At 61.3% G+C, this 112,156-nt stretch carries 109 protein-coding genes and 2 pseudogenes (1 of these 111 cut by a window edge); 53 read left to right on the top strand and 58 right to left on the bottom strand.

Annotated elements, in window-relative coordinates; genetic code table 11:
- The 4 genes from K5E37_RS02370 to ligD all read left to right on the top strand — a co-directional run.
- Positions 1-559: tellurite resistance TerB family protein (locus K5E37_RS02370; protein ID WP_221533023.1), on the top strand; the 559-nt coding region annotated here is incomplete at its 5' end.
- Between the two features lie 167 nt (positions 560-726).
- Complete coding sequence (locus tag K5E37_RS02375; protein ID WP_221533024.1) at positions 727-2,103, top strand: iron-containing redox enzyme family protein; 1,377 nt, start codon at positions 727-729, stop codon at positions 2,101-2,103.
- A gap of 11 nt (positions 2,104-2,114) precedes the next feature.
- Positions 2,115-3,068 carry a class I SAM-dependent methyltransferase gene (locus K5E37_RS02380; protein ID WP_221533025.1) on the top strand — a complete coding sequence of 318 codons (954 nt, stop codon included), beginning with the start codon at positions 2,115-2,117 and terminating at the stop codon, positions 3,066-3,068.
- 17 nt (positions 3,069-3,085) lie between these two features.
- On the top strand, positions 3,086-5,632 hold the full coding sequence (ligD, locus tag K5E37_RS02385; protein ID WP_221533026.1) for a DNA ligase D: 2,547 nt from the start codon (positions 3,086-3,088) through the stop codon (positions 5,630-5,632).
- Here ligD and K5E37_RS02390 read toward each other — a convergent pair whose 3' ends face one another.
- Positions 5,633-6,037 (bottom strand): hypothetical protein, encoded by a 405-nt coding sequence (locus K5E37_RS02390; protein WP_205350859.1) that lies wholly within the window; start codon positions 6,035-6,037, stop codon positions 5,633-5,635.
- 114 nt (positions 6,038-6,151) lie between these two features.
- On the bottom strand, positions 6,152-6,466 hold the full coding sequence (locus tag K5E37_RS02395) for a DUF2388 domain-containing protein (protein WP_007957157.1): 315 nt from the start codon (positions 6,464-6,466) through the stop codon (positions 6,152-6,154).
- A 248-nt stretch (positions 6,467-6,714) separates the two neighbouring features.
- Between K5E37_RS02395 and K5E37_RS29625 the strand changes: the two are divergent.
- Together K5E37_RS29625 and K5E37_RS29630 are read left to right on the top strand one after the other, a co-directional pair.
- A pseudogene (locus K5E37_RS29625) lies at positions 6,715-7,473 on the top strand (MCP four helix bundle domain-containing protein); the annotation flags it as partial.
- Between the two features lie 129 nt (positions 7,474-7,602).
- Positions 7,603-8,328, top strand: coding sequence for a methyl-accepting chemotaxis protein (locus K5E37_RS29630; protein ID WP_371857362.1), 726 nt, complete (start codon positions 7,603-7,605; stop codon positions 8,326-8,328).
- A gap of 40 nt (positions 8,329-8,368) precedes the next feature.
- On the opposite strand, the gene K5E37_RS02405 is transcribed toward K5E37_RS29630, so the two are convergent.
- Positions 8,369-8,794, bottom strand: a complete 426-nt coding sequence (locus K5E37_RS02405; RefSeq protein WP_221533028.1) for a nuclear transport factor 2 family protein — start codon at positions 8,792-8,794, stop codon at positions 8,369-8,371.
- A gap of 434 nt (positions 8,795-9,228) precedes the next feature.
- On the opposite strand from K5E37_RS02405, the gene mqo reads away from it, so the two are divergent.
- Positions 9,229-10,878 (top strand): malate dehydrogenase (quinone), encoded by a 1,650-nt coding sequence (gene mqo, locus K5E37_RS02410; RefSeq protein ID WP_039770951.1) that lies wholly within the window; start codon positions 9,229-9,231, stop codon positions 10,876-10,878.
- 66 nt (positions 10,879-10,944) lie between these two features.
- Here the strand turns inward: mqo and K5E37_RS02415 are convergent, their stop codons facing one another.
- The 3 genes from K5E37_RS02415 to K5E37_RS02425 form a co-directional block, all read right to left on the bottom strand.
- The gene (locus tag K5E37_RS02415; protein ID WP_221533029.1) at positions 10,945-11,373 is read right to left on the bottom strand and encodes a nuclear transport factor 2 family protein; all 429 of its coding nucleotides are present in this window, start codon (positions 11,371-11,373) and stop codon (positions 10,945-10,947) included.
- 401 nt (positions 11,374-11,774) lie between these two features.
- Positions 11,775-12,641 carry a CAP domain-containing protein gene (locus K5E37_RS02420; protein WP_221533030.1) on the bottom strand — a complete coding sequence of 289 codons (867 nt, stop codon included), beginning with the start codon at positions 12,639-12,641 and terminating at the stop codon, positions 11,775-11,777.
- A 130-nt stretch (positions 12,642-12,771) separates the two neighbouring features.
- A complete protein-coding gene (locus K5E37_RS02425; protein ID WP_221533031.1) occupies positions 12,772-13,542 on the bottom strand; it encodes an alpha/beta hydrolase in 771 nt (256 codons plus the stop codon).
- A gap of 111 nt (positions 13,543-13,653) precedes the next feature.
- Here K5E37_RS02425 and K5E37_RS02430 point away from each other — a divergent pair, with 111 nt between their 5' ends.
- The gene (locus K5E37_RS02430) at positions 13,654-14,598 is read left to right on the top strand and encodes an aldo/keto reductase (RefSeq protein WP_221533032.1); all 945 of its coding nucleotides are present in this window, start codon (positions 13,654-13,656) and stop codon (positions 14,596-14,598) included.
- Here K5E37_RS02430 and K5E37_RS02435 read toward each other — a convergent pair.
- On the bottom strand, positions 14,595-15,509 hold the full coding sequence (locus K5E37_RS02435) for a LysR family transcriptional regulator (protein WP_039770944.1): 915 nt from the start codon (positions 15,507-15,509) through the stop codon (positions 14,595-14,597). The genes K5E37_RS02430 and K5E37_RS02435 overlap by 4 nt on opposite strands.
- Positions 15,510-15,645: 136 nt before the next feature.
- Between K5E37_RS02435 and K5E37_RS02440 the strand changes: the two genes are divergently transcribed.
- Together K5E37_RS02440 and K5E37_RS02445 are read left to right on the top strand one after the other, a co-directional pair.
- Positions 15,646-16,701 (top strand): tartrate dehydrogenase, encoded by a 1,056-nt coding sequence (locus K5E37_RS02440; RefSeq protein ID WP_039770942.1) that lies wholly within the window; start codon positions 15,646-15,648, stop codon positions 16,699-16,701.
- A 97-nt stretch (positions 16,702-16,798) separates the two neighbouring features.
- The gene (locus K5E37_RS02445) at positions 16,799-18,142 is read left to right on the top strand and encodes a dicarboxylate/amino acid:cation symporter (protein WP_221533033.1); all 1,344 of its coding nucleotides are present in this window, start codon (positions 16,799-16,801) and stop codon (positions 18,140-18,142) included.
- 84 nt (positions 18,143-18,226) lie between these two features.
- Here K5E37_RS02445 and paoC read toward each other — a convergent pair whose 3' ends face one another.
- From paoC to paoA, 3 genes are read right to left on the bottom strand one after another with little or no spacing between them, the layout of a single operon-like run.
- The gene (gene paoC / locus K5E37_RS02450) at positions 18,227-20,425 is read right to left on the bottom strand and encodes an aldehyde oxidoreductase molybdenum-binding subunit PaoC (RefSeq protein ID WP_221533034.1); all 2,199 of its coding nucleotides are present in this window, start codon (positions 20,423-20,425) and stop codon (positions 18,227-18,229) included.
- Positions 20,422-21,378 carry a xanthine dehydrogenase family protein subunit M gene (locus tag K5E37_RS02455; protein ID WP_221533035.1) on the bottom strand — a complete coding sequence of 319 codons (957 nt, stop codon included), beginning with the start codon at positions 21,376-21,378 and terminating at the stop codon, positions 20,422-20,424. The genes paoC and K5E37_RS02455 overlap by 4 nt, the downstream gene beginning before the upstream one ends.
- Positions 21,375-22,016 (bottom strand): aldehyde dehydrogenase iron-sulfur subunit PaoA, encoded by a 642-nt coding sequence (gene paoA / locus K5E37_RS02460; protein ID WP_221533036.1) that lies wholly within the window; start codon positions 22,014-22,016, stop codon positions 21,375-21,377. Before paoA ends, K5E37_RS02455 begins: the two co-directional genes overlap by 4 nt.
- 304 nt (positions 22,017-22,320) lie before the next feature.
- On the opposite strand from paoA, the gene K5E37_RS02465 reads away from it, so the two are divergent.
- Entirely contained in the window at positions 22,321-22,527 is a 207-nt protein-coding gene (locus K5E37_RS02465; RefSeq protein WP_064382340.1) for a hypothetical protein, read from the top strand.
- A 43-nt stretch (positions 22,528-22,570) separates the two neighbouring features.
- On the opposite strand, the gene K5E37_RS02470 is transcribed toward K5E37_RS02465, so the two are convergent.
- A complete protein-coding gene (locus K5E37_RS02470) occupies positions 22,571-22,843 on the bottom strand; it encodes a hypothetical protein (RefSeq protein ID WP_085607515.1) in 273 nt (90 codons plus the stop codon).
- Between the two features lie 223 nt (positions 22,844-23,066).
- Between K5E37_RS02470 and K5E37_RS02475 the strand changes: the two genes are divergently transcribed.
- Both K5E37_RS02475 and K5E37_RS02480 read left to right on the top strand, forming a co-directional pair.
- Complete coding sequence (locus tag K5E37_RS02475) at positions 23,067-24,146, top strand: hypothetical protein (protein ID WP_221533037.1); 1,080 nt, start codon at positions 23,067-23,069, stop codon at positions 24,144-24,146.
- Positions 24,147-24,148: 2 nt separating this feature from the next.
- A complete protein-coding gene (locus K5E37_RS02480; protein WP_007957127.1) occupies positions 24,149-24,502 on the top strand; it encodes a DUF1428 domain-containing protein in 354 nt (117 codons plus the stop codon).
- A gap of 15 nt (positions 24,503-24,517) precedes the next feature.
- Here the strand turns inward: K5E37_RS02480 and K5E37_RS02485 are convergent, their stop codons facing one another.
- A complete protein-coding gene (locus tag K5E37_RS02485) occupies positions 24,518-24,712 on the bottom strand; it encodes a hypothetical protein (RefSeq protein ID WP_007957125.1) in 195 nt (64 codons plus the stop codon).
- A 107-nt stretch (positions 24,713-24,819) separates the two neighbouring features.
- Here K5E37_RS02485 and thpR point away from each other — a divergent pair, with 107 nt between their 5' ends.
- On the top strand, positions 24,820-25,359 hold the full coding sequence (gene thpR / locus K5E37_RS02490) for an RNA 2',3'-cyclic phosphodiesterase (protein WP_221533038.1): 540 nt from the start codon (positions 24,820-24,822) through the stop codon (positions 25,357-25,359).
- A 260-nt stretch (positions 25,360-25,619) separates the two neighbouring features.
- Here thpR and K5E37_RS02495 read toward each other — a convergent pair whose 3' ends face one another.
- The 5 genes from K5E37_RS02495 to K5E37_RS02515 all read right to left on the bottom strand — a co-directional run bounded on the left by K5E37_RS02495 (position 25,620) and on the right by K5E37_RS02515 (position 30,701).
- On the bottom strand, positions 25,620-26,717 hold the full coding sequence (locus K5E37_RS02495; RefSeq protein ID WP_221533039.1) for a polyamine ABC transporter substrate-binding protein: 1,098 nt from the start codon (positions 26,715-26,717) through the stop codon (positions 25,620-25,622).
- Between the two features lie 68 nt (positions 26,718-26,785).
- On the bottom strand, positions 26,786-27,670 hold the full coding sequence (locus K5E37_RS02500) for an ABC transporter permease subunit (RefSeq protein ID WP_221533040.1): 885 nt from the start codon (positions 27,668-27,670) through the stop codon (positions 26,786-26,788).
- Entirely contained in the window at positions 27,667-28,581 is a 915-nt protein-coding gene (locus K5E37_RS02505) for an ABC transporter permease subunit (protein WP_007957117.1), read from the bottom strand. The genes K5E37_RS02500 and K5E37_RS02505 overlap by 4 nt, the downstream gene beginning before the upstream one ends.
- Positions 28,578-29,720 (bottom strand): polyamine ABC transporter ATP-binding protein, encoded by a 1,143-nt coding sequence (gene potA, locus K5E37_RS02510; RefSeq protein ID WP_007957110.1) that lies wholly within the window; start codon positions 29,718-29,720, stop codon positions 28,578-28,580. Before potA ends, K5E37_RS02505 begins: the two co-directional genes overlap by 4 nt.
- Before the next feature lie 219 nt (positions 29,721-29,939).
- On the bottom strand, positions 29,940-30,701 hold the full coding sequence (locus tag K5E37_RS02515; protein WP_007957108.1) for a gamma-glutamyl-gamma-aminobutyrate hydrolase family protein: 762 nt from the start codon (positions 30,699-30,701) through the stop codon (positions 29,940-29,942).
- 282 nt (positions 30,702-30,983) lie between these two features.
- Between K5E37_RS02515 and K5E37_RS02520 the strand changes: the two genes are divergently transcribed.
- The 4 genes from K5E37_RS02520 to K5E37_RS02535 all read left to right on the top strand — a co-directional run bounded on the left by K5E37_RS02520 (position 30,984) and on the right by K5E37_RS02535 (position 36,276).
- The gene (locus K5E37_RS02520) at positions 30,984-32,360 is read left to right on the top strand and encodes a glutamine synthetase family protein (RefSeq protein ID WP_007957099.1); all 1,377 of its coding nucleotides are present in this window, start codon (positions 30,984-30,986) and stop codon (positions 32,358-32,360) included.
- A 179-nt stretch (positions 32,361-32,539) separates the two neighbouring features.
- Positions 32,540-34,030, top strand: a complete 1,491-nt coding sequence (locus tag K5E37_RS02525) for an aldehyde dehydrogenase (protein ID WP_221533041.1) — start codon at positions 32,540-32,542, stop codon at positions 34,028-34,030.
- A 52-nt stretch (positions 34,031-34,082) separates the two neighbouring features.
- The gene (locus tag K5E37_RS02530; RefSeq protein WP_221533042.1) at positions 34,083-35,366 is read left to right on the top strand and encodes an FAD-binding oxidoreductase; all 1,284 of its coding nucleotides are present in this window, start codon (positions 34,083-34,085) and stop codon (positions 35,364-35,366) included.
- 361 nt (positions 35,367-35,727) lie between these two features.
- Positions 35,728-36,276: a cupin domain-containing protein gene (locus K5E37_RS02535; protein ID WP_011333561.1), complete on the top strand. Its 549-nt coding sequence runs from the start codon at positions 35,728-35,730 to the stop codon at positions 36,274-36,276.
- 76 nt (positions 36,277-36,352) lie between these two features.
- Here the strand turns inward: K5E37_RS02535 and K5E37_RS02540 are convergent, their stop codons facing one another.
- A complete protein-coding gene (locus tag K5E37_RS02540; RefSeq protein WP_179695546.1) occupies positions 36,353-36,622 on the bottom strand; it encodes a hypothetical protein in 270 nt (89 codons plus the stop codon).
- Between the two features lie 130 nt (positions 36,623-36,752).
- Positions 36,753-37,028: a fructose-bisphosphate aldolase gene (locus K5E37_RS02545; RefSeq protein ID WP_221533043.1), complete on the bottom strand. Its 276-nt coding sequence runs from the start codon at positions 37,026-37,028 to the stop codon at positions 36,753-36,755.
- A 588-nt stretch (positions 37,029-37,616) separates the two neighbouring features.
- On the opposite strand from K5E37_RS02545, the gene K5E37_RS02550 reads away from it, so the two are divergent.
- The 5 genes from K5E37_RS02550 to K5E37_RS02570 all read left to right on the top strand — a co-directional run bounded on the left by K5E37_RS02550 (position 37,617) and on the right by K5E37_RS02570 (position 40,606).
- Positions 37,617-38,042, top strand: coding sequence for a hypothetical protein (locus K5E37_RS02550; protein ID WP_077572288.1), 426 nt, complete (start codon positions 37,617-37,619; stop codon positions 38,040-38,042).
- Between the two features lie 62 nt (positions 38,043-38,104).
- On the top strand, positions 38,105-38,518 hold the full coding sequence (locus K5E37_RS02555; RefSeq protein ID WP_007957072.1) for a hypothetical protein: 414 nt from the start codon (positions 38,105-38,107) through the stop codon (positions 38,516-38,518).
- A 201-nt stretch (positions 38,519-38,719) separates the two neighbouring features.
- Positions 38,720-39,109, top strand: a complete 390-nt coding sequence (locus tag K5E37_RS02560) for a hypothetical protein (protein ID WP_085607500.1) — start codon at positions 38,720-38,722, stop codon at positions 39,107-39,109.
- Positions 39,110-39,124: 15 nt separating this feature from the next.
- Positions 39,125-39,547, top strand: coding sequence for an HD domain-containing protein (locus K5E37_RS02565; RefSeq protein ID WP_085607498.1), 423 nt, complete (start codon positions 39,125-39,127; stop codon positions 39,545-39,547).
- Between the two features lie 39 nt (positions 39,548-39,586).
- Positions 39,587-40,606, top strand: a complete 1,020-nt coding sequence (locus tag K5E37_RS02570) for an AbrB family transcriptional regulator (RefSeq protein ID WP_221533044.1) — start codon at positions 39,587-39,589, stop codon at positions 40,604-40,606.
- A gap of 18 nt (positions 40,607-40,624) precedes the next feature.
- Here K5E37_RS02570 and yidD read toward each other — a convergent pair whose 3' ends face one another.
- Both yidD and K5E37_RS02580 read right to left on the bottom strand, forming a co-directional pair.
- A complete protein-coding gene (yidD, locus tag K5E37_RS02575; protein ID WP_221533045.1) occupies positions 40,625-40,831 on the bottom strand; it encodes a membrane protein insertion efficiency factor YidD in 207 nt (68 codons plus the stop codon).
- Positions 40,828-41,070 (bottom strand): DUF4177 domain-containing protein, encoded by a 243-nt coding sequence (locus K5E37_RS02580; protein WP_085607494.1) that lies wholly within the window; start codon positions 41,068-41,070, stop codon positions 40,828-40,830. Before K5E37_RS02580 ends, yidD begins: the two co-directional genes overlap by 4 nt.
- Positions 41,071-41,239: 169 nt before the next feature.
- On the opposite strand from K5E37_RS02580, the gene K5E37_RS02585 reads away from it, so the two are divergent.
- Positions 41,240-41,680 (top strand): YMGG-like glycine zipper-containing protein, encoded by a 441-nt coding sequence (locus K5E37_RS02585; protein WP_221533046.1) that lies wholly within the window; start codon positions 41,240-41,242, stop codon positions 41,678-41,680.
- On the opposite strand, the gene K5E37_RS02590 is transcribed toward K5E37_RS02585, so the two are convergent.
- From K5E37_RS02590 to K5E37_RS02600, 3 genes are read right to left on the bottom strand one after another with little or no spacing between them, the layout of a single operon-like run.
- Positions 41,670-42,689, bottom strand: coding sequence for a DUF2955 domain-containing protein (locus K5E37_RS02590; RefSeq protein ID WP_221533047.1), 1,020 nt, complete (start codon positions 42,687-42,689; stop codon positions 41,670-41,672). The two genes, K5E37_RS02585 and K5E37_RS02590, sit on opposite strands and share 11 nt — an antisense overlap.
- Complete coding sequence (locus tag K5E37_RS02595) at positions 42,679-43,776, bottom strand: HlyD family secretion protein (RefSeq protein ID WP_221533048.1); 1,098 nt, start codon at positions 43,774-43,776, stop codon at positions 42,679-42,681. The genes K5E37_RS02590 and K5E37_RS02595 overlap by 11 nt, the downstream gene beginning before the upstream one ends.
- The gene (locus tag K5E37_RS02600; protein ID WP_085607487.1) at positions 43,769-45,322 is read right to left on the bottom strand and encodes an efflux transporter outer membrane subunit; all 1,554 of its coding nucleotides are present in this window, start codon (positions 45,320-45,322) and stop codon (positions 43,769-43,771) included. The genes K5E37_RS02595 and K5E37_RS02600 overlap by 8 nt, the downstream gene beginning before the upstream one ends.
- A 129-nt stretch (positions 45,323-45,451) precedes the next feature.
- On the opposite strand from K5E37_RS02600, the gene K5E37_RS02605 reads away from it, so the two are divergent.
- Complete coding sequence (locus K5E37_RS02605; protein WP_007957055.1) at positions 45,452-45,967, top strand: transporter suffix domain-containing protein; 516 nt, start codon at positions 45,452-45,454, stop codon at positions 45,965-45,967.
- 41 nt (positions 45,968-46,008) lie between these two features.
- On the opposite strand, the gene K5E37_RS02610 is transcribed toward K5E37_RS02605, so the two are convergent.
- Complete coding sequence (locus tag K5E37_RS02610) at positions 46,009-46,785, bottom strand: NAD(P)H-dependent oxidoreductase (RefSeq protein ID WP_221533049.1); 777 nt, start codon at positions 46,783-46,785, stop codon at positions 46,009-46,011.
- Positions 46,786-46,869: 84 nt separating this feature from the next.
- On the opposite strand from K5E37_RS02610, the gene K5E37_RS02615 reads away from it, so the two are divergent.
- Positions 46,870-47,763, top strand: coding sequence for a LysR family transcriptional regulator (locus K5E37_RS02615; RefSeq protein ID WP_221533050.1), 894 nt, complete (start codon positions 46,870-46,872; stop codon positions 47,761-47,763).
- A gap of 245 nt (positions 47,764-48,008) precedes the next feature.
- Entirely contained in the window at positions 48,009-48,794 is a 786-nt protein-coding gene (locus tag K5E37_RS02620) for a DeoR/GlpR family DNA-binding transcription regulator (RefSeq protein ID WP_221533051.1), read from the top strand.
- A gap of 49 nt (positions 48,795-48,843) precedes the next feature.
- On the opposite strand, the gene K5E37_RS02625 is transcribed toward K5E37_RS02620, so the two are convergent.
- The 8 genes from K5E37_RS02625 to K5E37_RS02660 form a co-directional block, all read right to left on the bottom strand.
- A complete protein-coding gene (locus tag K5E37_RS02625; protein ID WP_221533052.1) occupies positions 48,844-50,127 on the bottom strand; it encodes an FAD-binding oxidoreductase in 1,284 nt (427 codons plus the stop codon).
- A gap of 144 nt (positions 50,128-50,271) precedes the next feature.
- Positions 50,272-51,636 (bottom strand): glutamine synthetase family protein, encoded by a 1,365-nt coding sequence (locus tag K5E37_RS02630; protein WP_221533053.1) that lies wholly within the window; start codon positions 51,634-51,636, stop codon positions 50,272-50,274.
- Positions 51,637-52,060: 424 nt separating this feature from the next.
- Positions 52,061-53,404, bottom strand: coding sequence for a chromate efflux transporter (chrA, locus tag K5E37_RS02635; RefSeq protein ID WP_221533054.1), 1,344 nt, complete (start codon positions 53,402-53,404; stop codon positions 52,061-52,063).
- 70 nt (positions 53,405-53,474) lie between these two features.
- Positions 53,475-53,936 (bottom strand): molybdopterin synthase catalytic subunit MoaE, encoded by a 462-nt coding sequence (gene moaE / locus K5E37_RS02640; protein WP_221533055.1) that lies wholly within the window; start codon positions 53,934-53,936, stop codon positions 53,475-53,477.
- A gap of 3 nt (positions 53,937-53,939) precedes the next feature.
- Entirely contained in the window at positions 53,940-54,191 is a 252-nt protein-coding gene (gene moaD, locus K5E37_RS02645; protein ID WP_221533056.1) for a molybdopterin converting factor subunit 1, read from the bottom strand.
- The gene (moaC, locus tag K5E37_RS02650) at positions 54,188-54,673 is read right to left on the bottom strand and encodes a cyclic pyranopterin monophosphate synthase MoaC (RefSeq protein WP_221533057.1); all 486 of its coding nucleotides are present in this window, start codon (positions 54,671-54,673) and stop codon (positions 54,188-54,190) included. Before moaC ends, moaD begins: the two co-directional genes overlap by 4 nt.
- Positions 54,670-55,512, bottom strand: coding sequence for a formate dehydrogenase accessory sulfurtransferase FdhD (fdhD, locus tag K5E37_RS02655; protein WP_221533058.1), 843 nt, complete (start codon positions 55,510-55,512; stop codon positions 54,670-54,672). Before fdhD ends, moaC begins: the two co-directional genes overlap by 4 nt.
- Before the next feature lie 160 nt (positions 55,513-55,672).
- Positions 55,673-56,572, bottom strand: a complete 900-nt coding sequence (locus K5E37_RS02660) for a LysR family transcriptional regulator (RefSeq protein ID WP_007957027.1) — start codon at positions 56,570-56,572, stop codon at positions 55,673-55,675.
- A gap of 298 nt (positions 56,573-56,870) precedes the next feature.
- Between K5E37_RS02660 and moaB the strand changes: the two genes are divergently transcribed.
- Both moaB and glp read left to right on the top strand, forming a co-directional pair.
- Positions 56,871-57,410 (top strand): molybdenum cofactor biosynthesis protein B, encoded by a 540-nt coding sequence (gene moaB, locus K5E37_RS02665; protein ID WP_039770868.1) that lies wholly within the window; start codon positions 56,871-56,873, stop codon positions 57,408-57,410.
- Entirely contained in the window at positions 57,407-58,612 is a 1,206-nt protein-coding gene (glp, locus tag K5E37_RS02670; protein WP_221533125.1) for a gephyrin-like molybdotransferase Glp, read from the top strand. The genes moaB and glp overlap by 4 nt, the downstream gene beginning before the upstream one ends.
- A gap of 6 nt (positions 58,613-58,618) precedes the next feature.
- Here the strand turns inward: glp and K5E37_RS02675 are convergent, their stop codons facing one another.
- The 3 genes from K5E37_RS02675 to K5E37_RS02685 all read right to left on the bottom strand — a co-directional run bounded on the left by K5E37_RS02675 (position 58,619) and on the right by K5E37_RS02685 (position 62,338).
- Positions 58,619-59,416 carry a MipA/OmpV family protein gene (locus K5E37_RS02675; protein WP_221533059.1) on the bottom strand — a complete coding sequence of 266 codons (798 nt, stop codon included), beginning with the start codon at positions 59,414-59,416 and terminating at the stop codon, positions 58,619-58,621.
- A 113-nt stretch (positions 59,417-59,529) separates the two neighbouring features.
- Positions 59,530-61,740, bottom strand: coding sequence for a TonB-dependent siderophore receptor (locus tag K5E37_RS02680; RefSeq protein WP_221533060.1), 2,211 nt, complete (start codon positions 61,738-61,740; stop codon positions 59,530-59,532).
- A gap of 109 nt (positions 61,741-61,849) precedes the next feature.
- A complete protein-coding gene (locus K5E37_RS02685) occupies positions 61,850-62,338 on the bottom strand; it encodes a GFA family protein (RefSeq protein WP_221533061.1) in 489 nt (162 codons plus the stop codon).
- Between the two features lie 208 nt (positions 62,339-62,546).
- Here K5E37_RS02685 and K5E37_RS02690 point away from each other — a divergent pair, with 208 nt between their 5' ends.
- The 4 genes from K5E37_RS02690 to K5E37_RS02705 all read left to right on the top strand — a co-directional run bounded on the left by K5E37_RS02690 (position 62,547) and on the right by K5E37_RS02705 (position 67,292).
- A complete protein-coding gene (locus K5E37_RS02690; RefSeq protein WP_221533062.1) occupies positions 62,547-63,431 on the top strand; it encodes a LysR substrate-binding domain-containing protein in 885 nt (294 codons plus the stop codon).
- Between the two features lie 99 nt (positions 63,432-63,530).
- Positions 63,531-64,646, top strand: coding sequence for an agmatine deiminase (gene aguA, locus K5E37_RS02695; RefSeq protein ID WP_007957016.1), 1,116 nt, complete (start codon positions 63,531-63,533; stop codon positions 64,644-64,646).
- A 2-nt stretch (positions 64,647-64,648) separates the two neighbouring features.
- A complete protein-coding gene (locus tag K5E37_RS02700; protein WP_221533063.1) occupies positions 64,649-65,746 on the top strand; it encodes an extracellular solute-binding protein in 1,098 nt (365 codons plus the stop codon).
- Between the two features lie 160 nt (positions 65,747-65,906).
- Complete coding sequence (locus K5E37_RS02705) at positions 65,907-67,292, top strand: hypothetical protein (RefSeq protein WP_221533064.1); 1,386 nt, start codon at positions 65,907-65,909, stop codon at positions 67,290-67,292.
- Positions 67,293-67,427: 135 nt separating this feature from the next.
- On the opposite strand, the gene K5E37_RS02710 is transcribed toward K5E37_RS02705, so the two are convergent.
- The 3 genes from K5E37_RS02710 to K5E37_RS02720 are packed head-to-tail and all read right to left on the bottom strand — an operon-like array spanning position 67,428 to position 69,961.
- Positions 67,428-68,054, bottom strand: coding sequence for a DNA-3-methyladenine glycosylase (locus K5E37_RS02710; RefSeq protein ID WP_221533065.1), 627 nt, complete (start codon positions 68,052-68,054; stop codon positions 67,428-67,430).
- A 3-nt stretch (positions 68,055-68,057) separates the two neighbouring features.
- Positions 68,058-68,855: an isocitrate lyase/phosphoenolpyruvate mutase family protein gene (locus tag K5E37_RS02715; protein WP_221533066.1), complete on the bottom strand. Its 798-nt coding sequence runs from the start codon at positions 68,853-68,855 to the stop codon at positions 68,058-68,060.
- A gap of 23 nt (positions 68,856-68,878) precedes the next feature.
- Complete coding sequence (locus K5E37_RS02720; RefSeq protein ID WP_221533067.1) at positions 68,879-69,961, bottom strand: bifunctional transcriptional activator/DNA repair enzyme AdaA; 1,083 nt, start codon at positions 69,959-69,961, stop codon at positions 68,879-68,881.
- A 109-nt stretch (positions 69,962-70,070) separates the two neighbouring features.
- Here K5E37_RS02720 and K5E37_RS02725 point away from each other — a divergent pair, with 109 nt between their 5' ends.
- Positions 70,071-70,484 carry a VOC family protein gene (locus K5E37_RS02725; RefSeq protein ID WP_221533068.1) on the top strand — a complete coding sequence of 138 codons (414 nt, stop codon included), beginning with the start codon at positions 70,071-70,073 and terminating at the stop codon, positions 70,482-70,484.
- Here K5E37_RS02725 and K5E37_RS02730 read toward each other — a convergent pair.
- Entirely contained in the window at positions 70,481-71,101 is a 621-nt protein-coding gene (locus K5E37_RS02730) for a LysE family translocator (RefSeq protein WP_221533069.1), read from the bottom strand. The genes K5E37_RS02725 and K5E37_RS02730 overlap by 4 nt on opposite strands.
- A 275-nt stretch (positions 71,102-71,376) precedes the next feature.
- Here K5E37_RS02730 and K5E37_RS02735 point away from each other — a divergent pair, with 275 nt between their 5' ends.
- Together K5E37_RS02735 and K5E37_RS02740 are read left to right on the top strand one after the other, a co-directional pair.
- On the top strand, positions 71,377-71,982 hold the full coding sequence (locus K5E37_RS02735; protein WP_221533070.1) for a biliverdin-producing heme oxygenase: 606 nt from the start codon (positions 71,377-71,379) through the stop codon (positions 71,980-71,982).
- Positions 71,979-74,215: pseudogene (locus tag K5E37_RS02740) on the top strand (ATP-binding protein). Before K5E37_RS02735 ends, K5E37_RS02740 begins: the two are co-directional and overlap by 4 nt.
- Positions 74,216-74,224: 9 nt before the next feature.
- Here K5E37_RS02740 and K5E37_RS02745 read toward each other — a convergent pair.
- Positions 74,225-74,980, bottom strand: coding sequence for a type 1 glutamine amidotransferase domain-containing protein (locus tag K5E37_RS02745; protein WP_221533071.1), 756 nt, complete (start codon positions 74,978-74,980; stop codon positions 74,225-74,227).
- Between the two features lie 142 nt (positions 74,981-75,122).
- Between K5E37_RS02745 and K5E37_RS02750 the strand changes: the two genes are divergently transcribed.
- Positions 75,123-75,710, top strand: coding sequence for a LysE family translocator (locus K5E37_RS02750; RefSeq protein ID WP_221533072.1), 588 nt, complete (start codon positions 75,123-75,125; stop codon positions 75,708-75,710).
- A 53-nt stretch (positions 75,711-75,763) separates the two neighbouring features.
- On the opposite strand, the gene K5E37_RS02755 is transcribed toward K5E37_RS02750, so the two are convergent.
- The 3 genes from K5E37_RS02755 to K5E37_RS02765 form a co-directional block, all read right to left on the bottom strand.
- Positions 75,764-79,411, bottom strand: a complete 3,648-nt coding sequence (locus tag K5E37_RS02755) for a hypothetical protein (RefSeq protein WP_221533073.1) — start codon at positions 79,409-79,411, stop codon at positions 75,764-75,766.
- Between the two features lie 268 nt (positions 79,412-79,679).
- Positions 79,680-80,513: an AraC family transcriptional regulator gene (locus tag K5E37_RS02760; protein WP_221533074.1), complete on the bottom strand. Its 834-nt coding sequence runs from the start codon at positions 80,511-80,513 to the stop codon at positions 79,680-79,682.
- Between the two features lie 35 nt (positions 80,514-80,548).
- A complete protein-coding gene (locus K5E37_RS02765; protein WP_221533075.1) occupies positions 80,549-81,052 on the bottom strand; it encodes a VOC family protein in 504 nt (167 codons plus the stop codon).
- 262 nt (positions 81,053-81,314) lie between these two features.
- On the opposite strand from K5E37_RS02765, the gene K5E37_RS02770 reads away from it, so the two are divergent.
- Positions 81,315-81,563, top strand: a complete 249-nt coding sequence (locus K5E37_RS02770) for a transmembrane sensor/regulator PpyR (RefSeq protein ID WP_221533076.1) — start codon at positions 81,315-81,317, stop codon at positions 81,561-81,563.
- A 2-nt stretch (positions 81,564-81,565) separates the two neighbouring features.
- Complete coding sequence (locus K5E37_RS02775; RefSeq protein WP_221533077.1) at positions 81,566-82,720, top strand: NnrS family protein; 1,155 nt, start codon at positions 81,566-81,568, stop codon at positions 82,718-82,720.
- A gap of 5 nt (positions 82,721-82,725) precedes the next feature.
- Here K5E37_RS02775 and K5E37_RS02780 read toward each other — a convergent pair whose 3' ends face one another.
- Positions 82,726-83,397, bottom strand: coding sequence for a bifunctional 2-polyprenyl-6-hydroxyphenol methylase/3-demethylubiquinol 3-O-methyltransferase UbiG (locus tag K5E37_RS02780; RefSeq protein ID WP_221533078.1), 672 nt, complete (start codon positions 83,395-83,397; stop codon positions 82,726-82,728).
- Positions 83,398-83,435: 38 nt separating this feature from the next.
- A complete protein-coding gene (locus K5E37_RS02785) occupies positions 83,436-84,584 on the bottom strand; it encodes a GGDEF domain-containing protein (RefSeq protein ID WP_221533079.1) in 1,149 nt (382 codons plus the stop codon).
- A 109-nt stretch (positions 84,585-84,693) separates the two neighbouring features.
- On the opposite strand from K5E37_RS02785, the gene K5E37_RS02790 reads away from it, so the two are divergent.
- A complete protein-coding gene (locus tag K5E37_RS02790; RefSeq protein ID WP_221533080.1) occupies positions 84,694-85,086 on the top strand; it encodes a GFA family protein in 393 nt (130 codons plus the stop codon).
- A 35-nt stretch (positions 85,087-85,121) separates the two neighbouring features.
- On the opposite strand, the gene K5E37_RS02795 is transcribed toward K5E37_RS02790, so the two are convergent.
- Complete coding sequence (locus K5E37_RS02795; protein WP_179695498.1) at positions 85,122-85,952, bottom strand: alpha/beta fold hydrolase; 831 nt, start codon at positions 85,950-85,952, stop codon at positions 85,122-85,124.
- Between the two features lie 239 nt (positions 85,953-86,191).
- Between K5E37_RS02795 and K5E37_RS02800 the strand changes: the two genes are divergently transcribed.
- From K5E37_RS02800 to K5E37_RS02820, 5 genes are all read left to right on the top strand, one after another.
- A complete protein-coding gene (locus K5E37_RS02800) occupies positions 86,192-86,647 on the top strand; it encodes a (2Fe-2S)-binding protein (RefSeq protein WP_007956954.1) in 456 nt (151 codons plus the stop codon).
- A gap of 17 nt (positions 86,648-86,664) precedes the next feature.
- A complete protein-coding gene (locus K5E37_RS02805) occupies positions 86,665-88,827 on the top strand; it encodes a xanthine dehydrogenase family protein molybdopterin-binding subunit (RefSeq protein ID WP_221533081.1) in 2,163 nt (720 codons plus the stop codon).
- A 1-nt stretch (position 88,828) separates the two neighbouring features.
- On the top strand, positions 88,829-89,407 hold the full coding sequence (locus K5E37_RS02810; protein ID WP_221533082.1) for a hypothetical protein: 579 nt from the start codon (positions 88,829-88,831) through the stop codon (positions 89,405-89,407).
- Between the two features lie 61 nt (positions 89,408-89,468).
- Positions 89,469-90,434 carry a sensor domain-containing diguanylate cyclase gene (locus K5E37_RS02815; protein WP_221533083.1) on the top strand — a complete coding sequence of 322 codons (966 nt, stop codon included), beginning with the start codon at positions 89,469-89,471 and terminating at the stop codon, positions 90,432-90,434.
- Between the two features lie 195 nt (positions 90,435-90,629).
- On the top strand, positions 90,630-91,829 hold the full coding sequence (locus K5E37_RS02820) for a hypothetical protein (protein WP_221533084.1): 1,200 nt from the start codon (positions 90,630-90,632) through the stop codon (positions 91,827-91,829).
- 69 nt (positions 91,830-91,898) lie between these two features.
- Here K5E37_RS02820 and K5E37_RS02825 read toward each other — a convergent pair whose 3' ends face one another.
- Complete coding sequence (locus K5E37_RS02825; protein WP_221533085.1) at positions 91,899-92,324, bottom strand: VOC family protein; 426 nt, start codon at positions 92,322-92,324, stop codon at positions 91,899-91,901.
- A gap of 113 nt (positions 92,325-92,437) precedes the next feature.
- On the opposite strand from K5E37_RS02825, the gene K5E37_RS02830 reads away from it, so the two are divergent.
- Positions 92,438-93,301 (top strand): LysR family transcriptional regulator, encoded by an 864-nt coding sequence (locus K5E37_RS02830; protein WP_221533086.1) that lies wholly within the window; start codon positions 92,438-92,440, stop codon positions 93,299-93,301.
- 43 nt (positions 93,302-93,344) lie between these two features.
- Here K5E37_RS02830 and fabI read toward each other — a convergent pair whose 3' ends face one another.
- From fabI to gloB, 8 genes are all read right to left on the bottom strand, one after another.
- The gene (fabI, locus tag K5E37_RS02835) at positions 93,345-94,139 is read right to left on the bottom strand and encodes an enoyl-ACP reductase FabI (RefSeq protein WP_007956947.1); all 795 of its coding nucleotides are present in this window, start codon (positions 94,137-94,139) and stop codon (positions 93,345-93,347) included.
- A gap of 19 nt (positions 94,140-94,158) precedes the next feature.
- Positions 94,159-95,769, bottom strand: coding sequence for an ABC transporter ATP-binding protein (locus K5E37_RS02840; protein WP_221533087.1), 1,611 nt, complete (start codon positions 95,767-95,769; stop codon positions 94,159-94,161).
- A 1-nt stretch (position 95,770) separates the two neighbouring features.
- A complete protein-coding gene (locus tag K5E37_RS02845) occupies positions 95,771-96,790 on the bottom strand; it encodes an ABC transporter permease (protein ID WP_221533088.1) in 1,020 nt (339 codons plus the stop codon).
- A gap of 1 nt (position 96,791) precedes the next feature.
- Positions 96,792-97,865, bottom strand: coding sequence for a microcin C ABC transporter permease YejB (locus K5E37_RS02850; protein ID WP_064595496.1), 1,074 nt, complete (start codon positions 97,863-97,865; stop codon positions 96,792-96,794).
- 4 nt (positions 97,866-97,869) lie between these two features.
- Entirely contained in the window at positions 97,870-99,711 is a 1,842-nt protein-coding gene (locus tag K5E37_RS02855) for an extracellular solute-binding protein (RefSeq protein ID WP_221533089.1), read from the bottom strand.
- On the bottom strand, positions 99,708-101,540 hold the full coding sequence (locus tag K5E37_RS02860; RefSeq protein ID WP_221533090.1) for an extracellular solute-binding protein: 1,833 nt from the start codon (positions 101,538-101,540) through the stop codon (positions 99,708-99,710). Before K5E37_RS02860 ends, K5E37_RS02855 begins: the two co-directional genes overlap by 4 nt.
- 329 nt (positions 101,541-101,869) lie before the next feature.
- On the bottom strand, positions 101,870-103,348 hold the full coding sequence (locus tag K5E37_RS02865; protein ID WP_127797698.1) for a transglycosylase SLT domain-containing protein: 1,479 nt from the start codon (positions 103,346-103,348) through the stop codon (positions 101,870-101,872).
- 99 nt (positions 103,349-103,447) lie between these two features.
- Positions 103,448-104,215 carry a hydroxyacylglutathione hydrolase gene (gloB, locus tag K5E37_RS02870; RefSeq protein WP_221533091.1) on the bottom strand — a complete coding sequence of 256 codons (768 nt, stop codon included), beginning with the start codon at positions 104,213-104,215 and terminating at the stop codon, positions 103,448-103,450.
- A gap of 65 nt (positions 104,216-104,280) precedes the next feature.
- Here gloB and K5E37_RS02875 point away from each other — a divergent pair, with 65 nt between their 5' ends.
- The 5 genes from K5E37_RS02875 to K5E37_RS02895 all read left to right on the top strand — a co-directional run bounded on the left by K5E37_RS02875 (position 104,281) and on the right by K5E37_RS02895 (position 109,475).
- Positions 104,281-105,039 (top strand): methyltransferase domain-containing protein, encoded by a 759-nt coding sequence (locus K5E37_RS02875; protein ID WP_221533092.1) that lies wholly within the window; start codon positions 104,281-104,283, stop codon positions 105,037-105,039.
- A gap of 92 nt (positions 105,040-105,131) precedes the next feature.
- On the top strand, positions 105,132-105,593 hold the full coding sequence (rnhA, locus tag K5E37_RS02880; protein ID WP_003224162.1) for a ribonuclease HI: 462 nt from the start codon (positions 105,132-105,134) through the stop codon (positions 105,591-105,593).
- 83 nt (positions 105,594-105,676) lie between these two features.
- Positions 105,677-106,435, top strand: a complete 759-nt coding sequence (gene dnaQ, locus K5E37_RS02885; RefSeq protein ID WP_115077416.1) for a DNA polymerase III subunit epsilon — start codon at positions 105,677-105,679, stop codon at positions 106,433-106,435.
- Between the two features lie 155 nt (positions 106,436-106,590).
- Complete coding sequence (locus K5E37_RS02890) at positions 106,591-108,846, top strand: Orn/Lys/Arg decarboxylase N-terminal domain-containing protein (RefSeq protein ID WP_221533093.1); 2,256 nt, start codon at positions 106,591-106,593, stop codon at positions 108,844-108,846.
- A 14-nt stretch (positions 108,847-108,860) separates the two neighbouring features.
- On the top strand, positions 108,861-109,475 hold the full coding sequence (locus K5E37_RS02895) for a GNAT family N-acetyltransferase (protein ID WP_085648926.1): 615 nt from the start codon (positions 108,861-108,863) through the stop codon (positions 109,473-109,475).
- Here K5E37_RS02895 and K5E37_RS02900 read toward each other — a convergent pair.
- Together K5E37_RS02900 and K5E37_RS02905 are read right to left on the bottom strand one after the other, a co-directional pair.
- The gene (locus K5E37_RS02900) at positions 109,441-110,334 is read right to left on the bottom strand and encodes a LysR family transcriptional regulator (RefSeq protein ID WP_085608956.1); all 894 of its coding nucleotides are present in this window, start codon (positions 110,332-110,334) and stop codon (positions 109,441-109,443) included. The genes K5E37_RS02895 and K5E37_RS02900 overlap by 35 nt on opposite strands.
- An 85-nt stretch (positions 110,335-110,419) precedes the next feature.
- Positions 110,420-110,656, bottom strand: coding sequence for a hypothetical protein (locus K5E37_RS02905; RefSeq protein WP_007956926.1), 237 nt, complete (start codon positions 110,654-110,656; stop codon positions 110,420-110,422).
- A gap of 185 nt (positions 110,657-110,841) precedes the next feature.
- Between K5E37_RS02905 and K5E37_RS02910 the strand changes: the two genes are divergently transcribed.
- Together K5E37_RS02910 and K5E37_RS02915 are read left to right on the top strand one after the other, a co-directional pair.
- Positions 110,842-111,399: an NADPH-dependent FMN reductase gene (locus K5E37_RS02910; protein ID WP_007956924.1), complete on the top strand. Its 558-nt coding sequence runs from the start codon at positions 110,842-110,844 to the stop codon at positions 111,397-111,399.
- Positions 111,400-111,568: 169 nt separating this feature from the next.
- Positions 111,569-112,156: the 5' end (the start) of an arsenic transporter gene (locus tag K5E37_RS02915; RefSeq protein ID WP_221533094.1), read on the top strand. Its footprint extends 696 nt past the window's final position; 588 of the gene's 1,284 nt are visible here — the first part of the coding sequence; its start codon is at positions 111,569-111,571; the stop codon falls past the right edge of the window.

The following is a 112,156-nucleotide window of genomic DNA, read 5'->3' on the forward strand; positions in this document are numbered from 1 at the left end:
GGGCGGGTTGCTTGGCGGATTGCTCGGCGGTGGCGGAGCGCTGGGCGGCGGTACGCAGCGTCGTTCCGGCGGCACCAATTATGCGGCGCTGGCCTCGCTGGGCATGATGGCGTTCCAGGCGTATCAGGCCTGGCAACGCAGTCAGGCTTCTGCTGCGCCGCAGCAAACCCCGCAAACCGCGGATCTGCTGTCCGGCCCGCAAGTCGAAGAACACAGCCACGCCGTCCTGCGTGCGTTGATCGCGGCGGCCAAGGCTGACGGGCGGATCGACGAGTCGGAAAAACACCTCATCAGCAGTGAAATCGGCAAGCACACCGATGACCCGAACCTGCAGCAATGGCTCGACGACGAAGTCGCCAAACCGCTGGATCCCACAGAAGTGGCCCAGGCGGCGCAGAACGATCCAGCCATGGCCGCCGAAATGTACCTGGCCAGCGTGATGCTGGTGGACGATCAGCAGGACGCCGAACGCAATTATCTGGATGAACTGGCGGCGGCGTTGCAGATCGACCCCGAGTTGCAGGTTCACCTCGAGCAGCAGGCCAAGGGCACGGCCTGACCCTCTCACCTCACAGCCTTCGACCGTTCCGTTCAAGCAAGGAGCGAGCCGAAGGCTCCGTCCGTCAGGGCAATTTTCAAGCCGATTGAATTTTTGACGCGCCAAGCCTCTCTGCTTCATTAGAGGCGAGTGACTGAGCGTCCTGCCAATCGATCGAGAATATTGCCATGACTGTCCTGACTCACCTGCAAGCTGCCCACGCCCCATCGCGTCCGCTCGACTCTCTGACTGAGTTGCGGTGTATCCATGAAGCACTTTTAGCCGACGAACATCCGCAGCCGCTGGCGCGCGCCTTTCTGGAAGATCAACTGCTGCAAGCCGCGCAGTTGAAGGATGAGCTGCCATCGGACCCGGCGCAGTGGCATGCCTGGGTGGCCGAGCACTGTGCCGATGTCGCCCGGCAATACGCCGACTACCTGCAACAACGCAAGGCTGGGGGCGCACGGCAGTTCTTCAGTTGCAAGGCTCATGCGCTGTATTTCCTGCAAGCGGTGGCGCCGACCAAACTGGTCGATGGCGCCTGGCTCTACGGCTTGCTCGGACAGTGGCGCGATCCACGCTTCAGCAGTCTGATCAGCACCTATCTGGAAGAACTGGGCGAGGGCAATCCGGCGCAGAACCACGTCGTGATTTACCGGCAACTGCTCGCCGAACACGGTCTGGAGCCCGGCAGCCCGCTGCCCGATGAGCGCTATCTGCAAGGCGCGCTGCAATTGGCCCTCGGTGCCGGCGGCATGGATTTTCTGCCGGAGGTGATCGGTTACAACCTGGGTTACGAGCAACTGCCCTTGCACCTGCTGATCAGCAGTTACGAGCTGAGTGAGCTGGGGATCGATCCTTACTATTTCACCCTGCACGTGACCATCGACAACGCCAGTACGGGCCATGCGCAAAAAGCCGTTCAGGCCGTTCTTGATCTGCTGCCTCTGGAGGCCGATCGCAGCGATTTCCTGCGCCGGGTCTCGCTGGGCTATCGGCTCAATGACCTGGGGCAGGGCAGCCGCGCAATCATCGAGGGGTTTGATCTGGAGCGCGAATTGTTGGCGATGCTTGAGCGCAAGTGTCCGTTCGCTCAACACATGCACTCCGACTATTGCCGCTTCGAAGGCAAGACCGTCAATCAATGGCTGGCCGATCCGCAGCAGTTGCCCGGGTTCCTGCAAGCCTTGCAAGACAAGGGCTGGATCAAGCGCAACGAAGATCCGCAGGGCAGCCGCTTTTGGCAATTGATCGATGGCGATGGTGCGGCGATGTTTGGCGTGTTCAGCGCCTATGAAAAACAACTGGTGCACGACTGGATTGCCGGCGACTGGGTTTCTGCAGACAAACCCGTCGCGTTCCGCCGCCGCCCCTCAGTCCCCGCGCCGATCGAGGTTCCCGAACAGGACCCCGATGTGCAGCGCCTGAATGCGGCACTGCAAGGGCAGGACGCTCACACCCAAATCGCAACGTTGATCCCTTGGCTCGCACCGACACGACATGCACATCCGGCCGGGCTGCTCGCCACTCGCCGATTCATCCAACTCAAATCCGGCCTGCGTTAAGGAAGTCATCAATGAATCAGGAAGAACAACTGTCCGCCAACGACCTGGTGCTGCTGCAACTGGGACGGCGCTTGCAGGCCGACGGCTATCGTTTCATCACCCCGACGCCGCTGACCCATCAACGGGTCAACCAGCGTGACGAAGGGCAGGCCACGGATTGCCTGCGGGATGTGTTCGGATGGTCGCGGCCGTTCGAACCGGGCCTGCTGTCTGCCGATGAACAGCGGCAATTGCAGGAAGCCCAGGTGATTGATGAGTTCGACGGGCGCTTGAAGAGCCGGGTGCGCTGGTCGAGCCTGGATGACCTGCTGTTTGTGCATTCCGGATTTCCCACCGATGCGGCCGATTCGGTGTTCTTCGGCCCGGACACCTATCGCTTTGCTCAACTGATACACAGCCATTTGCAGCAGAACTTTGCGCCCATCCACCGGGCGGTGGACATCGGTTGTGGCGCCGGAGTGGGCGCGATCCTGATTGGCCGTGCCAGGCGAGAAGCGCAAGTGCTGGCGGTGGATATCAATCCCGCCGCGTTGCGCCTGACCACGATCAACGCGGCGTTGGCTGAAGTGGCCAATGTCGAAGTGAGTGCCAGTGATGTGCTCCAAGGCGTCGACGGCGAATTCGACCTGATCGTCGCCAACCCGCCCTACATGGCCGATCCGGCCGGGCGAGCTTACCGCCACGGTGGCGGGACGCTGGGAGCGGGGCTGTCGCTGCGGATCGTCGAACAGGCGCTCAATCGCCTGACACCCGGCGGCTCGTTGCTGCTGTACACCGGCGTGGCGATGGTCGATGGCCGCGATCCCTTCCTCGATACGGTATTGCCACGGCTGGATGAAAAACGCTTCGGCTGGACCTACCGAGAACTCGACCCCGATGTGTTTGGTGAGGAGTTGCTGAATCCAGGTTATCAGCGCGTCGACCGGATTGCCGTGGTCGCACTGACTGTGACTCGAACAGGCTGAAACAAGGCAGGTGCAGGATGAGCAGGAATCTCGACGACTACAACCGGATGCGCGACTTTTCGGCGACCTCTGAACCGGCGGCTGAACGCCGTCGGGGCAAAAAATCCGCCGGCGACCATGCCCTGCAGTTCTGTATTCAAAAACACGATGCCTCGCACCTGCATTACGACTTTCGCCTGGAGCTCGACGGCGCGCTCAAGAGCTGGGCGGTGCCCAAGGGGCCGTCGCTGGATCCCAAGGTCAAGCGCCTGGCCGTGCACGTCGAAGACCATCCGCTGGACTACGCGACGTTCGAGGGCAGCATTCCCGAGGGGCATTACGGCGCCGGCGATGTGATCGTCTGGGATCGCGGCGTGTGGATTCCGTTGGAAGACCCGGAGAAAGCCTACGCCAAGGGCAAACTCAAATTCGAACTGCAAGGCGAGAAGCTCGCCGGGGTGTGGAATCTGGTGCGCACCCACATGCCGGGCAAGAAAGAGCAGTGGTTTCTGATCAAGCATCAGGACAGCGCCGCGCGCCCGCAAAGCGATTACGACGTGCTGGTTGCCGAGCCCGACAGCGTGCTCAGTGAACGTACTATCGTCGACAAACCCAGCCTCAGTGCGAAGCAAGTCAAACCGCTGAAAGCCTCGCCGAAAGCACCGCGCAAGCCAGCCTCGGGCAAACTCGCCGGGGCGCACAAGGCCAGGATTCCCGCGCAACTCAAACCGCAACTGGCCACCCTGGTGGAGAGTGCTCCGAAAGGAGATTGGCAGTACGAAATCAAGTTCGACGGCTATCGGATCATGGCGCGCATCGATCAGGACGAGGTGCAGTTGTTCACCCGCAACGGCCATGACTGGACGCACAAATTACCGAAACAGGCGAAAGCTCTGGCGGCACTGGGCCTGGAGTCGGCGTGGCTGGACGGTGAGATGGTCGTCGCCGACGCGGACGGCGTGCCGGACTTTCAGGCGCTGCAAAACGCGTTCGATGCTGGCCGCAGTGAAAATATCCTCTATTACTTGTTCGATCTGCCGTATCTCAACGGTGTCGATCTGCGTGAAGTCCCTGTGCAGGAACGGCGCGCGGCGCTGGCCACGGTGTTGAAAGCCCATGAAGATCCGCTGCTGCGCTTTTCCGAAGCGTTCGATGAAACCCCGCAGGCATTGCTCAACAGCGCCTGTCAGATGCGCATGGAAGGCCTGATCGGTAAACGCCTCGGCTCACCTTACGTGTCGCGCCGCAGCAGCGACTGGATCAAGCTCAAGTGCAAGCATCGCCAGGAATTCGTGATCGTCGGCTACACCGATCCGAAAGGCGCGCGCAGTTCGTTCGGCGCGTTGCTGCTGGGTTTGCATGATCGTGACAGCGGCGAGTTGCGGTACGCCGGCAAGGTCGGCACCGGATTCAATGAAACCACCCTCAAGAGCATCCTCGCGCAGCTCAAACCGTTGCGGGTGAAGAAACCGGCGGTGGTCAATCCGACCACGGGATTCGAGGCCAAGGGTGTGCACTGGCTCAAACCGAGTCTGCTGGCGGAAGTGGCGTTTGCCGAAATGACCCAGGACGGCTCGGTGCGCCACGCCGTGTTCCATGGCCTGCGCGAGGACAAACCGGCCAAGGACATCACCGAGGAGCGCGCCAAACCTATGAAGACTTCAAAGGCTCAATCTACCGCGCCGTCCCAATCCGATCTGGCAGACGGCAAGGTGCGGATCACGCACCCCGACCGGGTGATCGACGCCAGCAGTGGCACCACCAAAATGCAGCTGGCCGAGTATTACGCCAGCGTCGCCGAATGGATTCTGCCGCAGCTCAAGGATCGCCCGGTGGCGCTGGTGCGCGCGCCCGATGGTATCGCCGGTGATCTGTTCTTCCAGAAGAACGCCGAAAACCTGGCGATCCCCGGCATCCGCACGCTCGATAAGGAGCTGACCGGCCAGCCGGTAATGCTGATCAACAACGCCGAAGCCTTGATCGGCGCGGTGCAGATGAGCACGGTCGAACTGCACACCTGGAACGCCACCACGACGGATCTGGACAAGCCCGACCGCTTTGTCCTCGACCTCGACCCGGATCCGGCGCTGCCCTGGAAAAGCATGGTCGAAGCCACGGCGCTGACCCTGACCGTGCTGGACGAGTTGGGCCTCAAGGCGTTTCTCAAGACCAGCGGCGGCAAGGGCATTCATCTGGTGGTGCCGCTGACCCGCAAGCATGGCTGGGACGAGGTCAAGGATTTCAGCCACGCCATCGTCACTCACATGGCGAAACTTTTGCCGGAGCGTTTTTCTGCGGTGTCCGGGCCGAAAAATCGGGTGGGGCGGATCTTCATCGATTACCTGCGCAACGGTCTGGGCGCCACCACCATTTGTGCCTACGCAGCGCGTACCCGCGAAGGGTTACCGGTGTCGGTGCCGTTGTTTCGGGAAGAGGTCGGCGAGATCAAAGGCGCCGATCAATGGAACGTGCACAACGTTCACGAACGGCTGGCGGAAGTGGGCGATGAGCCTTGGGCGGACATGAAGAAAACCCGGCAGAGCATCACAGCCGAGATGCGCAAGCGGGTGGGCATGAAGAAATGATCAGGTGCCGCGCAGCAAGTCGTGGGCGTTGAGCAGGTCGAAGGCGACTTGCGGGTTGTTTTCCAGGCCACGGCGGATGGCAGCCGGGATGGTTTTGCGGGTTTTGCGGCAGAGTCCCGGCAGGTCCTGGACCTCGATCTCGATGCCTCCGCGAACGGTCCGCACCTCACCGTACTTCGGCGCGATCAGAACGCGAATCCCTAGTTGATCGAACATCTTGCCTTGCAGGCGCTCGAGGTCGGCGAGGTCTTTCAGGTTTTCCAGACGTTCAAGCAGACGCTTTTCTTCCTCGCGGGTCAGCAGGAGGATGCGCACGTCCGCGCCGGGCGTATCCAGCAGCGGATCACGCCCGCAGATGCAAAGACCCGGCGGGCAAGGGGAGCGAAGGGAGGCGGAAATCGTCATGGCCTCCATCATAGAGGCCGTTCGACGGTTTTGCCCATGGTCGTTCACCAGCCGTCCATCGGCAGGGCACAACGGTGGCGAGTCCGTCAGCCACCATCATCGAACGTGCCGTGGTTACTGCGACAGACCTTCGTAGTGAACCAGGATGGCATTGGCCAGCTCTTCATCGCTGGCGTTCAGGCCGGGATTTTCCTGACGCACCTGTTGCAGCACCGATTCGAGGTACACGCCACGGATCGTTCCGCCGCTGGCGACGAATGCGGACAAGTCGTCACGGGCCGGAATCACCATTTTGTGATCCTTGAAGGTCGAGTACAGCGAGGCCGAAACCCCCGCCGAAGTGGCGACATCCCCTGCGTCCACGCGGGCAAGGGCCGAGCCGAACGGCAGGCACAGCATGAGAGACGAAACGAGTAATAAACGGCGCATGACGGTGTTCCTCCAGCAGCGTAAAGCGAAAAGGAAGTACCACATAATGTGAGAGGTGCCGGACGGCATGGGAGTTCCATGCGCGGGGCCGGGCGGTAGCGGGCATAGAACGAGAAGCACCGCACAGTCCTCATTTTTACCGGATGTAACGACACGCCCTGCGACGCTCTAAAGCGGCGGATTCACCCAAATAGGCTTAACTGAAGCGTTGAAAGGCGCCGTGTGGCGCGACCAGGGAGGAAATCACGGTGTCGATCAAACTGCGTTTGGTGTTGCTGATTGCGACCAGCCTGCTGACGGCGTTGATCGTGAGCCTGGTCAGCTATGTCGGTAATCAGCGGATGGCTTCGGCGGTCGGTGACAACGCGGTCAGCATGAGTGCGCTGCGCAACCACATGGAAGCCGACATGATGCACGACGCCCTGCGTGCCGACGTGTATTCGGCAATGCTGGTGGGGCTGGGCAAAAGCACCAGTTCGGCGGACGAGGTGCGCAGTTCGGTCGAAGAGCATGCGGCGCATTTTCGCGAGGTGCTGGGTGAAAACCTCAAGCTGCCGGTCAATCCCACGATCAAGTCCGCGCTGGAACAGATCAAGCCGAGTCTCGACACCTACATCAGCGCCGGCGAGCAGATCGTCGGTCTTGCACTGGAAAACCCGGACATCGCCCAGCAGCATCTCGGCACCTTCAGCACCGCATTCAGCCAGCTCGAAGAACAGATGGCCGCTCTCAGCGAGCTGATCGAAACCAATACCCGGCACACCAGCGAAGGCACCGAGGCGGCGATCCACAATGCCAATATCGCCCTTGGCATTGTCCTGGTCGCCAGTCTGTTGCTGCTGTTGGCCCAGGGCCGGTGGGTGATCCTGAGCATCATGGGTCCGCTGAAATCCGCCAGCCGCATCGCCGAAAGCATTGCTCACGGCAACCTCAGCGAACCGATCGCCGAACCGTCCGGCAAGGACGAAGCCAGTGCGCTGATCCGCACGCTGGCCACCATGCAGCGCGACCTGCGGGACATGATCTACGTGGTGCGACGCAACGCCCATGGCGTCAGCGGCATGAGCGAACAACTGAGCCACGGCTGCCATCAGGTGGCCGACAGCAGTCAGCAGCAAAGCACCGCCGCCGGCACCATGGCCGCCGCCGCGAGCCAGATGACCGCGAGCATCGAGGAAATCACCCGTCATGCCGAGCGTGCACTGAACATGGCCAGCCAGGCCGAGTCACTGGCGAAAAACGGCGGACAGGTGATCCATCAGGTGGTCAGCGACATGGACGACATCGCCCGTTCCGCCCAGCAGTCGGCACAGGTGATACGTACCCTGGATCAGGAGTCCGAGGGCATCTTCAACATCATTCAGGTGATCAAGAGCATCGCCGACCAGACCAACCTGCTGGCGCTCAATGCAGCCATCGAGGCAGCCCGGGCGGGCGAGCAGGGCAGGGGCTTCGCGGTGGTGGCCGATGAGGTCCGCAGCCTGGCTGCGCGCACCAGCGCCTCGACCCAGGAAATCGCCGCGATGGTCGCGCGCATCCAGAACAGCACCCGCGAGGCCGTCAGCAGCATGGAGGCCGGTGTCGCCCAGGTCGACAAAGGCATGGCGGTCACCGCCGACGTCGAACGCGCCATCCGCGAAATCCTCGACGCCACCCTCAGCACCACGCAACTGGTCAACGACATCACCCGCACCATCGGCGAACAGAGCCAGGCGAGCAACGAGATTGCCCATCAGGTGGAGATGATCGCGGGCATGTCGGAGGGCAACAGCAAGGTGATCGGTCAGACGGCCAATACCACGGATGAGCTGTCGAGTCTTGCGGGGCGGCTGGCGCAGTCGGTGGATCGGTTTCGGTTGTGAGAGCAGGCTCTGCCGCCGCATTGGCGGCAGAGCTCATACATCAGAATTTGTACGCCTGACGCCCCACCAGCAACCACTTGCCAGCCTGCTTCTGCCAGATCTGGAAGTTCTCGATTTCCGTCGGCACGACCTCGGTGCCTTTGAGGGCCTGTGCTGAAAAATGATGGCGCACCAGCGCGGTGTCCCCGGACAGCGTGATGGTCTGGTTTTGCATCTCCAGGGTCTTGAACGCGCTCTTGCCGGTTTCGATATCGGCGATGAAGGCTTTCTTGTCCTGGATCTTGCCGCTGGAGTGGCCGTAGGTGAGGTTGTCGGCGGTCAGCGCGTTCAGTTCGGCGACGTCCTTGTGCAGCATCGCCTGGGTCAGGTGGTCGACGGCCTGGGCGACGTCCTGTTCCGCCGGGGCGGCGGCGACGTAGCCGCTGAAGAGGCAGATGAGACCGAGCAGCAGTCTGGATTTGTTCATGGGTATTCCTTGTTGTTGTAGGTAATGAAGACGACTGGCTAATTTGTCAGTCGTCGTACAACTTAGCAGGAATGCACCAACGTTAGAAAGCGCTCAAGGAACCTATTGAAAACTATCCGGTCGCGAACAGACGCGCGGGTTTGCCATGACGTGATATTCTTCGCCCCACTTGGTTTGACCTAATTCAGTCTGGCGCGCTTTTCGGCGGGCCAGACAGAACCCCTGTCGCTCAAGTAGCTGAAGCCAATAATGATAAGAAGTCAGTTCAGAAGGGACATATAACTGAGGTCGACGCAGCCTGTCGGCCTTGTGTGCCCACCCGTCAAAATTGAAGTGTGCCGGAACCCGCGACGCTAGCCTGAGTGTCGCGAAAAAAGGGGACCTCATACGTACAACAGCGGCGGGCGGAAGGCGTTTTATCATAGGTGCAACAGATGTTTAAAAAAGTGAACACAGCCTTGCTGGGGCTGGCTTTGGCGATGGGGATGTCTTCCGCCAATGCCGAAGAAGCAAAGAAAGTCGACGTCCTGCTGATCGGCGGCGGCATCATGAGCACCACCCTGGGTGTGTGGATCAATGAGCTGGAACCGACCTGGTCGATGGAAATGGTCGAGCGCCTCGACGGCGTCGCCCTGGAAAGCTCCAACGGCTGGAACAACGCCGGTACCGGTCACTCCGCCCTGGCCGAGCTGAACTACACCCCGGAAGACGACAAGGGCAACGTCACGATCCCGAAAGCGGTCGAGATCAACGAAGCGTTCCAGGTCTCCCGTCAATTCTGGGCCTGGCAGGTTCGTCAAGGCGTCCTGAAGGACCCTCGTTCGTTCATCAACACCACTCCGCACATGAGCTTCGTGTGGGGCGATGACAACATCAAGTTCCTGAAAAAGCGCTACGAAGCCCTGCAAGCGAGCCCGCTGTTCGCCGGCATGCAGTACTCCGAAGACCCGGCTGTGATCAAGAAGTGGGTTCCGCTGATGATGGAAGGGCGTGACCCGAACCAGAAAATCGCGGCCACCTGGAGCCCGCTGGGTACCGACATGAACTTCGGCGAAATCACCCGCCAGTTCGCCGGTTACCTGCAGACCAAGCCTAACTTCAACTTGAAGCTGTCGAGCGAAGTGCAAGACATCACCAAGAATGCAGATGGCACCTGGCGCGTCAGCTACAAGAACCTGAAAGACGGCACCAAGACTGAAACCGACGCCAAGTTCGTGTTCATCGGCGCCGGCGGCGGTGCACTGCACCTGCTGCAGAAGTCCGGTATCGAAGAAGCCAAGGAATACGCTGGCTTCCCGGTAGGCGGCTCGTTCCTGGTGACCGATAACCCGGCCATCGCCGAACAGCACCTGGCCAAGGCCTACGGTAAAGCTTCGGTTGGCGCGCCTCCGATGTCCGTTCCGCACCTGGACACCCGTGTCCTGGACGGCAAGCGCGTCATCCTGTTTGGCCCGTTCGCGACTTTCAGCACCAAGTTCCTGAAAGAAGGTTCGTACCTGGACCTGCTGACCAGCACCACCACCCACAACATCTGGCCTATGACCAAGGTCGGCATCAAGGAATACCCGCTGGTCGAGTACCTGGCCGGTCAACTGATGCTGTCGGATGAAGACCGTCTAAACGCGCTGAAGGAATACTTCCCGAACGCCAAGGCCGAAGACTGGCGCCTGTGGCAAGCCGGCCAGCGCGTGCAAATCATCAAGCGTGATGAAGCCGCTGGCGGCGTGCTGAAACTGGGCACCGAAATCGTTGCTTCCAAGGACGGCTCCATCGCCGGTCTGCTGGGCGCATCCCCAGGCGCATCGACCGCTGCACCGATCATGCTGAGCGTGCTGCAGAAAGTCTTCAAAGACAAAGTCGCCAGCCCAGAGTGGCAAGCCAAGCTGCACCAGATCGTTCCAAGCTACGGCACCCAGCTGAACAACGATCCAGCCAAAGTGGCTGAAGAGTGGGCTTACACCGCCAAGATCCTGCAACTGCCAACCCCTCCGGTGATTGGTCAGGTTGCAGCTCCAGCGGCGGACGCCTCGGCTGAAAAAGCCCCGGCTCCGAAAGAAAGCGCTGCACGTGACATGGCTCTGTAACCAGACGCCTGACACACGAAGCCCACTGAACCGGTGACGGTCAGTGGGCTTTTTTGTGTCCGGGTTTCAGGCCTTGGCGGCCGCCAGATAGGCGCCAAGCCGCCGTCCCATCTCTTCACCCAGCGCCTGCAACCCGCTGAGCGGCCGCACCATCACCTCGAACTCGACGATCTTGCCTTGTTCATCGAAGCGGAGCATGTCGATGCCCTTGAGCTCTTTCGCCCCCACTTTGGCGCTGAATTCCAGCACCACATTCAAGCCATCCGCCGTCGCCAGTTCGCGGTGATATTTGAAATCTTCAAACACCTCGAACACGGTATTCAGGATCATCGAGACCACCGGCGCACCCGGGTAAGGCGTGTGGGCCATCGGCGAGCGGAACACCGCTTTGGAATCGAGCAGTTCGGGCAGGGCCTTGAGGTTGCCGGTGCGGATCATGTCGTGCCAGCGGTTCAGGGATTCGGCGGCGTTGGGATGCAGGTTCAGGTCGGACATGGTTTCACTCCTGTATTTTTGTTGTTCTTTGCGCGGCGCCCATGACTCTAGATCAAAGCGGCGCAATGGAAACCATCTGTACCGATCTGAATATCGATACATGTGCCAGCCCGATCCATCTGATCCGCTTTTTCCTGTCGAATCTGCATCTGTAACCATCTCAGCCATGCGCCCAAAATACCCCTGCCGTTCGGCCATACGCGACGCGCTTCATTCCGGAGCGCCCGGTGCGCCGGACATTCAGTATTCAGGAGGCCTTCATGGCTAAGATGGCGATTTTCCTCGGCGGCTTTCTTGTGTTGACCATCATGATTGGCGTCCTTGCCACGATTTCTCCGGTCTGACGATCAGCTGTTGCGTTGCGGCATGCAGCGTTCTTCAACGTTTTGAAAGGAACCGGATCAAGGCGCCCCGAACAGCATCGTCCAATACACCCCTTCATCACTGCGCGCCTCACTGGCAAACCCGGCGCCGACCTGGGTGAACATCGGGTTCATCAGGTTGGCGCAGTGTCCGGGGCTGGCCAGCCAGCCGGCCATGGTCTTGCCCGGTGAGCTTTGCCCGGCGGCGATATTTTCGCCGATCTGCCGGCCACGGTAGCCCGCCGCCCGGGCGCGATCTGCCGGGCCGTCGCCGTCCGGGTCGCGGTGGGCGAAATAATTGCCGTAGGCCATGGCCTTGCTGTGCCCCTGAGCGGCGGCGCCGAGCGCCGGGTTCCAGCTCAAGGGTCGGGCGGCGGCGAAGCGCTGGCGACCGCACATGCGCGGTCGGGCGCGGGCGGCGTTGACCTCGGCCAGCAAGACCTTGCCGACACTGCGGTTGTCGCCGACGCGGCTGTCGAGCACCGGCCGGGCCAGCACCACTTGCCATTCGCTGCGGGCGCGGCTGATGCCGATGTCGGCGTATTGACCGTCGAGCAGCGCGCCGCAGTAGTCGCTTTGCAGCAGATCGAACGCCTCTTCGGCGTCCTGCGCGCCGACGATCCGGATGCTGCGCACCGCCACGGCCGCATAGCCGGAATCTTTCAATCGTTCGCGCAATCCACCGCCGTAGCCATAGCCGACCGGCAACGCCAGGTTCGACTTCAGCGTCAGCGGCGCCAGCCGTTGGGCCGGGCGTCGGTCGCAGCGTTGCGGGTGGGCGCGGTAGTCGTTGATGGCGGCCACCAGTTGCCGCTCGGCGCCGGCGTGGGCAGAGGGAGAAAGCAGGGGAGAAAGGATCAACAGGCACAGCGAAACGAAGCGAGACGAACGAACGGCGTGGCGCATGGGACGCAAAGCTCTGAAAAAGGACATCGCTGAAGGGAAGTGAACCGCAGAACGCGGCGCGGGTAGGACTGGCCTTTTTGCACTTGGTTCACGAAGCGCTGCCGGGTTTTAACGGCCGCCGACGAAGTGCTCAGCGATTCAGCACATCCTCGATCCATTGCAGATATTGCGGCCGGTCGGAAATCGAATTGTGTGCCGAGTCGTTCACCACTTTGAGCGTGGCCACACCGTCGGGAAAACTGTGCAGCAAGCGTTCGGTGCTGGCCCGAGGAATCACCTCGTCATCGCTCGCCGCCAGCAGCAGCGTCGGGACGCGGATATGCGCCGCGTACTGGCCGGACCGGAAACGATCCTTGAGCAACCACTGCACCGGCACCCACGGGTATTGGCGGGCGGCGATTTCTTCGAGGCTGTTGTAGGGCGTGACCAGAATCAGCCGCGCCACCGGACGCTGGCTGGCCAGCCGCACCGCGACCCCGGAACCAAGGCTGCGCCCCAGCAGCGCGACCTGCGGGTGACTGGCATACACCTGATCGAACAGCGCCAGCGCATCCTCGGCAATCGCTTCTTCGGAGGGCGAACCACCGCTGCCGCCAAAGCCCCGGTAATGCAGCAAATACAACGAATAGTCAGGAAACGCCTCGGAAAACTCCGGCAGATTGCGCGAAACGTCCTCGGCATTGCCGCCGAAATAGATCAGCGCTCTGGGCCCGGCGCGCTCGCGCACCGTCACGCGGATCTCGGCGTCGGGCATGGCCAGCGTCATCCGTGTGTCCGGTGATTCCACGCTGGCGGGCTGGGGAAAATAGATCAGCGCCCGCTGAAACACGAACAGCGCCGCGCACAGGATCAAGTACACGGCGACGATCAATGCGACGAGTGACAACAGGGTTCTGGACATTCGACTAACTTTAACCGGGCGCGCAGGTTGGCTGTCGCAGTGTAGTCCAACGGTTTTGCGGGCTGCGTCAAAACACAAGGTGCAACAGATCCACAGGGCAAGGGCGCCAGCATGAACCACACTGAGGGATATTCCCGCCGCCGGTTGCTGACACTGGCAGCCGGGGTGTCAGCGGTTTTCACCTTTGACCGGGCGCTGGCCGCCATTACGTCGCCGAACGCCACAGGAGCCCAGACCATGCAGACCCGCGCCATCCCTTCGAGCTCCGAGCCACTGCCGCTGGTAGGGTTGGGCACTTATCGCGGTTTCGACGTCGCCCCCGGCGATCCGGTCTACAAACAATTGCCGGCGGTGCTCGGCGAGCTGTTCAAAAAGGGCGGCACGGTAATCGACAGCTCGCCCATGTACGGCCGAGCGGAAGAAACCACCGGTGAATTGCTGTCGATCCACGAACCGCGCTCGCCAGCGTTTCTGGCGACCAAGGTCTGGACCCGTGGCCGCGAGGAGGGTATCGCGCAGATGGAGCAGTCCTTCAGCCTGCTGCGCACCGAGCGCATCGACCTGATGCAAATCCACAACCTGCTCGACTGGCAAACCCATCTGCCGACCCTGCGCGACTGGAAAGAGCGGGGCCGCATCCGCTACATCGGCATCACCCACTACACGCCGTCGGCCTATGAGGAGGTGGAGGCGGTGCTCAAGGCCGAGCCGCTGGATTTCCTGCAAATCAATTACGCCCTGGATGATCGCGGGGTCGAGAAGCGCATCCTGCCGCTGTGCCGCGAACGCGGGGTGGCGGTGATCTGCAATCGGCCGTTCGGCGGCGGCGACCTGCTCGCGCGGCTCAAGGGCAAACCGCTGCCGGGCTGGGCCGCGCAAGTCGGGGCCAAGAGCTGGCCGCAACTGGCGCTGAAATTCCTGCTGGCGCATCCGGCGGTGACTTGTGTGATTCCCGGCACCAGCAATCCGCTGTACATGGCCGACAACGCGGGCGCCGGGTTCGGGCTGACGCTGACCGATGCGCAGCGTCAGCAGTTGATTGCGCTGGTGAGTTAGTCGCCTGGGTCATCCAGATTGTCGATGTGCTTGAAGCGCTCCACCAGAAAATCGATCAGGCTGCGAACCCGTGCCGACAGGTGCAGCTGTTGCGGATACACCGCGTACACATCGGCGCGGGTCGGGGTCTGGTCTTCCAGCACCAGGCGCAAACGGCCGCTGCGCACGTAGCGGGCGATGTCCCATTCGGCACGCAGCAGAATGCCATAGCCTTCCAGGGCCCAATTCAAAGCCACCTCACCATCGTTGCAACCCAGGGCACCGCGCACTTTGATGTTTTGCGTCCGTCCGCCGTCAGTGAAACTCCAGACGCCGTAGGGCGTTTCGTTCTGCCGCAGGAATATACAGTTGTGTTGCGGCAGGTCCGACAGTTTCTGTGGCACCCCGTGTTTCTCCAGATACAGCGGCGAGGCACAGAGCAAGCGGCGGTTGGAGGCGATTTTGCGGGCATGAAATGCCGCGTCGGGCAGGGTGCCGAAACGGATCCCCAGATCAAAGCCGTGGGTCGTCAGATCCAGTGGGTGGTCGCTGATTTCCAGCTGGATTTCCACCTCCGGGTATCGGGCAAAAAACGCCGCCAGGGCCGGACCGATGTAGCGACGACCAAAGCCCAGCGAGGCATTGACCCGGATCAGCCCCTTAGGGGTTGCCCGGCTGGCGCCGATCAATTGCTCGACCTCGTCGATCTGCGTCAGGATCCGCGCCGCATGGGAAAAATACAGTTCGCCTTCTGCCGTGAGACTCATTGAGCGCGTGGTGCGATTGACCAGCCGCACTCCCAGACGAGCCTCCAGCGCACTCAGGCGTTTGCTTACGGCTGGAGGCGTCACACCCAATTCCCGAGCCGTGGCGGCCAGGCTGCCTTTGTTGGCCAGCAAATGAAAAAACGACAGATCGAGGGTCTGGCTCATTGGTAACTCAAAGTTATGGATGTAGTGATTTTCTGTAACTCACAGCTTTCTGGTCACTACATATACTCCGATCACACCCCGCCTGACAGCCCTGTCCGGCAGGCAAAACAAAAACGTGAAGAGAGTGGAGTTGACCATGAGTGCATACAAGATTGCAGCGGTTCCGGGTGATGGCATTGGTGTGGAAGTGATTGCCGCCGGCGTCGAAGTACTACAAGCCCTGGCGAAGAAATCCGGTTTTGAACTGGATTTCAAACACTTCGACTGGAACTCCGACAACTACCTGAAAAACGGTCACTACATTCCTGAAGGCGGCTTGCAGGAACTGAAAACCTTCGACGCAATATTCTTCGGCGCGGTCGGCGCACTCAATGTGCCGGATCACATTTCCCTGTGGGGCCTGCGTCTGCCGATCTGCCAGGGTTTCGATCAATACGCCAACGTGCGTCCGGCCCGCGTGCTGCCGGGGGTGAAAAGTCCGCTGCACAACGGTGAGCAGATCGATTGGGTCGTGGTCCGGGAAAACTCCGAGGGCGAGTATTCCGGCAACGGCGGCCGCGTTCATCGAGGCTTGCCGGAAGAAGTGGCGACCGAAGTGTCGGTGTTCACCCGTGCCGGGGTCGAGCGCATTCATCGTTTCGCCTTTGAACTGGCGCAAAGCCGCCCGCGCAAACATTTGACCATGGTCACCAAATCCAATGCCCAGCGGCACGGCATGGTGCTGTGGGACGAAATCTTCTACGAAGTCGCCAAGGACTTCCCGGACGTGAAGATCGACAAGGAACTGGTCGATGCCGTGACCACCCGCATGGTGCTCAAGCCGGCGACGCTGGACGTGATTGTCGCGACCAACCTGCACGCCGACATTCTGTCTGATCTGGCCGCTGCGTTGTCCGGCAGCCTCGGCATTGCGCCCACGGCCAACCTCAATCCAGGGCGTGATTTCCCTTCGATGTTCGAGCCGATCCACGGCTCGGCGTTTGATATCACCGGCAAAGGCGTGGCCAATCCGATCGCGACGTTCTGGACTGCCGCGATGATGCTTGAGCATCTGGGCGAAAAAACAGCCGCCAAACACCTGATGTCGGCAATCGAGGCGGTCACGGAAAGCGGTCTGCACACCCCGGATCTGGGTGGCACCGCCACGACGCGCCAAGTCACCGACGCGGTGATCGCGCTGATCAACCGCTGATCCCTCTGCAATTCAAATCAGTACTGCGGCACACCGCCGAGGGGCGTATCGCGCCCCTCGGCATTTCCTGACAACAATAAAAAATCAGGGCCCTGTCATGAAAAGAATATTCGGCAAACTCTACGTACAAGTCCTTGTCGCCGTGATCCTCGGCGCACTCATCGGCGTGCTGGTGCCCGAGACCGGCACCGCGCTCAAACCCTTGGGCGACGCCTTCATCAAACTGATCAAAATGCTGCTGGCACCGGTGATTTTTCTCACGGTGGTGACCGGTATCGCCCGCATGGAAAACATGAAGGAACTGGGCCGGGTCGGCTTTCGTGCATTGATCTATTTCGAGGTGGTGTCGACGCTGGCGCTGGTCATCGGCCTGATCGTGGTGGACGTGTTCAAGCCTGGCGCAGGCATGAATGTCGATGTCGCCAGTCTCGACACCAGCAGCCTGGCGACGTACACCACAGCGGCCAAACATGCGTCGTTCATGGATTTTGTGATGGGCATCATCCCCGACACGATCGTCGATGCATTTGCCAAGGGCAATGTTTTGCAAATCCTGTTGTTTTCGATCCTGCTGGGCATCGCCCTGGCCCATGTCGGGCCGCGTGGCAAGGTGTTTGTCGATGCGCTTGAGAGTCTGATGCAGGGCATGTTTCGAATCGTAAACATGGTCATGCGTCTGGCGCCGATTGGTGCGTTCGGCGCCATTGCCTTCACCATTGGCAAGTACGGTTTCGGTTCGCTGTTTTCGCTGGGAAAACTGATGGCTTGCGTTTACCTGACCTGTGCGGTGTTCGTGATTTTTGTGCTCGGCCCGATCTGCCGTTACAGCGGTTTCAGCTTGTGGAAATTCCTCAGGTTCATCAAGGAAGAGCTGTTTACGGTACTCGGCACCAGCTCCTCGGAGTCGGTGCTGCCGCAGATGATCTCGAAGATGGAAAAGGCCGGCGTATCGAAACCGGTGGCCGGGATGATCATCCCCTCAGGGCTGACCTTCAACCCGGACGGCCAGGCCATCTACTACACCATCGCGGCGATCTTCATCGCTCAGGCGACGAACACACCGCTGACGCTGACCGACCAATTGATTGTGCTGGCGGTGTTGATGTTCACCTCCAAGGGCTCGGCGGGGGTAACCGGTTCAGGGTTCATCATACTGGCCGCGACATTGGCCTCGCTCGGCACGATACCGGTGGCAGGCATGGTGCTGTTGCTCGGGGTCGATCGCTTCATGTCGGAGGCTCGGGCAATCACCAACACCATTGGTAATGGCGTGGGCACCATGGCCATCGCCAAATGGGTCGGGGCGCTCGATAGCGAAAAAATGCACAGGTCGCTCAATGGCGAGGCCGAGGAACGGAGTGCGCAGGTGCCGGAAGCCGAGATCACTCTCCACGCCAGCGAATCTCTGCGCCCAGGCCTTGAGCGCGTGGCTGCCAGATAGACGAATCGGATACAGCAACCGCAGGTGCCATGCCGTCTCAGGCACAAAAACGCCCGGCTCACGCCGGGCGTTTTTCATTCGGTTTCAGATCATCTCAGGCAACGCATCCAGAACCTTGTCGAGGGTAATCGGATACTCCCGCACCCGCGCGCCCGTGGCGTTGTAGATCGCATTCGCCACCGCCGCACTCACGCCGCAAATCCCCAGCTCACCGACCCCTTTGGCTTTCATCGGCGATGAAATCGGGTCGGTTTCATCGAGGAAAATCACCTCCTGATGCGGGATGTCGGCATGCACCGGCACTTCGTAGCCCGCCAGGTCATGGTTGACGAAAAATCCCTGGCGCCTGTCCACCGAAAGCTCTTCCATCAACGCCGCACCGACGCCCATGGTCATCGCGCCGATCACCTGGCTGCGGGCCGATTTCGGATTGAGAATCCGCCCGGCGGCACAGACCGCGAGCATGCGCCTTACGCGGACTTCGCCGGTGGCGGCATCGACGGCGACTTCGACGAAGTGCGCGCCGAAGGTCGATTGCTGGTACTGCTTGGCGAGGTCGGCGAATTCGATGCTGTCCTCGACTTCGATTGCGGCATGTTGCGCGGCCTCACGTAACGGCACGTTCTTGCTGCCTAGTCGCACGTGGCCATCGGCGAACTGCGCTTCACCTCCGTTCATGCCCAGTTTGGCCGTGACCGCTTCGCGCAGTTTCATGCACGCCGCGTAGACCCCGGCGGTCGAGCAGTTGGCGCCGAACTGGCCGCCGGAGCCGGACGACACCGGAAAGTTCGAATCGCCCAAATGCACAGCCACATCGTCGAGACGCACGCCCATCACTTCGGCGGCGGTCTGGGCAATGATCGTGTAGCTGCCGGTGCCGATGTCCGTCATGTCGGTTTCGACGGTGATCTTGCCGTCGCGCTCCAGCCGCACTCGCGCGCCGGACTTCACCAGCAGGTTGTTGCGAATCGCCGCCGCGACGCCCATGCCGATCAGCCAGCGACCTTCGCGACGACTGCCGGGCGTTGCGTTGCGCTTATCCCAGCCAAAGTGTTCGGCGCCGGTTTGCAGGCATTCGATCAGTCGCCGCTGGGAGAATGGCCGCTCGGTTTTCACCGGATCGACCTGCGTGTCGTTAAGGATGCGGAACTGGATCGGATCGAGTTTGAGCTGTTCCGCCATCTCGTCCATGGCGATCTCCAGCGCCATCAGCCCCGGCGTTTCACCGGGGGCGCGCATGGCGTTGCCTTCCGGCAGATCCAGCGGCGCCAGGCGCATGGTCACCAGACGATTTTCTGCGGCGTAGAGCAACTGACTCGGCTGCGCCGCGACTTCGACCTTGCCGTCGGCGAGGTTGCCCGACCAGCCTTCGTGGGCGATGGCGGTGAGTTTGCCGTCCGCCGTGGCGCCCATGCGGATGCGCTGGACGGTGGCGGGGCGGTGGGTGGTGTTGTTGGCGATCTGCGGGCGGGCGAGGGCGACCTTCACGGGTCGGTTCGCCAGACGTGCGCCAATGGCGGCGAGGATCGCGTCGGCACGAATGAACAGCTTGCCGCCGAATCCGCCGCCAATGTACGGCGAGATCAACCGCACGTTTTCCTTGGGCAGGCCGAGGGTGGTGGCGATGTCACCGACGCTCCAGGCGATCATCTGGTTGGAGGTCCAGAGCGTCACGTGATCGCCTTTCCAGGCGGCGAGTGTCGCGTGGGGCTCCATCATCGCGTGGGACTGATCGGGTGTGGTGTAGGTCTGGTCGAACTGCACGGGCGCGGCGGCAAAAGCGCTGGCGAAATCGCCGTGTGTGACGTCCGGCAGTTCGTCTTTCGGCTCCACACCCTGATCGCGCACGCTGGCCAGATCAAACTGACCTTTGTCGGCCGCGTATTCGACGTTGACCAAGTGCGCGGCGGCCCGCGCCTGTTCGAAGGTTTCGGCGACCACCAGCGCCACGGCCTGGTGATAGTGCTGCACTTGCGGCCCGGCCAGCAGGTGCGCGGCGTTGTATTGGCCTTTGCCGAGCTTGCCAGCGTTGGCTGCGGTGACGATGGTCAGCACCCCCGGCGCGGCGCGGGCGGCATCCAGATCAATGTGGGTGATGCGACCCTTGGCAATGGCCGAGCCGACCATCACGCCGTAGGCCTGATTCTTCACGGCTTCATGTTGCTCGTAGGCGTAAGGCGCCTGGCCGCTGGTCTTCAACGGGCCTTCGATGCGGTCGGTGGGTTTGCCGATGATGTTCAGCTGATCAATCGGGTTGGTCGTGGCGGGCGTGTCGAATTTCATGCTTCGTCCCTCGCTTGGGCCAGCACCGAGGCAATCGTGCGCTCGACCAGCGTGACTTTGAACTGGTTGTCCGGGGTCGGCGTGGCACCGTCGAGCAGGCGCGCGCTGACAGCTTTCGCGCCTTGCGGCAACAGCGCTTCCGCCGCTTCGACCCGCCAGGGCTTCGGCGCGATGCCGCCGACGGCGATGCGACCGCTACCATCCTTCTGCAGGATCAGACCTACGGAAACCAGGGCGAAGGCGTACGACGAGCGGTCGCGCACCTTGTGATAGACATGTGTGCCGCCCACCGGCGCGGGCAGGGTAACGGCGGTAATCAGTTCGCCGGGTGTCAGGCTGGTTTCGACATTCGGGGTGGTGCCGGGCAATTGATGGAAATCCGCCATGGCGATGCGCCGGGTGCTGCCATCGGCCTTGAGCGTTTCGATCTGGGCATCCAGCGCACGCATCGCGATCGCCATGTCACTCGGATGAGTCGCGATGCAGGCGTCGCTGATACCGATGATGCCGAGTTGTCGACTGACACCGCCAATCGCCGCGCAGCCACTGCCTGGTTTGCGTTTATTGCAGGCCTGATTGGTGTCGTAGAAATACGGGCAGCGCGTGCGCTGGAGCAGATTGCCGGCGGTGGTCGCCATGTTGCGCAACTGGCCCGATGCACCGGCAAGCAAGGCGCGAGCGAGCAGTGCGTAGTCTTTCCGGACGCGGCTGTCGGCGGCCAGATCGGTGTTGCGCACCAGAGCGCCGATGCGCAAGCCGCCGTCGTCGGTGGCTTCGATCTGGTCGAGGCCCAGGTGGTTGACGTCTATCAGCTGCTGCGGTGTTTCGATGTCGAGTTTCATCAAGTCCAGCAGATTGGTGCCGCCGGCGATAAAGCGGGCGCCCTCGATTTGCGCGGCTTGGGCAGCGGCTGCGGCAGGGGAGTCGGCGCGGCTGTAATTGAACGCTCTCATGCTGGCACCTCCGCGACTTCGCTGATGGCTTCGATGATGTTCGAGTAGGCACCGCAACGGCAGATGTTGCCGCTCATGCGTTCCTGCAATTCGCTGGCGATCAGTTGCGGTGCGTCGGTCAGGCTGGTGCTGACGTGGCTGGGGATGCCGTCGCGGATTTCCTGAAGCACCGCCACCGCCGAACAGATCTGCCCCGGCGTGCAGTAGCCGCACTGGTAACCGTCATGCTTGATGAACGCCGCCTGCATCGGATGCAGGTGGTCGGGCATGCCGAGGCCTTCGATGGTGGTGACTTTGGCGCCGTCCTGCATCACCGCCAGGGTCAGGCAGGAATTGATTCGCCGGCCATCGACGATCACCGTGCAGGCGCCGCACTGGCCGTGGTCGCAGCCCTTTTTGCTACCGGTCAGGTGCAGGTGTTCGCGCAGGGCATCGAGCAGGGTGGTGCGGGTGTCGATCTCCAGCGTCTGCGGCTTGCCGTTGACTTCAAGCGTCACTTTGGCCATGGCCGGTTGCTCCAGAGTGGCCGCGTAGGCCTTGAGGCTGATGAAGGGCGGCATCGCGAATGCAGTCGCGGTCACGGCCCCGAGAATCAGGAAACGGCGTCGGGAAATCGCCAACGGCGGATGGTCGTTCATGGCTGGGCTTCCTCTGATCAGGTCGGCAGGTTGCAAATGACCCGCCAGGGCACGCCGGCGTGGTAGCCAGTCTTGGTCTGTTCTAGGAGTGACCGCAGGGGGGAGGAAAAGGTTTTGTCGGATTTCGCCCAAGTCAAAGCCATCAAACAGCCACCGGATGGACGGGAAGGACGCGGCAAGCAGGGCGATGAACGGTCGTTGATGGCCACTGAATCAAAGCCTTTTTCCCCGGTCGTATCTGCGCCAGCGCGCACCCGCGCTGACCGTTTCCGACGTCAAGACCTTGGTTTTAGGGAAATTCTGAATGATGCGTGCAACAAGCCTGCTGCTGACTGTTTCCGCCGCCGTACTGCTGGGCGGCTGTGTGGCGGATTTCGATGATGACCATCGCCATGGCCGGCATTACGACCGCGATCATGGCCGTTACTACGATCATGACCGACGCTGGGACGACCGCGACGACGATCGCCGCGACGGGCGTCGTTATCACCGCGACCGGGATGATGACTGATTGAAACGAAGAGGGCGTTCCCCGACGGGAACGCCCTCTGGCATTAAAAATGAGCGCTCGCCCGGACGCTGGATCGCGCAGGCACAGAGGCCTCGATGTCCAGCAAATGGGTGGCGAGAATGTCGCTCAGAAAACGGAACTGATCGTTGAGGCCGACCACTTCATTGCTGAAATGATTGCTGGCGGCGGGCATCAACAGATCTTCGAAGGCTTCGTCGAACACCAGCGCTTGTGTCTTGCGCGACACGGCGTGCTGATCGTAGTAGTTGCTGCCGAAGACCGGGAAACTCACGGCGAGGGTGACGGTACTGATCATGATGTGAACTCCTCGTGCTGTGTGTTTCGGATGGGTTAATCGTGCCTTTGACGAGCGGTCGGCGGAAGGCAATCGTCGCGATGGTGAATATCGACGCCATTGATGGTTGGACTGACGCAGCCCTGACCAGCGGATAAACGGCGCACCGCACGCACCTATACTCATGTCATCTCCCCCGGATTCTTCCGGTCTTGCGACCGAGGAACAGATAAGGACCGCCACCGTGAACCTGCGTGCGCTGCTCGTCGCCGCACTGGTGTTGCTGGCCGGCTGCGCCACCACGGCGCGGGCCCCGGTGACCGCGCCGGCAGTGGTGGTCTCGCCGGCTACCTGGCAGCAGATCGACCGGGAAATCGTCAGCGCCTCGAAGCAGGCCACCGAGCAGGTCAAGCTATTCGCCCGTGGCTCGATGGAACATTGGCGCATTCGGGTCTATGAGCAAACTGAAGAAAATTTCATCCCGTGGTTCAGCAGTTACTGGACCCAGGAATGGCTGTCGATGAAGGTCAGCTGGTACACGATCAGTGCCAGCGGTGAGCAGGATGCCTCGGCCAAACGCCTGGCGGCCTATCTGCTGGAGCAATATCAGGAACGGGTGCTGGCGCCGGTGGCGGTGGAGATCGACCCGGACGCGATCCTCGGCCAGTCCACCGCGTTCTACGCGCAGCTGATGGCGCAGCAGATGCCGGTCATCGCCCAGCGCCACGGCGTGCCCATCGCCCAGCTCAACGGGCGGTTGCAGAAAATCCCCGCCATCGCCCTTGGCCCGCCGCCAGCCCGGGATGCCTCGTTGTACCAGGTTGTCAGCACTGAACCGTTGAACACTCTGCCGGCCTACGCCGCGCTGATCGACAAGATCCATACCGACGGCGGCTCGAAAGGCGTGGCCTCGACCGATACGGCGATGGCGCCGGTGGCCAAGCGCGCCAGTCAGCGCATGGAGGCGGAAATGGCCCCGCGCGGCGCCGCGAGCGCGGTGGCGGCAGCGGCCGGCAAACTGGCCGGGGCGCTGATTTCGGTCGGTGTGGCGGGCGTGCGCGCAATCATTCAGGCCAACGACCGCCCGGACAGCGAAGCGCTGATCCGCAGCAGCCTGGGCAACACCTTCGACAAGGCCTGGCTGAAACTGGTGCAAAACCCGACCACTGGCGTGATGGCCGGCACGCTGCACATGGCGGCGCAGGTCGAGGGCAATCTGGGCGGGCGGGATGAGCCGTCGGTCGGGTTGGGCGTCAACCGTGTCGAATGGCGGCCGCCCGAGTCGACTACTCAGCAGATCGAACCCACCCTGCAAGGAGAATGATCATGGCTTACATCGATGTGTTCGTGGCGCCCGTGCCGAATGCCAATCGCGAACAGTACAAAAAACACTGCGAAATCGCCGCGAAGCTGTTCAAGGAATACGGCGCTCTGGAGGTGATTCAGGGCTGGGGCGATGACGTGCCGGACGGCAAGGTCACCTCATTCCCGATGGCGGTGAAACTCAAGGAAGGCGAAACCGTATCGGCGGGCTGGCTGGTCTGGCCGGACAAAGCCACCCGCGACGCCGGCATGGGGAAAATGATGGAAGACCCGCGCATGCAGCCGGACGTCAATCCGATGCCGTTCGATGGGCAGCGGATGATCTTCGGTGGCTTCAAGGACATTCTCGAACCTTGATGCCGCGCTGCCGGGTCACTCCGCCGACGGGGTGATCCGGCAGCCTTTGCGGTTGCGGATCTGCTCGTCCGTCGGCCGCTCGCGGACGAATTCGAAACGCGGCTCACCTTCGCTGTAATGCACCAGCCAGCCCCATTCCAGTTCGCTCTCATCCTGTCCGGGATTCGGCGGTCGGGCCCACCAGGGTTCTTTGCTGAGGATCTCGCGCATGACGTCCTCCGGTTGATGGCAATCGTTGAACTATAAACCCCATGCCGAGAGTCGCCAGAAACGGGCGTGTAGAATCCAGGGATCTCGACGAACGAAGGAGCGTGGCCATGACGGACGAAACGCGCGGGGATCAACCGTTCAAGCGGCTGTTCTTCGCCCTGGACTGCCCGCCGGCGCAGCGCAAGGCGATTGCCCAGTGGCGCGGCGAACTGGGTTTGCGTACCGGCAAACCGGTGCCGGCGGACAACTTTCACCTGACGCTGCTGTTTCTCGGTGCGGTGCCGTTGGCGCAGATTGGCGAAGTCTGCGAGGCGGCGTCGAAGGTGCGCACGCCGGGCGAGGCGCTGAGGATTTCACTGGATCGGTTGCAGGTCTGGCGGCGCGCCGGGGTGTTGTCGCTGGCGCCAGAGCAAGCACCGCAGGGATTGCTGCGGCTGGTGTATGCGCTGGAGCAGGCGATGTTGCCGTTCGGGTTTGAAGAGGCGACGCGCGAGTATCGTCCGCACCTGACACTGGCCCGGGACTATCGCGCGCCGGAACCGGAATCCGCCACGCCGCCGGAGTTCTTCCTGCGAGCTGAACGCTTTGCGCTGTTCGAATCCCACAAGGGCCGCTACCGCTCGTTGGCCGACTGGCCACTGATCTGAGCCCACAAAAAAAGGCGCCCGAGGGCGCCTGAATTCACCTGAACCGAGGAAGCCAGGTGAGGCCGTTCAGAGCAGGGGGCAGCGGTGGTAAGGCGCTGCATGAACGGAAACTTGTGATTCTGATCGCTGACTGCCTGATCGTTCCCACGCTCTGCGTGGGAATGCAGCCCGGGACGCTCCGCGTCCCAAAGCGGACGCAGAGCGTCCATTGAGGCATTCCCACGCGGAGCGTGGGAACGATCACCGCGAGTACTCCAGGTTTATTTGCCGAGTTTCACGCGTGTCCAGCCCCGGGTCATGATCCGTTGCGTGGCAATCGGCTGATCCGGCACCGCATACAGCGTGGCCATCACCGCTTGCGGCGGGTATGAGCCCGGGTCGTTGCGGATCGCTTCGTCTACCAGCGGCGTCGCCGCTTCGTTGGCGTTGCTGTAACCGATGCTGTTGGTGACTTCGGCGATGATGTCCGGGCGCATCAGGAAGTTCATGAACAGATAGGCGTTCTCGACGTTGGCGGCATCGCGAGGGATGGCGACCATGTCGTAGAAACTGCCGGCGCCTTCCTTGGGAATGCTGTAGTCGATCTCGACCTTGTTGCCCGATTCCACCGCGCGGGCCTTGGCCTGCAGCACGTCACCCGAGTAACCGACCGCCACGCAGATGTTGCCGTTGGCCAGATCGGAGATGTACTTGGACGAATGGAAATACGCCACCGACGGCCGGATCTTCATGAACAGCGCTTCGGCTTCGGCGATGTGCTTCACGTCCTTGTCGTTCACCGGATAGCCCAGGTAGTGCAGGGCAGCCGGGAGCATTTCGGTCGGCGAGTCGAGGAAGCTGATGCCACAGGCTTTCAGCTTCTCGGCGTTCTCCGGTTTGAACAGCAGATCCCAGGAGTTGGTCGGCGCATTCTTGCCGAACACTTCGCGGACCTTGTCCGGGTTGAAGCCGATGCCGATCGAGCCCCACATATACGGGAACGCGTGGGCGTTGTCCGGATCACTGGCGGAGGCGTTTTTCAGCAGCACCGGGTTGAGGTTTTTCCAGTTTGGCAGCTTCGATTTGTCCAGGGTCTGATAGACCCCGGCCTTGATCTGCTTGGCCAGGAAACTGTTGGACGGCACCACGATGTCGTAGCCGGATTTACCCGCGAGCAAACGTGCTTCGAGGGTTTCATTGCTGTCGAACACATCATAGGTCACGCGGATGCCGGTCTCGTCCTCGAACTTCTTGACGGTGTCCGGAGCGATGTAATCCGACCAGTTGTAAACGCGCAGTACCTTGTCGTTGGCCTGGGCGCCCGTGGCGATTGCGCCCAATAAGGACAGTGTCAGCAGAGTCCTGCCAAACATTTTCATCGGTGAAACTCCATTCTTTTTATTCAAAAGCTTTTAAGCAAAGCGCAAAGCCGTAAAACGCGACGGCCCTAGGCCGTCGCTGCCACTCGTTGAGGTTGCGGTTGCTGCCACGATTCGTTGGCGGTCTGATCCATCGCTTCCTGAATCGCACGCTTGCGGTTGGCTTCTGCCTTGCGGCCGAAGTACCAGACCAGGAAGGTCACCAGCGACACTGCCAGCAGAATCAGGCTGGCCACGGCGTTGATCTCGGGCTTCACGCCCAGACGCACGGCCGAGAACACTTCCATCGGCAGGGTGGTGGAGCCCGGCCCGGACACGAAGCTCGCCAGCACCAGATCGTCCAGCGACAGGGCGAACGACATCATGCCGCCCGCCGCCAGCGACGGCGCGATCATCGGGATGGTGATCAGGAAAAACACCTTGAACGGTTTCGCGCCCAGATCCATCGCCGCTTCTTCGATCGACAGGTCCAGCTCGCGCAAGCGGGCGGAGACTACCACCGCCACATAAGCGGCACAAAACGTGGTGTGGGCGATCCAGATCGTGACAATGCCACGCTCCTGCGGCCAGCCGATCAGTTGCGCCATCGCCACAAACAGCAGCAACAACGACAGACCGGTGATCACTTCAGGCATCACCAGCGGCGCGGTGACCAGACCACCGAACAGCGTACGACCCTTGAAGCGCGTTACGCGGGTCAGCACGAAGGCGGCGAGGGTGCCCAGCGCCACGGCGGCGATCGCGGTGTAGCAGGCGATTTCCAGCGAGCGCACCACCGAGCCCATCAGTTGGGTGTTGTCGAGCAGGCCGACGTACCATTTCACCGACCAGCCGCCCCAGACCGTCACCAGTTTGGATGCGTTGAACGAGTAGATCACCAGAATCAGCATCGGCAGATAAATGAACGTCAGGCCGAAGATCAACATGAGCTTTGCAAAACCGAAGCGTTTCATCCCCGTGCCTCCATCTCTTTGGCCTGGCTGCGGTTGAACAGCAGAATCGGCACAATCAGGATCAACAGCATCACCACCGCCAGAGCAGATGCCACTGGCCAGTCGCGGTTATTGAAGAACTCTTGCCACAGCACGCGACCGATCATCAGGGTCTCCGGGCCGCCCAGCAGTTCCGGGATCACGAACTCGCCCACCACCGGAATGAACACCAGCATGCAGCCGGCGATGATGCCGTTTTTGGCCAGTGGCACGGTGATTTTCCAGAAGTTGTTGAAGTTGCTCGAACCCAGGTCCTGCGCGGCTTCCAGCAGGCTGCCGTCGTGCTTCACCAGGTTGGCGTAGAGCGGCAGCACCATGAACGGCAGGTAGGCGTAGACAACGCCGATATACACGGCCGTGTTGGTGTTGAGGATCTCGATCGGGTGATCGGTGAGCCCGGTCCACATCAGGAACGCATTGAGCAGACCGTTGTTGCTGAGGATGCCCATCCACGCGTAAACGCGGATCAGGATCGCGGTCCAGGTCGGCATCATGATCAACAGCAGCAGGACGTTTTGCGTTTCCTTGCCGGTCTTGGTGATCGCGTAGGCCATCGGGAAACCGATCACCAGACACATCAGCGTACTGAGCAGCGCCACCTTCAGCGAACCGAGGTAGGCCGACAGGTACAGCTCGTCTTCGCCGAGCATGGTGTAGTTGCCGATGTTCAGGAACAGCTGGAATTTCTGTTCGGCGTAGGTGTAGATCTCCGAGTACGGCGGGATCGACAGCGCAGCTTCCGAGAAGCTGATCTTCATCACCAAAAAGAACGGCAGCATGAAGAACAGGAACAGCCAGATGAACGGGATGCCGATGACGAACTTTCGCCCGCTGGGCACCAGGCGCAGGAATTGCTGATTGAAGGTTCTCATGAGCGCAGTACCACGCCGCTGTCGTCTTCCCACCAGACGTAGACCTTGTCGTCCCAGGTCGGACGCGCGCCACGGCGTTCGGCGTTGGCCATGAACGACTGGACGATCTTGCCGCTCGGCAATTCGACGTAGAACACCGAGTGACCGCCGAGGTAGGCGATGTCATGCACCTTGCCTTCGGACCAGTTGTAGCGGGTCTCCGGCTTGATCGTGCTGACGAGCATTTTTTCCGGGCGGATCGCGTAGGTGATCGACTTGTCCTGCACCGAAGTGCTGACGCCATGACCGACGTAGATCTTTTGCTGCAAGTCCGGGCTGTGGATGATCGCGTGGCCTTCAAGGTCCTCGACCACGGTGCCGTCGAAGGCGTTCACGTTGCCGATGAATTCGCAGACCATGCGGCTGACCGGCGCCTCATAGATGTCGACCGGGCTGCCGATCTGGGCGATCCAGCCCAGGTGCATGATCGCGATGCGCTCGGCCATGGTCATGGCCTCTTCCTGGTCGTGGGTCACCATCACGCAGGTCACGCCGACGCGCTCGATGATCTCAACCAGCTCAAGCTGCATCTGCGAACGCAGTTTCTTGTCCAGTGCGCCCATCGGCTCGTCGAGCAGCAACAGCTTCGGACGCTTGGCCAGGGAGCGGGCGAGGGCCACGCGCTGACGCTGACCGCCGGACAGTTGATGCGGGCGGCGCTTGGCGTATTGGGTCATGTGGACGAGGCGCAGCATTTCTTCGACACGGGCGTCGATTTCGCTGGCCGGCAAACGGTCCTGCTTGAGGCCGAAGGCGATGTTCTGCGCGACAGTCATGTGCGGGAACAGGGCGTAGGACTGGAACATCATGTTGATCGGCCGCTCGTACGGCGGCATATCGGTGATGTCGACACCGTCAAGCAGAATGCGTCCTTCAGTCGGCCGTTCGAAACCGGCGAGCATGCGCAGCAGGGTCGATTTGCCCGAGCCGGAGCCGCCGAGCAGGGCGAAGATTTCGCCCTGATGGATCTCCAGGGACACATCGTCCACCGCAGTGGTTTCGTCGAACTTCTTGGTGACTCGATCGACCTTCACCAGAACCTTTTTCGGTTGCTGATGACCTTCAAGAGCCTTCCTGTAAGTGCTGGAGGCGTTTGCCATGTGAAACTCCCAACAGGTTTCAGTCGCCGGGCCAACGCGGCCTGGCTTAAGAGTGGATTGCAGACCCGCACCGTGCGGGTTGTTCGGCGCCGCCGTCCTGGCTGCCGGGTGGTGCTTTTTGTTTTCGCGGTGTGTTGCTGATCGCGGATGACGGATGCGCAAACGCGCAGCCGCCGACCCCGCGGGGGCAGTAAATGGTTTTGCAATCGTTGGGTGGCGTCAGCGCTGGTTGCGTCGCGCCGCACGCTGGCGGCAAGCCTCGCCGAATGCCTGGAAAATCCGCAGGTAGTTCGGGTTGTCCAGCACTTGCCATTCCGGGTGCCATTGCACGCCGAGGGCGAAGGTCGGGCTGTGCTCCACCGAGACCGCCTCGATCAGGCCGTCCGGCGCCACGGCTTCGGCGCGCAGGCCGGGAGCGAGGCGGTCGATGCCCTGACTGTGAATCGAGTTGACCTGGAATTCACCCGGCAGCTCCAGCGCTTCGAATACGCCACCGGCCAGCACCGTCACGGCATGGGCCGGGGCGTACTGCACGGCGACATCCGGGCTGTCGGCTTCGCGGTGATCGAGCATGCCCGGCAGCTCATGCACCTTCTGGTGCAGGCTGCCGCCGAACGCCACGTTCATTTCCTGGAAGCCGCGGCAAATGCCGAGTACCGGAACGCCCGCCGCGATGGCTGCACGCAATAGAGGAAGGGTGGTGGCATCCCGCGCCGGATCGTGATCCGTGCCGGGAGCGCTGTCCGGGCCCTGATAGTGGAAAGGTTCCACGTTGGACGGCGAGCCGGTCAGCAACAGACCGTCGAGCTGACCCAGCAGGTCTTCGATTTCAGTCAGTTTGCCAAGGGAAGGAATGACGACGGGCAACCCCAGCGCCGCAACGCTGACAGCGCGAACGTACTTGTCGCCGCTGATGTGATAGGGGTGCAGGCCAATCTGTTTGACGCACGCAGTAACGCCGATCAATGGCTTGAATGCCATTTTTATTCACCTCGAAGTTTGACACTTGAACGAGCTTTTCCGGAGCTTAGCCTCGTTGATTTTAATTAACAACTCCCATGTAAAAAATTCTAAACGCCGTTCATCAAATCTTCATCAAGACCGGGGCTCTGGCGCCTGCATTGGCACGATAGTGTTAAAAAAAGCCCGAAAAATAAACGCTGAGCGGCCCTGTGTTCGCTATTGACTTCACTTTGCCGTTCGGGTTGACTGGCTCGGCGAAACAGCAGTGAACATAATAATTAACAGCTAAATAGGTGCATCATGTCGGTCCCTCTGCGTGCCGTTCAACTCAACGAAGCAAACGCATTCCTTAAGAAACATCCTGAGGTTTTGTACGTCGACCTTCTGATTGCAGACATGAACGGTGTGGTGCGCGGCAAGCGCATCGAGCGCACCAGTCTTCATAAGGTTTACGAGAAAGGCATCAATCTGCCGGCCTCGCTCTTTGCCCTCGACATCAATGGCTCCACGGTGGAAAGCACCGGTCTGGGCCTGGACATCGGCGACTCCGACCGTATCTGCTACCCGATCCCGGGCACCCTGAGCATCGAGCCCTGGCAGAAGCGCCCGACCGCACAACTGCTGATGACCATGCACGAACTGGAAGGCGAGCCGTTCTTTGCCGACCCGCGTGAAGTGTTGGCCAACGTGGTGCGCAAGTTCGACGAAATGGGCCTGACCATCTGCGCCGCGTTCGAACTCGAGTTCTACCTGATCGACCAGGACAACGTGAACGGCCGTCCGCAATCGCCGCGTTCGCCGGTTTCGGGCAAGCGTCCGGTGTCGACCCAGGTTTATCTGATCGACGACCTCGACGAGTACGTCGACTGCCTGCAAGACATCCTCGAAGGCGCGAAAGAGCAGGGCATTCCTGCCGACGCCATCGTCAAGGAAAGCGCCCCGGCGCAGTTCGAAGTCAACCTGCACCACGTGTCCGACCCGATCAAGGCGTGCGACTACGCCGTCCTGCTCAAGCGTCTGGTGAAGAACATCGCCTACGACCACGAGATGGACACCACCTTCATGGCCAAGCCGTATCCGGGCCAGGCGGGCAACGGTCTGCACGTGCACATTTCGATTCTGGACAAAGAAGGCAACAACATCTTCGCCAGCGAGGATCCCGAGCAGAACGCCGCGCTACGCCACGCGATCGGCGGTGTGCTGGAGACCCTGCCTGCGCAAATGGCTTTCCTGTGCCCGAACGTCAACTCGTACCGCCGCTTCGGCGCACAGTTCTACGTGCCGAACTCGCCGAGCTGGGGCATCGACAACCGTACCGTGGCTGTCCGCGTGCCGACCGGTTCGCCGGATGCCGTGCGCATTGAGCATCGCGTAGCCGGTGCCGACGCCAACCCGTACCTGCTGATGGCTTCCGTGCTGGCCGGTATCCACCACGGCCTGACCAACGAAATCGAGCCGGGCGCCCCGGTCGAAGGCAACAGCTACGAGCAGAACGAACAGAGCCTGCCAAACAACCTGCGCGACGCCCTGCGTGAGCTGGACGACAGCGAAGTCATGGCTCGCTACATCGACCCGATGTACATCGACGTGTTCGTCGCGTGCAAGGAAAGCGAGCTGGCCGAGTTCGAGAACTCGATCTCTGACCTTGAGTACAACTGGTATCTGCATACCGTCTGACGCTCAAGCGCTATCTCGCTAACACCGCAAAACCCTGTGGGAGCGGGCTTGCCCGCGAAGAGGCCATCACCTTCAACATTGAAGGTGACTGACCCACCGTATTCGCGAGCAAGTCGAATCGTCGCACCGTCGCCCCCACAGGGATATCGGTCACTAATTCTTATGTGTGAGTCACCCCCATGACCATGACCCGCAACGACTGGGAACAACGCTTCCAGTCCCTGACCCTCGAATCCCGCGCTTTCATCAACGGCGAGTACCGCCCGGCCATCAGCGGCGAAACCTTCGAATGCCTGAGCCCCGTCGACGGCCGTTTCCTGGCCTCCGTCGCCAGCACCGATGAAGCCGACGCCAACCTGGCCGTCGAAGCCGCGCGCCAATCCTTCAACTCCGGCGTGTGGGCGAACAAGGCCCCGGCCGAGCGCAAGCGCATCCTGATTCGCTTCGCCGATCTGATCCTGCAACACCAGGAAGAACTGGCGCTGCTCGAAACCCTCGACATGGGCAAACCGATCAGCGACTCGATGAGCATCGACATCCCGGCGACCGCCAACGCGATCCGCTGGAGCGCCGAAGCGATCGACAAGATCTACGATGAAGTCGCCGCCACCCCGCACGATCAACTGGGTCTGGTGACTCGCGAGCCATCCGGCGTAGTTGCGGCCATCGTGCCGTGGAACTTCCCGCTGATCATGGCCAGCTGGAAATTCGCCCCGGCGCTGGCGGCGGGTAACTCGTTCATCCTCAAGCCTTCGGAAAAATCCCCGCTGACCGCGATCCGTATCGCGCAACTGGCGCTGGATGCCGGCATTCCGAAAGGCGTGTTCAACGTCCTGCCAGGCTTCGGCCACACCGTCGGCAAGGCGTTGGCGTTGCACATGGACGTCGACGTGCTGGCCTTCACCGGCTCCACGGCGATTGCCAAGCAACTGATGATTTATGCCGGCCAAAGCAACATGAAACGCGTCTGGCTCGAAGCTGGGGGCAAGAGCCCGAACGTGGTGTTTGCCGACGCACCGGACTTGCGCGCGGCAGCACAAGCGGCGGCCGGCGCCATTGCGTTCAACCAGGGCGAAGTCTGCACCGCCGGCTCGCGCCTGCTGGTGGAGCGTTCGATCCGCGAGCAATTCATCCCGCTGCTGGTGGAAGCGCTGCAAGCGTGGAAACCGGGTCACGCACTGGATCCGGCGACCACCGTCGGTGCCGTGGTCGATCAGCGTCAACTGGACAACGTGCTGCGCTACATCAGCATCGGTCGGGAGCAGGGCGCCGAGCTGATCGCCGGCGGTCAGCGCACCCTCGAAGAAACCGGCGGCACCTACATCGAGCCGGCGATTTTCGACGGCGTGACCAGCGCCATGACCATCGCCAAGGAAGAAATTTTCGGCCCGGTGCTGTCGCTGATCACCTTCGACACCGTTGAAGAAGCGTTGCACATCGCCAACGACAGCATCTTCGGCCTCGCCGCCGGGGTCTGGACCAGCAACCTGAGCAAGGCCCACACCTTTGCCCGTGGCCTGCGCGCCGGCAGCGTGTGGGTCAACCAGTACGACGGCGGCGACATGACCGCACCGTTCGGAGGCTTTAAACAGTCGGGCAACGGTCGCGACAAATCGCTGCACGCGTTCGACAAGTACGCCGAGCTGAAAGCGACCTGGATCAAGCTCTGACTCTTTTACAGCGGTGGTCGCCTGCAACCGGCGACCCTCGGAGAATAAAAAAATGAAACAACAACACGTGAACAGCTACTACGCCGCCACCCGCAACGAAGTGATCGATTTCCCGATCCTCGAAGAGTCGGTGGAGTGCGATGTCTGCATCATCGGCGCCGGCTACACCGGCCTGTCCTCGGCGCTGTTCCTGAGCGAAGCCGGCTACAAAGTGACGGTGCTGGAAGCGGCGAAAGTCGGCTATGGCGCCAGCGGTCGCAACGGCGGCCAACTGGTCAACTCCTACAGCCGCGACGTCGACGTGATCGAAGAACGCTACGGCGACAAGACCGCCGAAATCCTCGGCAGCATGATCTTCGAAGGCGCCGACATCATCCGTTCGCGCATCAAGGAATACGACATCAAGTGCGACTACCGCCCGGGCGGCATTTTCGCAGCGATGAACAACAAACAGCTCAAGGGACTCGCCGAACAAAAACGTAGCTGGGAACGTTACGGCAATAAAAACCTGAAGATGCTCGACGTTGCGGACATTCGCCGCGAAGTCGGCTCCGACGCTTACGTCGGCGGTCTGTTGGACATGCAGGGCGGCCACATCCACCCGCTGAACCTGGCCCTCGGCGAAGCCGCGGCCATCGTGCGTCTGGGCGGCAAGATCTTCGAGCAATCCGCCGCCGTGGAAATCAAATACGGCGAGCCCAACGTCGTGCGCACCGCCAAAGGCCAGGTCCGCGCCAAGTACCTGCTGATCGCCGGCAACGCCTACCTGCCGCAAGGCCTCGACAACCGCGTGACCGCCAAGAGCATGCCGTGCGGCTCGCAGATCTGCGTCACCGAACCGTTGACCGAAAAACAGGCCCGCAGCCTGATCACCAACAACTACTGCGTCGAAGACTGTAACTACCTGCTCGACTACTACCGCCTCACCGCCGACAACCGTCTGCTCTACGGCGGCGGCGTGGTCTACGGCGCCCGTGAACCGGACGACATCGAAACCCTGATCCGCCCGAAGATCCTCAAGACCTTCCCGCAGCTCAAGGACGTGAAAATCGATTACCGCTGGACCGGCAACTTCCTGCTGACCATGTCGCGCATGCCGCAATTCGGCCGCATCGAGAAAAACGCCTACTACATGCAGGGCTACAGCGGCCACGGCGTCACCTGCTCGCACCTGGCCGGCAAACTGATCTCGGAAATGATCCGTGGCGACGCCGAACGCTTCGACGCCTTCGCCTCCCTGCCACACATGCCAATGCTCGGCGGCCGCACCTTCTCCGCGCCGCTGACCGCCCTTGGCGCCGTGTACTACTCGCTGCGCGACCGTTTCGGCATCTGAGTTACCTCGCCGGCGGCGCCCCCAAAAAGGGCGTTGCCGGCTTTTACACCGTGCAAGCAGCACCACAAACCCTGTGGGAGCGAGCTTGCTCGCGAAAGCGGCCTATCAGCAAAAGGGATGTTGAATATGCCGCCCAATCGCGAGCAAGCTCGCTCCCACAGGTCTTGTGCCTGACCCGCAATTACCTCCAGCAGGCTCTTTTCACCCACCGTCCATCGAACCTGCTGAGCAACACCGACAAACGTGATTTAATAGCCGCCTTTCACGGTTCCGGGACACGGGAGCAACGTGATCCGCGCGACCTGCGCGGCACCCGCCACCCACCCCCATTGCCCTTAAGTCGTTCTCACATAAGGCTGTCATGGATACGGGTTCTCGACTCAAACTAGTACGCGAAAGCTACAAACTCTCCCAGCGCGAGCTGGCCCGGCGTAGCGGCGTGACCAATGCCACCATCTCCCTGATCGAACAGAATCGTGTCAGTCCTTCCGTCAGCTCACTGAAAAAGCTGCTCGAAGGCATCCCGATGTCCCTGGCCGACTTCTTCACCTTCGACCAGCCCCCCCGCGAACACCAATACGTCTTCCGCGCCAACGAACAACCCGACCTCGGCCGCCACGGCCTGCGCCTGCTCCTGATCGGCGCCTCGGTCCCAAGCCGCCAGATGCGCTTGCTGCGCGAACAATACGCACCGGGCGCGAGTTCGGGGGAAGAGCCGATTGTTCACGCGGAAGGCGAGGAGTGTGGGTTGGTGACGCGTGGGACTGTGGAGTTGACGGTGGATGGGCAGGTGAGTGTGTTGAGTGCGGGGGATGGGTATTACTTCCCGACGACGCTGCCGCATAAGTTCCGGAATATCGGGGCGGATGAGGCTGAGATTATTAGTGCGAATACGCCGGCGAATTTTTAAAGGCGGCTTGTCCCGAAATGTTTCATAAAAAAGGAAATGGCTTGTTCAGACATTTCCTTTTTTAGAGTTTTTCTTACTACCTTCTGGGTTCAAAGAATGTTGACTCAATCCCAGCCTTCAAACCTTTTGCCGAAAATTTTTCTTTAACCTCTTCATACCGCTCGGGAGAAAAATACTCTCCACTTTGAGGGTCGAAGTACCAGCCAGTCCTGACTTCTGCAGGGCATTCCGGATAGGGACCGCGCATCCCCGTGACACCGGTTGTCGCTTGCGCTTCATCCATGATTTTGTTGACCTGAAGTAAGTTTGATTCAGATACGGAATTGAACGTCGCGAAATATTTCATTTGTTGAACCTCGATAGTTTTCTTCCTAGATAGATTGGCGAAAAATAAATTCTATTTCACCTGTCAGAACTGACAGGTGCCTAGTCTATTTCGTGATTGCCCTAATAGCTTTCTGAATAAAAGCAACAATTTAACTTGTCCGGTTTTCAATGATGCGAAATACGTCGCTCACGTCCTGCACCATGATTCTGGCGATGGTGGTCACGGTGTAAATGTCGTGTTCGGCATGGTCAGGGAGGCGGATGCAGGTCATTAGATCCAGGTATTTGAGAACGGCATTGAGGCGCTCACTGGCACAAGCATGGAGGTCGCGCAGTGGGGCGTCAGTATCGATGAGCAGGACGGGGTGATCGGTAGCTGGATGTGACATGTTCGCGCAGTGGCGTATGAGTTTCTGTGTCGTCATGGTGTTAATCCTTTGTTGAGAAGAATTGCCACCGTCCTGCTGCGAAACAAAATGGGTGGCAGCTATGCGCGGGTTCGCAGACCGGAGGATTAACACCAAGACCCGGCAGACCCGAAGGTCTCCCACGCACAACCGCCATAAAATTTGCGCAGCCGAGAGTCGGCCGTGCTAGGCGGAACAGGGTGTCAATCTTAAGGGCTGCGAAACCCTATCGCCAAATTCGTTCAGCGACAGACCCACTCTAGGCACCGATTCCCACCGTCGCAATCAGCCTGTAGGACGTGAAATCACCACGTCTGGCCAGAGAGTTCGCTCGCGTTCGGCGGCGCAACCGGCGTAAATCAGGGGCTGCGGAGTAACAGGGGAAAACGACTTGCCAGATTTCGGCCCGCTTCGCAGCCCCGCAAGAACAAGCTCCCTCACCACGCGGAGCAATTTCCTACGGCGTTTTCAGATCAAAAAACTCATCACACATTCCACCCCCGGAACTTTCCCCAAAACCGATGTCAATTTGATGGCGTGTCGCGACGCTCATTCATCGGCTCAAGCAGTGCCAGGCTGGTTCCTGGTCAACCATGGAAGTGTGTGATGAGACTATTACTCGCAATGTTGTTGATGTTCAGCGGCTACAGCTTTGCCAGTTGCGGCAACATTGATGATCACGATCAGCGTGCCTATTGCAATGCAAGGGAGAGCGGCAGCAGTTGCGGCAACATCGACAATCACGATCTGCGGGCGGCGTGTAACGCGGAGATGGGCGGCAGTTCCTGCGGCAACATCGACGACCACGACCAGCGCGCCTACTGCAACGCCAAACAGAGCGGCAGCAGTTGCGGCAACATCGATGATCATGACCTGCGTGCGCGATGCAACGCGGAGCAGGGTGGCAGTTCCTGCGGCAACATCGATGACCACGACCAGCGTGCTTACTGCAATGCGACCACGGGCGGCAGCAGTTGCGGGAACATCGACAACCATGATTTGCGTACGCGGTGTGAGGCCATGAAGCGCTGATCTGGTTTTGATTGCTTTACTCAGTGCCAGGCTGTTTCCCGGCAAGCTCAAGGAAGTGTGAGATGAAACTGATTCTTGCGATGTTGTTGCTGTTCAGCGGTTACGTTTCCGCCAGTTGTGCCAGCATCACTGACCCAGACAAACGCAATTATTGCCAGGCGATGGAGGAAGGTAGCAGTTGTTATTCCATCGACAATTACGATTTACGCACGGCCTGCCAAGCGGAGAAGGGCGGTTCATGCGCGGGTATCCAGGATCGTGACCAGCGCGCCTATTGCGACGCCAAGAAAGGCAGTAGTTGTGCCTCGATCGATAATTACGATCTTCGCACCGCTTGCGAAGGGGAGAAAGGCGGTTCATGCGCGAGTATCCAGGATCGTGACAAACGCTCCTTCTGTGAAGCGAAGCAGGGCAGCAGCTGTGCGAGCATCGGCGACGGGGATCTGCGCAACCAGTGTGAAGCCATGAAACGCTGATCCATCGGCCTGAATCCAAACGCAAAAAGGGACACCCAACGGTGTCCCTTTTTTGTGTGCGATTGAAACGGATTTCCCGGACCACCCAGTCAAACTTTTCACTTGCCACGCCCCGGCTCATCGCCAAAGGTTCCTCCCATCAGCACCACGTCGTAGACTGCGAAACAAGTTGTAAAGCCTCTCCCACGGACGGAACCGCGCATGATTCATATCGGCAGCCGCAACAACGCCCCCACGCCGCAGCACAAAACCCAGGACATCTACATCTTCAGCATCGACCTGTCCCGCCCGGCGACGCCGTTCTGTTTCGAGCAATCGATTGGCGGCGGGCATGTCGAGCAGGGCGGTGCGCGGTGGTTGGCACTGGATGAGCTGGATGGCTGGCCCGGTGAATGGCGTGAGCATTTGAAGAAGGCCGGATGTGCCTGGGTGGGCGAGTTGCTGGACGCGCGTTCGGGGGAGAGTCAGGCTGATCTGGTCTCGCTGATTCTCCAGCGGTACGCCGAGCCGGCGCAGCCGACCGGGCGTTTTCAGGCGATTGGGCGCTGGTTCAAGCGCCACTTCTATATTGGCGGCCGGTACGGCGTCTGACCCGAGGAAACCTCCATGACTCAGACTCTGGAACGCGCCATCGCGATTGCCGCCACAGCCCATGCGGGGCAGGTGGACAAGGGCGGTGCGCCGTATATTTTGCATCCGCTGAAGGTCATGTTGCGCATGAGCAGCCTGGAAGAGCGCATCGTCGCGGTGCTGCACGATGTGGTCGAGGACTGCGGCATCAGCCTGGATGATTTGCGCAAGGAAGGTTTCAGCGAAGCCGTTTTGTCCGCCATCGAATCGGTGACCAAAGTGCCCGGCGAATCCTACGAGGACTTCGTCGAGCGCGCGGCGCAGAACCCGATCGGTCGGGTGGTGAAACTGGCGGATCTGGAAGAAAACAGCGACCTGTCGCGGATCGCCTCGCCGAGTTGGGAGGATCTGGAGCGGATCGAAAAATACCGGCGGGCGATTGGACGGTTGCGCGCCTGACTTAACTGAAAAGCACTTTGAATAGCCAGGAAGGCGACCATGAAATCCATTCTGTGTTTGTTGATTGCTGCCGGCTTCGGCGCGCTGTTGCAGTTCGAAGGAGTGCCCCACGGTTTGCTGTTGGGCTCGATTCTCGTGACGGCACTGGTCGTCACCAAATTCAAATTCGCGCCAGCGACGCCCTATGGCCTGGGCTACATCCAGGTCACGCTGGGTATCGCCACCGGGTTGATGTTTGAAGCGTGGGACAGCGCGACGGTCTCGACGATGTTGCCGAGCCTCGGCGTGTTGCTGCTGTGCCTGGCAGTGCAAGTGGCGCTGGCCGCCTGGTGGCTGTCGCGCGGGGCAGGGTGGAATCGCACGGATGCGTTGCTGGCGGTGTATCCGGGGGCGTTGGCGGCGGTGTTTGATTTGCTGGAATCGCACCAGGCTTCAAGCAAGGTGATCATCGTGCACTTGATGCGGCTACTGCTGATCACGGTGCTGGTGAGTTTGCTGATTCCCGGAACGGCACCGGCTGCGGTGGCCGAGGTCGAGCCGTTGTCGACGGGCATGGCGTTGACCGTGCTGTCGGTGATCGGGTTGAGCGTGGTAGTCGGGCGGTTGCTGCTGGCCGTTGGCGTGCCGGCGCCGTTCATGTTGACGGCAATAATCATCACCGCCGTGTTCGTGAAATCAGGATGGCTGCAGGGCTTCCACATGCCGGACTGGAGTCTGAATCTGGCGGCGCTGATTCTGGGTGTGCGAATCGGCTCACGATTCCAGGGCTTGGGCCTCGCGGAACTGGGACGTCATGGCCGCACGGCACTGGTGTCGGTCGGTTTGATGATTCTGATCGCGGCGATTTTTGCATTGGCGGCGGCACGGTTGCTGGGCAGCGATGCGTTGTCGCTGTGGCTGGCCTACATGCCGGGGGCAATCGAAACCATCGCGATTGTGGCGTTCGCCGGCGGGCTGAATGTGGTGTTTATCCTCACTCACCATCTGGCGCGAATGGTGGTGCTGCACTTCGCGCCGGCGTTGTTGGTGCAAGTACGGCGGGTGAGGGAAGGGGCGTAATCCAAGTGGTGCTGACTTTTACGGATAATCAGTGCCACCGTTTGGATAGCGACATCTGCAAATTCGTCGAGCGGTTAGATCGACCCCTTTGAAAAAGCCATATTTCTGAAAGGCCAAAATCGAATAGTTCGAACAGCTAGGTTCGAATCTACATGCCGATCTCAGCCTTTCAGGCGCCATTTTCTGATAGCAACGGATTGCCAATATGGCGACGGGAACCATCATGCAGGCTTGCGTAGGGAAATGACGTAGTACTCGGTCAGTACGTTTTTCTTACCGAGCAGCGCATCGAAGCACCCCGGTTTGACAGAAACCCCAATAGTGTCGATTCGGTAGAACTCCCAACCGTCTTCTGCGTGGGAGTTCACTACGTTCTGAAGATAGACTGCGGCTTCATTCCCACGGTGCTCTTTGGCACGAACTTCAATGTTTGGCGGGACTTGAACCATTTTATATACGTACATCCTTGCTCATCCTTTCCAGCGCTGCATTCCGAATGAATGACAGAACCGAACGTTTATACTTAATTTGATATCTCTTGGCCATCATTCGCTGGGCATTGCTGGATCGGTCGTGAACTACACTCCCAGATTACCCCGCCCCACAAGCAACCCCGCCGCGTCGGAGGTCATCATGTTCCGCCATACTCTGTTCATCGCAGCGTGCCTGTGCGCCACACAGGCCAGCGCTGAATCTGTCGTCCCGCTCAAGGGCCAGACCTCTCAACAAACCCAGATCGACATCAACGACTGCCATTCCATCGCGTCCACCTCAACCACGTCGGCACCACAAGCCGGCGGTCGGTTGAAGGGCGCCGCAGTGGGTGCCGCTGCCGGCGCTACTGCCGCCGAAGTGCGCGGCCGTCAGCACGACGAGTTTTACGAAGCCGTGGACGATGACCGCAAGCAGGATTACCGCCAGAACCGCGCCAAAGAGACGGCTGCCGCCGGTGCGGTAGTCGGCGGTGCGCGGCAGCGGCAGGATCGGCGCGAGCAGCGGCGGACCGATGCTTCAGCCAGTTCAAGCGCCTACACCGGTTGCCTGCAAGGGCGGGGTTATCAGGTCACGCCCTGAGGTTTTCCCGGTGCGCGACGAGCAGGTGCATCATCACGCCGCTGTAGAGCGTCACCAGAATGAACAAGCCCATGCGCACCGCGAAGGCGGTGTAGACATCTTTGCCCGCTGCACTGTCCTCCACCGACTGGCCGAGCAGGATGATCATGGTGATCAGGGTGTTGAGCCAGAACCCCGGTGTCAGTTGCGTCGGGTGCAGCCGATAGAGTTTGCGCGCCACGAACAGCCCGAACAGCAGCATCCACAGAAAGAACATCCACAGGTGCACGAACAGACTCAACGCACACCAGAACAGCACCGCCAGCAGTCCGCCCAATAAGGTCGAGCCGAGCAGTTCGCGTCCGGCGTGATGGGTGCGGGTGGTGGTGCTTTGCTGGCCGAGGCTGACGGCTTTGAGGATGATCGGCAGGTAGCTGACCGGGTCGATCAGCACCAGCAGGAAGGTCGGCAACACGATCAATGTTGCGCGCATCGCTACGCGGGGCACGTCTTCGGCGGGCAGGCCGGGAGCGGGTGGTGGCGCGGGGCTGTTGGCCGATTCGGGGAACAGGACGTGGCTCAGGCCGACCATGACGACGGCCAGCAACAGGCCTTTGACCAGCGCGCCGATCACCGCCATCGCCAGCTCGAACGAGGCGAAACCGGCGGCGGAAATCATGGTCATGCCGATCACCAGGAACGTCATGATCAGCACGTTGCCGCCGCGCAAGCCGTAGGTGAACACCAGAAACAGACCGATACCGATCAGCAGCACACCGCACACCGGGTAATAACGCAGCAACGGCACCAGCAACAGCCCGAGACTGGTTGTGAATGCGGCGACCAACGTCAGTACCAGCGCCATTTTGACTGGCAACGGTCGAGGCATGCTGGCCAGCAGCAACACTGCGAGCACCGGCGACAAAAACGACAGCGGCAAGGCGAGGCCGTAACTGGCGGCGGTGCACAACGCCGTGCCGCAGGCCAGGCGCAAGGCCCGTTGCGCCGGGACACTGCGCTCAATAGGCATACGACAGCCAACTCATCAGCCAGACAAACATCCGGCCCAGCGGGTTGAGCAGATTGCCTTCGCTGGGAAACGCCATGACTTCCGCCTGCCCACCGGCGCGAATCGAACGGCTCTCGAACAGGCGCTTTTTCGCCTCTTCGCTGAACTCGATGATCACCGGAAAACGCTGGGCCGGACGCAGCCAGTCGCGGCTGTTCTGGATCGTCGGCAGGGTGCCGGGCGGTGGTGTCTGGCCGACGCTGACGCCATAACCGACGCTGCGCACCCGGCCGTCGAGCACTTCGCCGGGCAGGGCGTCGAGGATGATCGACACCGGCGTGCCGGGCTTGATCCGGCCAAGGTTGTTCTCGGTAAGGTCGGCGCTGACCCACACGTCCTGGATCGTGATCAGCGTCATCACCGGGCTGCCGGCAGCGGCGAACTGGCCGACATCGGTGCGCAGGTCGGTGATCAGGCCCGCCGAACGCGCGCGAATGCGGGTGTTGGCCAGATCCAGTTCGGCCTTGGCCAGCGTGGCGGCGGCGCTGAGCAGTTTGGCGTTGGTGTCGGTGTTGCCGCCTTCCTGCTCTTGGGCGCGCAGCACTTCGGCCTTGGCGGCGGCGACCTTGCTGACCGCCGCTTCGTGGTTGGCCCGGGAGACTTCCAGAAGCCTTACGGACACCGTGCCCGGATCTTCTTTATACAAACCTTCAAGCCGTCGATTGTCCTGGCGTGCCTTGAGTTCATTGGCTTGCGCGGCCCGCAACGACGCCTGGGCCGACGCGATGCCGGCGGTGCTGGCGCCGACCGTGCGCCGGGTGTTTTCCAGATCGGCGCGGGCCCGGTCGACGGCAATTTGCAGCGGCTGCGGATCAAGCTCGAAGAGGATGTCGCCAGCCTGCACGTCCTGATTGTTGCGCACGTTGACCTTGATCACCCGGCCCGCGACTTCCGTCGCCACCGGGATCACAAACGCGCCAACCCGCGCCTGTTGGGTGTAGGGCGTAAAGCGGTCGGCCAGCAGATACCAGACCAGGCTCAGCACAATCACCAGCAGCACCCAGCGGATGCCTTTTTTCGCCGGATCCGGCGGCGCTTCATCACTCATGGCGGTCTACCTGCGAGGGAATCGGATAAGTCGGTTGGGGCGGCGGGGCGCTCAGCAGATCGCCCCAATCGGTGCGCTGCTGCATCTGTTGCCGGGTCGCTGAATCAATCTGCGGCCCGGCGCTTTGCCAGCCGCCGCCCACGGCGCGGTAAAGCGCGATCAGGTTGCTCACGGCGTTGCTGCGGCTGACCAGATAGTTGTCCTGTAGCTCCAGCAACGCACGCTGGGCGTCGAGCACCCGCTGAAAATCCGAATAGCCTTCGCGATATTGAGTGTTGGCCAGCACCAGCGAACGCCGCGCTGCACCTTCGGCCTCGCCGAGAATGCGTTCGCGTTCCAGCGCTTTGGTCAGGCCGCTGGCGGCATCGTCGGCCTCGCGGGCAGCCTGGCGGACCTTGTCGCGATAGGCTTCGATCAGTTGCTGCAAGCGCGCATCCTGCACGCGAATGTTGTTGTGAATGCGGCCGTAGTCGAACAGGTTCCAGCGCAGGCTCGGGCCGCCGATCAGGTCGAGGCTGCGCGGGGTGGCGCCGAGGGTGTCGCTGGACCAGACGATGCTGCCGAGCAAGGTCAGCGAGGGGTACAGATCGGTTTCGGCCACGCCGACCAGCGCCGATTGCGCGGCCACGTTCAGCTCCGCCGCGCGCACATCGGGACGGCGCAGCAGCAGGTTGGCCGGGACGTCCTGCAACACGGCGCGATCCACCAGTGGAATCAGCCCCGGTTGTTCGGCCAGAAACGCCGCACCACCGGGTGGCTGGCCGACCAGCACCGCCAGCGCATTGCGGGTGCGCAGCAATTGGTCTTCGAACGCCGGAATGCTGCTCAGGGTGCCGAGGTACTGGGTTCTGGCCTGTTGCAGGTCGAGTTCGGCGGTCTGGCCGCTGCGAAAGAGTTTTTCGGTGATCTCGAAATTGCGTTTTTGCTGGGCGGCGTTTTCCCGTGCGACTCGCAGCCGGGCTTCGGTGGTGCGCAGGGCAAAGTAGGTGTCGGCCACTTGAGCGCGCAGCAGCACGAGGGCGTCTTCGTAGTTGGCCTGGGCGGCGAAGTAGCTGGCGTCGGCGGATTCGATGGCGCGGCTGAAACGGCCCCAGAAATCCAGCTCCCAGCCGACATCGAACGCAGCGCTGTGCTGCCAGAAGTGCAAGTCCTGCGGATTGCTGCCGCCGGACTGATGGCGGTCGATGTACAGGCTGTCGGCGCTGGCCTGTTGCAGTTGCGGGTAGCGACCGCTGTCGGCGATGCCCAGTTGCGCGCGGGCTTCGAGCACCCGCAGGCCGGCGATCTTCAGGCTGCTGTTGCGGGCTTCGGCGTCGCTGATCAAGCGGTCGAGCACCGGATCGGAAAATACCTGCCACCACTGGCGCAGGTCCGGCAGCGTGCCGCGTTCGCTGGCCTGCTCCAGTGCCGGACTTTGCCATTGCTTGCTCCAGTCCTCCGCCGGCGGCTGGAAATCCGGGCCCAGCCGCAGGCAGCCGCCAAGGCTCAGCACACCGAGCAGCAGCAGGTGGCCGGGACGGATCAGCAGGGCTGGCGTTGCAGGCATACCGGGAGGCCCCAGCGGGAAATGTCACTGGAGCATAGACCGCAGATTGCGGGTTGATCGAAGCAATCAGCTGCTACGCTTTTTCAGGCGAACTCCCCTGAACCGCCCCCGACGAAAAGGTAGGAAGCCATGGACACTGCTCAAGAACCGCTTGCCCCCACCAGCGCCAGCTGGCGTTTCAAGGTCGGCGTGGCAATCATCTGCCTGATGCTCGGTTCGTGGCTGATGGTGCCGATTGCCGCCGCCCTCGATGTGCCGGGCTCGAAAGTCGCGGCGCTCACCGGGGTGTTGTTCATCAGCAATAAAGTGCTGTTGCTGCTGGTGATCGCGGTGATGGGCAAGGCCGGGTTCGCCGAACTCAAGCGCACGATCGGCCACTATATTTCCGGCGTGATTCCGACCCCGGTGGCCGAAGTCAGCCCGATGCGCCACAAGATCGGCGTGGTGATGTTCTGCCTGCCGCTACTGTCGTCCTTCCTGGAACCGTATTTCGACAACTTCTTCCCTGGCGTGCGGCCCAACCTCTGGCAGATGCAGGCGCTGGGCGACTTGATGTTCGTCGGCAGCTTTTTCGTGCTGGGCGGCAATTTCTGGGACAAGGTACATGCGCTGTTCGTGCGCAAGGCGCGGGTGGTGGTGGAATAAAAAAACAGGGGGCCAGGCCCCCTGTTTTTTGAGGTGGGCGGCTATTTCAGGTGGGCGGCGAAGCCTTCGCTGCCCGGCGCAATATCGTCCTTCAAGGTCAACGCCGGAATCTCGTAATCCCCGGCATTCTGCCGCCGAAATCCGATCGGCCGCGTACTCCACAACTCATCCAGCCGCGCGCCCAGTTCTTCGCACGTCTGGGCAAACCGCGCTTCATCCATCTTCCCGGTGCGATACACCACGAACGGCGGCAGCACCTCGAAGCCGGGGTAATACAGAATCCCGTGATGAATCGGGAACAGCAGGTCATCGATCGGGCCGTTGATTCCGCGCGGGCTGTAGTGCGATTCCCAACCGCCGGCGGTCACCATCAGCATCGCTCGCTTGCCTTTCAAGGTGCCTTCGCCATAACGGTCGCCCCAACGAGAATCCGAATGCTCGCCGACACCGTAGGCAAATCCGTAGGCGTACACGCGCTCGACCCAGCCTTTGAGAATCGCCGGCATGGAAAACCACCACAGCGGAAACTGCAGGATCAGGGTGTCGGCCCACAGCAGTTTGGCCTGCTCGGCGGTGATGTCGGCGGCTTGCCGGCCTTGCTCGAAGGCGAGTTTCGAATCGAGGGACGCGTCGAACGGGCGAGTGCTGTCGCGGCCGGGACTGTCGTCGGCGTCGAGGCTGGCTTTCCAGTTCATCGCGTAGAGATCGGAAACCTGCACGGTGTGGCCGGCGGCTTCCAGGCGCTGGACGGTGTAGTCCTTGAGCGCGCCGTTGAGCGATTGCGGTTCGGGGTGGGCGTAGACCAGTAGCACATTCATGGTGAGGCTCCGTTGCTGAGTGACAGCAGGATCGGCGCCCGGCAGGTATATTGGAAATGAATGTCTGATATGTCTGGTATAGCCATGAATAATTTGAGACGGCTGGATATCAACCTGCTGCTGACCCTCGATGTGCTGCTGTCCGAGCACAACGTCACCCGCGCCGCGCAACGGCTGCATCTGTCGCAGCCATCGGTGAGCGTGCATCTGGCCCGCTTACGGGAGATTTTTGGCGATCCGCTCTTGCTGCCGGGCCCTCGTGGCATGCGCCCGACGGCGCGGGCCGATGAATTGCGCGAACCGTTGCGCGAGGCGCTGGAAGCGTTGGAGCGGGCGGTGGCGCCGGCCAGTCCGTTCGACCCGGCGCAGGCGACCCACACCTGGAAAGTCGCGGCCTCGGACTATGGCGAATCGACCATTCTGCTGCCGGCCCTCGGTGGGCTGCGCAGTCAGGCGCCGGGCACGCGGCTGGCGGTGCTGGACTTGTCGCCTCGGCAATTGGTCAAGCAGGCGGAGCAGGGCGTGATCGACCTGGCGCTGCACACCAGCGAGGACGCACCGCTGGAACTGCACCGGCGTGCGCTGTTCACCGAACGCTACGTGCTGGCCGGTCGCGCCGGGCACCCGAAACTGCAACGCAAGCCGACCCGCGCACAGTTCTGCGAGCTGGAGCATGTGCTGGTGTCGCCGGAAGGCGGAGGTTTTTTCGGGGTGACGGACAAGGTGCTGGCGGAGGTGGGGCTTACGCGAAACGTAGTGCTGTCGGTGCCGCACTTTCTGTTGCTGATGTCGGTGCTGGCCAGCACCGATCTGGTGGCGATGCTGCCGTCAAGGCTGGCGCGCGGCAATCCCGCGCTGCAAGTGGTCGAGCCGCCGCTGCAAGTGCCGGGCTACGAAATGGCCATGCTCTGGGCCGAGCGTTCACACCGCGACCCGGCGCACAAATGGTTTCGCGAGCATCTGGCGGCGTCGGTCTGATCAGGCGTGCCCGAGCGCGATGGCAAACGATACGACGACCATGCAGGCAAAAGCGAAATTGAGGTTCATGGGGTGTTCATCCTGGTCCTTTTGAAAGTGGGGCCATTCTGCCGGGGGCGGGTCAAAAGAAAAAATTCGGCTTCGTGATTCCAATGATCGAAGCCATTGATACCGGCGTTGTGTTTGCCGGTTTGCTTGGCTAAGCTCGCGCAAACCTGCAATTAAAAGCACAAACAGGCAAAACCATGCACGATCATTCCGCTTCCGAGCTTCCTTCCCTGCGCCGGCAGAAAATCCTTCTGATTCTCGAACGTGACGGTAAGGTCATGGCGTCCGAGTTGAGCCAGCATTTTGCGGTGTCGGAAGACACCATCCGCCGCGATCTGGCCGAACTGGACAACGCCGGGCTGGTGCAGCGGGTGCACGGCGGCGCGTTGCCGAGGCCCAAAGACACCGGCAAGGATTACTTCACCCGGCTGGACGAGATCGACGAGGTGAAGATTCGTCTGGCGCAATTGGCAGCGCAGCAGGTGCGGAACGGGCAGACGGTGATGTTCGACTCCGGTTCCACCTCGTTGCAGGTGGCGCGGTCGTTGCCCAGGGATATCAACCTTACGGCAGTCACGGCATCGCCGATGACGGCGATCGCGTTGTCCGAATATCCGGGCATCAAGGTGATTCTGGCGGGCGGGCAGCTGAATCCGAAAACCATGTCGGCTGGTGGTCACGAGGCGCTGCGGCTGCTGTCGGGGATCAAGGCGGATCTGGCGATCACCGGGGTCTGTGCGATTCATCCGGAGGTGGGTATCACCTCGCTGCATTTCGATGAAGTGCCGGTCAAGCAGGCGCTGCTCGACTGTGCGGCGCGGGTGATTGCCGTGACCACGGCGGACAAGCTCGGCGCGGTGGAACCGTTTGTGGTGGCGCCGTGCGAGCGCCTGCACACGCTGATCACCGAACGGCATGTGGCGTCGGGGAGTGTCGAGGATTATCGGCGGTTGGGAATTGAGGTGGAGCAGTTGCCTGACTGAGGTTTTGCGGCAAAAAGAGGCCCCATCACTGGCGATGGGGCCCGTTCGATCAGCGCAGTTTTTCCAGCATCTGGTAGTACCACATACCGGCCGCTAGCATCGGATTCCCCAGCAGATCGCCCATCGGCACGCGAATGTGCGAGCACGCGGCGAACGTGTCGAACTGCTGCATCTGCCCGGTAATCGCCCGGCTCATGATCTCGCCCATGATGTGGGTCGTGGCGATGCCGTGGCCGGAGTAGCCCTGGCAATACCAGACGTTGTCCGAGAGCTTGCCCAGTTGCGGAATGCGGTTGATGACGATGCCCATCGCGCAGCTCCACTGGTAATCGATCTTCACCCCTTTGAGCGCCGGGAAAGTCTGTTCGATGCACGGCCGCAGTTCGCCGGCGATGTCCCGTGAGTCCTTGCCGCTGTAGTTGGCGCCGCCGCCGAACAGCAGGCGACCGTCTGCGGTGAGGCGGTAGTAATCGAGGACGAAGCGGCAGTCGTAAACGGCGAGGTCTTCGGGGTTGATCTGCTTGGCCAGATCCCCCAGCGGTTCGGTGGTGACGATGCCGCCCATGGCCGGGAAAATCTTGCCCTTGAGCTGAGCCGGCTCGAGCTTGTGGTAGACGTCGCCGGCCAGCAGCACCTGATTGGCGTCGATCCGGCCGTGGGCGGTGCGCACGCCGGGGCTGTCGCCGTGAATGATCTCCAGCACTTCGCTGTTTTCGAAGATCAGCGCGCCGAGGCTTTCCGCCGCCCGCGCTTCGCCGATGCACAGGTTGAGTGGGTGCAGGTGCATGTTGCGGGTGTTCTTGATTGCGCCGTGATAGAGCTCGCTTTGCAGCAGATCGCGCACCTGGCTGCGGTCGAGCAGGCGGACTTCATCACCCATGCCGCGGCGCACGGCTTCGTCGTAATCGCTGCGCAAACCGGCCATGTGGCTCGGCTTATAAGCGGCGTGCAAATGGCCGTGCTTGAGGTCGCAATCGATGGCGTATTTCTCGACCCGCTGCTTGATGATTTCGTGGCCGCGCCAGCGAAGGTGCCAGATGAAATCGTCGACCTCATCGCCCAAGGTGTTGCGCATCTGTTTGCGCATCGCACCGTCGCCGGACAGGCTGCCGGTGACCTGACCGCCATTGCGCCCGGTGGCGCCCCAGCCGATCTTGTGGCTCTCGACGATGGCGACTTTCAGGCCTTTTTCGGCCAGCTCGACGGCTGTGGCGACGCCGGTGAAACCTCCGCCGATGATCACCACATCAACCTTGTGCCGACTTTCCAGGGTCGGGTAGTCGGTGTCGCGGTTGAGGGTTGCGGTGTAGTAGGAATTGCTGCGTTCAGTCATTTCAGTGTCCAGATTCGGGAGTCGGTGCACGAACCCTGTGGGAGCGGGCTTGCTCGCGAAAGCGATGTGTCAGTCACCTGAAGTGTTGAATGTGACGACGCCTTCGCGGGCAAGCCCGCTCCCACAAGGGGGCGGAGTGATCAATCAGGCTTCGGTCAGGTACCAGCGCCAGTCCTGCTCGCCCACTTCGGCCATGAACTGCCGGTATTCCGCGCGTTTCACCGCCAGATACACCCCAAGAAATTCCTGTCCCAGCGCATCCCGCGCCCACACCGAATTTTCCAGCGCGGTCAGCGAGGTCAGCCAGTCGGTCGGCAGCAATTCTTTCGCCTGCGCGTAACCGTTGCCTTCCACCGGCTCGCCCGGATCGATGTCGTCTTTTATCCCGCGATGAATGCCGGCGAGGATCGCCGCCGCTGCCAGATACGGGTTGGCATCGGCGCCGCAGATGCGGTGTTCAATGTGCCGGGTGTTGGCCGGGCCGCCGGGCACGCGCAGGCTGACGGTGCGGTTGTCGACGCCCCAGGTCGGCGCCAGCGGCGCGTAGCTGTTGGCCTGGAAACGCCGGTAGGAGTTGGCGTTCGGGCAGAACAGCAGCAGCGAATCGAGCAGGGAAGCGAGCATCCCGCCAATCGCCGTGCGCAGCAGCGGGGTGCCCGCTGGATCTTCGGAGGCAAAAAGATTGCGTCCCTCGGCATCGGCGAGGCTGACGTGCATGTGCATGCCGGTGCCGGCCAGGTGATCGAACGGCTTGGCCATGAACGTCGCCTGCATGCCGTGCTTGTGCGCCACCGCTTTGACCAGCCGTTTGTAGCGCACAGCCTGGTCCATCGCCTCCAGCGCATCGCCGTGTTCGAGGGTGATTTCCACCTGGCCCGGTGCGTATTCCGAGATCGCCGTGCGTGCCGGAATGCCGTGCAGTTTGCAGGCGTTGTAGAGGTCGGCGAGGAACGGTTCGATCTGCTCCAGCTCACGCAAACCGTAGACCTGCGTGTGTCTCGGTCGACCGCCGTCGGCATCCAGTGCCGGTTGCGGGCGACCGTTGTGATCGCGTTTGGCGTCGAGCAGATAGAACTCCAGCTCGCAGGCCATCACCGGGTGGTAACCCTCGGCTTTCAAGCGGTCGATGATCTTGATCAACAGGTGGCGCGGGTCGGCGATGCTCGCCGGCATGCCTTGTTCCGGATGCATGCTGACCTGCACCGCCGCGGTCGGAATCTGCCGCCACGGCAGGCGCACCAGACTGCCTTCCAGCGGGTAGGCGCGGCAGTCGATGTCGCCGACGTCCCAGACCAGACCGGAGTTTTCCACGTCCTCGCCGTGCACGGTCAGGCCGAGAATGGTGCTCGGCAGCGGGCGGCCGCTTTCGTACACGGCGAGCAGTTCTTCGCGGTGCAACAGCTTGCCGCGCGGCACGCCGTTGGCGTCGAGGATGAACAGCTCGATCATGTCGATGTCGGGGTTCTGCTCGAGAAAGCTACGGGCGTCTTCAATGGCTGCGAATTTCATAATCAATCACTCACGATGGCGCCGCACAGGCGCGCAGATTCGGGCCGGACGCAGCTCGGCAAAAGGCGCGGGCGTCCTGGCAGGGATATCGAAAAAAGAGGGGGAGCTGTCGCGGTTTTTAACGGCGCGATCAGACGGGCAGGCAGATATCCGGCGGGCGTGCGGAGTGACGCAGCTTGGAACGGCTCAAGGCCATGGGGAGATTGACGATGCGATTCATGCGCGGCCCCTGTGAAGGAGGGCGCACAGTGCAGAGACGTTCAACGATTCTGATTGTTGTAGTGACGTGCTCATGACGCGTGTTTCCGTTGGCGGAAAACGTCGGCGGTGGGAGAGTCCCGCCATGCCGGTGTGGCTGGATAGTAAGGGGGAATCCCCGGATAAGTAAACGCCTGATTCCGCGAGCGGTGGCGTGCCCCCCGGTTCAGCGCAGCAGGTAAAACCCCAGCCCGACGAGGGCGCAAACGATCAACACCTCGATCACGCCGCGCTTGAAAAAGAACAGGGCGAGGGCGGCCACCAACGCCAGCAGGATCGAGAAAGCATCGGGCTGACCGGCAAAACCGTCGGGCCAGAACACGTGGTAAGCAAAGAAACACGCCAGATTGAGGATCACCCCGACCACCGCTGCCGTGATCGCGGTCAGTGGCGCAGTGAATTTCAGTTCGTTGTGCGTCGACTCCACTAATGGCCCGCCAGCTAGGATGAACAGGAACGAGGGCAGGAAGGTGAACCAGGTCACCAGCGTCGCGGCCAATGCACCGGCGGCGAATGCGTGTTCCGGGCCGAATGTCGGTTGCACGTAAGCGCCGACAAACCCGACAAACGCCACCACCATGATCAACGGCCCCGGCGTGGTCTCGCCCAAGGCCAGGCCGTCGATCATCTGCGTCGGCGTCAGCCAGCCGTAATGCCCGACCGCGCCTTGATACACGTAAGGCAGCACAGCGTAAGCGCCGCCGAAGGTGAGCAGCGCCGCTTTAGTGAAGAACCAGCCCATCTGCGTAAAAGTGCCGCCCCAGCCGAACAGCGCCGTCAGCAGCGCCATCGGCAGACACCACAGCAACGCACCGATCAGCACCAGGCGCAGCAGCCTCGGCAGGCTGAACCGCGCATGCTCGGGTGGCGGGGTGTCGTCATCGATCAGGGCCGGGCCGAAGGACTTTTCGCTGTCGCGATGACCGCCGTTGCTGAACCGCTGCGGCGCCCAGCGTCCGCCGAAATAGCCGATCAATGCCGCGCCGAGCACGATCAGCGGGAACGGTACGTTGAAGGCAAAGATCGCCACGAACGCAGCCCCGGCGATTGCCCACAGCCAGCTGTTTTTCAAGGCTCGCGAACCGATGCGATGGGCCGCGTGCAGCACAATCGCGGTCACGGCCGGTTTGATTCCGTAAAACACCCCGGCCACCGCAGGCACGTCGCCGAACGCGATGTACACCCAGGACAAAGCGATCAGGATCAGCAGCGAAGGCAACACAAACAGTGCACCGGCCAGCACGCCGCCACGGGTGCGGTGCAGCAGCCAGCCGATGTAGGTCGCCAGCTGCTGGGCCTCGGGGCCGGGCAGCAACATGCAGTAGTTGAGCGCATGCAGGAAGCGCCGCTCGGAAATCCAGCGCCGGCGCTCCACCAGTTCCTGATGCATGATCGCGATCTGCCCGGCGGGGCCGCCGAAACCGATGCAGCCGAGTTTGAGCCAGAAGGGCCAGGCCTGGCGCAGGGTGATGGGTTGAGGACGGGGCAAGTCTTTTGGCGTTTGGCTCAAGTGTGGCTCCACGTTCGATCGGCGGGAGCTGCTATCTAATCAGGCTTTTGTCGCATTCGACAGTACCCGGTCAGGCATGCGCCAGACTCCAGCGAACCGCCGCATTCTGATCACTCTCCCGCGCCTCGACCCAATGCGAACCCTCAGGCGTAGTCTCACGCTTCCAGAACGGCGCCCGCGTCTTCAGCACATCCATGATGAACGCGCAGGCCTCGAACGCCGCATGCCGATGCTTGCTGGTCACGCCAACAAACACGATCGGCTCGGTCACCGACAGCGCGCCGACCCGATGCACAATCTCCACCGCCATCAGCGGCCAACGTTCGCGGGCCTGCTCGGCAATCTGCTCCAGAGCCTTCTCGGTCATGCCCGGATAGTGCTCCAGAAACAGCTCGGTCACCGACTGCCCGACGTTCAGATCCCGCACATAACCAATGAAATTCACTACTGCGCCCACCCGTGGGTTGCGCGCATGCAAATCCGCAATCAACTGCCCGGCATCGAAGCCTTTACGCTGGACTCGAACACCCATGTTTCAACCCCCCGTGACCGGCGGGAAAAACGCGATCTCGTCGAAATCCTCGATTGCCTGATCCGGCTGGCACAGCTCCTGATTCACCGCGCACATCAGGTTGCCGGCGCCAAGCACTTCACGCCACACATCGCCACGTTGCATCAGCATCTGCCGCACGTCCTCGACACTGTTGAGCGAGTCGGTCACAGGGATCTTTTCACCCCCCAGATTGAGCCGGTCACGGTAGCTGGCGAAGTAGTTGATCAGAATCATTGCGGGTTCTCCCATTGAAAGTGGCCGGAGCGGCCGCCCTCTTTGCTCAGCAGACGGATGTCGCTGATGACCATCGCCCGGTCCACCGCTTTGCACATGTCGTAGATCGTCAAAGCGGCGACGCTGGCGGCGGTCAGGGCTTCGAGTTCGACGCCGGTCTGGCCGGTGAGGCGGCAGGTGCTGGTGATCTGCACGCGGTCCGGTTCGCAGGCCTTGAGCTCGACGTGGATCGAACTGAGCAGCAGCGCGTGGCACAGCGGAATCAATTCGTGGGTGCGCTTGGCTGCCTGAATCCCGGCGATCCGCGCCACGGCGAATACATCGCCCTTGGGGTGGCCGTTGGACTGGATCATTTGCAGGGTTTCCGGACGCATCTGCACCCAGCCCTGGGCGGTGGCTTCACGGCGGGTCGCGGCTTTTTCGCTGACGTCGACCATGTTGGCGCGGCCCTGATCGTCGAGGTGGGTGAGGGTGTTGCTCATGCGGTGGGCTCCTGGATCGGGCTGTAGATTCGCGGGGCGTTGCGGTGCGGGACGTGGATCAGGTTCAAGCGGTGCTTGAGCGCCCAGCGCACGGTCAATGCGGTGGGGGCGGACAGGCTGACGAGGGTGCCGAGGCGGGCGCGCACGGCTTTGTGGATGAGTTCGAGGCTGCAACGGCTGGTGACCACGACGAAGCCCTGACGCGCATCGAGGCCTTCGAATTGCAAAGCGCCGATCAGTTTGTCGAGGGCGTTGTGGCGGCCGATGTCTTCGCGGCACAGCAGCGCTTCGCCGTCGGCGTCGAAGTACAACGCCGCGTGCAGGGCGCCGCTGCTGCGGGCCAGTTGCTGTGCCTGTTCGATGCGTTGGCGGATGCCGTCGAAATGCGCGGCCGGTGGCAGCGGTGTCGGGGTCAGGATCTCCAGTTGCGGCAGCGCCTGCTCAAGGGCTTCCACGCCGCAGAGGCCGCAGCCGCTGGTGCCCGCCATCTGCCGGCGATGATCCTTCAGCGCCCAGAACGCGCGGCTGGAAATCTGCACGTCGGCCTGACAGGCCTGGTCGAAATGGGTCAGGCGGATGTCGTGGATATCGTCGAGGCGGTCGACGATGGCGTTGCTCAGGCTGAAGCCGCGAATGAAGTCCTCAATGTTGCCTGGCGAGACCATCATCACGGCTTGATTCAGGCCGTTGTAGCTGATGGCCAAAGCGATTTCGGCTGCCAACGCCGCGTGGGACACCGGCGCGTCGTGGAGGTATTCGCGGTAGGCCACTTGCGCCGGTTGTGGCGCGGGGGCGTTGGCGTCGCCCGGTTCGATGAGTTGTTCAACTTGGCACAGCATCTTGAAAAGTCCCCGAAGCGCTGAAGTGGGTTCAGGCTACGGGGCAGGGAAAAGTGCGTCCAATCGCTTGTTCCGATGCAGTGATTGGATTGGTCGATGACCGCAGGCGAACCTGAAGACGCTACACCGAAGTGCAACGTTTCAGGCTACTTGGGGAGGGCTAAACGGCAGGCGCCTCGATCCCGAACATCTTGCGCGCCTCGGCAAAACACTTCTCGGCAATCGCCGAGCGCGGTTCGGTCTTGCGCATCACCAGCCCCAGTGGCGCGAGCACACTGGCATCCGGCAGGTTGATGAAGGCCAGGTGCTCGATCGGCTCTTCCAGCCCGCTGTCCAGCGGCATGATCGAGCAGCAGAAGCCCTGGTGAATCGCCTGCAGCAATTGATAGGTCGAATCGCTTTCCATGATCGGCTGAGGATTCAACCCGCGACTGCGGAAACTCAAATCGATGGATTTGCGGTAGTGCATGCCGGTAGTGATCATCCCCAGCGGCAGTTCGGCGGCATCTTCCCAGCTCATTTCCGGGCCTTCGAAATGGAAGTGGCGGGTGTCGTAGAGCAGGCCGACGCGGGTTTCGCCGATCTCGAAGAACTCGAAATAGTTCGGGTTGACGTGGTCCAGATAACACACGCCCAGGTCCAGCTGATTGTTGCCCAGGCCCTCGATGATCTCGTCCGAACTCAGCGACGACAGGCTGTACTTCAGCTCCGGATAAGTCCCGGACAAACCCTGAATGTAATTCACCGGGTTGAAGTTGCTCAGCGGCACCAGCCCCAGGCGCAGGCTACCGACCAGTTGCCCCCGGCAGGCCGCGGCTTCGGCAAACAGCCCGTCGTGGGCCGCCAGCAGCGTGCGGGCCCAGGCCAGTACGCGCTCGCCGGCCTGGGTGAACCCTTCGAAGCGCTGGCCGCGATTGACCAGCACCAGATCCAGTTCGTCTTCCAGATTGCGCAGGCGCATCGACAGGGTCGGCTGGGTGATGTGGCAGCGCGCGGCGGCCTGGCCGAAGTGGCGGGTTTCGTCCAGCGCGATCAGGAACTTGAGTTGTTTGATGTCCACGACGGCACCTGCTCGATAAGGAATTTTGATTGAGTATTGACGCAGATGCGTACGGCGCACGGAAAGCGCAGGGAGCGACGATCTCACCGAGGGCTTTTTTCGTCCAATCGGCAGTGTTTAAGAGCCTATCGAGGGTTTCGATGACGCCCGTTTTCATTGGGCCGGACAGCACTCGAGGCGCTGAAAAAATTCACCGATAGAGCAGGTCGATAGAGTGGTTGGCCAGAGTGATTAGACAGTCCTCACAAGCGGCACTTAGGCTCGTCATCCATTGAATTGACGACGGCCGGAGAGTGCCATGAGTGTTAAATCGGATGCCTTGTTCGTTCCCCTGAATATTGCCGTGCTGACGGTCAGCGATACCCGCGATTACGCCAGTGACACCTCCGGCCAATTGCTGGTCAGCCGCTTGCTGGAGGCCGGCCACACCTTGAGTGAGCGCAACCTGCTCAAGGACGACCTGTACAAGATCCGCGCCCAGGTCGCGCAGTGGATCGCCGACGACGGCATTCAAGTGGTGCTGATCACCGGGGGCACCGGTTTCACCGGGCGTGACAGCACTCCGGAAGCCGTGGCCTGCCTGCTGGACAAGCAGATCGACGGCTTTGGCGAGCTGTTCCGCGCCATCTCGATTCTCGACATCGGCACCTCCACCGTGCAAAGCCGTGCGCTGGCCGGCCTGTCCAACGGCACGCTGGTGTGCTGCCTGCCGGGTTCCACCGGCGCTTGCCGCACCGCGTGGGAAGGCATCCTCGCCGAACAACTGGATAACCGTCATCGCCCGTGCAACTTCGTTCCGCACCTCAAGCCGGTGCAAGCCTGCGGGCCGCGCGGATGAGCAAGCCCGGGTTGATGCCGGTCGAGGACGCCCTCGACCAACTGCTGGCGATGGCCGATGAACAACGTCTGCCGGACAGTGAATCGGTGCCGCTCAATGAAGCGCGCGGACGCGTGCTGGCCAGCGATCTGGTCGCCGCCCTCGATCTGCCGCCGTGGCCGAACAGCGCCATGGACGGCTACGCCTTCAACTTTGCCGACCTGCATCGCCAGCCGTTGAGCGTGTCACAGCGGGTCTATGCCGGGATGGCGCCGGACGCCTTGCTGTCCGGCACCTGCGCACGGATTTTCACCGGCGCGCCGTTGCCCATGGGCGCCAATTGCGTGGAGATGCAGGAAAATGTCGAAGTGCTGGAGGACGGTCGCGTCCGTTTCCTGCAACCGCTGAAAGTCGGCCAGAACATCCGCGCCCAGGGCCAGGAGAACCGCGTCGGCGACACCTTGCTGCGCGCCGGCAAACGCCTCGGCCCGTTCGAACTGGCCGTCGCCGCAGGGCAGGGCATGACCCATTTGCCGGTGGTACGTCGCCCGCGTGTGGCGTTGCTGTCGACCGGTGACGAGCTGGTGGAACCAGGGCAACCGCTGCGTCCCGGCAGCATCTACAACAGCAACCGCACCTTGCTCGACCACTGGTTGCGAGAACTGGGTTGCGAAGTGATCGACGCCGGGGTTCTTCCCGATCGCCCGGCGCAGACCCGGCTCAAACTCGAGCAACTGCAAGTGGCGGCCGATCTGATTCTGACTACCGGCGGCGTGTCTGCCGGTGACGCCGACTGCCTCGGCCAAGTGCTGCGCGACAACGGCAAACCGCTGCTGTGGAAACTCGCGATCAAACCCGGCAAACCGCTGACGGTCGGCCATTTCGGCACAGTGCCGGTGATCGGTCTGCCGGGCAATCCGACCTCGGCGCTGGTGACCTTCGGCCTGCTGGCGCGCCCGTATCTGCTGCGTATTCAAGGCGTGGAAGAGGTGATGCCGCTGAGTTTCACGGTCAACGCCGGCTTCGACTGGCCGAAACCCGGCAGCCGTCGCGAATACCTGCGGGTGCGTCTGGAAAGCGGGCAGGCGGCGCTGTATCCGAACCAGAGTTCCGGGATTCTGCTCGGCGCGACCTGGGCCGACGGGCTGGTGGAAATCCCCGAGAACAGCACCTTGCAGAGGGGCGATCCGCTGCGTTTTATCCCGTTCAGCGAGCTGTTCTGAGCGCGATCAAAAGGTGTAGACCACTTGCCCGGCGAGTGAGGCCTGCAACCGGCGCTCGACTATCGGGCTGTCGGCCGCTTCGTGGCTCAGGTATTGCACCGCCAGAACGGTCGACACGCTCCATTGCTCATCCAGCGGCAACGACCAGGTCAGGTTCGCACCGCGACTGACCAGGCCACCTCGGGCGTTGTAGGCCCGGAACTGGCTGCGCGAGGCCTGGGCATCGCTGACGCCGTACCAGGTGCGCATGTAGTTGCTGTCGCCGAACTGGCTGTTGAGGCCGCCGGTAACCTTGCCGTAACGGCCTTCGTAGAACGGCGCGCTGATGCTCAGCTTGAGGCGGTTCCACGACGAGCCGGTGTCGTGGTCATCTTCGTCCTTTTCCAGCGCATGCTCGAAGTTTGCGCCGAGGATGATCGGGCCCATGTGATACGTCCCGTCGAGCCCGATCACCGGGCGCGACTTGATCGAGCCCATGCCGTTGAGCTTGTCCGAACCTTTGAATCCGGTCTTGCGATCCTTGCGCACGTCGCTGGCGCCGATGTAGACGCTGAGGCCGAAGTCCTCTTCGTCGAAGCCCCAGCCGAGGCCTCGGCTGCTGTCGAGAAACACGCCGTAAGGGCTGACAATTTCCACACCCACCAATGGCGCCACTACCCGCTCATCACTGCCGCTGTAACGCGGCGCACTGGCCGCACCAGCACGCAGGGTGGCGTGCCAGTCTTCGGCGCGCAGCGAGTCGCCCGGCAGCAGCAGGCAGAGGGAGGTCAGGGACAGCGAAAATGTGCGTAACGAAACCGGCATGGGGCACCCGAGGGGAGGTTGGATGCGCCCATGCTAGTGAGGTGGCGGCCGGCAATCTTTGGCAGCTTTGTCGGGAAACTGTCAAAGACTGTGAAGCCGCCGTTGGCGCTGAATCAGAAGTCCCACTTGGTGGTCAGCATCAGGTTGCGCGGCTCGCCGTAGAACGTGGTGTCGAAGTTGCCCAGACCCGTCAGGTACTTCTTGTCGAACACGTTGTTGGCGTTGACGGTGAAGCTCAGGTGCTCGTTGTACTGATAGCGGGTCATCAGGTCGACCAGGGTGTAGCCGCCCTGTTTGATGCGCGTGTAATCGCCGGCGGGAGCGCTGTAGATCTTGCCGTAGAACGCGCTCTGCCAGCTGATGCCGCCACCGACGGTGACCTTGTCGAGCATGCCCGGCAAACGATAAGTGGTGAAGGTGCGCACCACGTGTTCCGGTTTGGTGGTGGACAGCGGGTAGCCGTAGATCCGCTGTTCGTCGGCATCGCGGGTGCGGGCGTAGGTGTAGCCGGCGGAGAGGTTCCAGCCGTCGGCCAGTTCGCCGGCCAGTTCCAGCTCCACGCCTTTGGTGGTGGCGCCGTCGATGGCTTTGTAGATGCCTTCGTTGGTGACGGCGTTGGTGCCGATCGACTCGGCGACGCCGTCCTGCTCGATGCGGAAGAACGCCAGGCTGGCGTTCAGGCGACCGTCGAAATACGCCGCTTTCAGACCGGCTTCATAGCTGTCGCCTTCTACCGGGGCCAGGGTCGAGCCGTTGATGTCCTTGTAGGTTTGCGGCTGGTAGATGCTGGTGTAGCTGGCGTACACCGAGTAGGTGTCGTCGAGGTCATAGACCAGCCCCGCGTATGGCGTGACCACGCCGTGCTCCTTGTAGCTGGCGTTGGTGTCGTCGAGGCCGGCGCCGGCGTTGTAACGGTAGTCTTCATTGTATTTGAAGGTGCTCAGGCGGCTGCCGAGGATCACCGACAAATCGTCGGTCGGGTGCAGGTGGGTGGCCAGGTAAACGCCGTTCTGGCTTTGGGTGCGTTCGTATTTGCCGTTCTTCGGGAAGTCCTGTTTCGGCAGGTCGCCGTTCCAGTCGTAGATGCTGCCCGGTACGAGTTCGAAAGCGCTGGTGTCGTAGGTCGAACCGGTCTGGCGCGAGTGCGAAGTCATCACGCTGGCGATCAGCTCATGCTCGCGGCCGCCGAGGGTGAACGGGCCGGAGACGTTGACGTCAGCGGTGTTCTGCACCCGATGACCTTCCCAGCGGCCCCAGTACAGGAACATGCCTTCGCCGGTGGCGCGATCCGGGTTACCGCCACTGGCCGAGGCCAGTCGAGTGTCGTGGTCGGTGGTTTTCTGGTCGAGGCTGACCTTGAATTTCCAGTCGTTGGCCAGCGCCTGTTCCAGCGAGGCGAAGTAGGTGATGTTGTCGAAATCGCGACGGCTCCAGTCGGCGCCGTTGTTGAAGTGGCGCGGGAAGTCGGTGCGGCCGCCGTCGGCGAAATACACCGGATTGCCGGTCCACGACGTACCGCGCGGGGTGGTGCTGGACTTGTCGATGCCGAAGGTCAGCAGGGTGTCGTCGGTCAGGTCGGCTTCGAGGATGCCGTAGAACAGATCCTTCTTCTGGCTGTAGTGATCGAGATAGGAATTCTTGTCCGAATACGCGCCGACAAAGCGGCCGCGCACATTGCCCGAATCGGTCAGCGAACCGGAAATATCGCCCACCGTGCGATAAGCGTCCCACGAACCGACAGTGCCACTGATCGAGGCCTTGAACTCTTTGGTCGGCTTCTTGCGGATCAGGTTGACCGTGGCTGACGGATCGCCCGAGCCGGTCATCAGGCCGGTGGCGCCCTTGATCACTTCCACACGGTCGATGCTGGAGGCGTCGTCGCCGTTGTTCGGGTTCTCGCCGTAGACGCCGTCGTAGGGCAGGTTGACGCCGTCGTACTGGAAGTTGGTGATGGCAAAACCGCGAGCGGAAAACTCGGTGCGGTCGCTGTCGTATTTCTGGGTCGAGATGCCTGGAGTGTTGCGCAGCGCATCGCCGATGCTTTGCACTCCACGGTCGTCCATTTGCTGGCGGGTGATCACCGTCACCGATTGCGGCGTTTCGCGGATCGACAACGGCAAACCGGTGGCCGAGGACGTCGCGCCGGTGGTGTAAGACTGCGTGCCTTCGGTGGTGGCCCCCAGGCCTTGGGCGGAAATATTGGTCGCGCCCAGTTGCAGGGTTTCTTTTTTCGCCGGGATTTCAGCGGCGTGGGCGGTGGCGGCAAAACTCACAACGGCCAGCGCCAGCGGGCGCAAGGCAAAACGGAAACGGACGTGCGACATGGAGATCCCTTTGCATCGAATCGATCGGTAGTTGAAGTGCTTCTGGTGGGTTAACCGAACAAGCGATGCAAAAGGGAACTGCGGTCTGAAAAATAAACGGAATCGATGCTCAGCGAGTCAGGCCAAGGCGTTCATGCCACTGGGCGATGGACTCTTCGGGGTAGACGTCGAATTGCTGATCCCTGGCGCTCGCCTGCACTTCGACCCACGGCGCCTTGGAGCCGAGCATCAGATGAGTGTGTTCAGGCGGCACCGGCAGCGGCGTGTCAATGGCCGAGGCGAACGGGTGGATCAGCTCCGGCCACTCCGGGCTGAACAGCCACAGACCGCTGCCGCACAGCGAGCAGAAATGCCGTTCGGCGGTGCTGCGGTGGGCGCGGGCATCGCCTTCGTCTTTCATTTTCGCGTGGTAGATCGTGATGTGTTTGCGCCCGCGCACCTTGAGGCTGGCCGCGTCGCCGCCGAGGTTGATCGCAAAGCCGCCACCGCCCTGGGTCTTGCGGCAGATCGAGCAGTAGCAGCGCTGATAAGGGTAGGGGTGGGCGCTGTCGAGAGTGAATGAAACCGCGCCGCAGTGGCAGGAGCCTTCGAGGTGCATGAGTGGCCTCCAATGTTTTTGTCGATGCGGTTCAGCCTAGAAGAGATGGGGTGAATGTGCTGCCGCCATCGCGAGCAGGCTCGCTCCCACATTGGGAGCGCATTTCAAGTGTGGGAGCGGGCTTGCTCGCGAAGAACGATAACGCGGTGCAACTGGACGCCCGCGCAAAGCCCGGTCAGCATGTCCGCAAAAAAAGGGACCCAAACCCATGCGCCGATTACCTTCCCTGGCCGCCCTGCGAACCTTCGAATGCGCTGCCCGTCACGCGCACTTCGGTCGTGCCGCCGCCGAGCTGTGCGTCACCGACAGCGCCGTCAGCCATCAGATCCGCCAGCTCGAAGAGCAACTGGGCGTGTCGCTGTTCATCCGCGAAGGCCGGCAGATTCGCCCGACCATCGCCGCCGGGCGCTTGATGCAGAGCCTGCAACAGGCCTTCGAGCTGATCGGCGATGCCTGTGACGAGTTGCGCGATCCGTCCTCGCTCGCCGTGTTGCGGCTGGCGGTCACGGCGGAGCTGGCGCAGAAGTGGCTGATGAACCGTCTCACCGATTTCTACGCGCGTTATCCGCACATCACCTTGCACCTCTACGAACAGCCAATCGACGCCACCGCGCCCGGCGAAGACATCGATCTGGCGATCACCTACGGCACCGGTCCGGTGGACAGCAGCGCGTACTTCGTCCGCCCGTTGCCGGCGTTGCAGTTCTTTCCGGTGTGCAGCCCCGGTCTGTTCAACCAGGGCAACCTGAAAAACCCGAAGGACCTGGCCCGCCATTGCCTGCTGCACGACGATCAGGACGGCAAGACCTGGACGGCGTGGCTGACCAGCCATGCCGGCGACCTGCGTCCGGAGCGCCAGTTGTATTTCGCCCACGCCGGCCTCGCGCTGGAGGCTGCGGCGCAAGGGCAGGGCGTGGCGATGGGTGACAACCTCACGGCGCAGGAGGACTTGCAGAACGGGCGTCTGGTGCGCCCGTTCACCTCCAGCATGACCGCGCTGGGCCAATACGCGCTGGTCTGCGAGCGGGTGCGGCTGGAGCGCCCGGCGGTGGCGCAAATGCTGGAATGGTTCAACGATCAACTGGTCGATTGATGAGTTGAATTCAACTGTTCCGAAATAATCATCGTTGGCGGCGCGACCGCCCACGACCGTAGCCTGAGGTCATTCCCATCCCGATGACGAGGTTTGACCATGGCACGTTTGCTCGACTCCACCCCGAAACAGGACGGCTTCCGTCTGCCCGGCGAATTCGAAGCCAAGTCCGGTTGCTGGCTCGGCTGGCCGGAGCGCACCGACGTCTGGCGCAACGGCGCCAAGCCTGCACAGAAAGTCTGGGTGCAGATCGTCACCGCGATCTCCCACAGCGAACCGGTGACGGTCTGCGCTTCGGCATCCCAGTTCGCCACCGCCCGCCGTCAGTTGCCGCCGCAAGTGCGGGTGGTGGAGATGACCTGCAACGACACCTGGTTTCGCGACAGCGGCCCGTGCTTTGTGGTCAACGATCAAAGCGGTGAAGTGCGTGGCGTCGACTTCGAGTTCAACGCCTACGGCGGCCTCGACGGCGGGCTCTACTACCCGTGGGACAAGGACGACCAGATCGCCAGCAAGATCCTCGAAATCGAACGCTTCGACCGTTATCGCGCGCCATTGATTGCCGAACTCGGCGGGATCCAGAGTGACGGCCAGGGCAGCATCCTCACCACCGAGCAATGCCTGCTCAACCGCAATCGCAACCAGCACCTGGGCAAGGACGAAGTGACCCGCCGGCTGACCGATTACCTCGGCGCCGAGCAAGTGATCTGGCTGCCGCGCGGTTGCAAGTTCGACGAAACCGACGGGCACGTCGACGACCTCGCGTGCTTCGTGCGCCCCGGCGAAGTGGTGCTGCAATGGACCGACAACCGCGACGATCCGCAGTGGGAAATCTATCAGGAGGCCTACGACATCCTGCGCAGCACCCGCGACAGCCGTGGCCGCGAACTGATCGTGCACAAGCTGCCGCAACCGGACGTGCTGGAGTGGACCGCCGAAGAAGCCGAAGGCCTCGATCAGCAGGACAGCACCCACACCCGCCAGGCCGGCACCAAAATCTGTGCGTCGTACATCAACTACTACGCCGGCAACAGTTCGATCGTGGTGCCGCTGTTCGGTGATCGCAACGATCAGGTGGCGCTGGCGACCCTCGCCGAACTGTTCCCGCAGCACAAGATCGTCGGCATCGAAAACTCCCGGGAAATCCTGCTCGGTGGCGGCAACGTCGCGTGCATCACCATGCCGCAATACGCCGGCCAGAAAAAAGGAGCCTGACCATGGGCCTGCACAAACTGAGTAAAGCGTTATTGCTGGTGCTTGCACCCCTGTGTGTGCAGGCTGCCGAAACAGCGAAACCGGTGGTCAACCTGTACATCTGGGGCGAGTACCTGGCCCCGGATACCCTGAAGAATTTCGAGGCGAAAACCGGGATTCGGGTGGTCGCCGATCACTTCGATTCACTGGAAACCGTCGAGACCAAACTGCTCACCGGCCGCAGCGGCTACGACCTGGTGCTGACCGCCGGCCAGCACCTGTCGCGGGCCATCGAGAGCGGCGCGATCCAGACCCTGAACAAGCAGCAGCTCCCGCACTTTGCCGGGGTCGGCGATGAGTTCCGTCAGCACATGGCGGTGTTCGATCCGGGCAACCGCTACGCCGGGATCTACGCCTGGGGCACCACCGGCGTCGGCTATCAGGAGGAGGCCGTGAAGCAGCGCCTGCCGGACGCGCCGAGGGACAGTTGGGCGATGTTGTTCGATCCGGCAGTGGTGTCGAAATTCGCCGATTGCGGGGTGAGCCTGCTCAACGACCCGAACGAAGTGTTCGCGGCGGTCATGAAGTACATGGGCCTGGACATCAACCGCCAGAGCCTCGACGACCTGAAACTCGCCGAGCAGCAACTGGCGAAGATCCGCCCGTACATCCGCTACTTCGACAATGACCTCAACATCAGCGACCTGGCCAACGGCAACACCTGCGTGGCGATGTCGTGGAACGGCAACGTTGCCATCGCGGCGGGTCAGGCTCAGGCGGCCAACAAGCCGTTCAAGTTGAATTACCGGATTCCGAAGGAGGGCACGCTGATCTGGTTCGATGCCATGGTCATTCCCAAGGATGCACCGCATCCCGAGGCCGGGCTGGCATTGATGGATTATTTGATGACGCCTGAAGTGATCGCGCCGATCACTGACACCATTCACTACGCCAACGCGATCACGGCGGCGGATGGCTTGATCGATCCGGCGATTCGCAATGATCCGGGGACCTATCCACCGCAGGCGGTGAGGGCTTCGCTGTACAGCAAGAATGACAATGGCAAGGCGTTCAACCGGGCGTTGATCCGGGCATTCAGCCGGTTGAAGTCGGGGTTGTGAACGGGGGGCGGGAATCATCCTGAAGCGGTTTGTACGTGGGCGTGTGGGGGTGAGTCTGGTAGTTTTTTCGCCATGGATCTGAACCGGCAATGACGCCGGATGCCCTCTCGGCTCCTGACTTTTCAGGATCTGGAGTGGCCACTTTTCAAGGAAGAAAAACATGCCAATCAAACCGCCGGTCAAGGGCTCGGGCCCGGCCGATGTTCATTTGAAACCTTCCACCGACGGCTCTGCGTCGGGGCCGGTGATTCGACCGAGTGTCCATGGCAATCTGCCGGAGCCGCCCGCAGTTTTCAGTGGCGCACGGACGCCCCATCACAGCCACGAGGTTGTCAGCCCTCCGTCATCGATCACCTTTCGCGATGCACTGCCGGTGGTGGAGGTCGCGCCCACCGTCGGGCAACCGTCGCTGGAGGCGTATCACGTCCCGGCGGCGAGCCGGCTGACAGACATCGACGCCGACGGCTTCAGGACGTTCAAGGGGCGTCAGTTCGCCGAATTGCCCGGTCAGGGCATCGTTCAGGTCGGCGCCGACCCGCAAACCGGTTTGTACCGGGCCAGACTGGCCAGCGAACTCAATCCTTCCGGCCCGGTGCTGGAGCGCGACAGCGACGGCAAGCTTTGGCACCCGCTGGAAGAGTTTGCCACCGACCGTTTTCGCACCCCCGACCCGCGAAGTGAAGTCGCCTCGACACTGGAGGCCATGCCGCATCCGGAGGGCGACGAAGGACGGGCTCGTGCGGACGACGCCGACGACGAATTCGAGCTTGCCTCCGAATCGATGCCGGTCAAGCCCTACACCGATCAGGAACTGGTGAGCATGCGCGATGAAGTGCGCTATTCCTTCCGGGGCAATCGCCTGGGCACCTACGACCGTGCCAACAACGGCAAATACCCGCTACGCGACACCCTGGGCAGACCGGTGCGGATCCGCAAGCTGGAGACATTGGTCACACTGACCACCGGGGAGCGTTTCCGCTCGGAGCCGATCAAGCCCTACATCAAGTTCGAAGGCTATGAAGACGTCGCGAGGCTCTACGAAGAGAAACTCGAGCTGCGCACCTTTACCGAGGCCGACATGAAGGTCCCTGGCGAAAAAGCGCTGATCGGACAACTCATGGTGGTCGCCAACAAACGAATCAGCAAAGGCGAGGCGCTGGGCCTCTACGGCGGGACGCTCAGCCCGGTGCGTCTGGTACGACGCGAAGAACAGACGTTCACCATGCTGGCGGGTTTCAGCGTGCATTACACACCAGGAAAGTTTGTTGAAGATCCAGTTGTGGTCATCGGCGACAACATCATTTCGCGGATCAACTCGAACTTCGAATACGACGCCACCGGCAAACCGATCCATCAATCGCCGGACGGCTATAACGTGCAGATCGTCGGGTTCAAAGTCGAAGCGGACATGCTGATCGGCGACCGGCTGGTCAACCGGCCCTACATGTTGAACGCGCTGTTTGCCTCGGAGGATATTGCGGCGGGAACCGAGTTGCGCTGGAACTACAATTATTCGGACAAAGAGATGAAGATGATCTTTCCGTAAATAGCCAAAGGCAGAGCGCGCCGACCGTATACATCGAGCTGATATTCCCAATCGATCAAGGATTCAGTAAAACCGGATCAAGTCGGCGTATATCTGAAATATCCCCCAATCGGTTCCCTCTCCCTTGGGAGAGGGCTAGGGTGAGGGGCTTTTCGGCACCCGCCACAAATACCAGGCCGCCACCGTCCGAAACGGCTTCCAGTCCAACCCGATCTCAACCATCTGCTTGCGCGCAGGCTGCACCTCCAGCCCCTTCAACCGCCGATACCCCTCGCGAACCCCAAAGTCATCCGCCGGCAGAATGTCCGGCCGCTCCAGGCTGTAAATCAGCAACATCTCAACGGTCCAGCGCCCAACCCCGCGCAGGCTGACCAATTGCTCGATCAGCGCCTCATCCTCCATCGCCAGCGCCGTGGCGTAATCCGGCACCACACCGTCCAGAGTCGCCTGGGCAATCCCCTGAATCGTCGCAATCTTGCCCGCCGAAAACCCACAACCGCGCAATTGATCGAAGTCCGTCGCCAGAATCTGCTCCGGACGCGGAAACGTCTGTCCGGGAAACAACCCCACCAACCGCCCGACAATCGCATCGCCCGCCTTGGCGTGCAGTTGCTGATAGGCGATCGCCCGCACCAGCGACTCATAAGGTTCGCGCGCCGGATGCGGCTGATGCAGGCAAGGGCCGACCGCAGCAATGTGGCGCTGCCAGTCGGCGTCGAGGCTGGCCAGAAATTCGCTGGCCGGTTGGTAGGGATCAGGCATGACTTACTTCAACAGACCGTTGACTTCGCCGTAGGTGAAGGCCTTGAGGTCATGGGTGTCGAGCTTGCCGCTGGCGAGAAAGCTTTTCACCAGCGCGCCCATGGCGCCGTACATGAACTCGGCGATCCCGGAACCAGCGCTCAAGCGGCGTACGCCGAGGGTTTGCAGTTCTTCGGGGGAAGGCAGGCAAGCGAAGCCCAGAACGTTGACCGGCAGTATCGTGCCTTTGCAGATCGCTTCGATTTCGTAGGCAGATGTCACCCCGGCAGCGAACAATCCATCCGCCCCGGCCGCCTGATACAGCGCCGCGCGGTGCAGGGTTTCGGCGACACGATCCTCGGCCGGCACCAGACTTTTGAGGTAAACGTCGGTGCGGGCGTTGATGAACAGCTTCACATTGCGCTTGTCGGCCACTTGCCGCGCGACTTCAATCTTGCGCACCAGCAGTTCCGGCGTGCCGCTGCCGTCTTCGATATTGATCCCGACCGCGCCCGCGGCGAGCACGGCATCAATCACTTCGGCAACCCGGCCGAGGTCATCGGAATAACCGGCCTCGATGTCCACGCTCAACGGAACCTCAATGACCCGGGCAATCGACTCCACGGTGCTGATCAAACGCTCCAGCGGCAGGGTATTGCCGTCCGGATAACCGTGGGCCCAGGCGACAGCGGCGCTGCTGGTGGCGACAGCTTTGCCACCCAACTGCTCGACCAGCCGCGCACCGGTGGCGTCGGCGACGTTGGTCAGGATCAGCAGGCCATCGTGGTGCAACTGGTGAAACTGAGTGTCGAGCGAGTTCATCGAGATCCCTTCTTGTCGGTTGTTCAGAAAGCCAGAGGTTGCGTCAGCTGCACGGCGGCGTTTTCCAGCCGGAGCAAAAACGCCTTGCGCGGTTGCCCACCACCATAGCCGGTCAATGAGCCGTCCGCACCGATCACCCGATGGCACGGCACGACAATCGAGAGCCGATTGTGCCCGTTGGCCAGCCCCACCGCGCGACTGGCGCCGGGTTTGCCCAGTCGTGCGGCGATGGTGCCGTAAGTGCTGGTGTGGCCGTAGGGGATTTGCCGCAGTTCGCTCCAGACTTGCCGGGCAAACTCGCTGCCGGGCAGGTGCAGCGGCACGCTGAATTCGCTCAGCTTGCCGGCGAAGTACAGCGCCAGCTCGTTTTCGATCTGCTGCAAATGCGCGTTGTGCCCCGGTGCGACCACGTAGCCGTAGCGGTTCTGCAATTCTTCAACTTCTCGGGTCAGCGCCGGACGGTCGAGAAACTCCAGCAATACCAGCCCGCGTCGTTCTGCCATGGCGATCATCGGCCCCAACGGCGTGGTCAGGCGGGTGAACAGCAACGGCTCGCTGGATGCCGCGCGTCCCGGCGTGATGTGGAACGACTTCTGAAACGCATCGCGAAAACCGCTGAGGGATTCATAGCCGGAATCGAACGCCGCGTGATCGATGGACGTGCCTTGCTTGATCCCGCCCAATGCCACACCGAGCCGCCGGGTGCGCAGCCACGCATGGAAAGTCATGCCGAAATGCTGTTTGAACCAACGCCGCAGCTTCAGCGGTTCGATGCCCTCGGCGAGCAGTTGCGCATCGCTCCAGCGCATCTCCGAATCGGCGTCGACGGCCTTGAGCAGCCGTTGCACCCAGTCCGGGGCGATGGCCGCAGCGTCCAGCGGTTTACAGCGCAAGCAGGCGCGATAACCGGCGGACAGGCATTCGTCAGCGTGGGCGAAGAACTCGACGTTTTCCGGTTTCGGCTTGCGCGCCGTGCAGGTAGGGCGGCAAAAGATCCCGGTGGTTTTCACGGCCGTGAAGAACACGCCTTCATAGGCAGTATCGCTTGCGAGCATGGCGCGAACCATTTCGGCGTGAGGGGGCAGGACAGCGGCTTGTATGTTCATGGGCCGAGGATAAAACCAGTTATTCGATGGCTCCACCGAAAAATCGACAGTGAATTTTCGGGCCGCTGCACTACAGTGATCGGGTCGCTACAACTCGGGAAATGAAGGTATGCCACCGTTCACGATTCAACACATCGATCACATCGTGCTGCGCGTCGCCGATCTGCAACGCAGCATTGATTTCTACGACCGGGTCTTCGGTGCCGAAGTGGTCAAGCGCAACGAAAAGTTCGGCCTGGTGCACCTGCGTGCTGGCACGTCGATGATCGATCTGGTCGACCTCGACGGCGAAATCGGCCGCAAGGGTGGCGCCGCTGCCGGCAGCGAACGGCGCAACGTCGATCACTTCTGCCTGCGCATCGAGCCGTTCGATGAAGCGGCACTGGTCAGCCATCTGCAATCCTGCGGCCTGACCGTCGAAAAAGCCGCCACCCGTTTTGGAGCCGAGGGCTACGGCCTGTCGCTGTACTGCTTCGACCCGGACGGCAATCAGGTCGAACTCAAAGGCCCGTCCGAAGCTTAGGCGCGTTTGGCCATCAGCAACACCGAAGCCGCCGCCGACAGCAGCCCCGCGCAGCAACGGTTGAAAATCCGTTTGCCGCGCGGCTCGGCGAACCAGCGGCGCATATGCAGGCCCATGTAGGCGTAGGCGCTGATGGCGATCCATTCCAGCAGCAGGAACAGCACGCCCAGCAGCATGAACTGCGGGGTGATGGCGCGGGTCGGGTCGACGAATTGCGGCAGAAAAGCGGTGAATATAAGAATTGCCTTGGGATTGCCCGCCGCCACTAACAACTCCTGACGCGCCAGGGCCAGAAGCCCGCTCGCCGGCGCAGTAACCGCGTCTTCGGCGGCAGGATTGGCCCGCCACAGCTGCCACGCCAGATACAGCAGATACCCCGCGCCGACAATCTTGATCCCATAGAACAACAGTTCGGACGTTTGCAGCACCACTGCCAGCCCCGCCGCCGCAAGGGCGATCATTCCGGCGAACGCCAGCAACCGACCGATCCCGGCCACGCAGGCGCGACGATAGCCGTAGCGGGTGGCGTTGCTGACCGACAGCAGGTTGTTCGGCCCCGGCGCCATGTTCAAGGCGAAGCAGGCGGGCAGAAACAGGGAGAGGGTGGCGAGATCCATGGGGCGGGCTCCGGTGACGGGAGCGGTATTTTTATCACGCGGGCGTGCGGGCCTGAACCGTACAGTCAGGCAGCAGTGTCGCGGTACAGCGACGGTCGGGCGTACATCCGTTCGAACTTTCTGCCGTCCCGTCAACTCTGAATTCGTCACAGGGTGATGAATCCGCCAGAAAAAAATCATCTGGCGGGTCAGAAAGGACAATTGCCGTGTAAGCTTTCGCGCAATGCTTTTCCATTTCCCCATGGCCCCAGGCGGCCCACTGTACGAGCGACTACATGCAAGCAAAGGCCCGCGAGGTTCATGTACCACCGGTGTTGCAGGACCTGCGCGCCGGCACGGCCGAACTGCACATTGCACTGGAAAAACGCCTTCCTTTCTTCTCCGACACCCTTGATCTGCAGGCCTTCGAGCGACTGATGCGCGCTTATTACGGCTTCTATCAGCCACTGGAAAATGCATTGCAGGACAGCGGCGAGATCCCGGACGATTTCGATCTGGTTTCGCGCCTCAAGGCGCCGACCCTGCAACGCGATCTGCAAGCGTTGGGCGCGAATGGTGGAGCGTTTTCGCTCTGCCGCCAGTTGCCCGCCATCGACTCCGCCGCCGCCTGCCTGGGCGTGCTGTACGTGCTGGAAGGCGCAACCCTCGGCGGACAGATCCTGCGCCGGGAAATCGCCGCACGACTGAGCCTGGACGCGGACAACGGTGCAGCGTTCCTGGACATCTACGGCGCTGCCACCGGCCGGCGCTGGCGCGATTTCATCGAATACCTGGGCAGTCGCCCGATGGACGCCGACGAGCGTGAAGCCGTCGTGGCGGCCGCCCACACTACATTCAGCTGTTTCGAGCGCTGGCTCGAAAGCCAGGAGGTTCTGGTATGACCCCGCAAGACAAAGAAGCCTTTGAAGAGTTGCTGGCCAACTGCGCCGACGAGCCGATCCGCTTTCCCGGCGCGATCCAGCCGCACGGTTTGCTGCTGACCCTGAGCGAGCCGGACCTTTCGATCATCCAGATCAGCGCCAACGTCGAGACCTTGCTCGCGCGACCGGCGCAAGAGCTGATCGGCCAGCCACTGCAAAGCCTGATCGGCGATGCTCATGCCGCGCAGGTTCGCGAGGCCTTGCAGCAACCGGCCTTGTCCGATGCGCCGCCGCTGCACTTCGCCTCAACGGCACAGCGTTCGAAGGTTTGCTGCACCGGCATCAGGATGTGCTGATCCTGGAGCTGGAAATCCACGTCGAGAACTTCCAGCCGCGTAACGTCGCCGGCACCGAAACCCACTTGGGACGGATGCTCGCGCGCCTGCAAAAGGCTCAGAGCCTGCAGGCGCTGTACGACATCAGCGTCAGGGAAATCCAGGCCATGACCGGTTACGACCGGGTGCTGATCTATCGCTTCGAAGAGGAGGGCCACGGTCAGGTTATCGCCGAAGCGTCCGACCCATCGATGGAAGTGTTCAACGGCTTGTTCTTCCCGGCCTCCGACATCCCCGAGCAGGCCCGCGAGCTGTACCGCACCAACTGGCTGCGGATCATTCCGAATGCCGACTACCAACCGGTGCCGCTGGTGCCCAAGTTGCGCCCGGACACCCAGACCCCGCTGGACCTGAGCTTCGCGACGCTGCGCAGCGTGTCGCCGATCCACTGCCAGTACATGAAGAACATGGGCGTACTGTCCTCGATGAGCATTTCGCTGCTCAAGGGCGACCGGCTCTGGGGCTTGATCAGTTGCGGCAACCGCCAGCCGCTGCACGTGCCGCACGAGTTGCGCACCGCATGCCAGACCATCGGCCAGGTGCTGTCGTTGCAGATCAGCGCGATGGAAGCGCTGGAGGTCAGCCGTCAACGGGAGGAAAAGGTCGAGGCGCTGGCGCTGCTCAATCAGGCGATGATCGATTCGCCACAGAACGTCTTCGATGGCTTGGCCAATCAGCCGCAGGTGTTGATGGCGCTGGCCAATGCCGGCGGCATCGCAATCATCGAAGACAAGCAATTGCACCGTTACGGCAACTGCCCGGAGCCGGAAGAAATTCGAGCCCTGCACAAATGGCTGCAGGAGCGTGGCGAGCCGGTGTTTGCCAGTCATCACCTGGCCAGCGTCTATCCGCCGGCTGCGCAGTATCAGCAGGTCGCCAGCGGTGTGCTCGCCATGAGCCTGCCGAAACCGGTGGACAACGGCGTGCTGTGGTTCCGCCCCGAAGTCAAAGAGAACATCAACTGGAGCGGCGACCCGCGCAAGCCGCTGGATTTGGAAAACTCCGACGCCGGCCTGCGCCTGCGGCCGCGTACTTCGTTCGAAATCTGGAAGGTCGAGATGGCCGGGATTTCCACCAAGTGGAGCCACGGCGATCTGTTTGCCGCCAACGACCTGCGTCGCTCGGCGCTGGAAAATGACCTGGCCCGTCAGGTGCGCCGCGAGCAGGAAGCGGTGCGCGCCCGCGACGAACTGGTGGCGGTGGTGTCCCACGACCTGCGCAACCCGATGACCGTGATCTCGATGCTCTGCGGCATGATGCAAAAGGCTTTCAGCTCGGACGGGCCGCACACTTCGCGGCGCATCTCGACCGCCATCGATACCATGCAGCAAGCCGCCGGGCGCATGAACACGCTGCTGGAAGACTTGCTCGATACCTCGAAAATCGACGCCGGGCGCTACACCATCGCGCCGCAGAAACTCGATGTCGCGCAGATGTTCGAAGAGGCGCAATCACTGCTCGCACCGCTGGCGCTGGACAAGGACATCAGCATCTCGTTCGAGGCCGATCCCGATCTGAGCATCCACGCCGATCCCGAGCGGCTGTTTCAGGTGCTGTCGAATCTGGTCGGCAACGCGATCAAGTTCACCCCGCGCCTGGGCACGGTCGACGTGTATGCCAAATCGGTCGGTGACGACATCGTCTTCACGGTCCGCGACAGCGGCGAAGGCATTCCCAAGGATCACTTGCCGCATGTGTTCGACCGTTACTGGACGGTGAAGGAAGGCAATCCGAACGGCACCGGGCTGGGCCTGTACATCACGCAAGGCATCGTCGAGGCCCATGGCGGGCGGATCGTTGCCGAGAGTGAGCCGGGGCAGGGCAGTGAGTTCCGCTTCACCGTGCCGCGTCAGGACTGAAAAAGCCGATCAGCATTGGGTGGCCTGCAACATGGCCACCCATTCTGCGGCGAATCGATGGCAATCGCCGGGCCAGCGCGCTGTCAGCAGTTGGCCGTCGCGCACCACAAATCCCGTTTGAAGGTTATTCGCGCCATCGCGTTTGGCGATCAGCGGGCCGCGTATGAAGTCGGATTTGCTGGCCAGAACGGTCTTCACTTCCGCTTCGACGGTCTGCTTGTAGGTGCGGTAGTAGCGCCCCAGCCACGCAGCGGTCATCAGCCACGCCGGCATCTCCATGGTTGCCGAGAGCAACGCCGTCACCTTGCGCCCGAACAACACCGAACGCCCGGTGTCGGGATCGAGCGTGCGCGCCAGCAACAACACGCCATGACACACCGCCGCCACGGGTTTCTCTGCTTTGAAAAATTGCAGGGCGATCTGCTGAGCCTGTGTGGACTCCAGCAGCGTGCACATCCCTTTGGCATGTCCGCCGGGAATCAACAGACCTTCAAATTGGTTCGTGTCGACATCGGTATACGCCAGCGGCTGCCTGAACGCATCGGACTCGATCATCTGCTTGTAACTGTCCAGATCGGCCTTGCGTGTCATCAGCATCGAACTCAACAGGCCGAAGCCGATATCCACCAGCCGTGGATCGGCGTGGGCGGGCAAGCCTTGTGGCGTGGCAAAACGTACTTCAATGCCCGCGTTGCGCAGTGCCTGCCAGGGCACGCTGCTTTCGGTGGGGTCGTAATCGGCAGAGGGCAGCAGAATCAAGATCATCGAGGGCAGACTTCCTGGTCAAAAGTGATCGCATAGCCAGAGCGTAGTGGGTCTGCGCGAGCGGGGGTAATTTCCTTCAATACCGTCCGGTGTGCGCTGGCTACTGTGAGCGCCTTGTTCCTCGATTTGAAGCAGGTGTGCGATGAGTCTGATTGTGTCGATGGCGGCGTTTGCCCTGGCCGCGTCCATAACCCCGGGGCCGGTGAATATCGTGGCGTTGAGTTCGGGAGCGCAGTTCGGCTTTCGTGCCAGCCAGCGGCATGTAGCCGGGGCGACGCTGGGGTTCGTGTTGTTGCTGGTGTTGATGGGACTGGGGCTGCATGAAGTACTGAAACTGTGGCCGTCGCTGACCCGCGTGGTGCAACTGGCCGGGGTGGCGTTTCTGCTGTTCATGGCGTGGAAACTGGCTACCGATGACGGCCGGTTGAGTTCGGGAGAATCGGGCAGGGCACCGTCGATGCTCTACGGCGCGGTGATGCAATGGCTCAACCCCAAGGCCTGGTTGGCCTGCGTGGCGGGGATGGGCGCGTTTGTCGCCGATGGCGAGGCGCGGCTGGTGTGGCAGTTTGCGGCGGTGTATCTGGTGATTTGTTATCTGTCGGTGGGGTGCTGGGCGTATGCCGGGACGTTTTTGCGTGGCTATCTGGGGAATCCGGCAGGGATGCGCTTGTTCAACCGGGTGATGGCGTTGCTGTTGGCGGTGAGTGCGGGGTATTTGCTGTTGCCCTGATCCGTACTCCGGCAAACGGAGTACGGACCTGAGTTCAATTCATGCGAAATCCCTTAGAAAATGCCGTTGAGCTCCCTGAACACATGGGGTGGCATGGCCGTGAAGCGGTTTTCGCGCAGTTGGCTGATCGAATACAAAGCGCTGGCCGTACGGCCGTTGCCGTCACCGAACCCCTGGAATCCGACCACAGCCCCCAGCACTTGTTTATCAAAGTGCGGATGGCTTGGGTCAAGGTTTTTCAGGTGCTGCTCGAGCAAGGCGAATCCGGTCGGGCTGCTGCCGTACTTGGTCGGTGCGCCGGCGTCGCGCACCCGCCCTACAGCTTCCGGCACAAGTTTGCGATGAATCTCCCTGATCACGTTCGGATCGGTCAGGGAGGCCTTGTTCGCGGTGTATTCGCGCAATACACCAAGGATGTTTTCGAAGTCGTTGCCGTTGGAGGTCGAGCCTTTCAACATCCAGGCGGTCGCGCGTTGTGAAGGATCGGTGAACCCCTGCGGGTTGAACAGCGAATCGGGCATGACGTCGTTGTAGGGTGGTTTGCCCAGATCCAGTTTCAGAATGTCTTGCTGATAGCCCGTCATGAATCGGGCTTTTTTGCTCTCGAGTTCGTACAGGACTGCCAGCGTTTCGGTGTAACCCTGTGCCGTGCTGCGCGCATCGTTGAGCTGAACGGGGTGGCCCTTGATGAACGCTTCCGTCAGTTCTTCCAAAGCCTTGCGACCGATCAGCGACTCCAGATCAACTGCCTGTTTCGACTGGTACGCTGTTTCCTTCACGGCGTTGTTCGCAAGATGGCGCAATTCCGTTTCGGTAGCCCCTTTGGGCAACTTGAAGTGCTTGTCGCTCAAGCGCGTGACGATGTGTTGAGCGGTTTCGATGGCATCGCTTTTCAGCAGCGCCCGAGCATGTGAAATCGTGTCCAGCGACATCCGCGCGTGGGTTGCCGAGCCGGTGTGATCAATCACTTTGAGCAGGTCGTAACTGTTTGCGCCGGTCAGGAACCTGAGTTGCTGCTTGGCCTGATGTGCCAGCGAGAGGGCATGTCCACTCAGTTTCGCGACGCCTCGGCCGAGTAATTTGCCTCCGGCCTTGAGCAGTTGCGGCAAGCCCGATAAAGGGTTGAACAGGCTGAGGGCTGCGCTTGCCAGAATCCGCGAGGCCGACAGCAGTTTACCGGCGATGCTCGCGGCTTTGCTGGCGGCGGCAGCGATTGCCACAGGTGCGGCGAAAATGGTCATCGCCAGTACGGCGGCATCGACAATGCAGTCGAAGATTGCGCCACCGTGTTTCTTCGGATCCCCGGAAGTCAGCCCTTCCACGCAGCTCTTGAAGGGAATGATCAGGTTGAGAATCATGTTGAAGATGGCATCGGTCTTTTCAATCGCCTTCTCCCGTACGGTTTGCTGCAGGCCCAGTTGGTGGATTTCCTGCTCGGTGATGTACGGATTTTTCTCGGCGATCATCCGGCTCAGGATTTCCATGCGAGGAGAGCGATAAAGAGGTGTGCCATCGCTGCGCTCGCGGGGCGCTTCCAGCACACCGATCTTGCGCACCTGAATTCTGGATTTGATGCTGGTTCTGGGGGCGACGTTTTGCAGGTAGGCCTGCAGATCAACGGGGGCTTTTTCAAGCTCTTCCTGATCGGTGAACCGAGTGTCGAACTTGAAGAAACTTCCGGAAACCAGTGGCTCGAAGAATGCTTCAAGCTCCGGGTTGTACCGACACTCCATCCGGAGAGGAAACAGCTCGAAGCATTTGATGGCGTAACCGAGTTGTACGCAGAGAATGACCCCGTAACGCCCGGTTTCTCCCGGAATATATCTGGCAGGGCTGACGCCGCCGCGACCGTTGGTTCTCGCCGGCTTGTAGTTCATCTTCTGAACGCAATAGACACCGATCGCCCCGTATTCAATGGACGCCGCATCCTCCGGGAGCACCTGTGAAATGGCGATCTGGATGTTGCGCGCCAGCCCACCGAGAACGGCGTCGAAGTGACTGGAGGTCGCGGTTTCGTAGAGGTCGGCAACGGGAAACAGAAAAGGCAGTTCAGGAAAGGATTTATAGATGCTGGTGCCTTTGAGGCGATCCCAGTCCTTGGTGTGAAGCTCGTCACCCATGTACAGGTCCAGCACCGACACTTTACGGCCCGCGCCACCGCCACCGCCGCGATGTTTGACCAGCAGTTCATCGGGGTCACAATCCCGTTCCTGGGACTTCAATTCTTGCAATGCGAGCTGTATGCGATCGGGCAACGGCCTGGAAAACCGTTCGGCGGCTTCCAGCATCATGGCGATGTATTGATCGTATTCGAGCGTGGCGCGCTCGATCTCTTTTGCGTCGAGATTGCCTTGCGCATCTCGCGTGATGAGGCCGTTCATCCAGGCCCAGGTCACCACCGGATCCACCGAGCCTTCGGCTTGCAAAGCTGCCAGTGGCGCGAGGGATTTCGTCGACTGGCTGAATCCCATCAGATGTTGATAGGTCATTTTGCGGCTGGTGCCGGGAACCAGTGCTTCGACCAGATGCACAGCCTGCGTAGCGATCACCCAGGCCGGTGTCCCTATTTGCAGGCTGGACGGCCAGTCGGTGAAGAGATACTCCGGCGCCATGCCTGCCAGAATCATCTGCGTCACCAGTGGGGCAAGCGAGGGTTCGACGTGAAGGTTCTTGATCAGATGCGCTTCCAGGTCTGTTCGAACCTGGGCCGGACGCTGTTTGAAGTAACCTTTGGAATACAGGTCGAAACCGGCGAAGTGGGTGTTGGCAATATCGAGCGCCGGGTCCAGGTCAAGCAGTATCACGGCAACCGCCAGTTGCTCCATGATTTCAGTCGATTGTTGTTTTGCGGCTGCTTCAGTGAGCCAACCAAGTTTGGAAAGATAGTACTGTCCGTGCCGGGATGCCGCACTTTCGATCAATTGCTGCAGGCGATAGTCCGTGCTGGTTATAGCGCCATCGCCCGGCGTGCCTTCAATCTGCACTCGTCTGCCGAGGCCATTGACGATGGCCTCAAAATCCAGCGTGCAACTTTGTATCAGATCAAGAATGATTGCCCGGTTGTTTCCCTCAAGTTTGAACGGCGACTCGTCGGGGGCGTCCAGAAGTTGCCAATAGTTTCCGTACTTCGGTGGCTCGGGCAATGTCGAGAAATTCAACAGGTCGAGCAGGTTGCGGGTGTCTTGTTCGTTGTCCGGCACTTGCAGCCCGTTGAAACGCAGCCACTGGCCGACCATAACTTCGTCTCCCGTAATGATCCAGCCGCCACTGGAGGCGGCGACCTTGGCCAATAGCGGCAGGTTATCGTCGAAATCCGCCAGACCCGCGACATCGGCGGTGATCTCCTGCGGAGATACAAACGGGGTAGCGGGCCGGTCGTTGCTGGAGACCATGTTTCGATGGCTGAAGTAGAGCCGGCCATTCTCATTCAGCAGAAAAATCGCGTTTTCCGGGATCTTGCGGCGAGCGCGGACAAAGTGAAAGTCGTCGTGGCGCAGCAGTATGGAAAGCGAAACTTTGCCGCTGCGGTGGATTTGGTCGAACGCGCTGTCCTCCACGCACGGAACAAGGATTTCGTTACATTTCCAGCCAAGACGTTCAATGGCGTATTTATCACCGATAAAGTTTGCAATGGTCTGGCTTACTGTCTTCTTCTGAAGTGTGTTTTTGGAGTCGTAAGCATAGTTGTCTATTGGCTTCATGATTCAGAATCCATTCTCTGATAGCGAAATAAATGAAATGTGGTGGTTGTTTATTGATTGTCGTGTTTGTGCGGCAGACAGGTTTTTAGAGTAAGGCGCCAAGGCGAAAAGTTGGCGTGGATTAATGTTCGAAGTGTTTCTTTGTGGTGGCGTGAATGAGAGGGGTGGCTGTTTTTAAAGGCCTGAAGCACTGTTGGCGATAAATATGTATATCTTTCCGGGTATGTAGAATTAAACCGAAACGGCCCATTGCAGGCCGTTTTTGCTTTTACCCCCGATACTGCCCCGGCGTAGCCGCCAGATGCTGTTTGAACGCCCGCTGAAAATGCGCCTGATCGGCAAAGCCGGCTTCCAGTGCCACATCCGCAATCAACTGCCCGCGCCGCAAACACTCGCGGGCGAACTGAATTCTCTGGTTGACCACAAACGCATGGGGCGTCATGCCGTAATGCTGTTTGAAGGCGCGGATCAGGTACGACGGCGACAGTTCAGCGGCGGCGCAGATGTCGTCGAGGCTGAGCAGGTCGGTGCAATGCTGGCGAATGAAGTCGGCGGCGCGTTCGAGTTTGAGATTCGGTTCGCGCAGCGGCTGCTCGATAGGGTTCAGGCGCAGTTGCAGGTCGCTGAAAAACTCCACTGCGGCGCTCTGTTTGCAAAGGACATCTTGCTGTTCGTCGACCAATACCGCGTACAACGCATTCAAGTCGCGAAACAGGCGGGCGTCATTCAAATGGGTATCGGAAAACCGCCGAAACTCCAGTTCCGCATTGAACCCCAGCTGATGCTGCAGATCGGTCAGCCACGGCGTTTCCACATACAACATCAAATACGACCACGGCTGATCATCGATCGGGTTGCACGCGTGCACGTCCCCCGGATTCATCAGCACCACGGTGCCGGCCGTCACTTCGAAAGATGATTGCTCATGCAAGTAAGTGCTGCGCCCGGCGGTGATCGCGCCGATGGAGAAGTGCGCGTGGGAGTGCCGTGAATAGCAGACCTCACGGCCGTCGGCGATGACCCGCGCTTCGATGAAGGGCAGGGCGTCGTCGCGCCAGAAGCGCGGGGCTTGCTCGGGGTTCTTGGCGGCAGCGTGTTTCATCGTTGTGGTTCTCGGCAGGCCAGTGCCCGAGTGTATTAGCTCTGGCCGGCGAAGGCTCGCTCGAGTTCGGCGATGTCGAGTTTTTTCATCCCGAACATGGCCTGCATCGCCCGTTGTGCCTTGGTCTGGTCGGGGTCGGTCATCATGTGCATGAAGGCCACCGGGACGATCTGCCACGACACGCCGAACTTGTCCTTGAGCCAGCCGCATTGCTGCGCCTCCGCCGGGCCGCCGGCGCTGAGGTTGCCCCAGAAATGGTCGACTTCTTCCTGGTTCTGGCAATTGACCTGAAACGAAATTGCCTCATTGAACTTGAACATCGGCCCGCCATTGAGGCCGGTGAAGGTATGGCCGTCGAGTTCGAAACTGACGGTCATCACCGAGCCTTCCGGGCGGCCGTGGAATTCCTGGCCGACCTTGCTGTAGTGGGTGAGGGCGGTGATTTTCGAGTGGTCGAAGATCGAGCAGTAAAACTTCGCCGCAGCTTCCGCCTGATCGTCGAACCACAGGCACGGAGTCAGCTTTTGAAAGCGTTGCATGGCAGTCATCCTCGGCAGGTTAGACACGCTGGATAACAGAGTAGTCAGTCTGTGATCAGCTGGCAGCGCCATGGGTCGAGTGGTTGGCTGTTGTTAAAGTGGGGTGTAGTCGTATTGACTTTCGTGGGTGTCAAAAAGACTCTTACGTGCTTGTGTCAAATTGACTCGTATTTTCGTAACTGATTGATTTTGCTGGGCTGGAAATCTGGCACGCAAGTTGAATTGCTTTACGTACAAACTGATCCGCTCAGGAGTACGAAACATGTTCACTTTCTTCGAGAATCCGCTGAACGTTCTGCACCTGTCGAGCAAGATCCTCGTCGCCGGTCTGGTGATGCTGCTGGCAGGCATCTACGGCGCCTACCTCTATCAGGGCCACATGCCGATTGCGCTGCTGGTGGCGATGCATGCCATGACCATCATCGGCCCGACACTGCTGAAAATCGGCTACGTGATGCGCCTCCTGTCTCAATATCGGCTGGGCCAGCATCACGCCGCCGTGGTGGCTTGACCATGCGCAGACTCGTCGATGCGCCGCTGTTCAGCCTGGGCTTCCGGCCGCTGTTTCTGGCCGGGGCCGGATTCGCCGCGCTGGCGATCCTGATCTGGGGCTTGTGGCTTTACGGCCATTGGTTCGACCTGCAACCGGCGGGCGGCATGCTCGCCTGGCATCGGCATGAAATGCCCTTCGGTTTCGCGGCGGCAATCGTTGCCGGATTCCTGCTGACGGCGGTGCCCAACTGGACCGGCATTCCCGGCGTGCGCGGCGGGGCGCTGATCGCGCTGGTCTCGGTCTGGTTGCTCGGGCGTGTGGCCTGGTGGCTGCCGTTGCCGACCGGACTGGTTCTGGCGCTGCAATGGGGGTTTCTACCGCTGCTGGCAGTGATGCTGGGACGGGATCTGGTCGCCGCGCGTAAACGCGACAACTATCCGATTGTGTTGGTGCTTGGGTTGATGGCGGGTTGTCAGGTACTGACTTTGATCGGCCTTTACAACGACGACGCCGGCCTGCAACGCCAGGGTGTGCTGGGCGCGTTGTGGCTGGTGGCGGCGCTGATGACCGTGATCGGCGGGCGAGTGATTCCGTTCTTTATCCAGCGCGGCTTGAACCGTCCACCGGCGCCTGCTGCCAATCCACTGCCAACCCGTTTGCTGTTGATCGGCAGCCTGCTGACCGCTGTCACTTTTACGGCAGGCCTCAATGATTCGCCCCGACTATGGCTGGCAGGCCTGTTCGTGCTGACCGGCAGTTTGCAGTTGATGCGGCTGATCCGCTGGCATGATCGCGGGATGTGGCGCGTGCCGCTGCTGTGGTCGCTGTACCTGGCTTACGGCTGGATGGCGTTGGCAATCTGGGCCATGGCGCTGTGGCATCTGGGCTTGATCGGCCAGCAAAGCCTGGCGACCCATGCACTGGCGGTCGGCGGGGTGGGCGGGTTGATTCTGGCGATGATTGCGCGGGTCAGCCTTGGCCATACCGGTCGGTTGTTGAAGCCCTCGAAAGGCATGGTGCTGGGGTTTGCGCTGGTGCTGATTGCGGCGGGTTGCCGGGTGTTGCTGGTGCCGTTTTCCAGTCTGGGGCTGGGGCTGTCGGTGGTGCTCTGGTGCGCGGGGTTCGCGCTGTTTTTGCGGCACTACACCGGGATTCTGCTCCAGCCGAGGCTCTAAGCGTTTTAAGCGCGACGCTCGGCAATCATCAACAACGACTGCGGCACCGGGCTTTGCGGATGCTGCGGTTCGCGCAGGCCGGTCAACTGCAGGCCGGCCATGTCCAGCGCATTCAGCCAACTGGACAAGGTGCGGAAATACCATGGCATCGGCTGCCATTTGCCCTGGAACCCGTCGAAGGTTTCTTCCCGCCAGCCATCTTGATAATCACCCGCTGCCACCGACCACGGATGCAGCGTCTGGATCACCAGCGCACCGCCCGGCACGAGCAGGGCATTCATCGCCGCGAGCAGCGGAATGATGTCCTGATGCAGCAGGGAAAAGTTGGCGCAGATCAGATCGTAGTCGCGGCCGATGTCGACCTTTGCCTCAACCAGTTCTTCGTAGCTGGCGACATGCACGGGCGATGAACCGGCCACCCGCGCGGCCTCGACCAGCGTCGCATCGCCGTCCACGCCGACTGCGTCAAATCCTCGCTCGGCCAGCGCCCGCAACAGCCAGCCCTCACCGCATCCCAGATCGAGCACGCGCTCCGGCTGACGCCCCATCACCGCCAGCAGAATGGCCTGATCGGTGACCTGCCGGCGACTCTCGATGGCGCCGCTGCGCACGGCTTCGGTCCAGGCCAGGGCGTTGTGGTGCCAGCTCTGGAGGAGGGTGGATTCAGGCGAGGACATTGCGAACTCCGACGTTACGGGATGCAGGCAAGGATAGGTCAGGTGTAGTCGGCCAGTTGAATCCGGTTGCGTCCGCCGCGCTTGGATTCGTAGAGCGCGCTGTCACCTTGCTCGATCAACGCCGCAAGGCTGGCCGGCGGCTGATCGAACACCTTGGCGCCGATACTCAGGGTAACCGCCTGCGGGGTGGTATAGGTCTGGGAAGTCATCTGCTGAAACTGCTCACGCAGCGCGCTGCCCAGCACCATGATCTGTGCGTGGGACGCATCGCCCAACAACATGACGAATTCGTCACCGCCCAGCCGTGCCGCCAGCGCGCCTTTGGGCAGCACCGCGCGGATCATTTCGCTGAGGGCGATGAGCAAGCGGTCGCCGGCGGTATGGCCGTACAGGTCGTTGATCAGTTTGAAATTGTCGATGTCGATCAATAGCAGCGCGCCGGGGCGGGCGCTGGAGACTTCATCGAGCAGGCGCGGCGCGCGGACTTCGAGGGCGCGGCGGTTGTACAGCGCGGTCAGCGGATCCCGGGCGGCCAGTTCGGCAATCTGCTTTTCTCGCCGGTAGCGCTCGGTGCCGGTCATCGACAGCGCGATCAGCATGATCGCCATCGCGCCCTCGACCAGGGAAATCTGAATGATTTCGCCGCGCAGCGACGCCAGATCGATCAGCGTGCCGGGAATCACCGCGATAATGGCCTTGGCGAAATAGAACGCGCCGTGGATCAGCAGCACATAACGCAATTGCACCGCGCCGACGCTCAACGATTTGCCGTGCGGGCGCAGCAACAGGCTGGCCCGCAGCATCAACGCGGCCACCAGCAGCGAGTTGGCCATCAGCATGATCTTCGACCACGACGGGTCTTCCGGTAGCAGCAACAACGCCAGCCAGAGCAGGAACATCAAGTACCAGGCTCGCGACAAGCGCTGCTGGGTAAACCGCGCGACCCCCAGCAGAAACAGCCAGTGCGCAACTACCAGCAAGCCGTTGGCGAACCAGATGCCGATCAGCGGATAACCATTGGCGCGCAACAGGGCCAGGCTGGAGCCGACGGTGATGGTGGCGAAACCGGCGCTCCAGAACAGCAGGGAAGGTTCGCGGATGCTGCGCCATTCGACCGCCAGATACAGGGCGGCCGCCGCGGCCAGGGCGGTGGAAATGGTGAGCATCGTGAGAGGATCGAGCGCCATGAAAGAACGGTTCTGCCTGAATAGTATTAATGGGCCACGATTGTAAGCGTTCCCCCAGTGGGCTGCTATTTTCACTCACCGGATATTCCATTTTCAGACGAGGTGTGCCATGGACCGATTGACCGGCGGTTGTCTGTGCGGCGAAGTGCGGATCGAGGCGTCAGGGCGACCCTACAGGGTGGGCGTTTGCCATTGTCTGGATTGCCGCAAACACCATGGCGCGCTGTTTGCCGCGTCGGCGATCTTTCCCGAGGCGGCGGTGACGATTACTGGCGAAACCCATGACTATGCCGGGCGACATTTCTGTCCGCGCTGTGGCTCGTCGGTGTTCGGCCGCAGTGGCGATGAAGTCGAGGTGAATCTGGGCGCGCTGGATGCACCGGATCAATTCCAGCCCACCTATGAGCTGTGGACGGTGCGTCGCGAGTCGTGGCTGCCGGCCTTTCCATTGGCCCGACACTATGTGCGTGATCGCGAGAGGGCGGGGCGAACCGAAGAGTAGACGGGGTCAGGCAGGGCGCCTGACCCCGGCCACTATCAGCCTCGAATGAACGCCAGCAGATCTGCGTTGATCGTCGGCGCCTCGGTGGTCGGCATCCCGTGGGGGAAGCCCGGATAGATCTTCAGCGTGCTGTTTTTCAGCAGTTTCGCCGACAGCACACCGGCGTTTTCATACGGCACGATCTGGTCGTCGTCGCCGTGCATCACCAGCACCGGGATCGAGATGCTTTTCAGGTCGGCGGTGAAATCGGTCTGCGAGAACGCGACTATCCCGTCGTAGTGGGCCTTGGCGCCGCCCATCATGCCCTGACGCCACCAGTTCAGAACCACCGCTTCCGAAGGTTTGGCCCCGGGGCGGTTGTAGCCGTAGAACGGGCCGGCCGGCACATCGTGATAGAACTGCGAACGATTGGCCGCCAGTTGCGCCTGAAGATCGTCGAACACTGACTTGGGCAAGCCGCCGGGGCTGCTCTCGGTTTTCACCATCAGTGGCGGCACGGCGCTGATGATCGCGGCTTTAGAGACTCGATCCTCGCCATGGCGGGCGATGTAATGAATCACCTCGCCGCCACCGGTGGAGTGGCCGACATGCACGGCTTTCTGCGTCCCCAGATGGTTGACCACCGCCGCCACGTCGTCGGCATAGTGATCCATGTCGTGACCGTCCCAGACCTGGCTCGAACGCCCGTGACCCCGTCGATCATGGGCCACGACCCGGAAGCCCTGAGCAAGGAAGAACAGCATCTGCGCATCCCAGTCGTCCGCGCTGAGCGGCCAGCCGTGGTGGAAGTGGATCACCGGGGCGTCTTTCGGGCCCCAGTCCTTGTAGAAGATCTCGACGCCGTCTTTCGTTGTGACATATCCCATGTTCGCGACTCCTGGAAAGTGTGAAGGGGCAGGTCTTGCGATGACAACCGGATCAACTGTAGGAGCAAAGTCGGCACTTTGATCGAAGAATTCCCGAACGGTGCTGCATGACCGGTGGTCGCAGCGGCTGGTCGTCGGGTCAAAATGCGCTTAGCTGAAAGGGATAAGCCGAGGCGCGCGCGGCCATCGAGAGCCGTAGCAGCGCCCTTCAGAACACCGTGAGTCTGAGGAAGTCCCCGATGCTGACCTTGAACATCAATGGCAAGGATCAGGAGCTCGATGTCCCTGCGGACATGCCGTTGCTCTGGGTCCTGCGCGATGTCGCGCACCTGACCGGTACCAAATTCGGATGCGGCATGGCCCAGTGCGGTGCCTGCACCGTGCACGTCGATGGCGCACCGCTGCGCTCGTGTATCACGCCGGCCACGGCCGTCGCTCACGGCCAGAAAATCCTCACCATCGAAGGCCTGTCGAGCGACGGTTCGCACCCGGTGCAGCAGGCCTGGGCCGAACTGGACGTGGTGCAGTGCGGTTATTGCCAGTCCGGGCAGATCATGTCCGCCGCCGCGTTGCTGGCGAAAATCCCCAAACCCACCGACAGCGATATCGATCAGGCGCTCTCCGGCAATATCTGCCGCTGCGGCACGTATCCAAGAATCCGCGCGGCGGTCAAACGTGCCGCCGACATCGGCTGAGCGAGGGGAGGTGAGTGATGAACAGTCCTGTATCCCGTCGCGGATTTCTCAAGGGCAGCGCCGTGCTTGGCGGTGGTCTGGTGGTGGCGTTCGTGGTGCCCGGCGGCAACCGCTTTGCCATGGCAGCCGAGAACGAAGGCAAGGTGTTTGCGCCGAACGCGTTCCTGCGCATCGCGGCAGATAACAGCGTCACCGTGCTGCTCGGCCATTCGGAAATGGGCCAGGGCATCTGGACCGGCCTGACCATGTTGATCGCCGAAGAACTCGACGCCGACTGGTCGAAGATTCGCGTCGAGCACTCGCCAGCTTCGGCAGCCGATTACGGCATGCCCGGTTTTGGCGGGATGCAGATTACTGGCGGCTCCACTTCAACCTGGATGGAGTTCGACCGTTACCGCCTCGCCGGCGCCACGGCGCGGCAGATGCTGATCGAAGCGGCGGCCAAGCGTTTCAACGTAGCGCCGTCGACGATCCGCACCGAATCCGGCGTGGTGATTGCCGGCGACAACCGCGCCACCTACGGCGAACTGGCGGACGCCGCCGGGCAACTGCCGGTGCCGGATCCGAAGTCGATTACCTTTAAAGAAGCCAAGGACTGGAAAGTCATCGGCAAACCCACCAAACGCCTCGACACCCCGGAAAAAATCACCGGCCGCGCCAAGTTCGGCATGGACGTGCAGTTCGAGGGATTGATGACCGCGATGGTTGCCCGAGCGCCGGCGTTCGGCGCCACGGTGAAATCCTTCGAAGGCGCTGAGGCGCTGGCGATCCCCGGCGTGCACAAAGTGGTGCAAGTGCCGACCGGTGTGGCGGTCGTCGCCGAGCATTACTGGGCGGCGAAGCTCGGTCGCGATGCGCTGAAGGTCGATTGGGACCTGGGGCCGAACGCTGATCTGAGCAGTGAAAAGCTGTTGGCGAGTTTCCGCAAACTGGCGGCCACGCCGGGCACTTCGGCGGCGCAGGCTGGGGATGCCAAGGGCAATTTCGGCAAGGCAGCGAAGAAAATCGACGTCGAATACAGCGTGCCGTACCTGGCTCATGCGCCGATGGAACCGCTGAACTGCACGGTGAAGATCAGCGCCAACAAGTGCGAGATCTGGACCGGCACCCAGTTCCAGACGCTGGATCAGATGGTCGCCGGCAAGATCACCGGGCTCAAGCCGGAGCAGGTAGAGATCCACACCGAATTCCTCGGTGGCGGTTTTGGTCGCCGAGCCAACCCGACCTCGGACTTTGTCGCCGAAGCGGTGCAAGTGGCCAAGGCTGCCGCGATGCCGGTGAAAACCGTGTGGTCGCGCGAAGACGATATTCGCGGCGGTTACTACCGCTCGATGTTCCTGCATCAGGCGAAGATCGGCCTCGGCGCCGACGGCATGCCGCTGGCCTGGCAGCATGTGCTGGTCGGGCAGTCGATCATGGCCGGCACCATGCTCGAGAAAACCATGGTCAAGAACGGCGTCGACCAGACGTCGGTCGAAGGCGTTTCAGACAGCCCGTACATCAAAGGACTGGCCCATCATCAGGTCGATCTGCACTCGCCGACCACCGGGATCAACGTGCTCTGGCTGCGCTCGGTGGGCCATAGCCACACCGCGTTTGTCATGGAGTCGCTGATCGATGAAATGGCCACCGCGGCGGGCAAGGATCCGGTGGAGTACCGACGAACGCTGCTCAAGGATCATGCCCGGCATCTCGGCGTATTGAATCTGGCGGTGGAGAAGGCCAACTGGAAAGCGCCGCTGCCGGACGGCCATGCGCTGGGCGTGGCGGTGCACGAATCGTTCGGCAGTTACGTGGCGCAGGTGGCCGAGGTGTCCCAGGACAATCTGGCGATCCGCGTGCATCGGGTGGTCTGCGCGGTGGACTGCGGGATTGCGGTCAACCCGCAGAGCATCGCGGCGCAGATGGAGTCGTGCATCACCTTCGGCCTGGGCATGGCGCTGCACAGCAAACTGACGCTCAAGGACGGCCATGTCGTGCAGTCCAACTATCACGACTATCAAGTGTTGCGGCTCAATGAAATGCCGGTGGTCGAGGTGCACATCGTGCCAAGCACCGACAAACCCGGCGGCATCGGCGAGGCCGGTGTGCCGCCCACGGCGCCGGCGGTGGCCAACGCGGTGTTCGCCCTGACCGGGCAGCGCCTGCGGGAACTGCCGCTGCTATTGTCGGGGGTGTGAGATGAAACGACATCTGTTGTTGGGCACGGTGATTCTGCTTGGGCTGGGCGGTTATGCGTCGGATCTGTTCGCTGACGATCAGGAAGCCTTGAAAGCCTTCGGCGCGGTGCAGAAAGTCTTCCAGAGCCCGCGTTGCCAGAACTGTCACATCCCCGGGGATTCACCGTTACAGTTCGACGCCGGCATTCCCCACGCCATGAGCGTGGTGCGCGGCATGGACGGCAAGGGCGCCGCCGGTTTGCCGTGCGCCACCTGTCACGCCGAAAGCAATCCGCCGGCCAGTTACGGCCCTCACGCGCCACCGGGGGCGCCGCACTGGAGCCTGCCGCCAGCCGCCCACAAAATGGCCTGGATCGGCCTGCCGCCGGATCGCTTGTGCGCGATGATCAAGGATCGCGCCAACAACGGCGACCGGGATTTCGCCGCGCTGATCAAGCACGTCAACGAAGACAAACTGGTGCTCTGGGGCTGGAATCCGGGGGCAGGGCGCGCGCCGGTACCGGTGCCGCACGATATCTTCGTGACCCAGTTCAAACTGTGGGCCGATGCAGGCGGGCCATGTCCGGTGGCCGGCGGATGAGAAGTTGAGGCATTGCTGATTCGGTCTACGCTCAAGTGCATCGACGACAAAGGAGTGTGTGATGCTGGTACCCGGCAAACCCGCCAATGAAGCTGTCCGTATTCAAGCGCTGCAGGATCTGAAACTGCTCGACACGGCACCGGAGGAGCGTTTCGACCGGTTGACGCGGCTGGCCAAGCGTCTGTTCAACGTGCCGATCGCGCTGGTCACGCTGGTGGACAAGGATCGGCAGTGGTTCAAGTCCTGCGTGGGCCTGGACGCCACCGAAACTCCACGGGACGTTTCGTTCTGTGGCCACGCGATTCTCAAGGACGAACTGCTGCTGGTGCGCGATGCCCGCGAGGACGAGCGCTTTCACGATAATCCGCTGGTGATCGGCGACCCGAACATCCGCTTCTACGCCGGTTATCCGCTGACCGTGCCCAACGGCAACAAGATGGGCACGCTGTGCCTGATCGACACCAAACCCCGCGAACTCGACGACGAAGAGCGCGACCTGCTGCGTGATCTGGCCGGCATGGCCGAGCAGGAGCTGATGGCCGTGCAGATGGCGAGCATGGACGAGTTGACGCTGCTGTCCAATCGTCGCGGCTTCAAGATGCTGGCCCAACACGCGCTGGATGCCTGCGCACGCCTGGAAAAACCGGCGACGCTGCTGTTTTTCGACCTCAATGACTTCAAGCAGATCAACGATCTTTACGGTCATGCCGAGGGCGACAGCGCGCTGAAGAACTTCGCCGATGTGCTGCGCATCGCCTTTCGCGAGAGCGATGTGGTCGGGCGTCTGGGCGGCGATGAGTTCGTGGCGCTGCTGACCGGCTCAAGCCACGTCGAAACCACGGCGATCATGGCGCGCCTCAAGGAAATCCTCGAAGAGCGCAATGCCACGTTGCACCGCGGTTACGCGATTCGCTTCAGCGTCGGCCAGATCGAATACAACCCGCAGCGCCATGACACCGTGGACAAGCTGCTGGCGGATGCGGATGCAGCGATGTATGAGCACAAGCAGGCGTTGAAGCGTTGTTAGTGCTTTCAAGGCCTGTAACGACATCGATCTGGCATTAAAAGGTACTTTTACTGTCATTCCTGACAGGTGCCGAAGTGACCGCGTCAACGTAATAGTACGAGGGTGCAGCGCATACGTTGCCCCTTTCGAACTCCCCGAGATATAGATGAAGTTCTTCGGAAGAGAGAAAGGATTGTCTTTCAGGAGAAGAACGATATGACCAGTCAGAGTAATTCGATCCTTGTTGCCGGTCCCGGCGAGCTTGACCCGCAATTCGCAGCACAGGGTGTTCTCGATATTCCAAGCGGTGAAGGATCAATCAGAGCGATTGTCGCAGATGGCCAAGGTGCTTACCTGGTCGCTGTCTGGGTTTCAAGTCAGTGTTGGCTCTATCGCATTTTTTCAGACGGCGGGCTGGATACTCAGTATGGCCAGAACGGGGTCAGCAAATGGTCGTTTGTTCCTGGTGTTGATTCCCTGCCGACCGAACTCATCATGCAGCCGGATGGCAAGGTTATTTTGCTTGGGAAAGTGGGGGATGATCCGTTTAAGCGTCAGACTGCGATTACCCGGTTCAACGTGGGCGGTAGTCCTGACCTTGTCTTTCGCACCAGGGTGTTACCGGATATTGATATGTCGCTTCCTGCGGGATGTCTTCAAGCTGACGGAAAAATACTGGTACTGGTGAACCGGCTCAACAGCAGCACTACCGAGCACGAACTGGTGCTATATCGCTTTATGTCCACCGGAGATCCTGATGGCGCATTCGGTGGGCAGGGCTTTGTGAATATCCTATTCAATGACGAGCGATCTGACGGCAAAAGCGTTGCTGTCACCGACGATGCAAAAATCCTCGTGGGAGGCACCGTCACAAGAGACACCAAAACAACGAAGGCGGTGGGCAGGTTTCACTCTACAGGTGCTCTTGACTCGTCGTTCGGCAGAGCAGGGTATTGGGAGTCGGCAAGCGGTCTCGCGATGGGGAAAATGATTGTCGACGGAGACACGATTATCTGTGTGGGCAATGCACAGGTGAATGGTAGTTCAGTCGCAGCCGTATCCCGAGTGACGGCTGAAGGTGTGACAGATCCTGCCTTCAATAATGGCACAGCCGCGACTATTGATATTCGGGCGGACTTTCCCGGGTTATATGTGATTTGCCGGTCAGTCGTTGTGCAGTCGGATAAGGGCATTGTCTTCGCTGGAGAGGCGGGGGGGAGTATAAAGGCTTACGTGGGGCGCCTCAGCGCGGGTGGGGCGATTGATTCTGGCTTCGGCGATCAAGGGCTTTTCCAGCGGGTTGAGGAAAGTCTGGTGTACGACGTGTGCATTCAATCGGGTCGGCAGAGACTCCTTGTCGCCAGTGACTTGGGAAATACATCCCGACTTCCGCAAGTACTGGGGATCCGACTTTAATCTGGCTCCATCGAGGGCCGTATCAGTAGAAATTCGACGTAGGCGAGTTTCTACTGATGTCCTTGGCTGCTATTTGGCAAACAACTGCCCGATATCCTTGAACGCCTTGAACTCCAGCGCATTGCCGCACGGGTCAAACAGAAACATCGTCGCCTGTTCGCCCACCAGTCCCTGAAACCGGATTCCCGGCTCGATCACAAACCGCGTGCCCAGTGACGTCAGACGCTCGGCCAGCGCATGCCATTCCTCCATCCCCAGCACCACACCGAAATGCGGCACCGGCACGTCGTGCCCGTCCACGGCGTTGGTGTGCGCGGCTTCCTGTGACGCGTTCTTCGGCGCCTGGTGAATCACCAGTTGATGCCCGAAGAAATTGAAGTCGACCCAGTGATCGCTGGAGCGACCTTCCTCGAGTCCGAACACTTCACGGTAGAAATGTCGGGCAGCGGCGAGGTCGTACACCGGAATGGCCAGATGGAAAGGGCTGAGTGACATAGGCGCGGTCTCTATCAACGGTTGGGATGAACTGAGTCTAGCGCTGTGCTTTTCGATTGAAAGACGATAGTTTTTGCGCCGAGCTCAAATTATTTCGATCAGTCGAGGCGCCCATGCTGCGTGAACTGAAAACCTTTCTGGCAGTGGCGCGGCATGGCACGTTTGCCGCCGCCGGCCTGCATATCGGCCTGACGCAATCGGCGGTCAGCGCGCAGATCCGCAATCTGGAGCAAGCCTTGGGCGTGCGTCTGTTCGATCGCACCGGGCGACAGGCGATCCTTAATCCGGCCGGGCAGCGCGCAGTGCCGATGGCGCAGGAAATGCTCGCCACCTTCAGCCGCATGGCGATCAGCGAAGATGTCGGCGAGTTTCGCGGTGAGCTGAAAATCGGCGCCGTGGCGACCGCGCAAACCGGGCTGTTGCCTCAGGCGCTGTTGCGTTTGCGGCAACAGGCGCCGGGCGTGGAACCGAAACTGGTGCCCGGCGTGTCGCTGAACCTGTTGAGTCAGGTGGATGCCGGGGAAGTCGATCTGGCGATCATGATCAAGCCACCGTTCGAATTGCCCAAGGAGCTGTCGGTGCAGGTAATTCGCCGTGAACCGTTCGTGTTGATCGTGCCGCTGGAGGTTGAGGGCGATGATCCGCTGCAACTGCTGGCGGAGCATCCTCACGTGCGTTATGACCGCAACTCGTTTGGTGGACGGCTGGTGACGCAGTTTCTGCGTGAGCAGCGGATTGATGTCCAGGTAGCGCTCGAGCTGGATGAGCTCGAAGCGATCGTGAAGATGGTCGAGTGCGGGCTCGGGGTTTCGTTGTTGCCCAGGGCCGGTTTGTGGCTCGAGCATCCGTTGAAGGTGAGGGTGATCGAACTGGGAGAACTGACGTTTTATCGGGAGATGGTGGTGTTGCAGCGTTACAGCCAGCGTTCTCAACCCATTCAACAATTGTTCGCCCGTTGCCTGGAATCGCAGGCATGAAAAAGCCCGCCAATCGGCGGGCTTTTTATCGGCAGCGCGAAGATTACTCTTCGATGTTGCCCATGGCGGTGGTGTTGAAGCCGCCGTCCACGTACATGATTTCACCGCTGATGCCCGACGCCAAGTCGGAGCACAGGAAGGCGCCGGCGTTGCCGACTTCTTCGATGGTGACGTTGCGGCGCAGCGGGGTTTGCGCTTCGTTGGCGGCCAGCATCTTGCGGAAGTTCTTGATGCCCGAAGCTGCCAGGGTGCGGATCGGGCCGGCCGATACGCAGTTGACGCGGGTGCCGTCCGGGCCCAGGGAACCGGCCAGGTAACGTACGCCGGCTTCCAGCGAAGCCTTGGCCATGCCCATCACGTTGTAGTTAGGCATGGTGCGCTCGGCGCCCAGGTACGACAGGGTCAGCAGGCTGCCGTTGCGGCCTTTCATCATTTCGCGACCGGCTTTGGCCAGGGCCACGAAGCTGTAGGCGCTGATGTCGTGAGCGATGCGGAAACCGTCACGGGTGGTGGCTTCGGTGAAGTCGCCGTCCAGTTGGTCGCCCGGGGCGAAGCCGACGGAGTGCACGATGCAGTCCAGGCCGTCCCACTTCTTGCTCAGTTCTTCGAAGACCTTGGCGATTTCTTCATCGCTGGCCACGTCGCACGGGAAGCACAGCTCAGGGCTCGAACCCCAGCCCTGTGCGAACTCTTCTACGCGACCTTTCAGTTTGTCGTTCTGATAAGTGAAGGCAAGCTCAGCGCCCTCGCGATGCATGGCGGCAGCGATGCCGGATGCGATGGACAGCTTGCTGGCGACACCGACGATCAGTACGCGCTTACCGGCGAGAAAACCCATGTGTTGCTCCTCTTTCAGGTTATTGCGCAGTGGCTGGTGCCAGGAAAGCGGCCTCCAGCAACTGCTGTGTATACGGATGTTGGGGGGCGGCAAAGATACTTTGCGCGTCTCCCTGTTCGACCACTTGGCCATGCTTGACCACCATCAGCTGGTGGCTCAGCGCTTTCACAACAGCCAGGTCATGGCTGATGAACAAATACGTCAGGTTGTACTTGGCTTGCAGTGAACGCAACAGCTCCACCACTTGCCGCTGCACCGTCCGGTCGAGGGCCGAAGTCGGCTCGTCCAGCAGGATCAGCGCCGGTTTGAGCACCAAAGCCCGGGCTATGGCAATCCGCTGCCGTTGCCCACCGGAAAATTCGTGGGGGTAGCGGTGCCGGGTTTCCGGATCCAGACCTACCTCCTTCAATGCCGCAATAATCGCCGCTTCCTGCTCGGCGGCGGTGCCCATCTTGTGGATCCGCAGGCCTTCGCCAACGATGTCATTCACGCACATCCGCGGGCTCAGGCTGCCAAACGGATCCTGAAACACCACCTGCATCTCCCGACGCAGCGGCCGGACTTCGCTTTGCGTCAGGCAGTCTAGCTGCTTGCCTTCAAAACGGATCGCACCTTTGCTGCCGATCAACCGCAGGATCGCCAGACCCAGGGTGGATTTACCGGAACCGCTTTCTCCCACAATCCCCAGGGTCTGACCCTGAGGCAGGCTGAAATTGATGCCGTCCACTGCCTTGACGTGATCCACCGTGCGCTTGAGCAGGCCTTTCTTGATCGGGAACCAGACTTTCAGATCCTCGACTTCAAGCAGCGGCGCCCCGATTTTATTGCTCGCCGGGCCTCCGCTGGGCTCCGCGCCAAGCAGTTCCCGAGTGTACGGATGCTGCGGCGAACGGAACAGCTCTTCGCACGATGCCTGTTCGACGATGCAACCGCGCTGCATGACACATACTCGATGCGCAATTCTTCGCACGAGGTTCAAATCGTGACTGATCAGTAACAGCGCCATGCCCAATCGGGCCTGCAATTCCTTGAGCAGGTCGAGGATTTTCAGCTGAACGGACACGTCCAGTGCGGTGGTCGGTTCGTCGGCGATCAGCAATTCCGGCTCGTTGGCCAGGGCCATCGCAATCATCACCCGCTGGCGCTGGCCACCGGACAATTCGTGGGGCAGGGCCTTGAGCCGTTTGTGCGGCTCGGGGATGCCGACCATCTCCAGCAACTCCAGCGTGCGCTTGGTTGCGACTTTGCCGGTCAGGCCCTTGTGGATGCCCAGCACCTCGTTGATCTGCTTTTCGATCGAGTGCAACGGGTTGAGCGAGGTCATCGGCTCCTGAAAAATCATCGCGATTCGGTTGCCACGAATGTGACGGATGGTCTTTTCGCCCAGCTCCAGCAGGTTTTGCCCGGAATAGTTGATGCTGCCGGCCGGATGCCGCGCCAGCGGGTAGGGCAGCAGGCGCAGGATCGAATGCGCCGTCACCGACTTGCCCGAGCCTGACTCGCCCACCAACGCCAGGGTTTCGCCGCGCTTGATGTCGAAACTCACGCCTTCGACCACCCGTTGCACGCGATCACCGATGCCGAACTCGACGGCCAGGTCGCGGATTTCGATCAGATTGTCCTGATTCATGTCACTTCCTCGGGTCGAAGGCATCGCGAGCGGACTCGCCGATGAACACCAGCAAACTCAACATCAGCGCCAGCACCGCAAACGCGCTCATGCCCAGCCACGGCGCCTGCAGGTTGGATTTGCCCTGGGCCACCAGCTCACCCAGCGACGGACTGCCGGCGGGCAAGCCGAAACCGAGGAAGTCCAGCGCGGTGAGGGTGCCGATGGCGCCGGTCAGGATGAACGGCATGAAGGTCATGGTCGAAACCATGGCGTTGGGCAGGATGTGGCGGAACATGATCGCGCCGTTCTGCATGCCCAGCGCCCGTGCGGCGCGCACGTATTCGAGGTTGCGCCCGCGCAGGAACTCGGCGCGCACCACGTCCACCAGGCTCATCCACGAGAACAGCAGCATGATTCCCAGCAGCCACCAGAAATTCGGCTGGACGAAACTGGCGAGGATGATCAGCAAGTACAACACCGGCAAACCCGACCAGATCTCCAGAAAGCGCTGGCCGGCCAGATCGACCCAGCCGCCATAGAAACCCTGCAAGGCGCCGGCGATGACGCCGATGATCGAGCTGAGCACGGTCAGGGTAAGGGCGAACAGCACCGACACCCGGAAGCCATAGATGACCCGCGCCAGTACATCGCGGCCCTGATCGTCGGTGCCCAGCAGGTTGACCGCCGACGGTGGGGCGGGGGCCGGGACTTTCAGGTCGTAGTTGATGCTCTGGTAGCTGAACGGAATCGGCGCCCACAGCACCCACGCGTCCTTGGCCTTGAGCAGTTCGCGGATGTACGGGCTCTTGTAGTTGGCTTCCAGCGGGAATTCGCCGCCGAAGGTGGTTTCCGGGTAGCGCTTGATCGCCGGGAAGTACCAGTTGTTGTCGTAGTGCACCACCAGCGGCTTGTCGTTGGCGATCAGTTCGGCACCGAGGCTCAGGCCGAACAGGATCAGAAACAGCCACAGCGACCACCAGCCACGCTTGTTGGCCTTGAACAGTTCGAAGCGCCGGCGGTTGAGAGGGGACAGGTTCATCTCAATGCTCCCGGCTGGCAAAGTCGATGCGCGGATCGACGAGGGTGTAGGTGAGGTCGCCGATCAGTTTCACCACCAGCCCCAGCAGGGTGAAGATGAACAGGGTGCCGAACACCACCGGGTAATCGCGGTTGATCGCCGCTTCGAAGCTCATCAGACCGAGGCCGTCGAGGGAGAAGATCACTTCCACCAGCAACGAACCGGTGAAGAAGATGCCGATGAACGCCGACGGGAAACCGGCGATCACCAGCAGCATCGCATTGCGGAACACATGGCCGTAGAGCACGCGGTGGCGGGTCAGGCCCTTGGCCTTGGCGGTGACCACGTACTGCTTGTTGATCTCGTCGAGGAAGCTGTTTTTGGTCAGCAGGGTCATGGTCGCGAAGTTGCCGATCACCAGCGCCGTCACCGGCAGCGCCAAGTGCCAGAAGTAATCGAGGATCTTGCCGCCCAGGCTCAGCTCATCGAAGTTGTTCGAGGTCAGGCCGCGTAAAGGAAACCAGTCCAGATAACTGCCGCCGGCGAACACCACGATCAGCAGAATCGCAAACAGAAACGCCGGGATCGCATAACCGACGATGATCGCCGAACTGGTCCAGACGTCGAAATGACTGCCGTGCCGCGTGGCCTTGGCGATCCCCAGCGGGATCGACACCAGGTACATGATCAGCGTGCTCCACAGCCCGAGGGAGATCGATACCGGCATCTTTTCCTTGATCAGGTCGATGACCTTGGCGTCGCGGAAGAAGCTGTCGCCGAAATCCAGCTTCGCGTAGTTCTTGACCATGATCCACAGACGTTCCGGGGCCGACTTGTCGAACCCGTACATCTTCTCGATTTCCTTGATCAGCGCCGGGTCCAGGCCTTGCGCACCGCGATAGGAGGAGCCGGCCACCGACACCTCGGCACCGCCGCCGGCAATGCGGCTGGTAGCGCCTTCGAAGCCTTCGAGCTTGGCGATCATCTGCTCCACCGGCCCGCCGGGCGCGGCCTGGATGATCACGAAGTTGATCAGCAGAATGCCGAACAGGGTCGGGATGATCAGCAGCAGTCGCCGAAAAATGTACGCCAGCATCTGATTACTCCGTGCCCACAGGGTCGGCTTGCAGTTGGGTTTCGACTTCTACCGCAGGTTTCGCATCGGGTTTGACCCACCAGGTGTTAATGCCGATGTCGTACTTGGGGGAGACTTTCGGGTGGCCGATGTGGTTCCAGTACGCCACGCGCCAGGTCTTGATGTGCCAGTTCGGGATCACGTAGTAACCCCATTGCAGCACACGGTCGAGGGCGCGGGCGTGGGCCACCAGGCTTTTGCGCGAATCGGCGTTGATCAGGTTCTCCACCAGATGATCGACTACCGGGTCCTTGAGGCCCATCGAGTTGCGGCTGCTGGCCTTGTCGGCCGCAGCGCTCATCCAGAACTCGCGCTGCTCGTTGCCCGGCGAATTGGACTGCGGGAAGCTGCCGACCATCATGTCGAAGTCTCGCGAGCGCACGCGATTGACGTATTGCGACACGTCGACACGGCGAATCACCAGATCGATGCCGAGGTCGCTGAGGTTGCGCTTGAACGGCAACAACACGCGTTCGAATTCGGTCTGGGCCAGGAGGAATTCGATGACCACCGGTTTGCCGGTGGCGTCGACCATTTTGTCGTCGACGATTTTCCAGCCAGCCTCTTGCAGCAACTGATATGCCTCGCGCTGTTGCGTGCGGATCATGCCGCTGGCGTCGGTTTTCGGATTTTCGAAGGCTTCGCTGAACACCTGCGCCGGCAGCTTGCTGCGGAACGGATCGAGGATCGCCACCTGCTCTGCATCAGGCAGGCCGGTGGCAGCCATTTCCGAGTTTTCGAAGTAACTGCGGGTGCGCGCGTAAGCGCCGTTGAACAATTGCTTGTTGGTCCATTCGAAGTCGAACAGCAGGCCGAGGGCCTGGCGTACCCGCACGTCCTGAAACACCGGACGGCGCAGATTGAAGACGAAGCCCTGCATGCCGGTCGGGTTGCTGTTGGCAATCTGTTCCTTGATCAGCCGCCCCTCGGTCACTGCCGGCACGTTGTAGGCGTTGGCCCAGTTTTTCGCGGCCATTTCCAGCCAGTAATCGAACTGCCCGGCTTTCAAGGCTTCCAGTGCGACGGTGTTGTCGCGGTAATAGTCGGTGGTCATCACGTCGAAGTTGTAGAAGCCGCGATTCACCGGCAAATCCTTGCCCCAGTAATCCTTGACCCGCTCGTAACGCACCGAACGCCCGGCCTTCACTTGGGTGACCTTGTACGGGCCGCTGCCGAGAGGAATTTCCAGGTTGCCCTTGTTGAAATCACGCTCGGCCCACCAGTGTTTCGGCAGCACCGGCAATTGGCCAAGAATCAGCGGCAGTTCGCGGTTGTTGGTGTGCTTGAACTTGAACAGCACCTTGAGCGGGTCTTCGGCGATCACTTCCTCGACGTCGGCGTAGTAGCCGCGATACATCGGCGCACCTTCCTTGGTCAGCGTCTGGAAGCTGAACACTACGTCTTCGGCGCGGATCGGATGGCCGTCATGAAACTTCGCTTCGGGACGCAGGTAGAAGCGTACCCAGCTGTTGTCCGGGGCTTTTTCGATTTTGCCGGCGATCAGGCCGTATTCGGTGAACGGCTCGTCCAGGCCCTGTTTGGCCAGGGTGTCGTAGATCAGGCCGATATCGTCCGCCGGCACGCCTTTGCTGATGAACGGATTGAGGCTGTCGAAACCGCCGAAGCCGGCCTGGCGGAAGATCCCGCCCTTGGGCGCGTCGGGGTTCACGTAATCGAAGTGCTTGAAGTCGGCGGGGTATTTCGGCGGCTCGTTGTACAGGGTCACGGCGTGTTGCGGGGCGGCACAGGCCAGCCCGGCGAACAGCAGACCGCTGGCCTGCACGAGCAGGGCGCGGATAGGCTTCATCGATCTTTCTCCGAAGATTTCAGCCACCACGCGCTCAGGCCCAGGGTGTAGGGCGGCGTAGTGACGAAGGCGAACCGGTTGCGGTACGCCAGACGGTGATAATTGAGGTACCAGTTGGGAATGCTGTAGTGCTGGCAGAGCAGCACGCGGTCGAGCGCCTTGCCGGCGGCGACCTGCTCATCGCGTGTGCGGGCGGCGAGCAATTGCTCAAGCAGATGATCGACCACCGGGTTGGCGATACCCGCGTAATTCTTGCTGCCCTTGACCCCGACCTGGCTGGAGTGAAAGTACTGCCACTGTTCCAGCCCGGGGCTGAGGGTCTGGTTGAGGGTCATCAGGATCATGTCGAAATCGAACTGGTCCAGACGCTGTTTGTACTGGGCGCGATCCACCGTGCGCAGGCGCGCGTCGATGCCGATGCTGTTGAGGTTCTCGATGTACGGCTGGAGGATCCGCTCAAGATTCGGATTGACCAGCAACAGCTCGAAACGCAGCGGCTGGCCGGCGGCGTTCTGCAGGCGCTGGCCGTTGAGCTTCCAGCCGGCCTCGGCCAGCAACGCCAGGGCTTTGCGCATGGTTTCCCGGGGAATGCCGCGCCCATCGGTCTGCGGCAGCGTGAACGGTTCGGTGAAGAGGCGCGCCGGCAGTTGATCCTTGTACGGCTTGAGCATCAGCCATTCATGGCCGACCGGCAGGCCGACGGCGCTGAATTCGCTGTTGGGGTAATAGCTGGTAGTGCGTTTGTAGGCGTCGCTGAACAGCGCGCGATTGGTCCATTCGAAGTCGAACATCAGGCCCAGGGCTTCGCGCACCTTGATATCGGCAAAGGCCGGGCGCCGGGTATTCATGAACAGGCCCTGGCTCTGGGTCGGGATCTGGTGCGGGATCTGTGCCTTGATCACGTCGCCGCGACGGATCGCCGGGAAGTTGTAGCCGTTGGCCCAGTTCTTCGCCTGATGCTCGATATAGATGTCGAACTCGCCGGCCTTGAACGCTTCGAAGGCCACATCGCTGTCGCGGTAGAACTCGACTTCCATGCGCTCGACGTTGTACTTGCCGCGATTGACCGGCAGGTCCTTGCCCCAGTAGTCCTTGACCCGCTCGAAAATCAACTGCCGCCCCGGCGTGACCGAGGTAATGCGGTACGGCCCGCTGCCCAGCGGCGGCTCGAAGGTAGTGGCCTTGAAGTCGCGACCCTTCCAGTAATGCTGGGGCAGTACCGGCAATTCGCCGAGGCGCAGGATCAGCAACGGATTGCCGCTGCGCTTGAGCACAAACCGGATGCGCTGCGGGTTGAGGATATCGACGCGGAGCACTTCCTGAAGGGCGGTGCGATACAGCGGATGACCTTCCTTGAGCAGCAGGCGATAGGAGAACGCCACGTCGTACGCGGTGATCGGCGTGCCATCGTGGAAGCGCGCTTGCGGGCGCAGATTGAACACCACCCAGCTGCGATCTTCGCTGTACTCCACCGATTGGGCGATCAGGCCGTAACTGGAGGCCGGCTCGTCCCCCGACGGCGCGTATTGCCCGGTGCCGACCATCAATGGCTCGTTCAGCTCGTTGATGCCGTATTGCAGGAAATTCGCCGTGGTGACCGGGCTGGTGCCCTTGAAGGTGTAGGGGTTGAGCGTATCGAAGGTGCCAAACGCCATCACCCGCAAGGTGCCGCCCTTGGGCGCTTGCGGGTTGACCCAGTCGAAGTGGGTAAATCTGGCCGGGTACTTGAGCGTGCCGAACTGCGCATAACCGTGGCTTTCGGTGATCGTCGCGCTGACGGGGGAGCTCAAGGCCAGGCTGATCAGGAGCAGGAGGAGGGGACGCTTCAAGTCAGATCCGATCCAGGCGGCTTGGGCTTTGTGGGCCGTACAGTAACAGCTTGTATGGACAGGAAAAAGACAGAGGTTAATGTGGGGTTAATCGACAAGGCCAAGAGCCCCTCACCCTAGCCCTCTCCCGGAGGGAGAGGGGACTGACCGAGGTGTTTATGAGATGTACGCCGACCTGAAATATCGAGCCGAGCTCAGGATTGGAAAAGCCCCCAATCGGCTCCCTTTACCCCTCGCCCCCTTGGGGAGAGGGCTGGGGTGAGGGGTGGATCTTAATGGCACCGCAAAATTCGAACCAAAAAAAGCGCCTGAAATTCAGGGGCTCTTTGTCAGTGCGGCTGGTAGACCGTGAGCATCTGCCCAGGCTTGAGTGCCTTGCCGGCGCCCGGATTCCAGCGCTTGAGGTGTTGCATCTCGACGTTGAAGCGCTTGGCCACCACGTACAGCGTGTCGCCGCGTTTGACCTTGTACTGGGTCTGCTGCTTGCTGTCGTCCTTGTCTTTGGCCTTGCTGCTGGTTTTGCTGTTGGCAGCGACGACCGTATTGATGCGTCCGCCACTCTTGCGGGTAGGCGTGCGCTGGGTGGTGTCGCGCATGACCAGAGTCTGGCCGACCTTGAGGTTCTTGCCGGTCAGCTTGTTCCAGCGTTGCAGGTCCTTGACCTCGACCTTGTTGGCCTTGGCGATGGAGCCGAGGTTGTCGCCGCGCTTGACCCGATAGGCGCGCTTGGCCTGAGCGATCTCGCTCGGGTCGGCGCCTTCGAACACCGGTTTCAGCGAACGCGGGCTGATCAGCTCTTCAGGACGCATGGTCTGCAGGCTGGCGGTCAGCAGTTGCGCCTTCGACGTCGGCACCAGCAGGTGCTGCGGGCCGTCGATGGTGGTGCGCTGCTTGAAGGCCGGGTTGAGCTGGAATAGCTCGTCTTCGTCGATGTTGGCCACCGCTGCGACCTTGGACAGGTCCATGCGCTGGTTGATTTCGACGACCTGGAAATACGGTTCGTTGGCGATCGGGTTGAGGTTCACGCCATAGGCTTCAGGCGTCAGGACCACTTGCGAGAGCGCCAGCAGTTTCGGCACGTAAGCCTGGGTTTCCGCCGGCAGCGGCAGGTTCCAGTAGTCGGTCGGCAGGCCGAGCTTTTCGTTGCGCTCGATGGCGCGGCTGACTGTGCCTTCACCGGCGTTGTACGCGGCCAGGGCCAGCAGCCAGTCACCGTTGAACATGTCGTGCAGGCGGGTCAGGTAGTCCATCGCTGCGGTGGTCGAGGCGGTGATGTCGCGACGGCCATCGTAGAAACGGGTCTGACGCAGGTTGAAGTAACGCCCGGTGGAAGGGATGAACTGCCAGAGGCCCACCGCGTCGGCCCGGGAATAGGCCATCGGGTTGTAGGCGCTTTCGATGACCGGCAGCAGGGCCAGTTCCAGCGGCATGTTGCGTTCTTCGAGGCGCTCGACGATGTAATGAATGTAGAGGCTGCCGCGTTCGCCGGCGTTCTCGAGGAAGGAAGGGTTACTGGCGAACCACAGGCGCTGTTGTTCGATGCGCGGGTTCACGCCCAGACCTTCCTGCAGCTGGAAACCGCCGCGCATGCGCTCCCAGATGTCCTGAGGCACCTGCGGGCTGGGCTTTTCCGACAACCAGATAGGCTTCTGCTTGGCTCGCGCAGCAATGTTCGGCGTATGTGTCGCTTCAGTCTGCGGAGCATGGCTGGAACAGCCCGCCAGTGTGGCGGACACAGCCACCGCGATGGCTTGCGCCAGGCGGGTCAAAGCATCTGAATTGACGGACTTACGTATGGATGACGACATTGGCTGGAAGTAAGTTCCGGGCAAAAATGTCGGGCGATTCTAGAAAGCGCACCCCCTGCGGTCAACCATTCAGAATTTTTGTACCAGGCAGGGAGCCACTTAGAACGTATCTTTCCATGCCCGCAGAGCCGCAAAAACCTCACTCGGCGCCCGGTTTTGAGGGCCGTTCCGTTCGTCCACTTTTTGTGTAACTAATATTTCACCGGTGCGCAAAAAGGGGTTTGTGAGCTTTTCCAGCGCGAGGGTCGAGGGCAGGGTCATCACGCCGCTGGCACGTTGCTGGCTGACTTTTTCCAGACGGGCGGCGATGTCCCGGTTGCCCGGCTCCACGGCAGCGGCGAATTTCAGGTTGCTCAGGGTGTATTCGTGGGTGCAGTAGACCAGCGTGTCTTCCGGCAGCGCTGCCAGACGGCTCAACGAATGGTGCATCTGTTGCGGCGTGCCTTCGAACAGGCGGCCGCAACCGGCAGCGAACAGGGTGTCGCCACAGAACAGCAGGCCATGATGGTAGTAGGCGATGTGTCCCAGGGTGTGGCCGGGCACGGCATAGACGTCGAAGTCCCAGCCGAGCACGCGCACCGTGTCGTTGTCCTTGAGGGCCACGTCGCGCCCCGGGATGCTTTCGCTGGCCGGTCCGTAGACCGTGGCGCCGCTTGCCTTCTTCAGCGTTTCGACGCCGCCGACATGGTCGTGGTGATGGTGAGTGATAAGAATGTCGCCGAGCACCCAGCCCGGATGCGCGTCGAGCCACGCCTGCACGGGGGCGGCATCCCCCGGATCGACCACTGCGCAACGCTGGGTGGCATGATCCTGTAACAACCAGATGTAGTTGTCGGTGAAGGCGGGCAGGGCACTGATCTGTATCATCGTCGAATTCGCCAAGCGGGTAACATTGGCGCATCTTAGAGGTTCCTGGCGTGTTGGAGAATGCAATGATCGATAAAGCGTTCGCTCAGGCCGATCCTGACTGGCTCGCGCTGATCGGTGCAGCCCGTGAATGGCTGTCCGGCCCCCTCGGGCAATTTCTGCTGGACGAAGAACGGCGCATGCTCAAAGACGAGCTGGGGCGGTTCTTCGGCGGCTATCTGGTGCATTACGGCCCGTCCGCCGAAACACCGCCGTCGGCGCCGCAGGTGCAGCGCAATGTGCGGCTCGGCGCGCCGTTGCCGGGCGTGGAGATCGTCTGCGAAGAGCAGGCCTGGCCGTTGAGCGAGCACGCCGCCGACGTGGTGGTGTTGCAGCACGGCCTGGATTTCTGTCTGTCGCCCCACGGCCTTTTGCGCGAAGCGGCCAGCAGCGTGCGCCCCGGCGGGCATCTGCTGATCGTCGGCATCAACCCCTGGAGCACCTGGGGGCTGCGCCATGTATTCGCCCATGATGCGTTGCGTCAGGCGCGCTGCATCTCGCCGTCACGGGTGGCGGACTGGCTCAACCTGCTGGGCTTCGCGCTGGAGAAACGCCGCTTCGGGTGCTATCGTCCGCCGCTCGCGTCACCCAAGTGGCAGGCCCGTCTGGCCGGCTGGGAACGCAAGGCCGGCGACTGGCAACTGTCGGGCGGCGGCTTCTATCTGCTGGTCGCGCGCAAGATCGTGGTCGGCCTGCGTCCGGTGCGCCAGGAACGCCGCGAGCCGATGGGCAAGCTGATTCCGCTGCCGATGGCCAAGGTCAACCGCCGGCGCATCGAACCGTAAACCTTCTTTTATTGATGGCCGGGTTAATTCCCGGCCTCGGCCATTGTCGATCCGTGATCGGCGAGGCCACGCATTTTTCTGGATAGACTGGCATGAGCGAAAGCGTCGATAGCGTAGAACTGTTCACTGACGGCGCCTGCAAGGGCAACCCCGGTCCGGGCGGCTGGGGCGCCTTGCTGGTGTGCAAGGGCGTCGAAAAGGAACTGTGGGGCGGCGAAGCCAATACCACCAACAACCGCATGGAACTGCTCGGCGCGATTCGCGGCCTGGAAGCCCTCAAGCGTCCGTGCGAAGTGCTGCTGGTGACCGACTCGCAATACGTGATGAAGGGCATCAACGAGTGGATGGCCAACTGGAAAAAGCGCGGCTGGAAAACCGCCGCCAAGGAGCCAGTCAAAAACGCCGACCTGTGGAAAGAGCTCGACGAACAGGTCAACCGCCACAAGGTCACCTGGAAATGGGTCCGTGGCCACATCGGCCACCACGGCAACGAACGCGCCGACCAGTTGGCCAACCGTGGAGTGGATGAGGTTCGCGGTTACAAGCAGAGCTGAGTCCTTACCACTGAAACCCTCCCGGCGAGCGTGTTAACATCGCCGTTTTTGCACGATTGACCCCCGTTGAGAGCTGAACACTGATGGCCACCAGATCCGTTGTACTCGATACCGAAACCACCGGCATGCCGGTGACCGACGGCCACCGGATTATCGAAATCGGTTGTGTCGAGCTGATCGGTCGACGCCTGACGGGCCGGCACTTTCACGTTTACCTGCAACCGGATCGCGAGAGTGACGAAGGCGCGATCGGCGTTCACGGCATCACCAACGAATTCCTGGTCGGCAAGCCGCGTTTTGCCGAGGTGGCCGACGAGTTCTTCGAGTTCATCAACGGCGCGCAGCTGATCATCCACAACGCGGCGTTCGACGTTGGCTTCATCAATAACGAATTCGCCCTGATGGGCCAGCAGGATCGTGCGGACATCACGCAGCACTGCACGATCCTCGACACCCTGATGATGGCCCGGGAACGTCACCCGGGTCAGCGCAACAGCCTCGATGCCTTGTGCAAACGCTACGGCGTCGACAACTCCGGCCGTGAGCTGCACGGCGCATTGCTCGACTCGGAGATTCTCGCCGACGTTTACCTGACCATGACCGGTGGCCAGACCAGCCTGTCGCTGGCCGGCAACGCCTCCGATGGCAATGGCACGGGCGAGGGCGCGGACAACTCCGCCACCGAAATCCGTCGTCTGCCGGCAGATCGTCAACCGGGGCGAATCATTCGCGCCACCGAAGCCGAGCTGGCCGAACACCAGGTGCGTCTGGAAATCATCGCCAAGTCGGCCGGCGCCCCGGCGCTGTGGACCCAGCTGCTGGAAGCCGAAGCCCAGGCGTAATGCAAAAAAGGATCGTCCGGACACTCAAGCCGTGTCTGGACGATCCTTTGTTTTTGGCAGTACTGACAACTGGCCACCCTCGCCACATCGGCTCCGACCCTCTACCCTGAGGACATTGGCAGATCACTCTCCGCCGCCTCAGGACACTGAGCCCCATGTACAAAGATCTGAAGTTCCCGGTATTGATCGTCCATCGCGACATCAAGGCCGACACGGTTGCCGGTGACCGCATCCGCGGAATCGCCCGAGAGCTGGAGCTGGAAGGTTTCAGTATCGTTTCGGCCACGGACTACACCGAGGGCCGGCTGGTGGCGTCGACCCACCATGGTCTGGCGTGCATGCTGATCGCCGCCGAAGACGCCAGCACCAATTCCCATCTGTTGCAGAACATGGCCGAACTGATCGGTCTGGCCCGGGTGCGGGCGCCGGATCTGCCGATCTTTGCCCTTGGCGAGCAAGTCACCCTGGAAAATGCCCCGGCCGATGCCATGGCCGAGCTCAACCAGTTGCGCGGCATTCTCTACCTGTTCGAAGACACGGTGCCGTTTCTCGCCCGGCAAGTGGCGCGGGCGGCGCGCAAATACCTGGACGGGCTGTTGCCGCCATTCTTCAAGGCGCTGGTGCAGCACACCGCCGATTCCAACTATTCCTGGCACACCCCCGGTCATGGCGGTGGCGTGGCGTATCACAAGAGCCCGGTGGGGCAGGCGTTTCACCAGTTCTTCGGGGAAAACACCCTGCGTTCGGATTTGTCGGTGTCGGTGCCGGAGTTGGGCTCGCTGCTCGACCACACCGGGCCACTGGCCGAAGCAGAAGCGCGAGCCGCGCGTAATTTCGGCGCCGATCACACCTTTTTCGTGATCAATGGCACCTCGACCGCCAACAAGATCGTCTGGCACTCGATGGTCGGGCGCGATGATCTGGTGCTGGTGGATCGCAACTGTCACAAGTCGGTGTTGCACGCGATCATCATGACCGGTGCGATTCCGCTGTACCTGTGTCCGGAACGCAATGAGCTGGGGATCATCGGCCCGATCCCGTTGAGTGAATTCAGCCGCGAATCGATCCAGGCCAAGATCGATGCCAGCCCGTTGACCAAGGGCCGCGAACCGAAAGTCAAACTGGCGGTGATCACCAACTCGACCTACGACGGTCTCTGCTACAACGCCGAACTGATCAAGCAGAGCCTGGGCAACAGCGTCGAAGTCCTGCATTTCGACGAAGCCTGGTATGCCTACGCGGCGTTTCACGAATTCTTTGCCGGCCGTTACGGCATGGCCACCTCGCGCAGCGAGGACAGTCCGCTGGTGTTCACCACACATTCCACCCACAAACTGCTGGCGGCGTTCAGTCAGGCTTCGATGATCCATGTGCAGGACGGCGGCGCACGGCAGCTGGATCGCGACCGTTTCAACGAAGCATTCATGATGCACATCTCGACGTCGCCGCAGTACAGCATCATCGCCTCGCTGGACGTGGCGTCGGCCATGATGGAAGGCCCGGCCGGCCGCTCGCTGTTGCAGGAAACCTTCGACGAAGCCCTGAGCTTTCGCCGGGCGCTGGCCAATCTGCGCCAGCACATCGCCGCTGATGACTGGTGGTTCTCGATCTGGCAGCCACCGGGTGTCGAGGGCATCGACCGGGTGCAGACCCAGGACTGGCTGCTGCAACCGGATGCGGACTGGCACGGTTTCGGCGAGGTCAGCGACGACTACGTACTGCTCGACCCGATCAAGGTCACTCTGGTCATGCCGGGCCTGACCGCCGGCGGCGCTTTAAGCGACAAGGGTATTCCGGCGGCAGTCGTTAGCCGTTTCCTGTGGGAGCGCGGATTGGTGGTGGAGAAAACCGGCCTGTATTCATTTCTGGTGCTGTTCTCCATGGGCATCACCAAGGGCAAGTGGAGCACGCTGCTGACCGAACTGCTGGAGTTCAAGCGCAGCTACGACGCCAACGTCAGCCTCGATACCTGCCTCAAGTGTGTCGCGCAGGAAGATCCTGTGCGCTATCGCGGCATGGGCCTGCGCGATCTGTGCGATCAGCTCCACGCCTGCTATCGCAGCAACGCCACCGCCAAACATCTCAAACGCATGTACACCGTGCTGCCGGAAATCGCCATGAAACCGGCCCACGCTTACGATCAACTGGTGCGCGGCGAAGTCGAGGCAGTGCCGATCGACGAGCTGGAAGGCCGAGTGGCGGCGGTGATGCTGGTGCCTTATCCGCCGGGGATTCCGCTGATCATGCCCGGCGAACGTTTTACCGAATCCACGCGCTCGATCATCGAATACCTCAGGTTTGCCCGCACGTTCGACGCAACGTTTCCGGGGTTCGTGGTCGATGTGCACGGTCTGCAACACGAAGATGAGGGCAATGGGCGGCAATACACCGTCGATTGCGTCAAGGAATGAGGGCTTTTCCGAGTATGCAACCGGTCATGAATCCGAAATACCCAGGGTTGTCGGTGCGAGTCGCCGACGACGGTTTTGCGGCTTACATCTGGGGCAGCGATTTCAGCTTCGAGGTGGCCGCTTACGGCACGGCCGAAATCGGCAAACCAGTGGCGCAATGGGCCGTGACGCCCATCGTGCCGTATCGCAAGTGCTACGGCATCGATCCGGAGGAGTTCAGCAGTTTTCGCGATGCCGCCGACAGTGCGATTTTCATGGCGTATCTGGAGGACGAGCCGGTTGGTCATCTGGTGATCAGTACCAACTGGAACGGCTTCGCCCATATCGATGAACTGGCGGTGCACGCCCCGGCGCGGCGCCATGGCGTGGCCAAGGCCTTGCTGGATGTGGCGCAGTTCTGGAGTCGCAAGAAAAAACTGCCGGGGATCATGCTGGAAACCCAGAACAACAACCTCGGCGCCTGCCGCCTGTATGAGCGTTGCGGGTATGTGATCGGCGGCATCGACCACCTGCGTTATCGCGGCATCGATCCGAACACCGCCGAAGTGGCGCTGTTCTGGTATCGATTGTTCGATAACCCGCTGGAGCATCCGATCAGTTCGCCAGCATCGCCTCGGCTTGTTCCGTGACGATCCCGAGCAGCGTCTGAATCGCCGCTGACGGCGTGGCGTGTTTGAAGGTCAGGGCATAGAGGCTGATCGGCACCGCCGGCGACAGCGGGCAGACGTCGAGACCCCCCGCCCGTGCGCCAAGGGCGGTGAACGGGTCGACGATCGCCAGCCCTTCGCCGGCCTCGACCATGCTGCGCATCATCTGGTGGGTCTGCACCCGGGTCTGGATGGTCGGCGCCGGGCGCAGGGCCTGGAGCTTGTTTTCCAGGGCCGGACTCAGCGGGTCCTGGCCTTCGAGGCCGACCATCGCCTGACCGGCCAGATCCTGCAGCGAAATGTACTTCTGTTTCGGTTGCAGCCAGCCGTGCGGCGCAAGCAATTGCAACTTGCCCTGGGCCAGTGGCTGGCAATCAATGTCGGGGTGTTGTGGGTCGTGCAGGCTCAGGCCCAGATCGCTGTCGCGCAGCAGCAGGTGGCGGACGATGTCGCGGGTCGGTTCGCTGAGCAGGGTGCAGGGCACGTCTGGCAAGCGACGGCGCAGGGCGGCGAGACTTTGCGGCAGCAGTTGCTGGGCCAGCGGCGGGGTGCCGATGATCCGCAGGGGCGGGGCGAGGTATTGCTTGAGGCTGCTGGCCAGCCGTTGCACCGGCTCCAGCGCTTCATAGATGTGGCCGATCTCGACTTGCAGCGCCCGGGCCTCCGGGGTTGGCTGAAGTCGTCCGCGTACGCTGGCGAACAGCATGAAACCAAGCTGACTCTCGGCTTCGCGCAAACGCTCTTCGACCTCGGGCGCCGCTAGTTGCAGCCATTCGGCGGCGGTGCCCACGTGACCGGTCTGCAAAAGCGCCTGAATCACTTCGATATGACGTAAACGCATGCGTGAAGTCCATGTCCGGCCGTTGGGGTCAGTGGCTGAATCCTACCCCAACTCGGCGCGGATGACTTCTGCTCATAACGATCGGTTATGAAGCGACCGATGGCTCGGGTTCGCGGATCAGGGTGATGCCCGACTGAACCAGCAAAAACTCGTTGTCGTCGATCTTGTTGACGCGGTCGCCAATCGCCAGTTTGTAGGTGGTAACGGGCTCCGTGCCGGTGAAACCGTCTGCCGACGGGTTGGATTCCTGGAACTCATGCACGGAATAAACGCGGCCTTCCGCATCTCTTGCATGGAACTGACCGACGAGTACTGCTGCCATCTGCTTAGAACCTCTGGAGATAAAACGCTTGATTTGCGGCTTGGTAGACCTTCATCAAGCTTGGTAAGTTTTCCTACAGGAAAAAAATATTCCAGACGCAGGAAATAACCTTCGGCGTCTGGTGGAATCGTCGCCGGATCATCTATAACTACTGGCTCCTCCCACGGACAGTCGAGAGTCTTCCAATGAGCAATGTCTATAACGTCGCAGTAGTGGTCGGCAGCCTGCGCAAGGCGTCCATCAACCGCAAGGTCGCCCTGGCGCTGGCGGAACTGGCACCGGCCAATCTCAAGCTGAACATTGTCGAGATTGGCGATCTGCCACTCTACAACGAAGACATCGACGGCGATTCACCGCCGGCAGCCTACAGCACTTTCCGGCAAAAAGTGGGTTCATCCGACGCTCTGCTGTTTGTCACCCCGGAGTACAACCGCTCAGTGCCGGCGCCTTTGAAGAACGCGATCGATGTCGGTTCGCGGCCGTATGGCAAGAGTGTCTGGAGCGGCAAACCGGGGGCGGTGATCAGCGTTTCGCCGGGTGCCATCGGCGGTTTCGGTGCCAACCAGCATCTGCGTCAGTCCTTTGTTTTTCTCAACGTGCCGTGCATGCAGCAGCCGGAAGCCTATCTGGGCGGCGCGGGCACGGCGTTCGACGAGGCGGGCAAGCTGAACGAGTCGGTGAAGCCGTTCCTGCAAAGTTTCATCAATGCTTTTGGTGAGTGGGTGGCGCAGCACAAGAAGTGAACCACTGAGTTTTCTGACAAGATATCGACCCTGTGGGAGCGAGCTTGCTCGCGATATCGGTGTATCAGCTGACACTTCAGTTGAATGACACGCCGCCATCGCGAGCAAGCTCGCTCCCACAGGTTTTTGTTGTGGCTTGTTTTCTTAACCTGACTGAAGGCTGTCGCGAATGCTCGCTGCGTCACTGATTTTCCTGCTGACCATTACCCTGGTGATCTGGCAACCCAAAGGCCTCGGGGTCGGCTGGAGTGCAACATTCGGCGCCATCATCGCGCTGATTTTCGGCGTAGTGCACCTGAGCGATATCCCGCTGGTGTGGCAAATCATATGGAACGCCACCGGCACGTTCGTGGCGCTGATCATCATCAGTCTGCTGCTCGATGAAGCGGGATTCTTCGCCTGGGCCGCGTTGCACGTAGCGCGATGGGGGCGGGGCAGCGGGCGCAAGCTGTTTGCTTTCATGGTGCTGCTCGGCGCGTTGGTGTCGGCGCTGTTCGCCAATGACGGCGCGGCGCTGATCCTCACGCCGATCGTGATTTCCATGCTGCTGGCCCTGCGCTTTTCCCCGGCGGCGACCCTGGCGTTCGTCATGGGCGCGGGCTTCATTGCCGACACCGCGAGCCTGCCGCTGGTGGTGTCGAACCTGGTGAACATCGTCTCGGCCGACTTTTTCCACATCGGTTTCAACCGCTATGCGGCGGTGATGGTGCCGGTCAACTTCGTCAGCGTCGCGGCCACGTTGGGCATGCTGCTGTGG

Origin of the sequence: Pseudomonas sp. RIT778, assembly GCF_019718735.1 — a bacterium.
GTDB lineage: Bacteria > Pseudomonadota > Gammaproteobacteria > Pseudomonadales > Pseudomonadaceae > Aquipseudomonas > Aquipseudomonas aphyarum.

Bases quoted from the DNA above. Each gene is read 5' to 3' on its own strand.
- moaC (WP_221533057.1), bottom strand. From the start codon at position 54,673: ATGAGCAACACCCTCACCCACCTCGACGATCAGGGCCGCGCCAACATG.
- K5E37_RS02890 (WP_221533093.1), top strand. From the start codon at position 106,591: ATGTACAAAGATCTGAAGTTCCCGGTATTGATCGTCCATCGCGACATC.
- K5E37_RS02780 (WP_221533078.1), bottom strand. From the start codon at position 83,397: ATGTCCTCGCCTGAATCCACCCTCCTCCAGAGCTGGCACCACAACGCC.
- K5E37_RS02905 (WP_007956926.1), bottom strand. From the start codon at position 110,656: ATGGCAGCAGTACTCGTCGGTCAGTTCCATGCAAGAGATGCGGAAGGC.
- K5E37_RS02445 (WP_221533033.1), top strand. From the start codon at position 16,799: ATGAAAAGAATATTCGGCAAACTCTACGTACAAGTCCTTGTCGCCGTG.
- K5E37_RS02480 (WP_007957127.1), top strand. From the start codon at position 24,149: ATGGCTTACATCGATGTGTTCGTGGCGCCCGTGCCGAATGCCAATCGC.
- K5E37_RS02525 (WP_221533041.1), top strand. From the start codon at position 32,540: ATGACCATGACCCGCAACGACTGGGAACAACGCTTCCAGTCCCTGACC.
- K5E37_RS02715 (WP_221533066.1), bottom strand. From the start codon at position 68,855: ATGAACTCGCTCGACACTCAGTTTCACCAGTTGCACCACGATGGCCTG.
- aguA (WP_007957016.1), top strand. From the start codon at position 63,531: ATGGCACGTTTGCTCGACTCCACCCCGAAACAGGACGGCTTCCGTCTG.
- K5E37_RS02625 (WP_221533052.1), bottom strand. From the start codon at position 50,127: ATGACTGAACGCAGCAATTCCTACTACACCGCAACCCTCAACCGCGAC.
- paoC (WP_221533034.1), bottom strand. From the start codon at position 20,425: ATGAAATTCGACACGCCCGCCACGACCAACCCGATTGATCAGCTGAAC.
- K5E37_RS02380 (WP_221533025.1), top strand. From the start codon at position 2,115: ATGAATCAGGAAGAACAACTGTCCGCCAACGACCTGGTGCTGCTGCAA.
- K5E37_RS02495 (WP_221533039.1), bottom strand. From the start codon at position 26,717: ATGAAAATGTTTGGCAGGACTCTGCTGACACTGTCCTTATTGGGCGCA.
- K5E37_RS02540 (WP_179695546.1), bottom strand. From the start codon at position 36,622: ATGAAATATTTCGCGACGTTCAATTCCGTATCTGAATCAAACTTACTT.
- K5E37_RS02375 (WP_221533024.1), top strand. From the start codon at position 727: ATGACTGTCCTGACTCACCTGCAAGCTGCCCACGCCCCATCGCGTCCG.
- moaE (WP_221533055.1), bottom strand. From the start codon at position 53,936: ATGGGTGTTCGAGTCCAGCGTAAAGGCTTCGATGCCGGGCAGTTGATT.
- K5E37_RS02470 (WP_085607515.1), bottom strand. From the start codon at position 22,843: ATGATCAGTACCGTCACCCTCGCCGTGAGTTTCCCGGTCTTCGGCAGC.
- K5E37_RS02770 (WP_221533076.1), top strand. From the start codon at position 81,315: ATGTTCACTTTCTTCGAGAATCCGCTGAACGTTCTGCACCTGTCGAGC.
- K5E37_RS02565 (WP_085607498.1), top strand. From the start codon at position 39,125: ATGACTCAGACTCTGGAACGCGCCATCGCGATTGCCGCCACAGCCCAT.
- K5E37_RS02745 (WP_221533071.1), bottom strand. From the start codon at position 74,980: ATGATCTTGATTCTGCTGCCCTCTGCCGATTACGACCCCACCGAAAGC.
- K5E37_RS02790 (WP_221533080.1), top strand. From the start codon at position 84,694: ATGGACCGATTGACCGGCGGTTGTCTGTGCGGCGAAGTGCGGATCGAG.
- K5E37_RS02840 (WP_221533087.1), bottom strand. From the start codon at position 95,769: ATGAATCAGGACAATCTGATCGAAATCCGCGACCTGGCCGTCGAGTTC.
- K5E37_RS02485 (WP_007957125.1), bottom strand. From the start codon at position 24,712: ATGCGCGAGATCCTCAGCAAAGAACCCTGGTGGGCCCGACCGCCGAAT.
- ligD (WP_221533026.1), top strand. From the start codon at position 3,086: ATGAGCAGGAATCTCGACGACTACAACCGGATGCGCGACTTTTCGGCG.
- K5E37_RS02720 (WP_221533067.1), bottom strand. From the start codon at position 69,961: ATGAACATACAAGCCGCTGTCCTGCCCCCTCACGCCGAAATGGTTCGC.
- K5E37_RS02630 (WP_221533053.1), bottom strand. From the start codon at position 51,636: ATGAAATTCGCAGCCATTGAAGACGCCCGTAGCTTTCTCGAGCAGAAC.
- K5E37_RS02415 (WP_221533029.1), bottom strand. From the start codon at position 11,373: ATGTCCGACCTGAACCTGCATCCCAACGCCGCCGAATCCCTGAACCGC.
- K5E37_RS02775 (WP_221533077.1), top strand. From the start codon at position 81,566: ATGCGCAGACTCGTCGATGCGCCGCTGTTCAGCCTGGGCTTCCGGCCG.
- K5E37_RS02755 (WP_221533073.1), bottom strand. From the start codon at position 79,411: ATGAAGCCAATAGACAACTATGCTTACGACTCCAAAAACACACTTCAG.
- thpR (WP_221533038.1), top strand. From the start codon at position 24,820: ATGACGGACGAAACGCGCGGGGATCAACCGTTCAAGCGGCTGTTCTTC.
- K5E37_RS02465 (WP_064382340.1), top strand. From the start codon at position 22,321: ATGATGCGTGCAACAAGCCTGCTGCTGACTGTTTCCGCCGCCGTACTG.
- K5E37_RS02710 (WP_221533065.1), bottom strand. From the start codon at position 68,054: ATGCCTGATCCCTACCAACCGGCCAGCGAATTTCTGGCCAGCCTCGAC.
- K5E37_RS02420 (WP_221533030.1), bottom strand. From the start codon at position 12,641: ATGCGCCACGCCGTTCGTTCGTCTCGCTTCGTTTCGCTGTGCCTGTTG.
- K5E37_RS02685 (WP_221533061.1), bottom strand. From the start codon at position 62,338: ATGCACCTCGAAGGCTCCTGCCACTGCGGCGCGGTTTCATTCACTCTC.
- K5E37_RS02900 (WP_085608956.1), bottom strand. From the start codon at position 110,334: ATGCGTTTACGTCATATCGAAGTGATTCAGGCGCTTTTGCAGACCGGT.
- K5E37_RS02545 (WP_221533043.1), bottom strand. From the start codon at position 37,028: ATGACGACACAGAAACTCATACGCCACTGCGCGAACATGTCACATCCA.
- K5E37_RS02435 (WP_039770944.1), bottom strand. From the start codon at position 15,509: ATGAGCCAGACCCTCGATCTGTCGTTTTTTCATTTGCTGGCCAACAAA.
- K5E37_RS02620 (WP_221533051.1), top strand. From the start codon at position 48,009: ATGCACGATCATTCCGCTTCCGAGCTTCCTTCCCTGCGCCGGCAGAAA.
- K5E37_RS02705 (WP_221533064.1), top strand. From the start codon at position 65,907: ATGCCAATCAAACCGCCGGTCAAGGGCTCGGGCCCGGCCGATGTTCAT.
- K5E37_RS02805 (WP_221533081.1), top strand. From the start codon at position 86,665: ATGAACAGTCCTGTATCCCGTCGCGGATTTCTCAAGGGCAGCGCCGTG.
- gloB (WP_221533091.1), bottom strand. From the start codon at position 104,215: ATGATACAGATCAGTGCCCTGCCCGCCTTCACCGACAACTACATCTGG.
- K5E37_RS02845 (WP_221533088.1), bottom strand. From the start codon at position 96,790: ATGAACCTGTCCCCTCTCAACCGCCGGCGCTTCGAACTGTTCAAGGCC.
- dnaQ (WP_115077416.1), top strand. From the start codon at position 105,677: ATGGCCACCAGATCCGTTGTACTCGATACCGAAACCACCGGCATGCCG.
- yidD (WP_221533045.1), bottom strand. From the start codon at position 40,831: ATGATGGTTCCCGTCGCCATATTGGCAATCCGTTGCTATCAGAAAATG.
- K5E37_RS02455 (WP_221533035.1), bottom strand. From the start codon at position 21,378: ATGAGAGCGTTCAATTACAGCCGCGCCGACTCCCCTGCCGCAGCCGCT.
- K5E37_RS02825 (WP_221533085.1), bottom strand. From the start codon at position 92,324: ATGTCACTCAGCCCTTTCCATCTGGCCATTCCGGTGTACGACCTCGCC.
- K5E37_RS02440 (WP_039770942.1), top strand. From the start codon at position 15,646: ATGAGTGCATACAAGATTGCAGCGGTTCCGGGTGATGGCATTGGTGTG.
- K5E37_RS02690 (WP_221533062.1), top strand. From the start codon at position 62,547: ATGCGCCGATTACCTTCCCTGGCCGCCCTGCGAACCTTCGAATGCGCT.
- K5E37_RS02800 (WP_007956954.1), top strand. From the start codon at position 86,192: ATGCTGACCTTGAACATCAATGGCAAGGATCAGGAGCTCGATGTCCCT.
- K5E37_RS02680 (WP_221533060.1), bottom strand. From the start codon at position 61,740: ATGTCGCACGTCCGTTTCCGTTTTGCCTTGCGCCCGCTGGCGCTGGCC.
- K5E37_RS02750 (WP_221533072.1), top strand. From the start codon at position 75,123: ATGAGTCTGATTGTGTCGATGGCGGCGTTTGCCCTGGCCGCGTCCATA.
- K5E37_RS02430 (WP_221533032.1), top strand. From the start codon at position 13,654: ATGAACCACACTGAGGGATATTCCCGCCGCCGGTTGCTGACACTGGCA.
- K5E37_RS02865 (WP_127797698.1), bottom strand. From the start codon at position 103,348: ATGTCGTCATCCATACGTAAGTCCGTCAATTCAGATGCTTTGACCCGC.
- K5E37_RS02425 (WP_221533031.1), bottom strand. From the start codon at position 13,542: ATGTCCAGAACCCTGTTGTCACTCGTCGCATTGATCGTCGCCGTGTAC.
- K5E37_RS02815 (WP_221533083.1), top strand. From the start codon at position 89,469: ATGCTGGTACCCGGCAAACCCGCCAATGAAGCTGTCCGTATTCAAGCG.
- fdhD (WP_221533058.1), bottom strand. From the start codon at position 55,512: ATGCTGTGCCAAGTTGAACAACTCATCGAACCGGGCGACGCCAACGCC.
- K5E37_RS02500 (WP_221533040.1), bottom strand. From the start codon at position 27,670: ATGAAACGCTTCGGTTTTGCAAAGCTCATGTTGATCTTCGGCCTGACG.
- K5E37_RS02675 (WP_221533059.1), bottom strand. From the start codon at position 59,416: ATGCCGGTTTCGTTACGCACATTTTCGCTGTCCCTGACCTCCCTCTGC.
- K5E37_RS02735 (WP_221533070.1), top strand. From the start codon at position 71,377: ATGCAAGCAAAGGCCCGCGAGGTTCATGTACCACCGGTGTTGCAGGAC.
- K5E37_RS02795 (WP_179695498.1), bottom strand. From the start codon at position 85,952: ATGGGATATGTCACAACGAAAGACGGCGTCGAGATCTTCTACAAGGAC.
- K5E37_RS02405 (WP_221533028.1), bottom strand. From the start codon at position 8,794: ATGAACAAATCCAGACTGCTGCTCGGTCTCATCTGCCTCTTCAGCGGC.
- K5E37_RS02605 (WP_007957055.1), top strand. From the start codon at position 45,452: ATGGACACTGCTCAAGAACCGCTTGCCCCCACCAGCGCCAGCTGGCGT.
- K5E37_RS02610 (WP_221533049.1), bottom strand. From the start codon at position 46,785: ATGAATGTGCTACTGGTCTACGCCCACCCCGAACCGCAATCGCTCAAC.
- K5E37_RS02855 (WP_221533089.1), bottom strand. From the start codon at position 99,711: ATGAAGCCTATCCGCGCCCTGCTCGTGCAGGCCAGCGGTCTGCTGTTC.
- K5E37_RS02730 (WP_221533069.1), bottom strand. From the start codon at position 71,101: ATGGATCTCGCCACCCTCTCCCTGTTTCTGCCCGCCTGCTTCGCCTTG.
- K5E37_RS02875 (WP_221533092.1), top strand. From the start codon at position 104,281: ATGATCGATAAAGCGTTCGCTCAGGCCGATCCTGACTGGCTCGCGCTG.
- K5E37_RS02590 (WP_221533047.1), bottom strand. From the start codon at position 42,689: ATGCCTATTGAGCGCAGTGTCCCGGCGCAACGGGCCTTGCGCCTGGCC.
- K5E37_RS02765 (WP_221533075.1), bottom strand. From the start codon at position 81,052: ATGCAACGCTTTCAAAAGCTGACTCCGTGCCTGTGGTTCGACGATCAG.
- K5E37_RS02820 (WP_221533084.1), top strand. From the start codon at position 90,630: ATGACCAGTCAGAGTAATTCGATCCTTGTTGCCGGTCCCGGCGAGCTT.
- K5E37_RS02895 (WP_085648926.1), top strand. From the start codon at position 108,861: ATGCAACCGGTCATGAATCCGAAATACCCAGGGTTGTCGGTGCGAGTC.
- K5E37_RS02580 (WP_085607494.1), bottom strand. From the start codon at position 41,070: ATGTACGTATATAAAATGGTTCAAGTCCCGCCAAACATTGAAGTTCGT.
- K5E37_RS02535 (WP_011333561.1), top strand. From the start codon at position 35,728: ATGGATACGGGTTCTCGACTCAAACTAGTACGCGAAAGCTACAAACTC.
- K5E37_RS02390 (WP_205350859.1), bottom strand. From the start codon at position 6,037: ATGACGATTTCCGCCTCCCTTCGCTCCCCTTGCCCGCCGGGTCTTTGC.
- K5E37_RS02520 (WP_007957099.1), top strand. From the start codon at position 30,984: ATGTCGGTCCCTCTGCGTGCCGTTCAACTCAACGAAGCAAACGCATTC.
- K5E37_RS02555 (WP_007957072.1), top strand. From the start codon at position 38,105: ATGAAACTGATTCTTGCGATGTTGTTGCTGTTCAGCGGTTACGTTTCC.
- K5E37_RS02830 (WP_221533086.1), top strand. From the start codon at position 92,438: ATGCTGCGTGAACTGAAAACCTTTCTGGCAGTGGCGCGGCATGGCACG.
- K5E37_RS02395 (WP_007957157.1), bottom strand. From the start codon at position 6,466: ATGCGCCGTTTATTACTCGTTTCGTCTCTCATGCTGTGCCTGCCGTTC.
- K5E37_RS02570 (WP_221533044.1), top strand. From the start codon at position 39,587: ATGAAATCCATTCTGTGTTTGTTGATTGCTGCCGGCTTCGGCGCGCTG.
- K5E37_RS02850 (WP_064595496.1), bottom strand. From the start codon at position 97,865: ATGCTGGCGTACATTTTTCGGCGACTGCTGCTGATCATCCCGACCCTG.
- moaD (WP_221533056.1), bottom strand. From the start codon at position 54,191: ATGATTCTGATCAACTACTTCGCCAGCTACCGTGACCGGCTCAATCTG.
- K5E37_RS02910 (WP_007956924.1), top strand. From the start codon at position 110,842: ATGAGCAATGTCTATAACGTCGCAGTAGTGGTCGGCAGCCTGCGCAAG.
- K5E37_RS02550 (WP_077572288.1), top strand. From the start codon at position 37,617: ATGAGACTATTACTCGCAATGTTGTTGATGTTCAGCGGCTACAGCTTT.
- paoA (WP_221533036.1), bottom strand. From the start codon at position 22,016: ATGAACGACCATCCGCCGTTGGCGATTTCCCGACGCCGTTTCCTGATT.
- potA (WP_007957110.1), bottom strand. From the start codon at position 29,720: ATGGCAAACGCCTCCAGCACTTACAGGAAGGCTCTTGAAGGTCATCAG.
- K5E37_RS02700 (WP_221533063.1), top strand. From the start codon at position 64,649: ATGGGCCTGCACAAACTGAGTAAAGCGTTATTGCTGGTGCTTGCACCC.
- K5E37_RS02515 (WP_007957108.1), bottom strand. From the start codon at position 30,701: ATGGCATTCAAGCCATTGATCGGCGTTACTGCGTGCGTCAAACAGATT.
- fabI (WP_007956947.1), bottom strand. From the start codon at position 94,139: ATGGGTTTTCTCGCCGGTAAGCGCGTACTGATCGTCGGTGTCGCCAGC.
- rnhA (WP_003224162.1), top strand. From the start codon at position 105,132: ATGAGCGAAAGCGTCGATAGCGTAGAACTGTTCACTGACGGCGCCTGC.
- K5E37_RS02760 (WP_221533074.1), bottom strand. From the start codon at position 80,513: ATGAAACACGCTGCCGCCAAGAACCCCGAGCAAGCCCCGCGCTTCTGG.
- K5E37_RS02585 (WP_221533046.1), top strand. From the start codon at position 41,240: ATGTTCCGCCATACTCTGTTCATCGCAGCGTGCCTGTGCGCCACACAG.
- K5E37_RS02595 (WP_221533048.1), bottom strand. From the start codon at position 43,776: ATGAGTGATGAAGCGCCGCCGGATCCGGCGAAAAAAGGCATCCGCTGG.
- K5E37_RS02785 (WP_221533079.1), bottom strand. From the start codon at position 84,584: ATGGCGCTCGATCCTCTCACGATGCTCACCATTTCCACCGCCCTGGCC.
- K5E37_RS02505 (WP_007957117.1), bottom strand. From the start codon at position 28,581: ATGAGAACCTTCAATCAGCAATTCCTGCGCCTGGTGCCCAGCGGGCGA.
- K5E37_RS02615 (WP_221533050.1), top strand. From the start codon at position 46,870: ATGAATAATTTGAGACGGCTGGATATCAACCTGCTGCTGACCCTCGAT.
- moaB (WP_039770868.1), top strand. From the start codon at position 56,871: ATGAGTGTTAAATCGGATGCCTTGTTCGTTCCCCTGAATATTGCCGTG.
- K5E37_RS02810 (WP_221533082.1), top strand. From the start codon at position 88,829: ATGAAACGACATCTGTTGTTGGGCACGGTGATTCTGCTTGGGCTGGGC.
- glp (WP_221533125.1), top strand. From the start codon at position 57,407: ATGAGCAAGCCCGGGTTGATGCCGGTCGAGGACGCCCTCGACCAACTG.
- mqo (WP_039770951.1), top strand. From the start codon at position 9,229: ATGTTTAAAAAAGTGAACACAGCCTTGCTGGGGCTGGCTTTGGCGATG.
- K5E37_RS02560 (WP_085607500.1), top strand. From the start codon at position 38,720: ATGATTCATATCGGCAGCCGCAACAACGCCCCCACGCCGCAGCACAAA.
- K5E37_RS02725 (WP_221533068.1), top strand. From the start codon at position 70,071: ATGCCACCGTTCACGATTCAACACATCGATCACATCGTGCTGCGCGTC.
- K5E37_RS29630 (WP_371857362.1), top strand. From the start codon at position 7,603: ATGGCCGCCGCCGCGAGCCAGATGACCGCGAGCATCGAGGAAATCACC.
- K5E37_RS02600 (WP_085607487.1), bottom strand. From the start codon at position 45,322: ATGCCTGCAACGCCAGCCCTGCTGATCCGTCCCGGCCACCTGCTGCTG.
- K5E37_RS02530 (WP_221533042.1), top strand. From the start codon at position 34,083: ATGAAACAACAACACGTGAACAGCTACTACGCCGCCACCCGCAACGAA.